Consider the following 95361-nt stretch of genomic DNA (forward strand, 5'->3'; position numbering starts at 1 on the left):
ACAGCCATCGGGCAAGCATCGCCGCCTGGTTGAAGCCCCGCTGGCGCAGTCGACGCCGGGTCAGGGGCACGGGCAACAACTGGTCAGGTTTTGCCATGCCCTCCCCGTAGCGATGCAGCAGGGCCTGCCCCAGCAGCAAGGCCATCAGCCGGCCCAGCGGCCACTGGCTGCGGTGCTTGAAGCGGCTGACCAACGCATCGACCGGAAAGCCGAAGTGCCACGGCGCCACGACTTGCTCGAAGGCCGGCGACACGCGGCTGCACTGGGCGCAGGTCAAGCCGCTCATTGGCAGGGGCAGGGCGCAGCGGGTGCAGTGCTCGTCCAGCCAGGGCAGGGCCTGTTCGCAGTGCATGCACAATGGGTAAGGCTGTGCGCTGGTTTCATCGCAGAGCAAACAGGCGTGATCAATATTTGAACACTTGTAAACCATGCGTTTTATGAGTGGTTGACAGTACATGGTCCTTCCCTGAGTATGCGGCGTATCCGTGATGCGCTGGCGGGCTTTCCTGTCCCGGCGCCAGTCAAAGCCTAAACAAGGAAACGCCGATGAGCGCCAGCACAACTGCAACAACACGTCACGACTGGACCCTCGCCGAGGTCAAGGCTCTGTTCCAACAGCCGTTCAACGACCTGCTGTTCCAGGCGCAGACGGTGCATCGCGCGCATTTCGACCCCAACCGCGTGCAGGTTTCCACCTTGCTGTCGATCAAGACCGGCGCCTGCCCGGAAGATTGCAAATATTGTCCGCAGTCCGGCCACTACAACACCGGGCTGGAAAAGCAGAAGCTGATGGAAGTGCAGAAGGTCCTGGAAGAAGCCGCTCGCGCCAAGGCCATCGGCTCTACCCGCTTCTGCATGGGCGCTGCCTGGAAACACCCGTCGGCCAAGGACATGCCCTACGTGCTGGAGATGGTCAAAGGGGTCAAGGCCATGGGCCTGGAAACCTGCATGACCCTCGGCAAGCTCGACCAGGAGCAGACCAAGGCCCTGGCAGAGGCCGGTTTGGACTACTACAACCACAACCTCGACACCTCGCCGGAGTTCTACGGCAGCATCATCACCACCCGCACCTACGGCGAACGCCTGCAGACCCTGGCCTACGTGCGCGACGCCGGGATGAAGATCTGCTCCGGCGGTATCCTGGGCATGGGCGAGTCGCTCGACGACCGTGCAGGCCTGTTGATCCAGTTGGCCAACCTGCCGGAGCATCCGGAGTCGGTGCCGATCAACATGCTGGTCAAGGTCGCCGGTACGCCGTTGGCCGACGAGGAGGATGTCGACCCGTTCGATTTCATCCGCATGCTGGCGGTGGCACGCATCCTGATGCCCAAGTCCCATGTGCGCCTCTCCGCCGGCCGCGAGCAGATGAACGAACAGATGCAGGCCCTGGCCTTCATGGCCGGTGCCAACTCGATCTTCTACGGCGAGAAACTGCTGACCACGGCCAACCCCCAGGCCGACAAGGACATGCAGCTGTTCGCCCGCCTTGGTATCCAGCCAGAAGCCCGTGAAGAGCACGCCGACGAAGTGCACCAGGCGGCCATCGAACAGGCGTTGGTCGAGCAACGCAGCAGCGAGCTGTTCTACGACGCAGCTTCGGCCTGACCATGGCCTTCGACCTGGCGGCCCGCCTGGCCGAACGGCGCGCTGCGGACCTGTATCGGCAGCGGCCGCTACTGGAAACCCCCCAGGGGCCAGAGGTGGTGGTCGACGGCCAGGCGCTGCTGGCCTTCTGCAGCAACGACTACCTGGGGCTGGCCAACCACCCCGAGGTGGTCGCGGCCTGGCGCGCCGGCGCCGAACGCTGGGGCGTCGGTGGCGGCGCCTCGCACCTGGTGATCGGCCACAGCAGCCCGCACCACGAGGTGGAAGAAGCCCTCGCCGAATTGACCGGGCGCCCGCGTGCGCTGTTGTTCTCCACGGGCTACATGGCCAACCTCGGCGCCATCACGGCGTTGGTCGGGCAGGGCGATACCGTGCTGCAGGACCGTCTCAACCATGCCTCGCTGCTCGATGGTGGCCTGCTCAGCGGTGCGCGCTTCAGTCGCTACCTGCACAACGACGCGGCCAGCCTGGCCAGCCGCCTGGCCAAGGCCACCGGCAATACCCTGGTGGTCACCGACGGCGTGTTCAGCATGGATGGCGACCTGGCCGACCTGCCGGCGTTGGCACGAGCCGCGCGCGCGCGCGATGCCTGGCTGATGGTCGATGATGCCCATGGCCTGGGCACGCTCGGTGCCAATGGCGGCGGTATCGTCGAGCACTTTGGCCTAGGAGTGGAAGAGGTGCCGGTATTGATCGGCACCCTTGGCAAGGCCTGCGGCACCGCAGGGGCCTTCGTGGCCGGCAGCGAAGAACTGATCGAGGCGTTGGTGCAGTTCGCCCGGCCCTACATCTATACCACCAGCCAGCCGCCGGCGCTGGCCTGCGCCACGCTCAAGAGCCTGGAGCTGTTGCGCCGCGAGCGCTGGCGCCGCGAGCACCTCGAGGCGTTGATCCGCCAGTTCCGCCAGGGCGCTGAACAGATTGGCCTGGACCTGATGGACAGCCCGACCGCGATCCAGCCAATCCTGATCGGTGACAGCGCGCGCGCCCTGCAGTTGTCACGCATGCTGCGCGAGCGGGGCCTGCTGGTCACCGCCATCCGCCCGCCGACCGTACCTGCCGGCAGCGCGCGTTTGCGCGTGACCCTGAGCGCAGCGCACAGCGAGGCCCAGGTCCAGCTATTGTTGAATGCATTGGCCGAGTGTTACCCCTTGCTGGAGTCCGCCGATGCGTAACCGATTGATCCTTCTGCCGGGCTGGGGCCTGGGCACTGCTTCGCTGGAACCATTGGCCGCGAGCCTGCGTGCGCAGGACCCGCGCTTGCAGGTCGAACTGCGGCCCTTGCCGGAGCTCGCCGATGGCGATGTCCAGGCCTGGGTCGAGCGCCTCGACCGCACGCTGCCCACCGACAGCTGGTTGGGTGGCTGGTCGTTCGGCGGCATGCTCGCCAGCGCCCTGGCGCACAAGCGCGGCGACCATTGCTGCGGCCTGCTGACACTGGCCAGCAACCCCAGTTTCGTCCAGCGTCCGGATTGGGCCCATGGCATGGCGGTGGACACCTTCGGCACCTTCCTCGATGGTTGTCGCAGCCACCCCCAGGTGACCCTCAAGCGCTTTCGCACCCTGTGCAGCGAAGGCGCGCAGATGCCGCGCACCTTGTTACGGCAACTGGGCATAGGCGTGCCCGACACCGACCCGTTGTACCTGGCCACAGGCCTCGAAGTCCTGGCCAAGCTCGATACCCGCAATGCCCTGGAGCAATACGGCGGGCCCCAGCTGCATTTGTTCGCCGGCAGCGACGCGCTGGTACCGGCAGAAGCGGCCAAGGCCCTTAGCGAACTGTTGCCGGACGTGGAAGTCGGCCTGGTCGAAGACAGTTCCCACGCCTTCCTGCTGGAATACCCACAGGAACTGGCGGCGGGCATCAAGAGTTTCCTGCATGAGAGTGGCGATGACTGACCTTTCCCGTCCGACCCTGCCCGGCACGTTGCCGGACAAGCGCCAGGTGGCGGCTTCGTTCTCCCGCGCAGCGGCCAGCTATGACAGCGTGGCGGCCTTGCAGCGTGCGGTAGGCATGTTCCTGCTCGAGCAGTTGCCGGCGGGCCTGCAACCTGGGTGCTGGCTTGACCTGGGCAGTGGCACAGGGCATTTCAGCCGGGCATTGGCCGAGCGTTTCCATGGCAGCGCCGGTGTGGCGGTGGACATTGCCGAAGGCATGCTGCGCCATGCCCGTGAACAAGGTGGCGCCCAGCATCATGTGGCCGGCGATGCCGAACGGTTGCCGCTGCGCGATGAAAGTGTCGACCTGGTGTTCTCCAGCCTCGCGGTGCAGTGGTGCAGCCAGTTCTCCAGCGTGCTGGGCGAGGCCTGGCGTGTGCTACGGCCAGGCGGTGTGCTGGCGTTCAGCAGCCTGTGTGTTGGCACGCTCGACGAGCTGCGCGCCAGTTGGCAGGCCGTGGACGGGCTGGTGCACGTCAACCGCTTCCGGCGCTTCGAAGACTACCAGCGACTGTGCGGCGAAAGCGGCTTGCAGGTGCTTGGCCTGCAGCGGCGTCCCCATGTGCTGTATTACCCTGATGTACGCAGCCTGACCCATGAGCTCAAGGCCCTGGGCGCGCACAACCTCAACCCGGGGCGGCCATCCGGGCTGACCGGGCGGGCGCGCATGCAAGGTTTGCTGCAGGCCTATGAACGCTTCCGCCAGCCGCAGGGCCTGCCGGCCACCTACCAGGTGGTGTATGGGGTGTTGCGCAAACCGCTCGCAGGCGAGGTGTGACATGGGCCAGGCCTATTTCATTGCCGGTACCGACACCGACGTCGGCAAGACCACCATCGCCGCCGGGCTGCTACATGCGGCACTGTCCCAGGGGCTGAGCACCTTGGGTGCCAAGCCGGTCGCCTCGGGGTGTACGGTGACGGCCAAAGGGCTGCGCAATGCCGATGCCCTGGCGCTGATCGACCAGAGCTCTGTGAAGCTGCCTTACGAGCAGGTCAACCCTTTCGCCTTCGAGCCGGCCATCGCTCCCCATGTGGCGGCCCGCGAGGCAGGCGTAAGCCTGCAGGTCTCGACGTTGCTGGCCGCCATGCGCCATGTACTGGACCAAGGCGCCGACTTCACCTTGGTCGAGGGGGCCGGGGGCTGGCGGGTGCCGTTGTCTGGCCATGCCAACCTGTCGGACCTGGCCATTGCCTTGAAGCTGCCGGTGATCCTGGTGGTGGGCGTGCGCCTGGGTTGCATCAACCATGCCCTGCTCAGTGCCGAGGCGATCGCCCGGGATGGCCTGCAGCTGGCCGGGTGGGTGGCCAATATCGTCGACCCACGGACCTCGCGCCTGGAGGAGAACCTCGCCAGCCTGGCCGAGCGGCTGCCGGCGCCCTGCCTGGGCAGGGTACCGTGGCTCAAGCAGGCCACGGCCGAGGCGGTGGCGGAGCACTTGCAACTGGATTTGCTGGACTAGCGCCACACGTTCATGCACCTCTGTAGGAGCGGACTTGTCCCGCGGTCGGACATACAGCGTTCCCATGGCCACAGGCTATTGCATGGCATAAGGCTATTAGGGATTTAAACGGGTCTTTTCCGCCAATGGCTGCTTTAATGAGGCCTGCTCTTCATCCGATTCTGGAGCCCTGACATGGAAATCACCGGTAGCACTGCTTATTACGCAGGCCTTGGCGCCCTCCAGGCCGGGCAGCACCGTGTCGACCAGGCCGCCAGTCAAATCGCCAACGGCACCGTCGAGCGTGCCGCCACCAGCCAGTCCAGCGACTATCAGGCCGAGCGCCTGCGCGCCGTCGACCGCAGCCAGCAGATGGATCTGGCCACCAGCAGCGTCGAGTTGGCGCTGGGCAAGCATCACGTCGAGCTTGGCGCCAAGATCGCCAAGGCTTCGGACGAAATGCTCGGGCGATTCATCGATACCTACGCCTGATTAACGGGACGCGTTTCCCTGTAGGTCCGCCGCACCGTCGCACCTACAGGGACCTGCGCGGTCATTGGGTGCGCAGGATCGTGGCGTTTATGCCATGTTTCGCGGCATAAATGGCACCATAGTCCATCCTTGACATTGGCCCGTGCTAAACGTAAGTTTCAAACAACTGTTTGACGCAAAGCCGCCAAGCGCTGGTCGGTGCCCGCGGTCTTTCCACCGGACTCATCACAGAGGTTCATCGCTATGCCTGATTACAAAGCCCCCTTGCGTGATATTCGCTTCGTTCGCGACGAACTGCTCGGCTACGAGGCGCACTATCAGAGCCTGCCGGGTTGCCAGGACGCCACGCCCGACATGGTCGATGCGATCCTCGAGGAAGGCGCGAAGTTCTGTGAACAGGTACTGGCCCCGCTGAACCGCGTCGGCGACCAGGAAGGCTGTACCTGGAGCGAGTCGGGCGTTAAGACCCCGACTGGCTTCAAGGAAGCCTACGAGCAATTCGTCGAAGGTGGCTGGCCGAGCCTGGCCCATGATGTCGAGCACGGCGGCCAGGGTCTGCCGGAGTCGCTGGGCCTGGCCCTGAGCGAAATGGTCGGCGAATCGAACTGGTCGTGGGGCATGTACCCAGGCCTTTCCCATGGCGCGATGAACACCATCTCCGCCCACGGCACGCCCGAGCAGCAGCACACCTACCTGACCAAGCTGGTATCCGGCGAATGGACCGGCACCATGTGCCTGACCGAACCGCATTGCGGTACCGACCTGGGCATGCTGCGCACCAAGGCCGAACCCCAGGCCGATGGCAGCTACAAGGTGTCCGGCACCAAGATCTTCATTTCTGCGGGCGAACACGACATGGCCGAGAACATCGTCCATATCGTCCTGGCCCGCCTGCCCGACGCCCCGGCGGGCACCAAGGGCATCTCGCTGTTCATCGTGCCGAAATTCCTGCCCAACGCCGAAGGCGGCGTAGGTGAGCGCAACGGCGTGAGCTGCGGTTCCATCGAACACAAGATGGGCATCCACGGCAACGCCACCTGCGTGATGAACTTCGACGGTGCCACCGGCTACCTGATCGGCCCGGCCAACAAGGGCCTGAACTGCATGTTCACCTTCATGAACACCGCTCGCCTGGGCACCGCGCTGCAAGGCCTGGCCCACGCCGAAGTGGCTTTCCAGGGTGGCCTGAAGTACGCCCGTGAACGCCTGCAGATGCGCTCCCTGACCGGCCCGAAGGCGCCGGACAAGGCCGCCGACCCGATCATCGTCCACCCGGACGTGCGCCGCATGCTGCTCACGATGAAAGCCTTCGCAGAGGGTAACCGCGCGATGGTGTACTTCACCGCCAAGCAGGTGGACATCGTCAAGTACAGCCAGGATGAAGAAGCGCGCAAGAAGGCCGACGCCCTGCTGGCCTTCCTCACCCCGATCGCCAAGGCGTTCATGACCGAAGTCGGTTTCGAAGCGGCCAACCACGGCGTGCAGATCTATGGCGGCCACGGCTTCATCGCCGAGTGGGGCATGGAGCAGAACGTGCGCGACAGCCGTATTTCCATGCTGTACGAAGGCACCACCGGCATTCAGGCCCTTGACCTGCTCGGCCGCAAGGTGCTGATGACCCAGGGCGAGGCGCTCAAGGGCTTCACCAAGATCGTTCACAAGTTCTGCCAAGCCCAGGAAGGTAACGAAGCCGTGCAGGAGTTCGTCACGCCGCTGGCTGCGCTGAACAAGGAGTGGGGCGAGCTGACCATGAAGATCGGCATGGCGGCCATGAAGGACCGTGAGGAAGTCGGTGCCGCTTCGGTGGACTACCTGATGTACTCCGGCTACGCCTGCCTGGCCTACTTCTGGGCCGATATCGCCCGCCTGGCGGCGGAAAAACTGGCCGCCGGTACCGACGAAGTCGCGTTCTACACCGCCAAGCTGCAAACCGCGCGATTCTACTTCCAGCGGATCCTGCCGCGCACCCGTGCCCATGTGGCCGCGATCTTGTCCGGTGCCGACAACCTGATGGCGATGAAGGAAGAAGACTTCGGTCTGTCCTGCTAAACCGCCCGGCTGTACCGGAAACCGTCTGCCCTGACCGGCAGGCGGTTTTTTTGGCTGCGTTTGATGGAGTGGGGCTTAGGGGGGGCGAAGATCACGCGCTACCCGCGCGGGCGCTTGCCCGATGCGCATATTCATCTATTCATGTGCGCTGCCGATGAACTAAAGGCACAATGCCATTATTGATCTGCCGGGTCGGAGATTGCCTTTTGTTTCGTCTATCCGCTGTACGCGCGAGCCACTTCCTGCCCTCGCTGTTCCTGTTGCTGGGGGGGTTGGCGGCGGCCTATGTGAAGGACCTCAATGTGTTCTTCACGTCCTTGTTCAACGTGCTGCCCACCCTCGTGCTGCTGCTGGGTGGAGCCTATTGCACGGTGTATCGAAGGCAGCGCGAGCTGTTCCTGATGGTCACGGTGTATATCGCCTATTTCCTGCTCGATACCCAAACCGATTTCTACCGCGACAATGGCAAGGTGCGCGAGGACGCGGCGGTGGTGTTCCACATGGTCTGCCTGCTGCTGCCCGCATTGTTCGGCCTGTACGGGGCCTGGCAGGAGCGTACCCACCTGGCCCAGGACCTGCTGGCGCGTTTCGCGGTGCTGTTCGCGGTGGGCAGCGTGGCGTTGGCCTTGGAGCAGCGCTACCCGGACGCCTTGCTGGGGTGGTTGGCGGAGATCCGCTGGCCTTCGCTGCATGGACAATGGATGAGCCTTGTTCAGCTGGCATACCCCGTATTCCTGGGCATGTTCATCCTCCTCGTGGTGCAGTACCTGCGCCAGCCAAGGCCGTTGCATGCGGCGCAGGTCATCGGCCTGCTGGGCATCTTCTGGATGCTGCCCAAGACCTTCATCCTGCCGTTCACTCTCAACATCATGTGCAGCCAGGTGATGCTGATGATCGCCGCAGCGGTGTCCCACGAGGCCTACCAGATGGCGTTTCGCGACGAACTGACCGGCCTGCCGGGCCGTCGGGCACTGAACGAGCGCTTGCAGCGGCTGGGGCGCAACTATGTGATCGCCATGACCGACGTGGACCACTTCAAGAAATTCAACGACACCCATGGGCATGATGTCGGTGACCAGGTGCTTCGCCTGGTCGCCAGCCGGTTGGGCCGGGTGACCGGGGGAGGGCGTGCCTACCGCTATGGCGGCGAGGAGTTCGCCTTGGTGTTCGCCGGCAAGACCGCCGAGGAATGTACGCCGCACCTGGAGGCCGTGCGCGAAATGATCGCCAACTATGCGATCCAGCTGCGCGACCGGAACAACCGTCCACAGGACGACTCGGCAGGGAGGCAGCGCCGCGCTGGGTCGCCGGGCAATGCGGTATCGGTGACTATCAGTATCGGCGTCGCCGAGCGCCAGGCTGCCCATCGCACGCCGGACGACGTGCTCAAGTCCGCCGACCAGGCGCTCTACAGCGCCAAGGGCGCGGGTCGCAACTGTGTCATGGTGTTTGGCGAGCATTCCAGGCGTGGCGCAGTACGCATGGCGTGACTATGCGTGACCATTTGGTCGCGTGATGACCCTATGTCTCGCAAACGTTGTTCGGGTACACTCGTTTCACCTAGTGCCGCGGTCCTGCCGGATCGCCCCGACCCTGATAGCGAGAGGTTGTCATGGCTGACTATAAAGCGCCCCTGCGCGATATGCGTTTCGTTCTGAATGAAGTCTTCGAGGTGGCCAAACTCTGGCAACAATTGCCTGCCCTGGCCGAGGCTGTCGATGAAGAGACCGCCATGGCCGTGCTGGAGGAAGCGGGCAAGGTCACCAGCAAGACCATCGCCCCGCTGAGCCGCAGTGGTGACGAAGAGGGGTGCCATTGGGAGAGCGGCGCCGTACGCACGCCGGCAGGCTTCATCGAGGCCTACAACACCTACGCCGAAGGTGGCTGGGTGGGCGTCGGGGGCGACCCGCTGTTCGGTGGCATGGGCATGCCCAAGGCGATTTCCGCTCAGGTCGAGGAGATGGTCAACGCCTCTAGCCTGGCCTTCGGCCTGTACCCGATGCTGACTGCCGGGGCGTGCCTGTCGATCAACGCCCATGCCAGCGAAGCGCTGAAGGAAAAATACCTGCCCAACATGTATGCAGGTGTGTGGGCAGGCTCCATGTGCCTGACCGAGCCCCATGCCGGCACCGACCTGGGTATCATCCGCACCAAGGCCGAGCCCCAGGCGGATGGCAGCTACAAGGTCAGCGGCACCAAGATCTTCATCACCGGCGGCGAGCACGACCTGACCGAGAACATCATCCACCTGGTGCTGGCCAAGTTGCCGGACGCACCGGCCGGCCCGAAGGGGATCTCGCTGTTCCTGGTGCCGAAGTTCCTGGTCAACGACGATGGCAGCCTGGGCGCACGCAACCCGGCCAATTGCGGGTCGATCGAACACAAGATGGGCATCCAGGCCTCGGCGACCTGCGTCATGAACTTCGACGGCGCCACCGGCTACTTGGTGGGCGAGGCGAACAAGGGCCTGGCGGCGATGTTCACCATGATGAACTACGAGCGCCTGGGTGTCGGTATCCAGGGCTTGGCGTCGGCCGAGCGCTCCTACCAGAATGCTGTGGAATACGCCCGCGAGCGCTTGCAGAGCCGTGCGCCAACCGGGCCCCAGGCCAAGGACAAAGCGGCCGACCCGATCATCGTTCACCCCGATGTCCGCCGTATGTTGCTGACCATGAAGGCGTTGATCGAAGGTGGCCGCGCGTTCTCCACCTACGTTGCCATGCAACTGGACAGCGCCAAGTACAGCGAAGACGCCACGACCCGCAAGCGCAGCGAAGACTTGGTGGCGCTGCTGACGCCAGTGGCCAAGGCCTTCCTCACTGATCTGGGCCTTGAGTGTGCGGTGCACGGTCAGCAGGTATTCGGCGGCCATGGCTACATCCGCGAGTGGGGTCAGGAGCAATTGGTGCGTGATGTGCGTATCACCCAGATCTACGAAGGCACCAATGGCATCCAGGCCCTGGACCTGATGGGGCGCAAGGTGGTGGGCAATGGCGGTGCGTTCTACCGCCTGTTCTCCGACGAGATTCGCCAGTTCATCGCCAGCGCCGGCTCCGAACTGGGCGAGTTCACCACCCCGCTCGCCGCATCCCTCGAGCAACTCGACGGGCTCACCGAATGGGTATTGGCGCAGGCCAAGGGCAACCCCAACGAAATCGGGGCGGCATCGGTGGAATACCTGCATGCCTTCGGTTACGTCGCCTACGCCTACATGTGGGCCCTGATGGCTCGCGCTGCGCTGGCAGGTAAGGGCGACGAGGCCTTCTATGCCGCCAAGCTGGGTACCGCACGCTTCTATTTCGCTCGCCTGTTGCCGCGTGTGGGCTCGCTGGTGGCCTCGGTCAAGGCGGGCAGCGAAACGCTCTACCTGCTCGACGCCGCGCAGTTCTGACCTGGTTGGTGTAAGCCCGCTCCTACAAAGCCCTGGCGGTGAAGTAGGAGCGGGCTTTTTTGTGGATGGCTTTTAACAAGAAGTCACATTTATGTGTGACTTTGTAAGCTATCTCCTACACGACGTGACGGTGTTTTTCCTCTTTCCTAGGATTGGATCCACGGTTAATCTTTCTCACAAGGACGTAGCGCAGGAAGCGCAAAGGACAGAACAGGGACACGTAGGATTCCTGCCAGGACGGTGGGGCGATAGGGATGTCGAAGGGAAACAGTCTGGGAAACCCCGCTTAGGCGGGGTTTTCTTTGTGTGCGTTTTTTCAGCCAAGCACGTCCAGAGGCGACATGCCGGGCTGACGTCCATCGGCCTCCTCTTCCAGCAATGTGCGCAGCAACTCCACCGAGGCCTGCTGGCGTTGGGCATCGCGAAATACCAAGCCTACCTTCAGCGGCACCCGCGGTTCGCTCAAGGGCTTCCACAGCAGTGTCTGGTCGTCTTCTCCCACATCCTTGGCCCGCCCAGGCAGGATGGTCGCCAACGCGGTATGCGCCAGGCTGTCGAGAATCCCTGCCATGTTGTTCATCTCTGCCTCCACCTGCGGCCTGCGCCCCAGGTTGGCCAACTGGGTCTGCCAGATCTGGCGCATCTGGAACTCCTCGCCGAGCATCAGCATGGGTAATTCTGCGGCCTGGCGTACCGAGACCTTCTTGAAATCCTTCAGGGGGTGGGTATTGGGGATGACCAACTGGAGTTCGTCTTCATACAGCAACAGGCCATGCAAGCCAGGTTGGCGGGGTGGCAGGTAGCTGATACCGATGTCCAGGCTGCCGTTGAGCAGGCGCCGCTCGATTTCCATCCCCGAGAGTTCGTAGATCTGCACCACCAGGTGCGGCTGGGCCTTGCGCACACGCTCGAGCAACTGCGGCACCAGGCTTGGCCGCAGGGTGCGCATGACGCCGATGGCCAGGGTACGCAGGGCTTGGCCCTTGAAGTTGCGCATGGCCTCGTGGGCGCGCTGCAGGCCATCGAGCAACGGCAAGGCATGGTTGTACAGGGTGTGGGCGGCCAGGGTGGGCAACAGGCGCTTGTTGCTGCGCTCGAACAGGTTCAGGTCGAGGCTGTGCTCGAGGTGGCGGATCTGCTGGGAGAGTGCGGGTTGAGAGAGCGACAGGCGTTCGGCGGCCCGGCCCACATGGCCTTCTTCATACACCGCGACGAAATAACGCAACTGACGAAAATCCATAAGATCCACTTATCGAAAATGCTGGAAAAACCAAATGGCCGCGAATCCGCGACAGGCCTAGTCTATCGCTGTATTCCGGCGGCTCACAGCAACCTTTGCAGCTATTGTTACCCGCCCGGAAAAAGACTTTTGATAGGCCAGGCAAAATAAACCTTTCCCATAAGCCTTGGCTGCCTTCTACCGTGCATGGCTGGAGCCCCGATGAACCTGTTCAACCTGCGCCGATCGACCCCTGTGGTCGCCGAGCCCAAGCGCGCGCTCGTGAGCCAGCCGCCGGCAGCGCCCCTGTCTCGCGAGCGGCTGATGCCAAGCGCGGAGCGGGCAGCGCAGGTATTCGTACGTGGGCAGGGCTCCTGGTTGTGGGATGACCAGGGGCACGCCTATCTGGATTTCACCCAGGGTTGCGCGGTCAACAGCCTGGGCCATAGCCCCAGCGTGCTGGTCAAGGCCCTGGCCAACCAAGCTCAGGCGCTGGTCAACCCGGGCACGGGTTTTCATAGTCGCGGCCTGCTGACGCTCGTCGACCAGCTGTGCCAGAGCACGGGCAGCGATCAGGCGTACTTGCTCAACAGTGGTGCCGAGGCCTGCGAGGGCGCAATCAAGCTGGCGCGCAAGTGGGGCCAGCTGCATCGCAATGGCGCCTATCACATCATCACCGCCAGCCAGGCGTGCCACGGGCGTAGCCTGGGCGCGCTGTCGGCCTCCGACCCGCTGCCATGCAATCGCTGCGAGCCCGGCCTGCCGGGCTTCAGCAAGGTCCCATTCAATGACCTGGCGGCCCTGCATGCGGCCGTGGACTCGCGCACCGTGGCGATCATGCTCGAGCCGATTCAGGGCGAGGCCGGTGTGATCCCTGCCACGGTCGAGTACCTCAAGGGTGTCGAGCAGCTGTGCCGCGAGCTGGGGATCCTGTTGGTCCTCGACGAGGTCCAGACTGGCATCGGTCGTTGTGGCGCCTTGCTCGCCGAACAGACCTACGGCGTACGCGCCGACATCATCACCTTGGGTAAAGGCCTGGGGGGCGGCGTGCCGCTGGCGGCCCTGCTGGCCCGTGGCACAGCCTGTTGCGCCGAGCCTGGCGAGCTGGAGGGTAGCCACCATGGCAACGCATTGATGAGCGCCGCTGGCCTGGCAGTACTCAAGACCGTGCTTGAACCTGGTTTCTTCGAGCATGTGCAGGACAGCGGCCGCCATCTGCGGGATGGCCTCAGCCGGTTGGCCGGCCGGTACGGCCAGGGCGAGGTGCGTGGCCAAGGGCTGCTCTGGGCCTTGCAGCTGCGCGACGAACTGGCCAGGGAGTTGGTCGAGGCCGCGCTGCATGAGGGCTTGCTGCTCAACGCGCCGCAGGTGGACGTGGTGCGATTCTCTCCGGCACTGACCGTGAGCAAGGGCAATATCGACGAGATGCTCCTGCGCCTGGCCCGGGCCTTCGCCCGCCTGCATGTCCAGCAACACAGTCGCCGCGAGGCATCGGCCTGAATGGCCGCCGCGGCGTAACGAATTTCAACGAACCGTCTCGCGTTCCTGCGCATCGCCCTTGGCCTGCAGTTTTTGGCCCGGGGCGTTTTTTTTGCCCGGTGGATGGGGGTGGTGCCTATTTGCCGGCGATGGGCACAACGCAGCCGTTGCTGTCCATGGAGGAACCTTGGAGGAATGCAGCTAGTCTCTTGTTAAACCTAACAAGGAGAGCATTGCATGGACTTCATTCGCATCATCATCGCCATCATTCTTCCGCCGCTGGGCGTATTCCTTCAGGTGGGCTTTGGCGGTGCGTTCTGGCTGAACATCCTGCTGACGTTGCTCGGTTACATTCCCGGCATCGTGCATGCGGTCTATATCATCGCCAAGCGGTGATATCGCCGGGGCCGCCATGCGGCCCCAGGGCGCTACCTGCCTAATACCCGGCAATAGAACTTCCATTCTTCTTCCAGCGCATGGGCCAGGTTTCTCGCCTGGCGAAACCCATGCCGCTCACCGGCATAGAAATGCCCCTCGGCCTCGACGCCGTTGGCCTTGAGCGCGTCGAGCATGGCGCGGGTCTGCTCTGGCACCACCACGGCATCCAACTCGCCTTGGAAGAAGATCACCGGCGCCTTGATCCGCCCGGCATGGAGCAAGGGGGTGCGTTGCCGGTAGCGCTCGAGGTCACATTCAGGGTCGCCGATCAGCCAGTCCAGGTAGTCGCCTTCGAACTTGTGCGTGGCGCGGCCCAGGGCGACCGGGTCGCTGACGCCGTAGAGGCTGGCGCCCGCGCGGAACACGTCATGGAAGGCCAGGGCGCACAAGGTGGTATAGCCGCCGGCACTGCCACCGCGGATGAACGCCTTGTGCGGGTCGACCAGGCCCAGCCCGGCCAGGTGATCGACTGCGGCGCAGGCGTCCTGCACGTCGAGTTCGCCCCAGCGCAGGTGCAAGGCGTGGCGGTAGGCACGGCCATAGCCGCTGCTGCCGCGGTAGTTGAGGTCGGCCACGGCGAAGCCGCGCTGGGTCCAGTACTGGATGCGTGGGTCGAAGACGGGGTAGCAGGCCGAGGTCGGACCGCCATGGATGAACACCACCAGCGGTGATGGCCCCTCCTGGTCTCTGGCCGGGTAATAGAAACCATGGGCCTCGCCATCGCCGCTGGGGTAGCGAATCGGGCGCGGGCGGCTGACCCGGGCGGCGGGGAGCGGCAGGCCACCGCCAGCCAATACCCGGGCATGCCCGGTCTGCCGGTCGAAAGCGATGACCGCCGGTGGATTCAGTGGCGAGGCGGCGATGGCATAGACGTGCCGCTCATCCAGGGCCAGGCTGCGAAAACGCGTGTAGTCGCTGCCCAAGCGCTGGACCGGCTGGCCCCCGCTGCGCAACCCCAGCAGTCCGAAACCGTCCTCGAACCAACTGGCAAGGTACGCGTCTGGCCCGAGCGCCAGCCAGGTGCTTGCGCCCAGCTGCCAAGGCGCGGCGGCATGATCCGCAGCGATAGCCGGCAAGGGCTGCCAGGCACCGTCGACTTCACCCCAGGGTTGCCAATAGCCGTTGCGGTCGGACAGGCAGTACAGCCGGCCCTGGGTATCGAAGCGCGGCTGCTGCAAAGACGCCTGCCGGCCAGCATCGCCTGCGATGCAACGGGCTGGGCCCCAGCTACCTTGGCGGTCGCGCTCCCGGCACATCAGACGGGTAGCGGTCCAAGGCTGCTCGGGGCGATCCCATTCGACCCAGGCCAGGCGCCGGCCATCGTCGCTGAGCGTAGGCGAGGCATAGAAATCCGCGCCTTCGGCCAATACCTCCCGGCCCTCGGCGCTGATCGCGACCAGCCGGTGCTGCACCTGGCTGGCATGGGCCTCCTCCACCGCGAACACCCGACCCTCATGCCACAGCACATCGCCATAGCGGCATTGCGCAGCTTGGGTCAGCGGACGTGGCGCCGAGCCGTCGAGGGCTTGGGTATACAGCTGTTGGTCGCTTTCATTGACGAACACCAGCCCGTCGCCGCCAAGGCAGAAACTGCCACCGCCATATTCATAGACCCGGCTGCGCGCGCTGAAACCGTCGGGCGTCAGGCAATGGGCCTGTTCGTTGCGCCAGTGCCAAAGGCGACAGGCACCATCGGCGGGGCGGAACTCGTTCCAGAACAGGCCGGCAGCGCCGACCTTGAGTTCGGCGAAGTCGGTACCGGCAGCCACGGCCTGGGCAGCACTGAAATCAACCTCGGGCAATGACATGGGAGTTGCGCTCATTGCGGAAAGTCATCTCTTCGATGGTCTGCTGGGCGGTCTCGGCTTCTTCACGGGCCTTGAGAATGAGGCCGTGGTCGGCCGACTTGGCGCACACCGGGTCGGCATTGCTGGCATCGCCGGTGAGCATGAAAGCCTGGCAGCGGCAGCCGCCGAAGTCCTTTTCCTTTTCGTCGCACGAGCGGCATGGCTCGGGCATCCAGTCGTAGCCGCGGAAGCGGTTGAAGCCGAAGGAGTCGTACCAGATGTGCCGCAGGTCATGCTCGCGTACATTGGGAAACTGCACCGGCAACTGGCGTGCGCCATGGCAGGGCAGGGCGGTACCGTCGGGGGTGATGGTGAGGAACAGGCTGCCCCAGCCGTTCATGCAGGCCTTGGGGCGCTCCTCGTAGTAATCCGGTGTGACGAAGATCAACTTGCAGGGGTTGCCGGCCGCCTTGAGCTTGTCGCGGTATTCGTTGGTGATGCGCTCGGCCCGTTCCAACTGTGCGCGGGTAGGCAGCAACCCCAGGCGATTGAGGTGTGCCCAGCCATAGAACTGGCAGGTGGCAAGCTCGACGAAATCGGCTTCCAGGGCGATGCACAGTTCGATGATGCGGTCGATCCTGTCGATATTATGCCGATGGGTGACAAAGTTCAGCACCATCGGGTAGCCGTGGGCCTTTACCGCGCGGGCCATTTCCAGTTTCTGGGCGAAGGCTTTCTTCGAGCCGGCCAGCAGGTTGTTCACCTGCTCGTCGCTGGCCTGGAAGCTGATCTGGATATGGTCCAGGCCAGCTTGCTTGAATGCGGCGATCTTCTGCTCGGTCAGGCCGATGCCCGAGGTGATCAGGTTGGTGTAGTAGCCAAGGCGCCGCGCCTCGCCGATCAGCTCGGCCAGGTCCTGGCGCACCAGCGGCTCACCGCCGGAAAAGCCCAGCTGGGCCGCGCCCAGCTCGCGGGCCTGGGCCATCACGCTGAACCACTGCTCGGTGGAGAGCTCCTGGCCCTGGGCGGCGAAGTCCAGCGGGTTGGAACAATACGGGCACTGCAGCGGGCAGCGGTAGGTCAGCTCGGCCAATAGCCACAGCGGCAAGCCGACCTCAGGCTTGGCCGGCATGTCAGGCGAGGACGATCCAGTGTTCGGCACGGGCCACCTCCATGAACTGCTCGATATCATCGGCCACTTCCGGGATACCGGGGAACTGGCGCTCCAGTTCGGCGATGATCGCTGCCACGTCACGCTGCCCATCGATCAACGCACCGATCAGGCCCGCGCTTTCGTTGAGCTTGATCATGCCCTCGGGGTAGAGCAGTACATGGCCCTTCTGCGCCGGCTCATACTGGAAACGATAGCCCGGGCGCCAGTTCGGCACCTGTCGACGGTCGAAACTCATAGGGCGATCCCCTTGTGCCAGGCCCGCTCGTTGGTGACGGTGTGGTAGGGCGGGCGGTTCAATTCATAGGCCATGCTCATGGCATCGAGCATGGTCCACAGGATATCCAGCTTGAACTGCAGGATCTCCAGCATACGCTCCTGGCCCTGGCGGGTGGTGTAGTGCTGCAAGGTGATCGCCAGGCCGTGCTCGACATCACGCCGGGCCTGGCCCAGACGGGTGCGGAAGTATTCATAGCCGGCCGGGTCGATCCAGGGGTAGTGCTGGGGCCAACTGTCCAGGCGCGACTGGTGGATCTGCGGGGCGAACAGCTCGGTCAGCGAGCTGCTGGCGGCTTCCTGCCAGCTGGCGCGGCGGGCGAAGTTGACATAGGCGTCCACGGCAAAGCGCACGCCTGGCAGTACCAGTTCCTGGGAGCGCAACTGCTCCGGATCCAGGCCCACGGCTTGGCCCAGGCGCAGCCAGGCCTCGATGCCGCCATCCTCGCCCGGCGCGCCGTCGTGGTCGAGCAGGCGCTGGATCCACTCGCGACGCACTTCGCGGTCCGGGCAGTTGGCCAGGATCGCGGCATCCTTCATCGGGATGTTGACCTGGTAGTAGAAGCGATTGGCCACCCAGCCCTGAATCTGCTCGCGGGTGGCGCGGCCTTCGTACATCGCCACGTGGTACGGGTGGTGGATATGGTAATAGGCGCCCTTGGCGCGCAGGGCCTGCTCGAACTCGGCAGGGGACATCGGCAGTGCGTCGCTCATTCAGCGGACTCCTGTTATGGCGAGGTCTCTGTAGGAGCGGGCTTGCCCCGCGATCAAGGGCGAAGCCCTTGCCATGTTCCGGCGTCCTGCCGGGGCTGGCCCTGTCGCGGCACAAGGCCGCTCCTACAAGGGGCGGGCAATACCCTTACAGCTCGATACTCATGCCGTCGTAGGCAACTTCGACGCCCCGGCGCAGCACTTCGGCCCGCTCGGGCGAGTCTTCATCGAGGATCGGGTTGGTGTTGTTGATGTGGATGAGCACCTTGCGCTGGCGAGGGAAGCCCTCCAGCACCTCGAGCATACCGCCTGGGCCATTCTGCGCCAGGTGGCCCATCTCGCGACCGGTACGGGTACCGACGCCCCGACGCTGCATTTCATCATCCTCCCACAGCGTGCCGTCGACCAGCAGGCAGTCGGCGCCTTGCATCATCTGCAGCAGCTGGTCGTCGACCTGCCCGAGGCCTGGGGCGTAGAACAGCTTGCCGCCGGTACGCAGGTCTTCCACCAGCAGGCCAAGGTTGTCCCCCGGGTGCGGGTCGAAGCGGTGCGGCGAATAGGGCGGCGCGGCGCTGCGCAGGGGGAAGGGGGTGAACTTGAGGTTCGGGCAGGCTGGGATGACGAAGCTGCCTTGCAGCTCGATGCGGTTCCACACCAAGCCACCATTCCAGTGGCTGAGCATGTTGAACAGTGGGAAGCCGGTGGTCAGGTCCTGGTGGACCATGTCGGTGCACCAGACCTGGTGCGGGCAGCCTTCGCGCAGGCTGAGCAGGCCGGTGGTGTGGTCGATCTGGCTGTCGAGCAGGACGATCGCATCGATGCCGGTGTCGCGCAGGGCTCGGGCTGGCTGCATGGGCGCAAAGCCCTGCAGCTGCGCGCGAATGTCCGGCGAGGCGTTGCACAGGACCCAGTGCTCGCCGTCATCGGAGAGGGCAATGGACGATTGGGTACGCGCCGTGGCGCGCAGGGTGCCGTCGCGATAGCCCTTGCAGTTGGCGCAGTTGCAGTTCCACTGGGGAAAACCGCCGCCAGCGGCGGAACCGAGGATCTGGATGTACATGGCCCCTCTCTGTGCAAAGCCGTATGCAGAAAACGAAAACGCCCCGGCGGACCGAGGCGTCGAAGCGCTGCGGTAATCAGCGGTTGGCGAAGTACATGGTCACTTCGAAGCCGATACGCAGGTCAGTGTATGCAGGTTTGGTCCACATGGGCGTTCTCCTTCCGGATGGGTTGGGGTGGTCAGCTACTTGTTTGGCGCCGCCTGAAGAAGGAGGTTCCATTGGCTGAGATTGCGCTATCTTACAAGAAAAATTTGTACTGAAAGGTTAATTATTCGAAAAGTGCCATTGCAGTCTCCGTAACAATCCTACGGATTTCACGGCCCATGCCCATCAGGTGCCGGACCGTTGGCCAGGCACAGCCAGCCATGATCGGCAGCCAGCAGCGCTTGCCTGAGATCGTCGAGTTGTTCTTGCGTTGTATTCAGGATAGACCGCTGCATGAGCTCGAGGTCGTCGGCTTGTGTCGCCAGGTGTGTCTGCCATGCCCATTCGGCGACCTCGGCGTTGGCCATGGCGCTTTCGTCGAATTGCGCGGCCAGCGCCTGGCGGGCTTCGGAGGCCAACGGCAGGTCTTCTGCCAGCAGCTGTAGCACATGATCAAGGATCTGCCCGAGACGGGTGTTGGGCGACTGCACGCCGAAGAGCAGGCCACCGACCCCTTCGACCTGACGAAAGGCGCTGAACACCGCGTAGCCCAACTGCAGCTCGACGCGCAGGCGCTGGTAGAAGGGCCCTTGCAGCACATGAGCGAGCAGCCGGCCTGCGGCTTGCAATCGCGCAGGCACTGGGCAGAACAACAGAAGGGCGTGTTCGTTGCCCTGAGTCTCTACCCACTGCCATTTGCGACCCTTGAAGGCTTTGGGGGATGCAGGGCCGGTCGGCAGGCCCGGTAGTGTTTTCAACGTTGCGCCCAAGGCCGACTGTGCGGCCTTGTCGAAGCCCACCAGTAACCCGTGCCAGCGAGCGGCCTGCCATAGCTCGCCCGGCCATTGCTGCGCTACTGCAGGGGCGGGCTGGGTCATGCCCCGGACGGCATCGGGCAAGGCCTTGAGCAGCATGCGCAGCGGGATCAGCTTGGGCTCCGGCGCGCAGGGCCGTGCATGGGGAGCCATCGCGGCGGCCCCTAGCAGCGGCAGGGCTTCCTTCATCGTATGCACGACGGCTTCCGGTAGACCTGCGCAAGTCAGCTGCAAGCAATCGCCAATGGCGATGAATGCCAATTTCACCGAAGCACGCTCGGCGCGTTCGACCAAGGGCTGTAGTGCGTGCGCGAACACTGGCTGCAAACGTGAGCGTGCATCCGACGGGACCTGCCAGCGCAGGTAGAGCGCGGCAAACCGGCGTGATGCAGGCAGGCTGGCGCTGATGGCCAGGCCTGTGGGCAATGGCGCTCTGTCATGCGGGTTGAAGCCGGGCTGGAGCAATGGCTCGGCTGGCGGGAGTTGCCATCGACCATGCCCGCTGCTTGGCAGGGTATGCAACAGTGCGCTGAATGCCCGCAGACCTTGCTCATCCAGCCCTTGGAAAGGCAGCCCCATGCTGTCCCGGCGAGCCAGTTCCAGGGCGCTGGCCGCTTGTTCGCGGTTGTACTGCAGGCAGGCGAACAGTTCGTTCAGACCCTGTGGATGCGCTTTGCCCAGAAAGCCCAGCCAGCCGTGCAACGATGCTTGGACCTGCTCGGGTGGGGCGTTTTCGCTTAACTGCAGGTGCAGCGCCCAGAGCAATTGACCCGCGTGTGAGTACAGAAGCTCGGCCTTCAAGCTCTGCAGCCAGCCTTGTTCGCGCACGTAGCCCAACCAGCTGCCGGGGCGATTGTCACTGAGGCAAGCGCGCAAGAGCTCGAAGGCCTGCTCTGCCTGCGGCGGCAACTGCTCGTGGGCGAACACCAGGTCCAGTGTTCCATCGCGTACGACCGGAGGGGCCATCGGCTCGCAGAGAAGGGGTGGCACAGGTACTCGTGCAGGACGCTTGCCGCTCGGAAACAGCGAGGCGAAGCGCACGCCCAGCGTCTGCAATGCATCCAGCGACTGCGGGCCACATAGGCTCAGGGCTATCTGGCCGCCCTGGTAGTGAGTCTGGTGAAACTGCCCGAGCCCCTGCTGGAACGCTGGGGCATGAATAGGCAGGGTATACCGGTTGCCCGCCTGGAAACCGCTCAACGGATGGCGGGTGGATACGCGCTGGAGCAAGGCGAATTGCCGCTGGGCCTCGGGGCTGCGCGACCAGGCGATGAACTCCGCGTGGATCACTTCCCGCTCACGGTGCTGGCGTTCGATACCCAGGTCGGGCTCGACGAGCATCTGGCAGAGACGCTCCAGCCCGCCTGCCAGTGCGGCGGGTGGGACTTCGAAGAAGAAATCGGTGGTGCGCTCGCGGGTGCTGGCGTTGACCTGGCCGCCCAAGCCCTGGACGTAGCGCATCAGGCCGTCTTCCAAGGGGAAGCGGGCATTGCCGAGGAAGAACAAATGCTCCAGGAAGTGCGCCAGGCCTGGCCATCTGGCTGGAGCGTCATGGCTGCCGGCATGCACTCGCAGTGCTGCTGCTGCGCGCTTTAGGCGCGGGGCATGGCGCAGGGTGAGCTGCAGGCCGTTGGCGAGGGTGAGGTGGCGGGTGGCGTCTGGCATGGGGTAATGCTAACGCATTTGCTGGCCCAATCGCGGGACAAGCCCGCTCCCACACGGGTTGCGTCCGGGCTTACTCCGCGATTGACCGGCCCAGCGGCCCGGATCGATCTCACCCGTTACGCGAATGCAGCTCTTGCCGCAGATCCGTCAGGTAGGGAAACGCCGCGCGCCCGCGTACTACCCGCTCTCGATCCAGCTCCGCCAGCAGCACGCTCTCATCTCGCTCAGCCATCGCCAACACGTCCCCATCCGGCCCGACGATGCTGCTCTGCCCGCAATACCGGATTTCACCCTCAGCGCCACAATAGTTGGCGTACACCAGGTAGCACTGGTTCTCCTGCGCCCGTGCCCGCACGGTGACCTGGCAGATGAAATCGTAGGGCTCCATGTTCGCGGTCGGCACCAGAATAAGCTCGGCGCCGGCCAGGGCCAGGCGACGCGCGTTTTCCGGGAACTCGATGTCGTAGCAGATCAGCATGCCGAGCTTCCAGCCGCCCAACTCGACCACCGGGAAGTGGTCGGGGCCGGGGCTGAACATGGCACGGTCCAAGTCGCCGAACAGGTGAGTCTTGCGGTAGTTGCACAGGCTGCGGCCCTGGGCATCGATCAACTGCACGCTGTTGTAGATCGCGCCGTCCTCGGCGCGCTCGGGGTAGCCGTAGACGATGGCGATGCGGTTGGCCTGGGCGATTTCCACCACTGCCATGGCCGACGCACCATCATCGGCCTCGGCCAGACGTTGCACCGCTTGCAGCCCGATGTTGTAGCCGCTCAGGAACATCTCTGGGCATACCAGCAACTGGGCGCCGCGGGCGGCCGCCAGCTGCGCCTGCTGGTGCAGGCGCTCAAGGTTGCCGGCCACGTCCAGTGGCCGGGGCGCGCCCTGGTAGAGAGCGATGCGCATGGTGCCTCCTTGTCTTCAGTCGGGCAGGGCGATCGGCCCGATCTCGTGAAAGACGTCGCCTGGGCCTGGGTTCTCCGGGTGGGTCTTGCCACCGAAGTGGTTCATGATACCCCACACCGCATTGAGCGATGTCTGCACCGCACCTTCCACCCAAGCCGGTGTCCACGACACATCATCGCCGGCGATGAAGATACCGCGCTGCTCGGCCGGCATGTCCTGCTGCATGAAGTGCGCGTACATGCGCTGGTTATAGCGGTAGTGCCCCGGCAGCGCGCCCTTGAAGGCGCCGAGGAAGTACGGGTCGGCTTCCCAGGAAATGGTGATCGGGTCACCGATGATGTGGCCCGCGATATCGGTCTTCGGGTAGATCTTCTTCAGGGCATCGAGAGCCAGTTGCACGCGTTTCTCGGTCGGGTGCGGCAGCATCTTCAGGGCGTCGCTCATCCACGCGTAGGACAGGCAGATGACCCCGGGCTTGTCGTCGCCGTTGTCGAACAGGTAGGTGCCACGGGTCAGGCGGTCGGTGAGCGTCATGCTCATCAGGTCACGACCGGTCTCCGGGTCCTTGTCCTTCCAGAACGGCCGGTCGACCATGACGAAGGTCTTGGACGATTGCATGTAGCGGGTGCGGTCCAGGGCCATCCACATCTTTTGCGAGAACAGCGACTCCTCGCAATCGATCTGGGTGGTCAGCAGCCAGGTCTGGCAGGTGGCGAGCACGGCCGCGTAGTGGCGGGTGTCACCCCAGTTGTCGGTGACCGCCAGGCTGCCATCGCTGGCGCGGTGGATGCGCTTGACCCCGGCGCGCGGCGCACCGCCGTGCAATGAGCTGAGGCTGGTGCCGGCCGGCCAATGGGCGCAGCGCTCCGGCACGTGGCGCCAGATACCCTGCGGCACCTGCTCCACGCCGCCGACCACCAGATGCTGGTGGTCGTCGCAGTTGGTCATCACCACGCGGAAGATTTCCAGCATCGAGTTGGGGAAATCCGAATCCCAGCCGCCGGTACCGAAGCCGACCTGGCCGAACACTTCGCGGTGCTGGAAGCTCAGCTTGGCGAACGAGCGCGATGTGGCGACGAAGTCATAGAAGGTGCGGTCGTCCCACAGTGGTACCAGGGTATTCCACAGCTCCTTGAGGCGCGGCACGTCGCGGTCGCGGATGGCCTGCTGGATATCGCCGAACTGGGCGCCGCTTTCCAAGGCATCGGCCCAGGCATCGGCCACCTCCTGGAACAGCGCCGGCAGGTCGGAGATCTTCTCGGCGTAGTAGGTCTGGCCTTCCAGGTCGATCACGGTGCTGCCCGAGGCTGGGGTCAGCGGGTTGGGGAATGGCTTGGTCTCAAGGCCCAGCTTGTCGACATAGTGGTAGAAGGCCGTGGACGAGACCGGGAAACGCATGCCGCCCAGCTCGGCGACGATGCCGTCGGTGCCATTGAAAGCCTGCGAACGCAGGCGCCCACCCAGCTTGGACGCCTCGTACACCACGGGCTTGAGGCCCAGCTTCATCAACTCGTAGGCCGCCACCAGGCCCGCGATACCGCCACCGACAATGGCGACCTCCTCACCGTGGCGCTCTGCCGGGATGCTGCCCAGGCCGGCGGGGTGCTCCAGCCAATCGTCGAACGCGAAGGGGAAGTCCGGGCCGAAGATGGTGATGGGTTTCTTGCCGTCGGCGGGGTGGCGGTTTTTCTTGTTCATGTGATGACCTTGCCAGGGGCTGCGCAGAGGGCGGAGCCTGAGTATAGGAAATTGCCTGGAGGCCATTTTAGGGAGTGGGGTGTTCGTAATTAAGGTGCAGAGTGGCGTCGTTACGTGTGGATGATCATCTAAACGATCGTTCTTTTGCGCATAATGACGACAGGCATGAGCCCCGCGCATCAACTCAGCCCGGTTGCCCCCGGTCGACCTTGCTGCTGAGGATGATGGAGGTGGTCGTCTTCTCCACCCCTTCCAGGCTGCCGATCTGGTCGAGCAACTGGTCCAGCTGTTCGGGCGAGTCGCTGCTGAGCCAGGCGACGTAGTCGAATTCGCCGCTGACCGCGCACAGTTGCTGGACCTGCCCCATGGCGGTGAGCCGGCGCACGATGTCCTTGCCCGAGCGGGGTTGTGCCTTGATGCCCACATAGGCTTGCAGGCCACCGCCGATCAGGCGCTGGCCCAGGCGCACGCCATAGCCGGTGATGACCTTGCTCTTTTCCAGGCGCTCCAGGCGCGAGTTCACGGTGGTGCGGGCAATGCCCAGCTGGCGGGCGAGAGTGGCGACGCTTTCGCGCGCGTTGATCTGCAGCAGGGCGATCAACTGGCGGTCGATTTCGTCGAGGGCGATGGGGCGGATGTCCGACATGGCGAATCTCGGCTATGGGGCCGCCAGACTATCTGTCGCTCGACTGGCTAGCAAGCTAGTGGCGCTGGTGGGCACTTCGGAATGGCGCTCGGTTGAATCTTGATGTCGAGATGCCGTTCATTCTTTGTGATCTCGCATGGGGCCAGTATCATGCTGCCAATGCTTGCCACATTGAGGTGGCAGGGACGAGATTGGAAGGGGCCGTTGTGAGCAAGGTGCATTTTGATGTCGATGCGGTTTATTGCATCTCGCTGGAAGCGCGCAATGATCGACGCGAGTTGTTTCGGAATACTGTTTCCACACTCATCGATAATCCAGTCATCTTTCATATCGTCGAAAAAAATCAGGACCCGCAGCGGGGTTGCTACGAATCGCACCAGCAGCTGGCACAACGGGCCCTGGACGAAGGCCTAGAGCGCGTCCTCATTTTCGAGGATGACGTAAAGCCCTATACCTTGAAGGCTCGCCAGGTCCGCTGGATCAACCGCTTCCTGCGCACCCGCAGATTCCAGGCGTTGCACCTAGGCTATAGCATGGGCTCGATCTGGTTGACGTGGTTTCCTTTCATAGCGCGCGGTCGTGTCGTGGCGTTGCATGCCTATGTACTTTCCCGAGAGGGCTGCCAGATCGTTGCGCAGACGCCGTATGACGGCCAGCCGGTGGACGTGATGATCAAGAAAAAGCTCAAACAATACTGCGCATTTCCAATGATGTTTCGTCAACATGCGGCGTGTGTGACCGGTAGTGATTTGGAAACAGTCGTGCGAAATGAGGACGCATGGTGGGAGAGAAATTGGGACAAGCATGTTCGATCGGCAGTGAGGAATCTTTGGCGTACGGCCTTGCGAGTGAGATTTTGACACTATCGCTGTGGCGTTAATGCGAGAGCTCGACCCAGTTGTTCAGCGTGCTATCTGGTAACGTGTGCTTCGCCCGCCACCAGGCAGCCGCTCGATACAGCCCTTTTCCAGTAGGTCACTCAAATGCCGGGTCGCGGTGGCTTTGGATACCTTGGCCACGGCTTGGTACTGAGCGGCGCTGATACCGTTCTCGAAGCCACGTTCGCCTCCGTCGAGCAGGCGGTTGAGCACTTTGATCTGCTCGGCAGACAAGGCTTGGCTACGGTGAGCCTGCCAGAAGCGCGCCTTGACCAGCACACGATCAATCCGAGCAAGCGCCTGCTCCAGGCTCTTGAGCAATGTCTCGAGAAACCACTGTAGCCAGGCAGTGATGTCCAGGCCGCCTTTCTGGCTGGCTTCGAGGATGCGGTAGTAACCGGTGCGGTCATCGAGGATGCTCGCCGACATAGCGTAAAAGCGGATGGCCTGCTGCTCGCCCTGAGCTAGCGCCAGATCGGTAATGGCGCGCGTAAGGCGACCGTTGCCGTCATCGAAGGGGTGCAGGGTAACGAACCAGAAATGAGCGATGCCGGCGCGCAGAAAGGGATCAAGGCTGGCATCGCTGCGACTGGCCTCGAACCAGGCGAGAAAGTCGGCCAGCTGCGTTTCCAGCCCTGTGCGAGGAGGGGCTTCGAAATGTACGGTAGGGCGGTCGATCCGGCCGGAAACCACCTGCATGGGCTCTTCGCCGCGCAGTGTGCCGATATGTAGTGGTCGTGTCAGCATTTGTTCATCGCTGGGGAACAGCCAACGGTGCCATGTGAAAAGTCGCTGTTCGTCCAGCGGCTGTTGATACGCACGGGTGGCGTCGAACAGTAGTTCCGCCAGGCCTTCGGAGCGTGAGGTGGTGCGACCCTCTTCGTTCAGCCCCAGGCGCCGCGCCAGTGATGAGCGCACTGAGCCGACATTCAGTTGCTCACCTTCAATGGCTGAAGAAGTGACGATGTTCTGCAGCATGGCATCCAGGCTGCTGTGCACTTCGGCGTCGCCTCCCACCGCGTCGAGCATGCCTAACAACCGTCCCTGAACCTGACCGCAAGCGCGCAACAGCGGCGCAAGCGCTTCGGCTTGCCAGCTGAAGTGTGGCCACTCGGGTTGTTGCCAGATCCAGAGTGCGTCGTTCATGAGAGGTCTTCATCTATGAGCCGATTAGCGAGCCTATTCGGCTCATATGGTGAGCCGATAATGCAGATTATTCGGCTCACTGTCTATTTTCCAAGCTAGGCCGTTTAGCTTTGAGTTGGTAGGGCTCTGTCCAACTGGAACCCGATCGCGGACCGCTGTGGACACATTGTGGACGCTTGCCCCACTTGTGAAAGGTTATATCCGCGTAAATGTGGGGTCGCAGAAACAGCAAAGCCGCGCAATGCGCGGCTTCAAGATTGGTGGGCCCACACGGACTCGAACCGTGGACCAAAGGATTATGAGTTCGCCAATGACACCGCTGCGCTAGGTTTCATTGGGTTACACGAGGAAACGGTACAGGACGCGAAAGTACAGGGCAATCAGTACGTTAGCGAACGGTAGGTTACAGGTGAGGACCTTCGTACTGTACCGGTAGTGTACCTGGGCGAGTGGCTTGTTTTGTACCGTCGATCCGGCGTCCCTGCCGGCGCTGGTGTCCAGGCCCCGGGCAAAAAGCCGCCCGGGGCCTGGCTCGGCATCCATGCCTCACCAGCTTCGCTGTTGCAAGGGCGCTGATCTCTGTACCGCTCAGCCTACTGGCTATAGGATAGCTAAATGCCGCGACGGGAACCGGCTTATCGTGCCGATTCGGCTGAAGATGGGCTGCTTTAAGGATTCTTGAGCTGTCAGCGGATTATTTTAGGAAGAATGCACATGCTGATTGATAAAGCATGCTAGGAGTGTCAGTTTGACCAGTCTAAAAATGCGGGTGCAGTCTCATGTACTGAAATTGCTCGGTGATCAGTTGATAGGCCACGATAGGCTTGCCGTGTTTGAGCTGGTAAAGAACTCATATGATGCCGATGCGACAAAAGTCGATGTAACTCTAAACCTGGAGAGTCCTACGCCATTTATTTCCATATCCGATGATGGGTGTGGGATGAATTTAAGTGATATTGAATCAAAGTGGCTAGAAGTAGGGACGGATTCCAAACGAAGCTCTGCTGGCAAAAAGCCTTCGCCTAGGTTCAAACGCCTGCCGCTTGGCGAGAAAGGGGTTGGGCGCTTAGCTATTCAAAAACTAGGTGAAACAGTTCATGTTGTTACAAAAAAGAAAAATGAGGATGAACTAGAGTTCACAATTAACTGGGACGACTTGGTCGGTGGGGGGAAGTATCTCGATCAGGGTCTTTCTGTGTCTGTCGTAACGAATTCTCCCCCTAAGTTCATCTTGGGTGAATCCGGCACTACGCTGACGGTTACAGACCTGTCTCGAAGTGAGTGGAGTAAGAGAGAGGTTAGGGACTTGTATCGTTTAATTACCTCTCTTGGGAACCCCATAAATAAAATTGGATCGTTTGAGGTGGTGCTTAACCTACCTGGGCGCGAAGGCGATATTGAGGATCTGCCATCAGCTAAGGATATGTTAAATGCTGCAATGTGGACTTTTGACTTTAGCTTGTCTGATGACGGTGTTTTCTCCTGGGATTATAAGTTCAGCCCTCCTGCATACAAAGGGCTAAAGCCCTCGTCTGAAAGTAAAGCAGGTGACAGGCTGGAGCTTGTTAAGGCGGCTGAAGAGGACGACACGGATGGTGTGCCAGCAATCTTCCTTTCCCCTGAAATGCTTCAAGGTATAGGTCCTATAAAGGGGAAGATTTATGCATATCACCGTCGAACCGAGATACTTAAGGAAACAGGGTCTGCAAAGCTCATTACCGACTGGATCAGATCTCAGGCAGGTGTAAGGGTTTATCGAGACCAAGTCCGCGTGTTCAACTATGGGGAGCCGGGAGATGACTGGCTCGGCTTGAATGTCCGTAGGATTAATAGGCCTGCTGGAAAACTGGGTACGGACAGTTTGCTAGGGTATATTGATCTTGATTTGTCTCTCAGTTCTGGGTTGAAAGAAAAGACGAACCGAGAAGGTTTCGATGAGAATTTAACCTATAGAAATCTTCAGCGGGTAGTGCTCAGCATTTTTGATAAGTTTGAGCGTTTGCACGGACCGCACCGGAAAGAAATTGATAAGGCCATCAAGGGCGAGACTAAAATAGTTCCTGTTGAAGAGGCTTTTGAGTCGTTAAAAGAAATTGCGAAGAAAAATAATATTGAGTCTGAGGTTAAACCGGTAGTTGACTCATTGCAAGCGCAGTTAAATAGCTATCGCACTGTAATGCTCAATTCTGGCATGGCAGGTTTGAACTTGTCTTTGGCTTTTCATGAGATGGTTCATGGGGTCGATACCCTCACAAGGCAGCTTGAGGCGAACAGTGGTAAGAGTACTCTAGAACAAACAATTACCAACCTTCGAAAGCTTCTCGATACTTTCAAGCCTTTGCTGAATAAAGAGCGCCCAAGGAAGATAACTGCCAGGGAACTAGTGGCCAGGGCTCTTGATATGAACTCAGGACGCTTCAAGAGGCACGAACTTGTACTCTCGAACCGCGTTTCGGATGATGGGGTTTCTTTCCCTGTAAGTGGGCCTTTGAATCTTTTGATGGGGGCTATAAATAACATTATCGATAATGCTATTTATTGGGCAAGATATCAGGCTCAAAAAGTCGGAAGACAAGGCGCAGTGCTAATTATGTCGAGTTGGGATAGCGAGCGCAGGAGTGGTTCGTTGGCGATAATTGATAACGGCCCTGGCTTCGAACTTCCCCTAGATCAACTGTGCACGCCATTCGTTTCAAACCGAGCCGAGGGTATGGGATTAGGTCTCTATTATTCAAAAATGGTAATGGAGTCGATTGATGGGAGCCTGGTCCTGTGCTCGGCGGAGGAGCTACGAGACGAATTTGAGTTTTCTGAAGCTTATGACGGCGCCGCGGTTATTTTCCAGTTCAAGGAAGAAAAATGATTCCGAAATTTGTTCGAGTTGCTGCTGTTGATAATGAGCGCGATCATTTAGATAAAATACATTCTGCTCTAGTTTCCGCTGGTTTTTGGGCCATGCCATTTCTTTATGATTTTGGCTCGGTTAAACCTCTACCGCCTAGCCCATACAACGGCGTAAGAATAATTTTCTCGGATATTCATCTTGTTGATGGTGGGATGAATAATATGGCGCAGCAGGCACTTGCAATTATTGCCTGCCTGAAGAAAATCGTATGTGATGGCCCTTATGCGTTAATCTTTTGGACCCAATTTCCAGAGGATGCGGAGCAGGTGTTTCGCGAGATTCTTGCACGTACAGGCGATGAGCTTATTGCCCCTGTAGGTTTCGGATGTATAGATAAAAGTCTGGTGCTGGGTTTGGAGGAAAATCCAGAGCGACTACCGGATCTCCTGACACAAATAAATTCGGCTATTGAGAGTTGCGGGGCTCTATTGCTTTCGATCTCTTGGGAAGAGCGCGTCTCACAGGCAGCGATCCGTTCGACTTATCGCCTATTTGATTTGGCTCACCAGGAAGCGGCTGGCGGCTCGCTTGAACAGTGGCATCAACTATTAGCATACTTGGCAGTAGAGGCTGTCGGTGAACCACAAGCTAGAAGAACACCTGTTTCCGCGATGGATGCAGCACTTTTACCTATATTAGAAGATCGTCTTCATGTATCCGCTGAAGATGTTGCACCCTTGAATGCACTACTTGAGCAAAAAATTGGTACTGGGACGGGAGCCGTATCCAAGTCGAGCCTAAATGCCCATTATCTTGTTTCGACTCTAGGAAATGCAGCAGCTTTTGCTTCTAGTCGAGGCGTGGTCTCAGTCATAAATAAAGAAGGATGGGATGCTGACCAATTAGAACTGTGGGGGCAGACCTGCAATCAAGTTCTGGTCCAGGAATTCTTTTTGTCGGGGCAGCAGAATGTCGATGAAGCGCTGTTAGGTACTCTAAAACCATGTGTAGTCACACTGACCCCAGAATGCGACGATGTGCAAGGTAAAGTCGGAAGTTTTAGATATCTATTGGGGGTCCTGATACCGTATTCAGAGCCTGTAAGGGCGCGCTATTACAGTAAAAGTAAGAGGCAGTATTCTAATCTTTCAATATTCGACGTCGGAGTTCTATCTATTGATGTCGGAGACGGCGTGAAGGATTATTGTCTTCTGATATCCTGCAATAGGTTTTTTGCAAAACCTACTGCAGAGCTTTTAAATGTTGAGCCTAAGCTGAGACTACGGCGGGCGACTCTTGAAGAGCTGAGTCATCACTATGCGACTCATGCTCGGAGGCCTGGAGTGATGCGTTTTTCAGTGTATTAGTTTTGGTGTCAAGACTTTTGATAATGGCTGCCATTACGGGGGAGCATACAGCGTTACCCAATAGACGGATTCGATTTCGTTTGGTGACTTCTGGAAATATATAATTTCCTGGAAAGCCCATTGCTCGCCGTAATTCGTCTGGTTGTAACATTCGCATGTAGTGGCCCGAGTTCGTCGGCACTACAAGCGCAAACCGATCCACAGTGGTGACGGTGCGAAGCGGGGCGTCAAGAGATTGCCAGCCTCCCGCACCGTCGTTACCATAGTACACAAGAAGAAATGGAACGCTGTCGCCTAAAGCTGCAATAGCTCTCTCTGCTCGTTTAATTGTATCCGCTGCACGCCCCTCTTTTTGAAGGGGGGTCATTGGCCAGGTTCCATCAGGGTCTAAGATATCCTTGGCAGATTTTACCTTCTCAGTTGTTTTATATACTGCCGCAGGTTCTGATACTAAGTCAGCAATAAGGAATAGACGCTTCCTGCGTTGGGGTACGCCAAAGTCTGCGGAGTCAAGGACTTGTTCACGAAGCTTGTAGCCAAGCAACTCCAGTTCAGACTTTAGTTCTGGGTATCTAGGCCAAGGCTTCATGTGTGTAACATTTTCAAGAACGATCCACCGAGGCTTCATTTCTTTTGCGTATCTAACCACTTGAAGCGCGGTTTCCTTACTTTCCTCGGAACGAGGTTTGTTACCTCGCGCGCAAGTGTGGTGTGTGCACTCGGGCGACGAAAGGAGGAGATCAATGGGCCCGGTCTGCTTGATCACATCAGAGGGGGCCAACAGGCGAAGGTCGCCCGTGAAGACTGCGGCACGAGGGAAATTGAGGCCAAACGCTTGGGTGGCGATGGGCCACATGTCTACGCCCCCAACGACTTCTGCACCTGCCAGCCGGGCTCCGAGACTGCTACCACCCCCGCCGCAGAACATGTCAAAAACCCTAATCCTTTCCATAGCGTGGCGCTCTCTGTTGAATGGGCATCACGTTACCAGGTCAAACCCTAAAATCCAAACGGAGCCACCTCAATGGACGTTCACACCCCTGACCAGCGACGTCGAAATATGGCTGCTATAAAGGGGCGGGATACCAAGCCTGAGCTGGCCCTGAGGCGTATGCTCTGGGCAAAAGGCTTGCGCTATCGAGTACACCCTCGACTGCCTGGTAGGCCAGACGTAGCTTTCGTTAAAGCCAAGCTGGCAGTCTTCGTTGATGGCTGTTTTTGGCATTCCTGTCCAGATCACTGCTCCATACCAGCATCTAACACTCAGTTTTGGACTGAGAAGCTTGCGAGAAATGTCGCTCGCGATAGGTTAGTGGACAACCAGCTCGAGCAGTTGGGGTGGCGGGTGGTGAGGCTCTGGGAGCATGAGATTGAAAATGACCCCACGTTATGTGTGTTGAAAGTAGAATCGCTCTTGCGGATCTAGGTCCGGGTTTGTAGCAGTGAACAATCCTGTGATGGTCTGCGGAGCGTTACAGATTCACTCGCACATGTTCTCGTGGGGTGGGACTGCGGGTTTGTAGAATCGGTCGGGCGGCCCTTACCTCTACGGGACTCATTCCGCCGCTTCCTTGGCCGATTTGAAATTGGCCATAGCTGCTAGAGGTTTTGCTTACGCAGTGACCCAGTGCAGCCGAGATATCGTCGTCAGCCAGACCGGCTCGCTTCCAGTCGCTAGCTGCAGCATTGCGGAGATGGTACGGACAGATCCTAAACTCTAGTCGCGGCCATAGCTTCTGCCCGGCCGACGACAGCGCAGCACGCCAGTTGGTAGTCTTCTCGATGTTTACTATCATCGCCATCTCTCCGTTGCCCTGTGCACTATTTCGGCAGATATCGGACAGAGCTCTAACCAACGGGTTTTGGTCGATTTTGTAACTGACCTCCCGCCAGGGCTGTCCCTTGTGGTCAGTAACCTTTATTCCGTTGTCTATCCGGATAGTTAACAGCCCGCTCTCTTCGAAGAAAATTACTTTGACACCTTTTTCTAGCTCACCAGGTCGACATCCCGACACTGCCTCTACCAGATATGGAAGTTCGTACCTGCTCCCCTCAAGCTGTTTGTGTAACTGAACCCTCCAGTTACTAGGGAGATACTTTAATTCGGAGCGTTTTGACTTTCGCCTCATCGTGTTGTCGAGTGGGCAATGTCCCTTGTGTCTGTCAATAATGTTTATGATCCCGACGAGGCCTTCAATTACTCCCGCTTGGAGCCTGAGTGCAGCTATATCACCCGTGCGCTGGGCCGAATCTTGTCCTCGCAATGCTTCCTGAAGCTGAATACGGCAACAATGCATTGTTGCGGCTACTCGTCTCCGATACGTGGACTTACTTTTAGTCGCGCAGATCGCTGACCATAATTTCTCAGGATTAGCCCCTTCATCGCCAACCATACGATTGTATTCGCGCACGTAACCATCATCGGTCGACTTGCTTAGCTTTTTGGGTGGCAGCTCTTTTATTAGTTGGCGGGCAATTCTTACGATCTCAAAAATCTCTTCCTGGGTCTTCATAGCGCTTTTCCAGTGACCTAAGTCGTTTGAGCTGGCTGGCTGAAAGGGCACCTTTCGCTACGCGAATCGCCGTTCCGGCGACCGGTGCCCACATTCACGCAGCTGCGTGAATGTGTTTATTTTTTAGGTCACTTACGACCTATCCATTTTTAGGTCACATATGCCTTACCGTTTTTTAGGTCACATGTAACTTTTTCTTCGCCTGCTTCTTGTGAGTGATGGCTTCCTCTGCTTGAATAGCAATAGAACATTGTGTGGAGGTTTAACATGTCATCCGGATACCAAGCAGGCCTCTCCGCTGGATACGCAAACTCGCGTGCAGTACAGAATTCTTATGAGTCAGCGATTGGGGAATGGCGTGCTTATTCAGAAGGCCTAAAGCGCACCATACATACGCTCAATGAGCGAATTGAAATAATGCAAGGGCAATTCGAGGCAAACGACTGTGTTCTTCGCCTACTACTTGATGAGCTGAAGAAAACTTCCCCCGAGTCCCCGCTGCTATCGAAAGAGTATCGAGACTCCATTCGGCAGCGGGAACTTAACGAGTTCTTAGAGGATAAGCGGTACGAACAGAGCCGCCTTCGGAGGTAGTCACGTTCCCGGAGGTGGCCCGCCAAGTAATGTGTCATTACCTGGATTCGGTCTAGCAATCTCCTTGGAATTCGAACCGTCTGGCCGTGCGGCTTGATGTAGCCCCAATCCCGAACCATGCTTGGCTTCGCGTACCCCTCCGACGAATACGTCCTGACCACTGTCGCCGGTGCGCTCCGCATCGGCGATACCTCCAGTAGAACCATTGCCAATCCAGCGCAGGATGTTGTCCGGTACCCAGTGGATCAGGCTGAAAACGATATGGACCACAGTGGTCATCATCACCACATAGATGGCCACGTAGGCGAGGAAGCTGACGATACCTGTCATGCTGTCAGCCTGGATCCCGGAGACAACGGACATGAATGCTGCGTTGATGTAGCCGACGATGGGCTGAGTCAGGAGCATGCCACCGAGAAGGCCGAACAGCATCAATGCCGGTCGCATCACCAGCGAGAGAATCATCATGTAACCCTGCCCAGCGCGACCGACGGCATCGTCTCCGTCGGGGTGGATATGGGCCACGGCAAACAGCGGGGCCGCGATCACCGATTCGAGAACAAGCACGAACCAGTTCACGATCGAGGTCGTCCAGGTGATGAACGGAATCATCGGGACGTAGGTGCTCAGCGTCACCCCGAAGAAGAACAACAGCAGTATCAAGGTTGTGAGTATCCCTGATAGAAATTGAAAGACCGCGCCGGCGTCGAAACCCACTTTCACTGTGGCCTGTGCTGCCCAGGAGTTCGCGACGCCAGTGGCGCTGGCCATGGCCGCGAGCATCACCTCTCCGGTAGTCACGATGACATCGCCGAAGCTTTTCATCTGGCTCATGTGGTTGAGGTTGGAGCCGGCAATGCTCTGGGTCATCTGGTTGATCGCGCCCATGAACGGAGCGGAGATCATCTTCTTGACGTACTCCCAGGCCCCTTCACCGTCACGAGGCTCTCGCACGTTAGTCTCGGCGTAGTAGGTATTTCGGACCGAGTCGACGCGGTGCTTGGCATACTCGTCGGCAGTGAGCATCGTATCGGCGTACGTCTGGAGCGTCTCCTTGGTTTCTTTGTCGACGATGGCAATAGGGTCGGCTGCCGGCAGACCGTTGAGCGTGGACTGCATGACATCATTCATTTTGACAATATGATTGTACCAGGTCCCGGCAAACAACCAGCCGCCGTCCTTGGCGGCCTTGAGAAAGTCCGCCGCAGCTCGATCACTGGTTTGCATTACGGCTGTCTTGGCGGCGGCGCGAAGCGAGTTTTCATACTTGTTTGCTGCAGCGTCGATGACTCCTGGGGCAGGCTTCTGTCCAGCAACGATTTGCTGCGCAGTCGGCCGGATGTCTTGGATCATCTGCTGAATGGCTTTGGCGTGGGCGGCGAGAATTGGCTCTTTGATGACCTTGGTGTTGCTGTTGCCTTCCGAGGCCTCCCAGGATTGCTTCCAGGTCAGTGCACCGCACACATCGGGATTCATGTAGGAGTTGTCGTTTGCCTTCCACTTGTAGTCGGTGACGTTGTAGGACGCCTTATTGTACTTCTGAACCATGTTGATGCCGCCGTAGACCGGTATGGCGTCGGTGATATCAACGTCGATTTCCCCTGTGTTGACGACCTTGCGGGTGGATGCGACAGCCTGGATGCGAGTCGACCGGCCAGAGGCCTCGAACTGCTTGTTCATCGCCGCGGTGCAGACTTCGAATTTCAGGATGTTGGCCGCGAGCGGTCGGGAGTCAGGGATCAGCGGCCGCGACAGCATCCCATCCTTGCCGATCTGGTCGACGGCTTGGCTCCAGATTGCATCCCCAACCCCGACGCCTTGAATCGCGAGCCATAGCACCATGATCTGGATAAGCGAATAGCCATGCCCAAGCGGTAGCAGAAGGGCACCGCCTGCAGCGGTACGCAATGGAATCCAGATATCGCTCATCTTCCGTCCGAGGACCTCGCCATCCTGAGCGGAGTCGACGGTGCCTTTGATCGTGGTGTAGGCGATGAAGAGCATTCCCAGGAACATCACTGCTCCGCCGAACACCGACATCATGCTTCCAAGCACGTCTTCGGTTTCGCCGCCCTCCACGTTTCCACCGGAGTGAATGGTGCCGACGATCGAGCCGAAGACTTCTTCCAGGAAGTCGACAGATGTATCTCCTGGCGGTGGCGTGAACTGGTTCAGTCCGCCTGAAGAGTCAGCGTGAGCTGTGCCTCCGAAAAGAGCGGCCAGAAGTAGACAAAGCTGCAGCAGCGATTTTTTCATCTGGCTGTCCCCCGCTGTGCTGGCGGTAAAACTAAGGGCACGGCGCTAGCGTCAAACACATACAGCAACGCATACGGGATGCCGGCGAGCGCATAAAACTGACCCCCACCGGACAAATACTGTTGCACGGCACAAAGGGCTAGGGCGGCTGTTGAGGGGAACAACCACCAGCCTGGCAATCCACCCCAGGCGCGATGTTGCCCCAAGGGAACTGCTAGGTTGGTGAGGAGTAGAAGAAGATAGAACACTCTGTGCGTTAGACGGCTAAAGCTCGGTGAGCCAAGCCAGCTTATTAGGCTGGGCATGCGAGGATCTCCGCAACTTCTGGGGTTCGGTAGTAAACGCGGCGACCAACTTTTACAGAGGTACCATTGAGGCTTCGATAAAAATTATCGTTTTTGTAACGGGCGAGATGAACGCGAAGAGCTTCTGGAGACTTGCCTAGAAGCTCTGCAAGTTGGGCAGGAGACATCAAAAGTCCAAATTTTTCGACTAGGGCTTCTTCAAATCGACTTTTCATCGGAACGCTCCACAACTTCGAGGTAAGTGTTGTGGGCTATTTAAGTTCGGCAGCTCAGGCGCGGTCAACTAAAGTGACGTTATGTCTTGTACCGCCAATTAGTTATTTTGGCGTATTGTTGCGTATTTTTTGTTGTTATTTGTTATTGTCTAACGCTTTTGATTACTCTGAGTTAGTTGTGCGATGCGTTTATATGAAAAAAAGGTCTAAGAATGGTTCTCCCCATAAGTTTTCACCTTCGCCCCATAAGCTTTCACTTTTAACCCCATAGGCTTTCACCTTTGCTCCCCATAAATGTTCACCTATTAGAGCCGTCGCCCCATATCTCTTCACCTTTCGCCCCATATTCTTTCACCTTAGGCCCCATAAGTTTTCACCTTTAACTGACAAAATCCTTTAAATTCAATGAATTACGAAAAATAATGGTCTCTTCTGTTTGTATGTCTTAAAGAAAAAACAAACAGACAGACACGAAGGCTGGACTAATATTAGCGGGTGGAGATAAAGTGGCGACGCTGGATGGGGTTGCAGCCCTATCCAGCGTCTGACCAAAAAGATCGCAGGAGATCCTAATGGCGTCCAATATCCTACCACGTCAGCATTTTCCCCAAAACCTCACGCATGATTTACTAACAGAAGTCGCTCCAGAGCTTGATGACCTCAATGGCGAGATGCTGTTAGAAAAATTCACTGGTATGTTGCAGCCAGCGCTGGATGCTGTTGTAGGTGCATACAAACTGGCTGCTGCGAGCAAAGTGACAGAGCAGGCATTCCAATTATTTTTAGAAAACCTCGTCGTAGCTGCTGGCGAGGATTAATGTTGATGCATCCGCTGAAGAGGTTGGTCCAGGGAGAGCTTAATCACGCCGATCCTGCAGTATTGGTTGAGACAGCGTTGAATCTTTGGTACCACCCTGACCCTATGCCTCTGGTTTTAGAGGTCGTTAATGGCCTCCAGGAGATGGAGTTGCGTCGAGCCCTGTATACCCTGGATCGTCTGAGGCGTTACGGAACCGCGATGACCGAACGACGATACCTAGAGCTAACCGAACTGGTGTGCTCATCGCGTTGGGAGCCCTTGAAAGTTGTTTTTGTACTCTCGCCGCCACCCCCCTGGGGGCGCAGTGCAAAATGGCCAGATGTGCTCGCGCAGGGGTGGGGTTTAGGTGAGGAAGAGCGGCTGAATACCGCCTGTATCTTGAAGTACCAGACCCGCCATTATGCGGCTGAACGTCGTAGAGGTCAGAGCTGAGGGGGGCAGAGTGAGCTGGTGAGGCATGGATGCCGCGCCAGGGCCGGGCGGCTTCATGCCCGGACCTGGCCACCAGCGCCGGCAGGGAGGCCGGAAATGGATATATCAGCCTGCGGTGGGGTCCTTGTCTACGCGCTGTAGTAGGAGTTGCTGGACCTCGCTCCAGTAGTATGCCCTAGCCTGGAATCGATGGAGGACAAGCCGTAGGAGCTCAGGATCTTTGATGGGTTGCCCTTGGAATGCTTGCAATGTCTGAAGATCCAGTCCGAGCTGTCGATTAGCAAATCTGTCCCTCGGCAGCTTTGCTAACGTAGCTCCACGCTCAACCAGACTCGACCTCAATGAGCAAAGTAGAACGAGCGCAACTGGCCCTGATGGTGTATCTGAGCAGTCGGGTTCATGGAAAATCCTTTTCTTGATGAACTCTGCTCCGAGCGCCTCGCATCTATCTGACTCTGCGGGTACTAGCAACGGATCCAGCAACTCTACCTGGTTACAGCTCTGTTGGTGGATACTGCGGAGATTCATGTCGTTGGTCTCCGTTTCGGGAGGGCATCCAGATCTCTCACGAGATCTTCTCCCCGCAGGTGTGTGTAGCGCTTGAGCTGCTGCATAGATTTATGTCCGCTCAAAGCCGCTAACTTTTGGGCCGATAGCCCGCGCTCTGCATACCTACTGATCCCCTCATGGCGGAAGTCGTGAAAGCGGAAATCAGACATACCCAGTTTCCGTTTCAGCAATCCCCAGGTCTTTGTAAAAGCGTAAGGGCGCCTCTTTCCGTCCTTGCCAGGTTCTCCAAAGAAAATCAGATCGCAATCGTTCGGACGAGTCGGGTTATCAAGGGCATCCCTGAAAGCTTCGGTCGCAATCTCGTTGAGGGGCACTTCCCGAGGGCTGCCGTTCTTGGTGTCTGGGAGGAACGCTACACGCTTCTGAAGGTTGACTTGGTGACACCGCAGGCCAGTGATCTCTGACGAGCGCATTACGGTTTCCAGCGCAATAACAGCAATCCACCGCAGCATAGGATTGCTGTAATCGTTCAACGCCGCAAACAGCCGACGCTCTTCGTCGCCAGCTAGCCGGCGATCACGTTCTGGGCCAGGGCGCGGCTTCCGGATATTCAAAACGGGATTGAACGTGAGCCCTAATCCCCATTCTTTGATCGCTACGGTGTAAAGGTGACTGAGTAGTGCTAGTTCGAGACGAACAGTATTGTTGCTTATTGGGCGGCCGTGCTTGCTAGTCGAAGCGAGCCGGCTGTCCCGATAGTCAGCGATGATTTCGGCAGAAAGGGCGGCTAAGGAGTATTTGCCTAGATTCAGGGTGAGTTGCTTTGCCTTGGTCGTCTCAGCTTTGCGCGTGCTGGGCTTTTTTGTTGGTGTGACATCCGCCAGATAACGCTGCAGGGCTTTCTCCAGCGTCATGCGCTCTGACCCGCTGCGCTGGATATACACGCCCCGCACCATTTCATCTTCGGTGCGTCGTGACCAGTCCTCGGCGTCGCGTTTGGTGCGGAAAGTCTTGGCGTTGGTCGGCCATCCGGTCTTGCGGATAACGGCCTTCCAGGTGCCGGCAGGGGTTTTGACGATTGTGGCCATCTGAAGGACTCCAAAGGCGTGCAAGCGAAGCAGCACTGTACCTAATTTGTACCTTTAGACCATAGGACTGTATCTGAGGTGTACCCGCCAAAAACACGAAAGCCGCGCAATGCGCGGCTTTGAGTATGGTGGGCCCACACGGACTCGAACCGTGGACCAAAGGATTATGAGTCCTCTGCTCTAACCAACTGAGCTATAGGCCCCAGAGGTGGCGGGGATTATAACGAGGGTTTGAGGTGGGTGCCATCTGAAAGATCTGATAGTGCTATACGAAGAAAGGTCGCTGCGAACTCCTCCGGGGGCAGGGGCGGGCTGACGATGTAGCCTTGGATCTGTTCGCAACCTTCGATGGCGAGGAAGCGTTGCTGGTCCTGGTTTTCCACACCTTCGGCAATGATGGTCAGCTGCATGCTGCGGCCCAGGGCGATGATCGCGCGGGTGATGGCGGCGTCGTGGGGGTCGTCCGGCAGGCCGCGGATGAAGGACTGGTCGATCTTGAGGATGTCCAGTGGCAGGCGCTTGAGGTAGCTCAGCGATGAATAGCCCGTGCCGAAGTCGTCGATGGCCAATTGCACGCCCAGGTCCTTGAGCTGGTGAAGGATGGCCAGGGCTTCTTCGGCCTGGCTCATGATGAAGTTCTCGGTGATTTCCAGCTGCAGGTCGCCGGCCTTGAGCTGGTACACCTTGAGCAGGTGTGCGATGCGCCTGGCCAGGTTCGGTTGGCGCAGCTGGGCGCCGGCGAGGTTGATCGACAGGGGGCCGAACGGCTTGTAGAGGGCCTTCCAGGCGAACATCTGGCGGCAGGCCTGTTCCATCACCCAATCGCCCAGCTGGAGAATGGTGCCGTTCTCCTCGGCCAGGTGGATGAACTGCTCCGGCGGTACCTCGCCGAAGGTCGGGTGCCGCCAGCGAACCAGGGCTTCGGCGCCGACCAGGCTTTGGCTCTTGAGGCTGAACTTGGGCTGGAAGCACAGGCTCATTTCGCGACGTTCGATGGCGCGGCGCAGTTCGTGCTCCAGGGCGATGCGCTCGCTGGCCTGGGCGGTGAGGTCGCGGGTGTAGGCTTCGACGCGGTTGCGGCCCTTGGCCTTGGAGCGATACATGGCGGCATCGGCGTTGCGGATGAGGCTGGCGACGTCGCTGCCGTCCTGGGGATAGAGGCTGATGCCGATGCTCGCGCTGGTGAAGAATTCATGCTCGCCGGCCTGGAAGGGCGCATGGAAGCAGGCCAGCAATTTATTGGCGATGGCATTGGCATCGCTGGGGCGGTGCAGGCCGGGCAGGAGGATGATGAATTCGTCGCCGCCCAGGCGGGCTACGGTATCGAGGTCGCGTACCTGTTCCTTTAGGCGGTGGGCGATGCTTTTTAGCAGCAGGTCGCCCACGGGGTGGCCGAGGCTGTCATTGATGTGCTTGAAGCGGTCCAGGTCGAGGAACAGGACCGCGCCCTGGCGATTGGCCTCCTGGGCGCCGCTGAGGGCAGCCTGCAGGCGGTTTTCGAACAGGGCGCGGTTGGGCAGGCCGGTGAGTGGATCGTGGTGGGCCTGGTAGTCGAGCTTGGCCTGGGCAAGCTTGAGGCTGGAGATATCGGCGAACACAGCGACGAAGTGGGTGATCTCATGCTCGCGGTTGCGCACGGCGCTGATGGTCAGCCAGCCGGGGTAGAGCTCGCCATTCTTGCGTTTGTTGTAGATTTCTCCCTGCCAGTGGCCTTCGGCGGTGAGCTGGTGCCACATGGCGGCATAGAACGCGCTGTCGTGCTGGCCGGAGGCAAGCAGGCGCGGGGTCTGCCCGAGGGCTTCTATTTCGCTGTAGCCGGTGATTTCGCTGAAGGCGCGGTTCACCGCGCTGATGCGTTGCTCCGGGTCGGTGATCAAGACGCCTTCTGCGGTGTTCTCGAACACGGTGGCCGCCAGTTGCAGTTTTTCCTGCATCAGGTTGCGTTCGGTGATGTCGCGCACGATGGTCAGCATGCAGTCGGTGCCGGCGATCGGCAGCGGTCGGGCTGACAGCTCGCACAGGCGGATCTGCCCGTCGCTGCGGCGAATGTGGCAACTGAAGTCACGTACGAAGCCGTCACGCTGGAGCTGGTCGACCAGGCGCTTGCGTTCGTTGAGGTCGACCCAGATACCCAGATCGAGGGAGGTCTGGTCGCTGGCGGGATTGATATCGTAGCCGGTCAGGCGGCAGAAGCCTTCGTTCGCCTCCAGCAACAGGCCGTCGCTCTGGCGTGACAGCAGCAGGCCGTCGGGGGAGGCGTGGAAGGCCTTGGCGAACTTCTCCTCCGAGGTTTGCAGCTGTTGCTGGGTTTCCTTCAGCTGGCTGATGTCCCGCACGGCCACCACCAGCGCCCGGGTGCCATCGAGTTCGAACGTTTCAGCGGAGACCAAGCCGGTGAATATTTGGCCGTTGCTACGTCGGAACCGGGTCTCTAGATTACGGATGGCACCCCGCTGCAGGCGCTCCAACAGGACGGGCCCGGCGCCTGCGACTGCCCAGAGGTCCAGTTCGGTGGCGGTGCGACCGATCACCTGGCTCGGGCTCAGGCCGATCTGCTCTTCGAAGGCTTCGTTGACCTCCAGCAGGCAGCCATCGCTGTGCCGGGCGATCACCAGGATGTCCGGGCATTGTTGAAACACCGAGGCGAACTTCTGCTCCGACAGGCGCAGGGCATCCTCGGTACGTTTGGTTTCGCTGATGTCGATCATCAGGCCGCGCAGCAACGGGCGGTGCCCATGTTCGATCATGCTGACGATATTGCGCACCCAGAGGGCCTGGCCATCGGCGCGGATCACCCGATAGTCGAGGCTGTGGTCGCGCCCGGCGGCGGTCTCGCTGTCGCAGAAGGCCTGGGCCCAGAGCGCATCCTCGGGGTGCAGGATGCTGCGCCAGAACCCCGGCTTGAGCCAGTCGCCCAGGGGGTAGCCGAGCAAGTCCTCGGCATGGGGGGAGACGTAGCTGTAGGTGAAATCGTTGGCGTCGGCTTCCCACGCGATGGCCGACAGGCTTTCGACCAGGCTGCGGTAGTGGTACTCACTGCTGCGCAGCTCCTGCTCGAGCGCGATACGCCGGGAGATTTCCGAGCTCAGGCGCCGGTTGATGCGGATCACCACGGCGAGGATGGCCATCAGCAGTAGGACCGCGGGCAGGCCATAGAGCAGCAGGTCGTTCCAGAACGAGCGTTGGTCGACGACATTGCCAACCCAGCGTTGCTGGATCTGGTTGACTTCGCCAGGGCTCATGTCTGCTATGACCTTGTCCAGAATACCGATCAAGACCTTGTTGCCCCTGGGCGTGGCCATGGCCAACTGGTAGCGGTAAGGCGTCTCGCCACTGACGTACAGGCCTTCGAGCTTGAGTTGTCGCAGGGCCCAGATGCTCGAGGCGAGGTCACCGACCACAGCGTCCACTTCATCGGTGGCCAGGGCCTGGAGGGAGGAGCTGACGTTGGGCAGTGCGACGAGGTTCAGGTCCGGATGGTGCGTGCGCAGCAGCTCATGGGGCGCGTAGTTTTCCACCACGGCGACCTTGAGCCCGTACAGTTCCTTGAGTGTGCGGGGCTGTGGCCCGCCGTCGTGGGCCAGGATGACGATGGGGAAGTCCAGGTAGGGGCGGGTGAAGGACAGGTAATTCTGGCGTTCCGGTGTCGACATGATGCCAGGGAGCAGGTCCAGGTGGTTTTCCTTGGCTTGCAGCAGGACTTCGGTCCAGCCTCTGGGCTCGACCGGCTTGAGGCGGATGCCCAGGCGTTCCTCGATCAGGGCAACGTAGTCGGCGGCCAATCCCTGGTAGCGGCCCTCCTGGTCGCGGAACTCGAAAGGTGGCCAGGAGGCATCGATACCCAGGCGTAGCTGGGGGTGGGCACCGAGCCAGGCTTTCTCTTCATCCGTCAGGGTCAAGGCGCCGGCCGTTGTGGTCCAGACGAGCAGGATCGACAACAAAAGGGCCGGCACAAAAGACATAGCGGCCTCGCGTTCAGGGGGTATGCAACGAGTGTAGACGGCCAGGCGCGACGGGTGGGGATTGTGGGCTTACCGATCAGCGGAGCGCCTTGCGTCCATCGCGGGCGAGCGCGCTCCTGTGCGTCACGGGCGCAATGGCCGAAAAGAAAAACCCCGGCCTGGGCCGGGGTTCGTCATCACTCGTCGAGGAAGGAGCGCAGGTGCTCGCTTCGCGTCGGGTGGCGCAGCTTGCGCAGCGCCTTGGCTTCGATCTGACGGATCCGCTCGCGGGTCACGTCGAACTGCTTGCCGACCTCTTCGAGGGTGTGATCGGTGTTCATGTCGATGCCGAAACGCATGCGCAGCACCTTGGCTTCGCGTGCGGTCAGGCCCGAGAGCACGTCACGGGTGGCTTCCTTGAGGCTTTCGACCGTGGCCACATCGATCGGGGACTGCATGGTCGAGTCCTCGATGAAGTCGCCCAGGTGCGAATCTTCGTCATCACCGATCGGCGTTTCCATGGAGATCGGTTCCTTGGCGATCTTCAATACCTTGCGGATCTTGTCCTCAGGCATTTCCATACGCTCGCCCAGCTCTTCCGGAGTCGGTTCGCGACCCATTTCCTGCAGCATCTGGCGGGAAATACGGTTGAGCTTGTTGATCGTCTCGATCATGTGCACCGGGATACGGATGGTGCGCGCCTGGTCGGCGATCGAGCGGGTGATCGCCTGGCGGATCCACCAGGTGGCATAGGTCGAGAACTTGTAGCCGCGACGGTATTCGAACTTGTCCACCGCCTTCATCAAGCCGATATTGCCCTCCTGGATCAGATCCAGGAACTGCAGGCCACGGTTGGTGTACTTCTTGGCGATGGAAATCACCAGACGCAGGTTCGCCTCGACCATTTCCTTCTTGGCGCGGCGGGCCTTGGCCTCGCCGATCGACATGCGACGGTTGATTTCCTTGATTTCGGCAACGGTCAGGCCGGTCTCGGTTTCGAGGTCGATCAGCTTCTGCTGGCAGGCGACGATCGCGGCGTCCTTCTCGGCCAGGGCGGCAGCCCACTTGGTGTTGCGCTTGGCCAGGTCGCCGGACCAGGTCTGGTCGGTCTCGTTGCTCGGGAACAGGCGCAGGAAGTCGGCGCGCGGCATGCGGGCATCACGCACGCACAGTTGCATGATGGCGCGTTCCTGGGCACGCAGGCGCTCCAGGGCGCTGCGTACGCGTTCGACCAGCGCGTCGAACTGCTTGGGCACCAGCTTGATCGGCATGAACAGGTCTGCCAGGGCCTGGAGGGCTTCGATGCTCTCCTTGCCGCTGCGGCCATGTTTCTTCAGGATCTTGCCGGTGGCCTGGAGCTGGTCGGCGACGGCGCCGAAACGCTGACGGGCAACTTCCGGATCCGGGCCGCTTTCGCCCTCGTCCTCGCTGTCGTCACCGCTTTCTTCGCTGTCTTCCTCTTCGTCTTCCTCTTCCTTGGCAGCCGCGGCCTTGGCGCCAGGGATCGGCACTTCCTCGGTCGGGGCGGCGATGTTGTCGTCAGGGTCGATGTAACCGCTGAGGACATCGGACAGACGGCCACCTTCGGTGGTGACGCGGTCGTATTCGCTGAGGATATAGTCGACAGTACCCGGGAAGTGGGCGATGGCGCCCATGACTTCGCGAATGCCTTCCTCGATGCGCTTGGCGATTTCGATTTCGCCTTCGCGGGTCAGCAGCTCGACGGTACCCATTTCGCGCATGTACATGCGCACCGGGTCGGTCGTGCGGCCGATATCGGTTTCAACTGCCGCCAACGCTGCGGCAGCTTCTTCGGCTGCGGCTTCGTCGGTGTCGGCTTCCGCCAACAGCAGGGCATCCGCATCCGGAGCACTCTCGAATACGTTGATCCCCATGTCGTTGATCATGCGGATGATGTCTTCCACCTGTTCCGGATCTGAAATATCCTCAGGCAGGTGGTCGTTGACCTCCGCGTAAGTCAGGTAGCCCTGCTCACGACCGCGGGTGATCAACTCTTTGATACGAGATTGCTGTTGCGCTTTTCCGGACATAACACCCTATCCACTGAAGGTCTTGGCGGGCAAAAAACAAGCCGAGGATTATACCCGAGCATGGACCTCACGCGCCAGATGAGGTCGGGTTTTGTGCGGGAACATTCCGGCTCAGCAGGGCAAGGAGCTGCGATTTTTCCTCGCCGCTCAACTCGCTTTGACGTGCTTTCCTGAGCAGATGTTCCAGGCTGCGCTCGCGTTGGCGGGCGGACAAGCTAGTTATAGTGTCGAAAAACTGTTGTTCAAGGTTGTCGGCATCGATCAGCCACTCCTTTTCCGCCAGGGCCCGCAGCAGGCGGCCTTGCTCGGTGCCGTGCCAGCGTGCGATCAACTGCATTGAGCTTAGCTTAGGATTCTTCTGCGCGGCTTCGATCAAGGCCACCAGCAGCTGGCTGTAGAGGTGCTCTTCGTCGGCGAAATGGCTGGCATCTTCCACCTTGCCGGCCAGCAGCGGGTAGTGCAGCAAGGTGCGCAGCGCCGACAGCGTCGGCGGCTCCACCGGTGCGGGCACCCTTGGCGGCGCTTCGCCGCGCTGGCCATCACGTTGCCAGGGCTTGCCGCCTTTCTTGTCCCAGGGCTTGCCATCCCATTGTTTCTTGCCGCCTTTGTTGGGTGTCCAGGGGCGCTGTTCCTGCTGGGCGGGCGCATGGTCGTACAGGTGCGCTTCGCTGTAGTCGGGGGCGTAGCTGGCCATGGCGTCGTAGTCATAGCCAGGGTCGTAATCCGGGGTGCTGGGGGCTGGTGCGTGCTGGGCCAGCTGTTCGACCTGTTGCGGATCCAGCCCGGTGACCTCCTTCAGGCGGTTGCGCATCAGCTGGCGCAGGTTGGCACCGGGAATCTTTTCGATCAACGGTGCGGCCAGGGTCGCCATGTGCGCCTTGCCTTCCAGCGAACGCGGGTCGGCCTCGTTGCCCAGTTGCTCGAAGAAGTAGTCCGCCAGCGGCTGGGCGTGCTGGTTGATGCGGGCCATGAAGGCATCGGTGCCTTCTGCGCGCACCAGGCTGTCCGGGTCTTCGCCTTCGGGCAGGAACAGGAAGCGGGCACGGCGGCCGTCCTGCAGGCTGGCCAGGGTTGACTCCAGGGCGCGCCAGGCCGCCTTGCGGCCGGCCTGGTCGCCATCGAAGCAGAACAGCACGCTCGGCACCACGCGGAACAAGCGCTTGAGGTGCTCTTCGCTGGTGGCCGTGCCCAGTGTCGCCACCGCATTGCGCAGGCCTTGCTGGGCCAGGGCGATGACGTCCATGTAGCCCTCGACCACGATGATCTCGTCGAGGTTGCGGTTGTGCTTGCGCGCCTCGTACAAGCCGTACAGCTCTTGCCCCTTGTGGAACACCGGGGTTTCCGGGGAGTTCAGGTACTTGGGCTTGTCGTCCCCGAGGACCCGGCCGCCGAACGCGATGACCCTGCCACGGCTGTCGCGGATAGGGAACATCACGCGGTCGCGGAAACGATCGTAGCGCTTGCCGCTTTCGGCATTCTCGATCAGCAGGCCTGCATCGATCATCACCTTTTGCTGCAGGCTGTCCGCGCCCAGGTGCTTGAGCAGGTTGTCCCAGCCCGGCGGGGCGAAGCCCAGGCCGAAATCACGGGCGATTTCGCCGGACAGGCCTCGGCCCTTGAGGTAGTCCACCGCCGCCTTGCGGGTCGGGTGGCCACGCAGGGCCTGGCGATAGAACTCGGCGGCGGCTTCCAGCAGCGGGTAGAGGGGCGAGTCGGTGGGCTGGCGGGGCTTCTGCCCGCGACGGCCTTCCTCCCGAGGGACTTCCATGCCGGCGGCCTGGGCCAGCTCTTCGACCGCCTGGGGAAAGTCCAGGTTGTCGTGGTCCATGACGAAACCGAGCGCGTTGCCGCCGGCACCACAACCGAAGCAGTAGTAGAACTGCTTGTCGGGGCTGACGGTGAAGGAGGGGGTTTTCTCCTTGTGGAACGGGCAGCAGGCGGAAAGGTTCTTGCCGGTCTTTTTGAGCTGGATGCGCGAACTCACCACATCGACGATGTCGGTGCGGTTGAGAAGGTCGTCAATGAAGCTTTGGGGAATCAGCCCGGCCATGGCAGTCTCGTCATCTGGCAGCTGGCAAGTCTAATCGCTACGCGCCGGTTGAGGGCGAGCAGTTGATGCGGGAGAGGTGAGGAAAAGTGTGCTCGTCAGCCACGAATGGCTCGTCAGTCAGGACGTGCACGACTGGTCGGGGACCAGCTCTGACGTGTTCAGGCAGGTTGCCCATGCGCTGTTGCGAAGGGCGCCTCTGGCCGAAGCCGGAGGTTTGAAGCAACTGCTGCCATCAGCCCGGCACGAGGCCGGGCGGGCAGAAGCTTTGCGTTGAACGCCTGTATCAGTACAGACGAACGGCGCGGCGCTGTTCGCGCTGAACCTTCTTGGCGTGACGCTTTACAGCGGCAGCGGCTTTGCGCTTGCGCTCGGCAGTCGGCTTCTCGTAAAACTCGCGGCTACGAACTTCAGCCAGTACACCGGCTTTTTCGCAGGAGCGCTTGAAACGACGCAGAGCTACGTCGAAGGGTTCGTTCTCTTTAACTTTGACGGCTGGCATCCAGGGCTACCTTAATTCATTACCGGGGTAGACGTGCTCCTGGCAAAACAAAAGGTGTGCTGGAGAACGTCGGTTTTCAAGGGTTGCGGATGTTAACCCTTAGCTGGCCGGAATGCAAAGCCTCTGATCGAAAACCGCTGGTCGGCATGTGGTACGGAGACTATCATGCGCGCCTTCGAATTCAGCCTCCACAAGGCACGGACCCATGCTAGTACTGGGATTGGAAACATCCTGCGACGAAACTGGCGTCGCATTATACGACAGCGAGCGCGGCCTGTTGGCCGACGCGCTGTTCAGTCAGATCGACCTTCACCGCGTCTATGGCGGCGTCGTGCCGGAGCTGGCCTCGCGTGATCACGTCAAGCGCATGCTGCCCTTGATCCGCCAGGTGCTGGCCGAGGCTGGCTGCGTCGCCACCGAGATCGATGCCATTGCCTACACCGCCGGCCCCGGCCTGGTCGGCGCCCTGCTGGTCGGTGCTTCGTGCGCCCAGGCGTTGGCGTTCGCCTGGGACATCCCGGCGATCGGTGTGCACCACATGGAAGGCCATCTGCTGGCCCCCATGCTCGAGGAAACGCCTCCGGCGTTTCCGTTCGTCGCTTTGTTGGTGTCCGGCGGCCACACCCAGCTGGTGCGGGTCGATGGCATCGGCCAATACGAACTGTTGGGCGAGAGCCTGGACGATGCGGCGGGCGAGGCATTCGACAAGACCGCCAAGCTGATCGGCCTGAACTACCCGGGTGGGCCCGAGATCGCTCGCTTGGCGGAGCAGGGCGTGCCTGGGCGTTTCGTGTTCCCGCGGCCGATGACCGATCGTCCGGGCCTGGAATTCAGCTTCAGCGGCCTCAAGACCTTCGCCCTGAATACCTGGCAGCAATGCCGCGATGCCGGCGACGACAGTGAGCAAACCCGTTGCGACCTGTCCCTGGCGTTCCAGCAGGCGGTGGTGGAGACTCTGACCATCAAGTGCAAACGCGCCCTCAAGCAGACCGGCCTCAAGCGCCTGGTCATCGCCGGCGGCGTGAGCGCCAACAAGGCCCTGCGGGCCTCGCTGGAAACCATGCTGGCCAGCCTCAACGGCAATGTGTACTACGCGCGCCCCAAGTTCTGCACCGACAACGGCGCCATGATCGCCTACGCCGGGTGCCAGCGCCTGTTGGCCGGGCAGCGTCAGGACCTGGCCATTGCCGTACAGGCGCGTTGGCCGATGGAGCAGCTGCCGGCGGTGTGAAGCGGTGTGTGCAAGGTCAGAAATGCCGTTCGCGCCCGGCGAACAGGTCGCGTAGATTGCTGCGATGGCGCCAGACGATGAGTACCGTGAGCACGGTGATCGGCAACAACGCCTCGGGCTCGCGCCAGGCCAGCAATGGCAGGGTCAGCGGGGTGGCGATCAGCGCGGCCAGGGAGCTGGTGCGGGTGAGGTAGAAGGTCAGCAGCCAGGCGGCGATGGCCAGCAGCGCGGCGGGGAAGTACAGGCCCATGAGCATGCCGGCTGCGGTGGCCACGCCCTTGCCGCCCTTGAAGCAGAAGTACAGTGGGAACAGGTGACCGATCACCGCGCAGAGCCCGACCCAGGCTTGCTCCTGCAGGCCCAGGCCGGCCAGTTGGGCCAGCAGCACGGGCAACAGGCCCTTGCACAGGTCGCCCAGCAGGGTCAGGATCGCCAGCTTGCGGCCTGCCAGGCGTAGCATGTTGGTCGCGCCGGCGTTGCCCGAGCCACTGGAGCGCGGGTCCGGGCTGCCGCTGAGGCGGCTCAGGACAATGGCGAAGGACAGAGAGCCGAGCAGGTAGGCAAGCAGCGCCAATAACCAAAACATGCTAACTATTCCGGGCGAGGACGCCCTGATTCTAACGGCGCCAGTCGCCCTTGTCGTGCTGTGGAGAGAAGTGCTTGGACAGAGTGTTCATCGAAGGCCTGGAAGTCGATACCGTCATCGGTGCCTATGACTGGGAGCGGGATATTCGCCAGTGCCTGCGCCTGGACCTGAGTTTCGCCTGGGACAATCGCCCGGCGGCTGCCGGTGACGACCTGGCCTTGGCCCTGGACTACGCCAGTGTCTCGGCACGTGTCCAGGCGTTCGCCGAGCAGGCCCGTTTCGAACTGGTGGAAACATTCGCCGAGCGCCTGGTCGCGGTATTGATGGAAGAATTCAACATTCCGTGGGTGCGCCTGAAGCTGACCAAGCCGGGTGCCGTACCGGCGGCCCGTGGCGGCGTTGGCGTGGAGATCGAGCGCGGATGTCTCTGAGTACGGTTTACCTGGGCCTGGGCAGCAACATCGACCGCCAGGCGCACCTGTGCGCCGGGCTCGATGCCCTGGCGGGCTTCCTGCAGGGCATGCGCTGCTCGCCGGTGTTCGAAAGCCAGGCGGTGGGCATCAAGAGCGGGCCGTTCTACAACCTGGTGGTCACCGGGCAGACCGACCTGCCGCTGCTGGAGTTGGACCGTCGGCTCAAGTTCATCGAGGCGGACAACGGCCGTTATGCGCCTGAGCGCAAGGGCTTACCGCTGGATATCGATGTGCTGATGTATGACGACCTGCTGGGTACTTTCGACGGCCTGGTGTTGCCCAGGGCCGAGATCCTCAAGAATGCGTTCGTGCTCTGGCCGTTGTCGTTGATCGCGCCGCAGTTGGTGCACCCGGGCGTCGGCAAGACGATGGGGCAGCTGTGGCAGGAAGCGGATATCGACCAGACATTGGCACCGGTGCCCTTCGAGTGGCGTGGGTTGCAACTGACCCGGATGTGAGGGCCCAGCCGCCGGCAAGCCAGCTAGCTCCCCCCAGGTACGGCGGTTTCTCTGAAAACAGCGCAGGACAGGTGGGAGCCGGCTTGCCGGCGATTGCGGTTGTATAAACAATGCGAAACCCCGAAGGTTACCAGCGCTTGTAGGCTTCCAGTGCTTCCAGGCGTTGCGCCTTGAGTGCTTCCCCCAGCGCCTGCCCGGCCAAGCCTTTCTCCAGCAGTGGTTTCACATCCATTGCTTTAGCGGCCGCCGCCGCGCCGCGCAGGTAGTCGGCCTGCGGGTAAGCCTGGTCGTCCCTCTGACCACGCGCCTCCATCTCGCACGCAGCAATGAAATCCTCGAAGCGCTGCGGTCGACGGTACACGTCGAACTTCTGCAGCAAGTCCAACAGGCTGGCAGCGCTCAGTGCCTTGGCGTCGTGGCAAAGGGGCTGGCATTCATTGACCAGGGACGCCAGTTCCTGGCATTCCCGGGGGGCCTTGAAGCGCTGGTTGACTGCCTTGACCTGGCTCGGCTCGCCCAGCCCCTGCAGCAGGCAGGCCCAGCGTACATTCAGTGGCTGTTGCGTGCGGGCCGCTTCTCGTAGTGCTGCCAGCGGGTCTGGTCGCTGCGCGTCGAACAGTGCATTGATCTCCGGCATCAGTTCCTCGAGCGCATTGCAATCGCGCAGCACCTGGATGAACACCTGGGGCTGGTCTTCCATCAGCGCGCGCTCGATTTCCTTCCAGCTGCGCTCGGCCGTCAGAGCTTGAAGCTCGCCCGATGCGCTGATCTGGCGCATCAGCTCGAGGGTCTCGCCGGCGACATGGAAGCCCAGCGGAGCATAGCGGGCCGCGAAGCGGGCTACGCGCAGGACGCGCAAGGGATCTTCGGCGAATGCTGGAGAAACATGGCGCAAAATGCGTCGATCGAGATCTTCCTTGCCGTTGTACGGGTCGCACAGATTGCCATGCTCGTCCTCGGCCATGGCATTGATGGTCAGGTCCCGGCGGACCAGGTCTTCTTCGAGGGTAACCTCGGGGCTGGCATGGAAGGTGAAACCGCCATAGCCGCGCCCGCTCTTGCGCTCGGTGCGCGCCAGGGCGTACTCCTCGCCGGTGCGAGGGTGGATGAATACCGGAAAATCAGCCCCGACCGGGCGATAGCCCAGGGCCTGCATCTGTTCGACCGTGGCGCCGACCACCAGCCAGTCGATGTCGCTGACCGGGCGCCCGAGCAAGCGGTCGCGCACGGCGCCACCGACCTTGTAGATCTGCATGTAGAACCTCCATTACTGCCCACAGCATACCCTGTCGGCAGTAATGGAGGGCTGTTTGCTCAGAGATGATGCACCACGGCAAGATCCATACGCCCGTACTCACCCGCTTCGTTCTGCTCGCCTCGCGGCGGCATGTGGTGGGTTTTCATGACCTGGTCGCCCTGGACGGTTTCCAGGTGGATATCGAAGCCCCACAGCCGATGCAGGTGCCGAAGCACTTCCTCGGTGGAGTCGCCCAGCGGCTTGCGGTTGTGTTGCTGGTGGCGCAGGGTCAGGGAGCGGTCGCCGCGTCGGTCGATGCTCCAGATCTGCACGTTGGGTTCGCGGTTGCCCAGGTTGTACTGGGCAGCCAGTTGCTCACGGATGATGCGGTAGCCGGCCTCGTCGTGGATCGCCGGTACCAGCAGGTCGTCGCGCTGGTCATCGTCCAGGATGCTGAACAGCTTCAGGTCGCGGATCACTTTGGGTGACAGGTACTGCAGGATGAAGCTTTCGTCCTTGAAGCTGCTCATGGCGAACTTGAGGGTGGAGAGCCAGTCGCTGCCGGCAATATCGGGGAACCAGCGGCGGTCTTCTTCGGTAGGGTGCTCGCACATGCGACGAATGTCGGTGTACATGGCGAAGCCCAGGGCATAGGGGTTGATGCCGCTGTAGTACGGGCTGTCGAAGCCCGGCTGGAACACCACACTGGTATGGGACTGCAGGAACTCCATGATGAAGCCGTCGGTCACCAGGCCCTCGTCGTACAGGTCGTTCATCAGGGTGTAGTGCCAGAACGTGGCCCAGCCTTCGTTCATCACCTGGGTCTGGCGTTGGGGGTAGAAATACTGGGCGATCTTGCGCACGATGCGCACTACTTCCCGTTGCCAGGGCTCGAGCAACGGGGCGTGTTTTTCGATGAAATACAGGATGTTTTCCTGGGGTTCGGCGGGGAAGCGCACATCATCGCGTTCGTTGCCTTTCTCCGAGCCCTTGGGAATGGTGCGCCAGAGGTCGTTGATCTGGCGCTGCAGATGCTCCTCGCGCTCTTTCTGCCGGCGGCGTTCTTCCTCGGCGGAGATGGGGTAGGGGCGTTTGTAGCGGTCCACACCGTAATTCATCAGGGCGTGACAGGAGTCGATGAGGTCCTCGACGGCATCGATGCCGTGGCGTTCCTCGCATTGGGCGATGTACTGCTTGGCGAATACCAGGTAATCGATGATCGAGCTGGCGTCCGTCCAGGTGCGGAACAGGTAGTTGCCCTTGAAGAAACTGTTGTGGCCGTAGCAGGCATGGGCGATCACCAGTGCCTGCATGCACATGGTGTTCTCTTCCATCAGGTAGGCGATGCACGGGTCGGAGTTGATCACGATTTCATAGGCCAGGCCCATCTGGCCACGGCTGTAGGATTTTTCCGTGCTCAGGAACTGCTTGCCGTAGGACCAGTGGTGGTAGCCCAGCGGCATGCCGACGGACGCGTAGGCGTCCATCATCTGCTCGGCGGTGATCACCTCGATCTGGTTGGGGTAGGTATCCAGGGCGTAGCGCTCGGCCAGGCGGCTGATTTCGCGGTCATAGGCCTGGATAAGCTCGAACGTCCACTCGGACCCGGTGGAAATGGGCTGGCGTCTCTGCTCTCTGGCGGTCATGTGGCTAACCTGCGCTGGAAGAGTTCACGGAAGACCGGGTAGATATCACCGGCCGATACCAACTGCTGCTGGGCGAAGGTGTCGGGGAAGGCTTCGCCGATGCGCTCGTATTCGTACCACAGCGCCTGATGCTCGCGGGGGGTGATCTCCACGTAAGTGTAGTACTGCACGTGGGGCATGATCTGCTTGGACAGGATTTCACGGCAGATCGGCGAATCGTCGTTCCAGTTGTCGCCGTCGGAGGCCTGGGCGGCGTAGATGTTCCAGTCGCTGGCCGGGTAGCGTTCGGCCATGATTTCCTGCATCAGCTTGAGCGCGCTGGAAACGATAGTGCCGCCCGTCTCGCGGGAGTAGAAGAATTCTTCCTCGTCGACTTCGCGAGCGCTGGTGTGGTGGCGGATGAACACCACCTCGATGCGGTCGTAGTTCCGCTTGAGGAACAGGTACAACAGGATGAAGAAGCGCTTGGCGATGTCCTTGGTGGCCTGGGTCATCGAGCCCGAGACGTCCATCAGGCAGAACATCACGGCCTTGGAACTCGGGTTGGGTTGCTTGACCAGCAGGTTGTACTTCAGGTCGAAGGTGTCGAGGAAGGGCAGGCGATTGATACGCGCTTTCAGGCGTTCGATCTCGGCCTCGGTCGCCTGGATATCGGTGAAGTTGTCCGGTTCCTCGACTTTCAAGCGCGCAAGCTCGGCCTGGGCTTCGCGCAACAGCGCACGGCTGCTGCCGGTCAGGGCGATGCGCCGGGCATGGGCCGAGCGCAGGGTGCGGACGATGTTGATGCGCGACGGGTTGCCTTCGTTGGCGATACCGGCACGCACGGTCTTGAAGGTGTCGGCCCCAGTGAGGTGACGTTTCACCAGGTTGGGCAGCTCCAGGTCCTCGAACATGAATTCCAGGAACTCCTCCTGGGTGATCTGGAACACGAAGTCATCCATGCCTTCGCCGGAGTTGCCGGCCTTGCCACGGCCGCCACCCCCCCCACCGCCTTGGGGCCGGGGAATGTGCTCGCCGGCGGTGAATTCCTTGTTGCCTGGGTGGATGATGGTCTGCTTGCCGCCACGACCATGGTGCAGCACCGGCTCGTCGATGTCCCGCGACGGAATGCTGATCTGCTCGCCGTGCTCCATGTCCATGATGGAACGGCGGCTCACGGCCTCTTCGACGGCTTTCTTGATGTGCTCACGGTACCGCCGCAAGAAGCGCTGGCGGTTGACCGTGCTCTTGTTCTTGCCGTTCAGGCGTCGGTCGATTACGTAGCTCATGGGCCCTCCGGTAGCTGGGTACAGCTGCAAGCTTCAAGCTACGAGCTGCAAGTAAAAGCAGTCGCCGCCAGCGTGAGCCGTGCGATGTGCCAGGGCACACCGCGTCCGGCTCAGGGCTTGCGGCTCGCAGCTTGCCGCTTTTACTGCGATTTCCTGACCCGCAGATACCATTCCGACAGCAGGCGAACCTGTTTGTCGGTGTAGCCACGTTCGACCATCCGGGTGACGAAGTCGTTGTGTTTCTGTTGGTCCTCCTTGCTGGCCTTGGCGTTGAAGCTGATGACCGGCAGCAGGTCTTCGGTGTTGGAGAACATTTTCTTCTCGATCACCACCCGCAGCTTTTCATAGCTCAGCCAGCTCGGGTTCTTGCCGTTGTTGTTGGCGCGGGCACGCAGCACGAAGTTGACGATCTCGTTGCGGAAGTCTTTCGGGTTGCTGATGCCGGCCGGTTTCTCGATCTTCTCCAGCTCCTCGTTGAGGGCGATGCGGTTGAGGATCTCGCCGGTTTCCGGGTCGCGGTATTCCTGGTCCTGGATCCAGAAGTCGGCGTACAGCACGTAGCGGTCGAAGATGTTCTGGCCGTATTCGCTGTAGGACTCCAGGTAGGCAGTCTGGATTTCCTTGCCGATGAACTCGATGTAGCGCGGTGCCAGGTATTCCTTGAGATAGCGCAGATAACGCTCGCGTACCTCGGCCGGGAACTGCTCCTGTTCGATCTGCTGCTCCAGCACGTACAGCAGATGCACCGGGTTGGCCGCGATCTCGTGCGGATCGAAGTTGAAGACCTTGGACAGGATCTTGAAGGCGAAGCGGGTCGACAGGCCATTCATGCCCTCGTCGACACCGGCGGCATCGCGATATTCCTGGATCGACTTGGCCTTCGGATCGGTGTCCTTGAGGTTCTCGCCGTCATACACGCGCATTTTCGAATAGATGTTGGAGTTCTCCGGCTCCTTCAGGCGCGACAGCACGGTGAACTGCGCGAGCATCTTGAGGGTATCTGGCGCGCAATGGGCCTTGGACAGCGAACTGTTGACCAGCAGCTTGTCGTAGATCTTCACTTCGTCACTGACGCGCAGGCAGTACGGCACCTTGACGATGTAGATCCGGTCGATGAACGCTTCGTTGTTCTTGTTGTTGCGGAAGGTGTGCCATTCCGATTCGTTGGAGTGGGCCAGCAGGATGCCGGAATAGGGGATAGCGCCCAGGCCTTCGGTACTGTTGTAGTTGCCTTCCTGGGTGGCGGTGAGCAACGGGTGCAGGACCTTGATCGGTGCCTTGAACATCTCGACGAATTCCATCAGGCCCTGGTTGGCCCGGCACAGCGCGCCCGAATAGCTGTAGGCGTCGGCGTCGTTCTGCGGGAATTCCTCGAGCTTGCGGATATCCACCTTGCCCACAAGCGCCGAGATGTCCTGGTTGTTCTCGTCGCCAGGCTCGGTCTTGGCGATGGCGATCTGGTTGAGGATGGATGGGTAGAGCTTGACCACCCGGAACTTGGAGATGTCGCCGCCGAACTCCTGCAGGCGCTTGGTGGCCCAGGGCGACATGATGGTATTGAGGTAGCGCCGCGGGATGCCGAACTCTTCTTCCAGGATGGCGCCATCCTCGGCGGCATTGAACAGCCCCAGGGGCGACTCGAACACCGGTGAGCCCTTGATGGCGTAGAAGGGCACCTTCTCCATCAACTGCTTGAGCTTTTCGGCCAGGGACGATTTACCGCCGCCCACCGGGCCCAGCAGGTACAGGATCTGTTTCTTCTCCTCCAGGCCTTGGGCGGCATGGCGGAAGTAGGACACGATCTGGTCGATGCACTCTTCCATGCCATGGAAGTCGGCAAAGGCCGGATAGCGACGGATCACCTTGTTGGAGAAGATCCGCGACAGCCTGGAGTTCGTTGAGGTGTCGACCAGCTCCGGTTCGCCGATGGCCAGCAACAGGCGTTCGGCCGCCGAAGCGTAGGCGCTGCGATCCTCTTTGCACAGCTCGAGGTACTCCTGCAGCGAGAGTTCTTCCTGGCGGGTTGACTCGAAACGTTGTTGGAAGTGGCTAAAAATGCTCATGACGTCACCTCGCTCGATACGTGGAGCCGACGCCGGATCAGTCAGCATGATGCTGGCATGCAACCGGGCTGGCCGATTGCTGTATACCCCCCAGAACACCCGTAGAAACGCTACCGATGACCCGCACGCCGGTGTACCGGCTCTCCCCTTTTTTGGATGGCCTGGGCTTAAGGATAGTTGGTTATACGAGAGGTCAAGGGCGCGGGGTCGAGAAGATTCTCACGACCGTTCGTCAGGTAAGGCCCGAGCCCGCTCGTGGCGCGGGCTGCGGGAAAATGAAAATTTTTATTCGGCGCCGCCTTGAGCGGTTTCGGCCGGGTAGGTGCTGCGCCACAGCTCGAAGCCGCCATCGAGGCTGTACACCTCGGAAAAGCCCTGGCCCACCAGATAGGCCGCAGCGCTCTGGCTGGAGTTGCCGTGGTAGCAGACCACCAGGGTCGGTGCGTCGAGGTCGGCATTGCGAATGAACTCGGCCACCGAATGGTTATCAAGATGAGTGGCGCCGCTGATATGGCCCGCGGCAAACGCTTGAGGGTCACGAATGTCGACGACCACCGCACCTTGCTCACGCAAGGCCTGGGCCTGCTCGGGAGGGATGCGCTTGAATTCGCTCATGGGGGTGGTTTCCTTCGGGGCTGATCGTTGAGTCTAGTCGGTTATGCCGGTTGGCGCAGGGTGCCGTCGTCGGCGCAATCGCAGCGGTGGAACTCGCCGCTGTCGACGTTGTACAGGGTCATGGCGCCACCCCAGACACAGCCGGTGTCCAGGCCGATCACATCGGGCACATCGATGCGCCCCTCGAGGGCGGCCCAATGGCCGAAGATGATCTTGACGTGGCGCGAACGGCGGTCCTTGTGGGCGAACCAGGGTTTGTAGCCCTTGGGCGCGCTGTCCAGGCCTTCCTTGCTCTTGAACTCGAGCTTGCCCTCGGCGGTGCAGAAGCGCATGCGGGTGAAGTAGTTGGTGATGACCCGCAGGCGTTCGATACCGGCCAGGTTCTTGCTCCACTTTTTCGGCTCGTTGCCGTACATGCCGTCCAGGTAGAGCTTCAGGCGGGTGTCGTCGCGCAGCACTTCCTCCACTTCGGCGGCCAGCTCCAGTGCCTTGCCCAGCGTCCATTGCGGAGGGATGCCGGCATGCACCAGCGCCACGCCACGGGCTTCGTCGTAATGCAGCAGCTTCTGCTGGCGCAGCCAATCGAAGAGCTGGTCGGCATCTGGCGCTTCGATGATCTCGCGCAGGGTGTCGCCCTTCTTCAGGCGCTCGACGTTGTGCCAGGCCGCTAGCAGGTGCAGGTCATGGTTGCCCAGCACGCATACCAGCGAGTTGCGCATGGAATAAAGGAAGCGCAGGGTTTCCAGCGACTCCGGGCCACGATTGACCAGGTCGCCCACCAGCCACAGGCGATCCACGGCCGGGTCGAAGTGCACGCGGTCGAGCAGGCACTTGAGCGGCTGCAGGCAGCCCTGCAGGTCACCGACGGCGTACACCGCCATCAGTGCAGCGCCCCGGGCACGGCCAGGCGGAACGGCGCGATGGTGGCGTCGAAGTGCTGACCGTCTCCGGCCAGCATCTGGTAACTGCCCTGCATGGTGCCGACGCGAGTGGTGAGCACCGCGCCGCTGCTGTAGGTATGGCTGTCGCCTGGCTCGATGAGCGGCTGCTGGCCGACAACGCCGGCACCGCGCACCTCTTCCACTTCACCGTCACCGTTGGTGATCAGCCAGTGGCGCGAGACCAGCCGGGCTTTCACCGTGCCATTGTTCTGCACCGTGATGGTGTAGGCGAAGGCGAAGCGGCTGTTGTCGGGGTCGGATTGTTCTTTCAGGTAGCGGGTCACGACGCTGACGTCGATCTGATAGCGGGGGTCGGACATGCAAAGGCCTTGGACGAGCGGACGCAAATACTGCAATGGTTGCAGTCTAGGCCATTGGCGGGGGGATAGGCCAGTTGTGTAGAGCCTTGAGTCGTTAGTAGGCAATACCGGCCTTATCGTGGGGCAAGCCCGCACCACCTGTCCTGCGGTGCTTTCAGAGACACCGCCATACCTGTGGGAGACCACCCAGCCCTTCGGGCTGCGCTGTCTCGCAGAGAACAAGCGGCCAATGCTGCCCCTGTGGGAGCGGCGGTGCGGCGGTCCGACTTGTCCCGCGATCAAGGGCGAAGCCCTTGCCAGGCGACGGTGATGTCGGGCCCGGCCTAATCGCGGGACAAGCCCGCTCCCACAGGGTGCCGCAAATCAAATGGTCATGCGTTGTTCTATGAGAGCGGGCTTGCCCCGCGATGGGCCGGTACTGGCTGGCTCAGCTGGCGCTGGGCTGCTCGGCCAGTTGATCGGCCAGGCGCACGAAGGCGGCTAGGTCGAGCTGTTCGGGGCGCAGGCTGCCGTCGACGCCGGCGGCTTCGATGGCCTGGCTGTCGAGCAAGCCCTTGAGGGTGTTGCGCAGGGTCTTGCGGCGCTGGTTGAAGGCTTCGCGAACGATGCGCTCGAGCAGGCGTGGGTCCTTGGCCGGGTGCGGCAGGGTCTCGTGGGGCACCAGGCGCACGATGGCCGAATCCACCTTGGGCGGTGGGTTGAAGGCGCCTGGGCCTACGTTGAACAGGTGCTCGACCCGGCAGTGGTACTGCACCATGATCGACAGCCGGCCCCAATCGCCACCGCCCGGGCCTGCGGCCAGGCGCTCGACCACTTCCTTCTGCAGCATGAAGTGCATGTCGCGGATCAGGTCGGCGTGGTTCAGCAGGTGGAAGATCAGCGGGGTGGAGATGTTGTAGGGCAGGTTGCCCACCACTTTGAGGCTGCGCGCCGGGACGCCCAGCTGGTTGAAATCGAACTTCAGGGCATCGCCCTGGTGCAGGCGGAAATTGTCGCGGCCCGCGAACTTGTGCTGGAGGATCGGCACCAGGTCCTTGTCCAGCTCGACGACATCCAGCTGTGCGCCGCTGCCCAGCAGGCCCTCGGTGAGGGCGCCCTGGCCTGGGCCGATTTCCAGCAGGTGCTCGCCGGGCTTGGCATTGATCGCGCGCAGGATGCGGTCGATGATGCCGGCGTCGTGCAGGAAGTTCTGGCCGAAGCGCTTGCGCGCCCGGTGTTGGTAGTGCTCGTTCATGGTCGGTTCTCGGCCATCTGGTAGGCGGTTTGCAGGGCCACGCGCAGGCTGCCGGTGTCGACCTTGCCGGTGCCGGCCAGGTCCAGAGCGGTGCCGTGGTCGACCGACGTGCGGATGATCGGCAGGCCCAGGGTCACGTTGACGGCGGCGCCGAAGCCTTTGTACTTGAGTACGGGCAGGCCCTGGTCGTGGTACATCGCCAGCACTGCGTCGCAGTGCTCCAGATACTTGGGGGTAAACAGGGTATCGGCCGGCAGCGGGCCGCGCAGGTCCATGCCTTGGGCGCGCAGGCGTTGCAGTGCTGGCTCGATGATGTCGATTTCTTCGCGGCCCAGGTGGCCGCCTTCGCCGGCATGCGGGTTGAGGCCGCAGACCAGGATGCGGGGCTGGGCGATGCCGAACTTGCTCTGCAGGTCGGCGTGCAGGATGCGCGTGACCCGCTCCAGGCGCTCGGCGGTGATGGCGTCGGCGATGTCCCGCAGGGGCAGGTGAGTGGTCACCAAGGCCACGCGCAGGCCATGGGTGGCCAGCATCATCACCACCTGGGTGGTATGGGTCAGGTCGGCCAGGAATTCGGTATGGCCGGAGAAGGCGATGCCGCTTTCGTTGATCACGCCCTTGTGCACCGGGGCGGTGATCATGCCGGCGAAATGCCCGTCCAGGCAGCCTCGGCCAGCGCGGGTGAGGGTTTCCAGAACAAAGGCGGCGTTGGCCTTGTCCAGTTGCCCGGGCACCACTGGCGCCGCCAGTGGCGTATCCCACACGTACAGGCTGCCGGCGGGGGCCGGCTGGTCGGGCCAGGCAGCGGCGCTGACCGGCAGCAGGTTGACAGCCAGCCCCAGCTGCGTGGCCCGCTCGGCGAGCAGGTCACGGCTGGTGATGGCGATCAGGGGGTAAGGCTGGGCCTCGACGGCCAGCAGCAGGCACAGGTCAGGGCCTATGCCGGCCGGCTCGCCGGGCGTGACGGCGAAGCGCAGGGGCTTCACTGGGCGGCCTGGTCGGCGCCAGGCAGCTTGATTTCAACGTAGGCTTCGTCGCGGATCTGGCGCAGCCAGGTCTGCAGCTCTTCGTCGTACTTGCGGTTGCGCAGCACGGTCAGCGCTTGCTGTTCGCGCGCCTTCTCGGTGCTGTCGGTGGCGCGGCGGCCCAGCACTTCCAGCACGTGCCAGCCGTACTGGGTCTTGAACGGCTTGGTCACCACGCCCTGCTGGGCATTGGCCATCTGCTCGCGGAACTCCGGCACCAGGCTGTTCGGGTCGACCCAGTTGAGGTCGCCGCCGTTGAGCGCGGAACCTGGGTCTTCCGAGAAGCTCTTGGCCAGCTCGGCGAAGTCTTCGCCATTCTGGATACGGTCGTACAGGCGCTCGGCCAGTTGCTCGGTCGCCGCTTCGCTGCGGATCTCGCTTGGCTTGATCAGGATGTGGCGTACGTGGACTTCGTCACGCAGCACGTTCTCGCCACCACCGCGCTTCTCCTCGAGCTTGAGGATGATGAAGCCGTTGGGGATGCGGATTGGCTGGGTGATGTCGCCCACCGACATGCTGCTGAGCATCTTGGCGAAGTCAGGTGGCAGCTGGCCGGCCTTGCGCCAGCCCATCTCGCCGCCTTCCAGGGCGTTTTCGCTGCCGGAGCGGGCGATGGCCATCTGGCCGAAGTCGGCGCCCTGGCGCAGCTGCTGGTAGACATCGCCGACCTGGCGCGCTGCGGCCTGGATGGCGTCGGAGCTGGCGCCTTCCGGGGTCGGGATGAGGATGTTGGCCAGGCGGTACTCTTCCGACATTTGCATCTTGCCGAGGTCGGAGTTGAGGAAGTTCTTCACTTCCTGCTCGGACACCTGGATGCGCTCGGCCACGCGGCGCTGGCGCACGCGGCTGATGATCATCTCGCGCTTGACCTGCTCGCGGGCGTCGTCGAACGACAGGCCGTCATGGGCCAGGGCGGCGCGGAACTGCTCCAGGGACATACCGTTGCGCTGGGCAATGGTACCGATGGCCTGGTTGAGTTCCTCGTCGGTGATGCGAATGCCGGAGCGTTCGCCGATCTGCAGCTGCAGGTTCTCGACGATCAGGCGTTCCAGCACCTGCTGCTCCAGGGCACCGGCCGGCGGCACGCCGCCGCCGCGCTTGGCGATGGTCTGCTGCACTTCGCGCACGCGCTGGTCCAGCTGGCTCTGCATGACCACGTCGTTGTCGACGATGGCCACGATGTGGTCCAGGGGAACAGCGGCATGCACCGCGCTGCTCAGCAATACGGCGCCCAGCATCAGCGGGCGCAGGCGATCAATAAGCTTGGTCTTCACGTGTACGGTAACCTTGAATGCCTTCGTCGAGGAACGACTCGACCTTGTTGCCCACAACGCCGCCGAGGCCTTTGAGCACGATTTGCAGGAAGACGCCGTGGTCGCCTTTCTCGTTTTGCGGAACGGCCTGGCTGAAGTCGTCGTAGTCGAGCCAGTAGCGGTTGATCAGGCGCAGCTTCCAGCAGCAATTGTCGTACTCGAAACCGCCCATGGCTTCCAGGGTGCGGTTGCGGTTGTAGTCATGCTGCCAGCGGGCGATAACACTCCACTGAGGGACGATCGGCCAGATGACCGAGAAGTCGTGCTGCTCGATCTTGTAGTAGTCCTTGACGTAGTTCGGGTCGCCAGGTCTGCCGTAATCGCCGCCGCCAACCTGCCACCGACCGGTCAGCGAGTCGTAGCGAACCAGGTCGTTGCGGTAGCGATAACCCAGGTTGACGATCTTGTTCGGGTTGTCTTCCGGCTGGTAGTGGAACATCGCGCTGCCGGAGCGTGGGCTGCGGCTGTCCGGGTCCCAGTTGTAGTCGGAGTTGAAGCGCCAATCGCGGTTGAAGGCATACTGGTATTCGAGCGCGTATGGCGATACATCCGATTGTGAGTCGTCGCGGGTGCGCCAATCGATGCCTGGCAGCTGGACCTTACGATCTTTGAAATAGAAGGCTTGGCCAATGCTGAAGCGTTGACGTTCGAAGCCGTTTTCTTCAATCCAGCGGTTGGTCACGCCCAGCGACAGCTTATTCTCATCACCGATGCGGTCGGAGCCACTGAAGCGATTATCACGGAACAGCGAGGCATAGTTGAAGTAGGATTCGCCGGTGTCGAAGACCGGGATGTCCTTCTGATCCTCATACGGAACGTAGAGATAGAACAGGCGCGGCTCCAGGGTTTGGCGATAGTTCTTGCCGAACCATTGGGTATTACGATCGAAATACAAGCCGCTATCTACGCTGAAGACCGGAACGCTACGGCTTTGTGTGCTGGAGAAGTCGCCCTGCAGGTCACGAGTGGCTGGACTGGCTGTGGCAAGGTCATTCTTGCCTTTGCTGTCTAGATCGAGATCGTAGTGGGTGTAGACATACTTCAAGGTCGGTTTCAGGAAGCCGTAGCTAGCTTCCATTGGCAGACTGATAGCCGGCGCAATATTCAGACGCGTGCCGTTGGCACGAGCCAGACCGAAGATATTTTCGTCCAGTCGTTGGCCTTCCTTACCTGCCGTCGTATCTAGCTGACCGTCTTCGTTGAAGACCGGACCGGTCTTCAGGTCACGATCAAAGCGAACGGCCTCGGTCTTGTAGCTGAAGTCGAAGCCACCTGGATGATACGGCAGCATGCCGTCGAAGGTGATCTGCGGCAGCTTGTCGTAAGGGGTGATGCGCGAAATGGTCGCCATCTCATAGGCATGCAGGTTCAAGCGCGCACGGTAGCTGTCACCCCGATAGGTGAGCGCACCTTGCTGATCGACCACATCCTTGCTCTCTACCCCAATCTGCCCCGTCTCCAGATCCTGGAAATAGAACGGATCACTGATATCGGTGTAGTCCACCTCGGTCATCAAGCGCGAATCCAGCCCGCCCTTGTGCTGCCAGTTGTACATCCAGCGCTTTTCTTTGTAGTCGGTCTGCTCTTTACGATCGTCGTTCTTGTCGTTCAGGTACGCAGCACCGAACTGGCCTTCGCTGGACTTGGTCAGGTAGCGGAATTCGCCTTCCATCAACAAGCCACGCTTGGCCATGTAGCGCGGATACAAGGTGGCGTCGTAGTTCGGCGCCAGGTTGAAGTAGTACGGCGTGACCAGCATGAAGCCGGTGTCGCTGCTGGTGCTGAACGACGGCGGCAGGAAGCCGGACTGGCGACGGTCGTCGATCGGGAAGTAGATGTACGGTGTATAGAACACCGGGAAATCCTTGACCCGCAGGGTGACGTTGGTCGCGGTGCCGAAGCCGGTGGCCGGGTTCAAGGTGATGTTGTTGCCCTTGAGCTGCCACGCATTGCTGCCCGGCTCACAGGTGGTGTAAGTACCGTCCTTGAGGCGGATGATGGCGTTTTCGCCACGCTTGGCGTACAGCGCGTTGCCGCGGATGCGCGATTGGTGCATCACGTATTCGGCGTTGTCGACCTTGGCCTCGCCGGTGTCCAGCTGGATCTCGGCCTGGTCGCCGACGACCAGCGAGCCCTTGTCGCGCAACTTGACGTTGCCCTTGAGCTCGCCGCGGTTCTCGGCCTGGTACAGGTTGGCCTCGTCGGCCTCGACCTGCATGCTGCCCTGGCGCATGACCACGTCACCGGCGAGGGTTGCGATCTGCTGCTCCTGCTGGTAGCGGGAAACCTTGGCGTTCAGGTAGGTCGGCGACTCGTCCTGGGGCGTGGTGTCGTCCATGCCCGGGCGTGTCGGCTCGATATACGCGCCACTGCAGTACGGGCCGGTCTCGGCCAGCTGCGCGGCGGTGAGCTTGTCGCGCGGCACCCAGTCCAGGTGGCTGTAGTCTTCGCTGCGCGATTTCAGGCCACGGCCCTTGCTCTCGGTGACCAGCACCGGCTTGGGTTCGCCGTCGGCATCGGTCTCGGCCACCTGGGCGTCACCGCCGGAGCTCAGCGCAGCACCTTCATGCACCGGGCGCGGAGGCAGGTTGCTGGCAGTGGTTTTGGGCTTGCAGTCCCAACCACCGGAGGCGGACACTTGGCAGTCGAACTGCTCGGCTGCCACCACGTATGACGTGGCCAGAGGTTGCAGGGCCAGCAGGCCGCCAGTCACCAGCAACGGAAACTTTCTACGAAACGCGGGGGATTTCAATGCCATCTTATTAGTCCGGGCTTCCTGCGTGCCATCTGCCCGCGTGTGGGGCCGCACGCCTCTCGATGGTCTGAAAAAGATGCTGGATAATAAAGCATGACCCGCTTGACGGCTAGGGCCGTCGGAGACCCTTGTAATGCCCGATCACGATGTACGCCTGCAACAACTGACCGCCTGGCTCGATGAACAGCTTGCCCACCTTTTCCATGACAACGCCTGGGGCGAAGTGCCCGCAGGCCGCCTGACCGCGGCCAGCAGCGACGCGAGCTTCCGCCGCTACTTCCGCTGGGAGGCCGCTGGCCACAGCTTCGTGATCATGGATGCACCGCCGCCCCAGGAGAACTGCCGCCCGTTCGTCGAGATCGATCATCTGCTGGCCAGCGCCGGCGTGCATGTCCCCACTATCCACGCCCAGGACCTGGAACGTGGCTTCCTGCTGCTGGGTGACCTGGGACACAAGACCTACCTGGAAATCATCGATGCCGACAACGCCGATCCGTTGTTCGCCGATGCCATCGAAGCCTTGCTCGCGTTCCAGCGCTTGCCGATGAGCGCGCCGCTGCCCAGCTACGACAACGCCTTGCTGCGTCGCGAAGTGGAGCTGTTCCCGGAGTGGTACGTAGGGCGGGAGCTGGGCTTGGCCTTCACCGAGGCGCAGCAGGCGATCTGGCAGCGTGTGAGCCAATTGCTGATCGACAGCGCCCTGGCCCAGCCCAAGGTGCTGGTGCACCGCGACTTCATGCCACGCAACCTGATGCAGAGCGAGCCGAACCCAGGCGTGCTGGACTTCCAGGATGCCGTGTACGGCCCGGTGACCTACGACATCACCTGCCTGTTCAAGGACGCCTTCGTCAGTTGGCCCCAGGCGCGTGTCGAAGGCTGGCTGCGCGACTACTGGCAGAAAGCACGCGCGGCCGGTATCCCGGTCCAGTCCGATTTCGAGGCCTTCCACCGCGCCAGCGACCTCATGGGCGTGCAGCGCCACCTCAAGGTGATCGGGATCTTCGCCCGCATCTGCCACCGTGATGGCAAGCCCCGCTATCTGTCCGACGTGCCACGCTTCTTCGCCTACATCGACGAGGTCATCAGCCGCCGCCCCGAGTTGGCCGAGCTGGGCCAGCTGATCGCCGAACTCCAAGCCGGAGCTCGCCCATGAAGGCGATGATCCTGGCGGCGGGCAAGGGCGAACGCATGCGCCCCCTGACCCTGCACACGCCCAAGCCGTTGGTACCGGCGGCTGGCCAGCCGTTGATCGAGTATCACCTGCAGGCCTTGGCCCGAGCAGGCTTCACCGAGGTGGTGATCAACCATGCCTGGCTCGGCCAGCAGATCGAAGACCATCTGGGCGATGGCGCCCGCTTTGGCCTGAGCCTCCGCTATTCGCCAGAAGGCGAGCCGCTGGAAACCGGTGGCGGTATCTTCAAGGCCCTGCCGTTGCTGGGGGATGCACCGTTCCTGCTGGTCAATGGCGATATTTTCACCGACTACGACTTCGCCCGGTTGCGCGCACCGTTGGCCGGCCTTGCCCACCTCGTGCTGGTGGACAACCCAGGCCATCACGGGCGGGGCGATTTCCGCCTGGCCGGCGAGCAGGTCGTGGACGGCGACGATGCGCCCGGGACCCTGACCTTCAGCGGCATCTCGGTACTCGATCCCGCCCTGTTCGACGGTTGCCAGCCCGGTGCTTTCAAGCTGGCGCCTCTGCTGCGCCAGGCCATGAGCCAGGGGCAGGTCACTGGCGAGCACTATGCGGGCCATTGGGTCGATGTCGGCACCCTCGAGCGCTTGGCCGAGGTCGAGCGCCTGATCGCCGGGCGCGCCTGAGATGTGGTGGCCGAGCACAGTGATCGGGGCCGGCGCCGGTTTCGCCATCGCCAGCATTCCCGGCGCACTGCTTGGCGCCTTGCTTGGCCAGGCCATGGACCGGCGTCTGCGCCTGCAGAGCTGGGACGATGTGCGCGAACGCCTGGGCGGGCGCCCGGCGTTGCGGGACGAGGAGCTGTTGTTTGTGTTGCTCGGGCGCCTGGCGAAAAGCGATGGCCGGGTCGTCGAGGGGCATATCCAGCAGGCCCGGCAGGAAATGACCCGGTTGGCCATGACCGAACCCGCGAGGCTGCGGGCGATCGCCGCGTTCAACCGCGGCAAGTCGGGCAAGGATCGGTTGGGGCGTTACCTGCAACGGATCAGGTTGCAACCCCATGCGGCCGAAGGCACCTTGCGCGCCTGCTGCCGGATGGCCTGGGCGGACGGCAAGGCCGGCACCCGTGAGCGCGAGCTGCTGTTGGAGTGGGGCCGCGAGCTGGGGCTGACCCGGACCCAGGTCCTTGGCCTGGCGCTGGAATACGAGCCGCGAAAAGCGCTTCCGGAACGCGGGGTGATGACGTATTCGGCGGCATTGCGTCTGCTCGGCATCGAGGCGGACACCGACATCGACCAGGTGAAGCAAGCGTATCGGCGTTTGGTCAGCAAGCACCACCCGGACAAGTTGGCCGGCAGCGGTGCCAGCGAGGCGCGGGTGCGTGAAGCGACCGAGCGCACGCGCGAGCTGCACCAGGCGTACGCCATGGTTCGCAAACGGCAGGGGCTCTAGGCGTACTTTATTCCTGCGGCATCAACCACCCGCGTACCCTTCGGAACAGCTGCTCCTGTGTGGCCGCTGCATTGCCCGGCGTGGCGATCAGCGACAACTGCCGGTAGGGGGCGTCCTTCTGCCGCTTGCTCGCTTGCAGACGCAGCTCGGCAGCGCGTCGGTCGCGCGGCAGGGTGCTGTAGTAGATGTCGGCAGTGGGCATCTTGAGCGTCGGCGTCAGGCTTTCGAGGTCGTGCTCGACCCTTGCCGGCGTCTGCGCCGCGACCATCACCAGTTTCTGCACCTGCGGCGGTTGCTGCTCGCTCAGGTAGCGTGCCGCCCAATAGGCGCCGCTGCCATGGCCGATCAGCACGATGCTGCGCGCCTCATGCTGCTGGGCATAGGCCACGGCGGCATCGAGGCGGGCGAAGATGCGTTCGGCATCGGCCTGGTCGTTTTGTTCGCTGGCGTCCTTGGCGTCGGTACTTTCGGCCGTGTCGGCATCGGGCGCGGTGGCCTGGGCGACGTTGGCGTTGGCATCTTCCGGGGTGTCCTTGGCCGGAGCCGCCTCGCCTTTGTCTTTGTCAGGCTGGGCCTGTGGCGTATTGTCGAGCCGTGGCTGCGGGCTGTCGGAGACCAGGTCCGGAAGACTCACGCTCAGGCTGTGCCAGCCGACATCGGGAAACTTGCGGCGCAGCGGGCCGACCGCATTGGGCCAGTCGGCATTCTCGCCGGCCCCCGGAACGATGATCACGGCGCCCTTGGGGTCGCTGTCGTTGGCCGGTTTCCACAGGGCCAGGAAGCTGTCGGCGCCGGCCTGCAAGTTTTGCTGTTCAGCCTTGGGCACCGTGCGTTCGAGCGCCTGGGCGTCTTCCTGGCTGCGTTCTGCCAGGGGCGGGCGGGGTGCAGGGGTGGTGGCCGATTCCTCGGCAGGTTGGGTTGCTGGCGCGTCGGCGGCCTGTGTGCCGAGCGGCAAGAGCGAAGCCAGGCAGAACACTGCCAGCGTCGTGCGATAAAGTGTGAACATGGATCTACCCAAGGCCAGAGTGATACCGGCAGCCTAATAGTATTTGTCCGTGACGGCCATGCATGATGGCCGCCCTTGCCAAGACGAGCGTATAGATGAAGCGAGTGCGTCGCCTGTTGGTTATCGGCTGGATGTTGCTGCCCTTGATCGCTTTGGCCCGGCCCGAGCCTACGCCTTCGGTGGTGCTCGAACCGGCCCAGCAGCAATGGCTGGACAGCCATCGCAGCCTGCGGGTTGGCCTGGTGCTGCAAGCGCCCTACGCCCAGTTCGATCGGCGCCTGCAGCAGCTCTATGGCGCCAACGTGGAATTGGTGACCCAGCTTGCGCGCGCCTTGGAGCTGGACCTCACCTGGCGCAACTTCCCCGACCAGGCCGCTCTGGAGCAGGCCCTGCGCGCCGGCGAAGTCGATTTCGCCCCGGGCCTTACGCAAACCCCGGCCAGCCTGCGTCTGTGGTCGTTCAGCGACCCCTATATGCGCGTGCCCCAGTTGGTGGTCGGGCTGCGCACCGGGGCGATGGCGGTCGAGCTGGAAAAGCTCGGCGCCAACGACCGGGTCGCGGTGCGCATGCCCAGTGCCTTGGCCGACTACCTGCGAGCCAACTACGGCAACCTGAACCTGCAGGGTGTGCCCAGCGAGCGCCAGGCCCTGCAACTGGTGCTGGGCGGCCAGGCCAGCTATGCGGTGCTGGACGAGGCAAGGCTCAGTGGCTTGTCCCGGGAGAGCGAGTTCGGCGACCTGGCCGTGGTTGGCGATATCGGCTTGCCGCAATTGCTGCGCATCGGCTCGCGACGCGACTGGCCGATGCTGGCCAACATCCTGGAGCAAGGCCTGCAGGCCATTCCCGCCAAGGCGCTGGAGCAATTGCACCAGCGCTGGCTGCAACCGAAGTACCCACGCCTGGGCGATACCGCGGGTTTCTGGCGCAACCTTGCGCTGCTGTTCGGCCTGTTGCTGATCTGCGCCCTGGCCACGCTGCTGTGGCAGCGCCGGCAGCAGCACCAGCTGGAGCGTAACCTGCTGACCGCACGGGAGAACCTGGTCGAACGCCAGGCCCGGGAGGAAGCGCTGCGCCTTAGCCAGTTCTCGATCGACCAGAGCACGGTCGGCATCCTCTGGGTCAACTGGGATAGCCATGTGCGTTACGCCAATCATGCGGCCGAACGCATGCTCGGTCGTGGCGAGGGTGAATTGCTCGACCGCCCGCTGATCGATTTCGAACCGAACCTGCACATGGACCGCTGGCTGGAGCTGTGGAAGCGGGTCCGTAGCGGTGATGGCAGTGCCGAGCAGTTCGAGACCCAGTGCCTGCACAGCGACGGCAGCCTGCTGCCGGTGGAGCTGTCGCTGAGCTTCCTGCGCTTTCGCGACGCCGAATACCTAGTGGTGTTCCTCACCGATGTCACCGAGCGCCGCCGCGCCCTGGCGGCCTTGCGCGAGAGCGACGCGCGGCTCAAGGGGATTGCCGGCAACGTGCCAGGGCTGGTATTTCGCCTGGAGCGTGACCCGGCCGAGGGTGACCTGGAGTTCCCCTACATCAGTGAGGGCAGCGAGGCATTGGTGGGTTACACGCCTGCGCAGATCCAGCAACCGGACATGGGCTTGCGCAACCTGGTGCATCCGCAGGATCGCGCCGACTATCACCGGGTCCAGGACCTGGCCCTGGCCACTGACCAGGATTGGTCCTGGCAGGGCCGGATCCTCACGCGCCAGGGCGAGCAGCGCTGGGCTGACATCAAGGCCAGTACACGGCGGCTGGCCGATGGCCGCGTGGTCTGGGACGGCATTGTCTGGGATATCACCCAGAGCAAGCGGGTCGAGCTCGAACTGGCGCGTTCCCAGGAGCAGTTGCGCGAACTCTCGGCGCACCTTGAGAGCGTGCGCGAGGAAGAAAAGGCCCGCATTGCCCGGGAGGTGCACGATGAGTTGGGGCAGATGCTCACCGTGCTCAAGCTCGAAGTCTCGATGTGCGAACTGGCCTATGCCGAGCTGGACCCGGGCCTGAACGAGCGCCTGGCCAGCATGAAGCGCCTGATCGCCCAGCTGTTCCAATTGGTGCGTGATGTCGCCAGCGCCTTGCGCCCGCCGATCCTCGATGCGGGCATCGCTTCGGCCATCGAATGGCAGGCGCGACGCTTCGAGGCGCGTACCCAGATTCCTTGCCTGGTGCAGGTGCCGGATCACCTGCCGGCGTTGAGCGACGCCAAGGCCACCGGGTTGTTCCGCATTCTTCAGGAAGCGTTGACCAACGTGATGCGCCACGCCCAGGCGCATACCGTGCAGATCGAGCTGGCCTGCGAGGCGGACCACCTGCGTATGACCGTCATCGACGATGGCGTGGGGTTTGCGCGTGACCAGGCTAGGCCGACCTCGTTCGGCCTGGTGGGGGTGCGTGAGCGTGTGCTGATGCTCGGGGGCAGCATGGAGCTGGACAGCGAGCCGGGTGAAGGTTGTAGCCTGAGTGTGACCATTGCGTTGGGGTAGGGGAGAGCGATCGTGATACGTGTGTTAGTGGCCGAAGACCACACCATTGTCCGCGAGGGCATCAAGCAGTTGATCGGCCTGGCCAAGGACATGCAGGTAGTGGGTGAGGCCGGCAATGGCGAACAGCTGCTCGAGGCCTTGCGCCAGGCGCCGTGTGAGGTGGTGTTGCTGGACATCTCCATGCCAGGGGTGAACGGCCTGGAGGCGATCCCGCGGATCCGCGCGCTGCACAACCCGCCGGCGATCCTGATGCTGTCGATGCACGACGAAGCGCAGATGGCCGCCCGGGCACTCAAGGCCGGTGCCGCAGGCTACGCCACCAAGGACAGCGACCCGGCCCTGTTGCTGACCGCCATCCGCCGGGTGGCCAGCGGTGGGCGCTATATCGACCCGGCCCTGGCCGATCGCATGGTCTTCGAGGTTGGCCTGACCGAGACCCGGCCGCTGCACACGCTGTTGTCGGAGCGCGAGTTCTCGGTGTTCGAGCGCCTGGCCCAGGGCGCCAATGTCAATGACATCGCCCAGCAGCTGGCGCTGTCGAGCAAGACCATCAGTACCCACAAGGCGCGGCTGATGCAGAAGCTCAAGGTCAATTCGCTGGCGGAGTTGGTGAAGTACGCCATGGAGCACAAGTTGGTCTGATTACGACATCTCTGCCCAGGGCAGCGCAGTTTCCTGTGGGAAATCATCCAGCCCTGCGTAGAGACCAGCCCCTGGGTGAGCGGGCTTGTCCCGCGATTGGGCCTGGCCCGATATCACCATCGGCTGGCAAGGGCTTCGCCCTTGATCGCGGGGCAAGCCCGCTCCTACAAAGAGCCCGCCGACATCAGACCGTTATGCGTGGCGCGGGCCGTTCGGGGCCGAAATGTCTTTATCCGAATGCGTCATGCGTGTAGGGCGATCCCTACAACAAATCTTCCATTCGGATGATGGCATTTTCTCAGCACCCCCGATTTCCGGAGCCTTGCACCTGCTCTACGCTTTGCCTACGCAGTCATTCCAACAAGAAGGTGCAGGCATGAGCGAGGCGAATTCGAACGCTGGCGAGACACTGGTCAGCTTCCGCGGTGTACAGAAGAGCTACGATGGCGAATCGCTGATCGTCAAGGACCTCAACCTGGACATCCGCAAGGGCGAGTTCCTCACCTTGCTCGGCCCGTCCGGCTCGGGCAAGACCACCAGCCTGATGATGCTCGCCGGTTTCGAGACCCCCACCGCCGGTGAGATCCAGCTGGCCGGGCGTTCGATCAACAACGTGCCGCCGCACAAGCGCGACATCGGCATGGTGTTCCAGAACTACGCGCTGTTCCCGCACATGACCGTGGCGGAGAACCTGGCCTTCCCCCTGAGCGTGCGCAACCTCAGCAAGACCGACATCAGCGAGCGGGTCAAGCGGGTGCTGGCCATGGTCCAGCTCGACGCGTTCGCCAAGCGCTACCCAGGCCAGCTTTCCGGTGGCCAGCAGCAGCGTGTGGCCCTGGCCCGTGCCCTGGTGTTCGAGCCCCAGCTGGTGTTGATGGACGAGCCGCTCGGCGCCCTCGACAAGCAACTGCGCGAACACATGCAGATGGAGATCAAGCACATCCACCAGCGCCTGGGCGTGACCGTGGTGTACGTGACCCACGACCAGGGCGAGGCGCTGACCATGTCCGACCGGGTGGCGGTGTTCCACCAGGGCGAGATCCAGCAGATCGCCGACCCGCGCACCCTCTACGAAGAACCACGCAACACCTTCGTCGCCAACTTCATCGGCGAGAACAACCGTTTGAACGGCACCTTGCTGATGCGCGACGGTGATCGCTGCCAGGTCCAGCTGCCCCGTGGGGAGCGGGTCGAGGCCCTGGCGGTGAATGTCGGCCAGGCCGGTGAGCCGGTGACCTTGTCGATCCGCCCCGAGCGCGTGCGCCTCAATGGCCACAGCGAACGCTGCGTCAATCGCTTCTCCGGGCGAGTCGCCGAGTTCATCTACCTGGGCGACCACGTGCGGGTGCGCCTGGAGGTGTGCGGCAAGGGCGACTTCTTCGTGAAGCAGCCGATCGCCGAACTCGACCCGGCCCTGGCCGTGGGCGACGTGGTACCGCTTGGCTGGGAGGTGGAGCACGCCCGCGCGCTCGATCCGATTGCCGAAGCCCATTGAAGGTTTGCTTCACCAACCCTGAACTGTGGAGAGAACAATAATGCACAAGCAGTTGAAACTGACCGCCCTGGCCCTCGGCCTGTTCGTCGCCGGACAAGCCCTGGCCGCGGACCTGACCGTGGTGTCCTTCGGCGGCGCGAACAAGGCCGCCCAGGTCAAGGCGTTCTACGAGCCATGGGAGAAGGCGGGCAAGGGCAAGATCGTCGCTGGCGAGTACAACGGCGAAATGGCCAAGGTCAAGGCCATGGTCGACACCAACAGTGTGTCCTGGAACCTGGTGGAAGTGGAGTCGCCGGAGCTGGCCCGCGGTTGCGACGAGGGCATGTTCGAAGAACTCGACCCGGCGCTGTTCGGCGACGAGGCCGATTACGTGCCGGGCGCCATCCAGCCCTGCGGTGTAGGCTTCTTCGTCTGGTCCACCGTGCTGGCCTACAACGCCGACAAGCTCAAGACCGCCCCGACCAGCTGGGCCGATTTCTGGGACACCAAGCAGTTCCCGGGCAAGCGCGGCCTGCGCAAGGGCGCCAAGTACACCCTCGAATTCGCCCTGATGGCCGACGGTGTGGCACCGAAGGACGTGTACAAGGTCCTGGCCACCAAAGAGGGCCAGGACCGCGCCTTCAAGAAACTCGACCAGATCAAGCCGAGCATCCAGTGGTGGGAAGCCGGTGCCCAGCCGCCCCAATACCTGGCCTCGGGTGACGTGGTCATGAGTTCGGCCTACAACGGCCGGATCGCGGCGGTGCAGAAGGAAAGCAACCTCAAGGTGGTGTGGAACGGCGGTATCTACGACTTCGACGCCTGGGCCATCCCGAAAGGCGCGAAGGATGTCGAAGAGGCGAAGAAATTCATCGCCTTCAGCGTGCAGCCCGAGCAGCAGAAGACCTACTCCGAGAACATTGCCTACGGCCCGGCCAACGCCAAGGCGGTCAGTCTGCTGGCGGACGCGGTGAAGAAGGACATGCCGACCACGCCTGAGAACATCGCCAACCAGGTGCAGATCGACGTGGCCTTCTGGGCCGACAACAGCGAGCAGTTGGAGCAACGCTTCAACGCCTGGGCGGCGAAGAAGTAAGCCGCGTTGACGGAGCGCCGGCCATCGCGCCGGCGCTCATCGTTCCCCAGATTTTCGGAGTTCGCCATGGCCATTGCAGTGCCCCTGAACGAAGGCGCAGGTAAAAGCCTCAAGCAGCGCCTCAAGCATGCCGAGCGCGTCAATCGCTGGAAGGCGCAGGCGTTGATCGCGCCGCTGGCGCTGTTCCTCTTGCTGGTGTTCTTGGTGCCGATCGCTGCGCTGTTGTACAAGAGCGTCGGCAACCCAGAGGTGGTGAACGGCCTGCCGCGTACCGTCGAGGCCATCGCCCAGTGGGATGGCAAGGGCCTGCCGGGCGAGGACGTGTACAAGGTGCTCAGCGAGGACCTGGCCGAGTCGCGCAAGAAGCAGACCCTGGGCGATCTTTCCAAACGCCTGAACATGGAGCTGGCTGGCTACCGCAGCCTGCTGGCCAAGACTGCCCGGGCCTTGCCGTTCAAGGCCGAGCCCGCCTCCTACAAGGACGCCCTGCAGGCGCTCGACGAGCGTTGGGGCGACCCGGCCTACTGGCAGGCGATCCGCCGCAACACCAGCACGGTCACGCCGTTCTACCTGCTGGCGGCACTGGATCACCGCATCGATGACCTGGGCGAGGTGGCCAAGGCGACCCCTGACCAGGCCATCTACCTGGACATCTTCACCCGTACCCTGTGGATGGGCGTGGTGATCACCGCGATCTGCCTGGTGCTGGCCTACCCATTGGCCTACTTGCTGGCCAACCTGCCGACCCGGCAGAGCAACCTGCTGATGATCCTGGTGTTGCTGCCGTTCTGGACGTCCATCCTGGTAAGGGTAGCGGCCTGGATCGTGCTGCTGCAGTCGGGCGGCCTGATCAACAGCGCACTGATGGCCATGGGCATCATCGATGAGCCGCTGGAGCTGGTGTTCAACCGGACCGGCGTCTACATCTCGATGGTCCATATCCTGCTGCCCTTCATGATCCTGCCGCTGTACAGCGTGATGAAGGGGATTTCGCCCAGCTACATGCGTGCAGCGATTTCCCTGGGTTGCCATCCGTTCGCCAGCTTCTGGCGGGTGTACTTCCCGCAGACCTACGCCGGTGTCGGTGCCGGTTGCCTGCTGGTGTTCATCCTGGCCATCGGCTACTACATCACCCCGGCATTGCTGGGCAGCCCGAACGACCAGATGGTCAGCTACTTCGTCGCCTTCTATACCAACACCAGCATCAACTGGGGCATGGCCACCGCGCTGGGTGGGCTGTTGCTGCTGGCGACCGTGCTGCTGTACCTGATCTATAGCTGGCTGGTCGGTGCCAGCCGCCTGCGCCTGAGCTGAGGAGCCCTTGTCATGCTGAGCCCTTACATGTCGCCCGTGGAGCGGGTCTGGTTCTACAGCCTGCGCATCCTCTGTGGCCTGATCCTGTTGTTCCTGGTGCTCCCGGTGCTGGTGATCGTGCCGCTGTCCTTCAACAGCGGCAGCTTCCTGGTGTATCCGCTGCAGGGCTTTTCGCTGCAGTGGTACCAGGACTTCTTCGCCTCGGCCGAATGGATGCGGGCGTTGAAGAACAGCATCATCGTCGCGCCGGCCGCCACCGTGCTGGCGATGATCTTCGGTACCCTGGCCGCCATCGGCCTGACCCGCGGGGACTTCCCGGGCAAATCGCTGGTGATGGCCCTGGTGATTTCGCCCATGGTGGTGCCGGTGGTGATCATCGGCGTGGCCAGCTACCTGTTCTTTGCCCCGCTGGGCATGGGCAACAGCTTCATTTCGTTGATCCTGGTGCATGCAGTGCTGGGCGTGCCGTTCGTCATCATCACCGTGTCGGCGACCTTGCAGGGCTTCAACTACAACCTGGTGCGGGCGGCGGCCAGCCTAGGCGCCTCGCCGCTGCTGACCTTCCGTCGGGTGACCTTGCCGCTGATCGCCCCGGGGGTGATCTCGGGGGCGCTGTTCGCCTTCGCCACTTCGTTCGACGAAGTGGTGGTGACGCTGTTCCTCGCCGGCCCCGAGCAGGCGACCCTGCCACGGCAGATGTTCAGCGGCATCCGCGAGAACCTGAGCCCGACCATCGCTGCAGCGGCGACCTTGCTGATCGCATTCTCGGTGATCCTGCTGCTGACCCTGGAATGGTTGCGCGGGCGTAGCGAGAAGTTGCGGACCCAGCAGCCCGCCTGATCGTGGGTATCGACACCGAACTTGTGGGAGCGGGCTTGCCCCGCGATTGCGGCAGTGAAGCCAACATCGCAATCGCGGGACAAGCCCGCTCCTACAGGTTCGGTGCTGGCGAGCGATCGAATTGATACCAATCAGCCCTGATCCGCCTCCCTGAGTTACAATGCGCGCCACCGTGATTTCTGCCAACAGGTGCGCCATGCAGCCCTACGCTATTGCCCCCTCCATCCTCTCCGCCGATTTCGCCCGCCTGGGCGAGGACGTCGACAAGGTACTGGCCGCCGGGGCCGACATCGTCCACTTCGATGTGATGGACAACCACTACGTACCCAACCTGACCATCGGCCCGATGGTCTGCAGCGCCCTGCGCAAGTACGGCGTGACCGCACCGATCGACGTGCACCTGATGGTCAGCCCGGTCGATCGCATCATCGGTGACTTCATCGAGGCTGGCGCCACCTACATCACCTTCCACCCGGAAGCCTCCCAGCACATCGACCGCTCCTTGCAACTGATCCGCGACGGTGGCTGCAAGGCCGGCCTGGTGTTCAACCCGGCTACCAGCCTGGATGCGCTGAAATACGTGATGGACAAGGTCGACATGGTCCTGCTGATGAGCGTCAACCCAGGGTTCGGCGGGCAGAAGTTCATCCCCGGCACCCTCGACAAGCTGCGCGAAGCCCGCGCACTGATCGACGCCAGCGGCCGCGATATCCGCCTGGAGATCGATGGCGGCGTCAACGTCAACAACATTCGTGAGATCGCTGCCGCCGGTGCCGATACTTTCGTGGCCGGTTCGGCGATCTTCAATGCGCCGGACTACCAGGAAGTCATCGCCAAGATGCGCGCCGAGCTGGCCCAGGCTCGCCCATGAGCGGCTTCGAGCAGCTGTTCCCGGGAGCGCTGCCCAGGTTGGTGATGTTCGATCTGGATGGCACCCTGATCGATTCGGTCCCTGACCTGGCTGCCGCCGTGGATCGTATGCTGCTCCAGTTGGGGCGCCCGCCCGCGGGCCTGGAGGCCGTGCGCCACTGGGTCGGCAACGGCGCCCAGGTCCTGGTCCGGCGTGCCCTGGCCGGTGGGCTGGACTACGATGCGGTCGACGACGAGCTGGCCGAACAGGGCCTGGCCCTGTTCATGGAAGCCTATGGCCAAAGCCACGACCTGACGGTGGTCTACCCTGGGGTGCGCGATACCCTGCGCTGGTTGCGCAAGCAGGGTGTGGAGATGGCGCTGATCACCAACAAGCCCGAGCGCTTCGTCGGTCCGTTGCTGGACCAGATGAAGATCGGCCGCTATTTCCGCTGGATCATCGGCGGCGATACCCTGCCACAGAAAAAGCCCGACCCGGCTGCGCTGCTGTTCGTCATGAAGATGGCCGGCGTACGCCCCGAGCAGTCACTGTTCGTGGGGGACTCGCGCAGCGATGTACTGGCGGCCAAGGCGGCCGGGGTCAAGTGCGTGGGGCTGACCTACGGCTACAACCATGGGCGTCCGATCCATGAAGAATCGCCCAGCCTGGTCATCGACGACCTGCGTGCCCTGTTGCCAGGTTGCTTACTCCCGGCCACTGGGATAACGTTGGCGGACCTTCAGGCCTCACAAGACAGAGAGTCCACCGTGGCGGTTACCGGCAAATTCTGGATGAAAGTCATCAAGGCCTTGGCCCGTTGGCGCTGGCGCGCCTGACTCCTGCCCGCCGGCGCCTGCCGGCCCGTCCGCTTGCCCGACCCTATTGCTGCTTGCCACGAGGCTACCCATGACCCGCGAAGAATTCCTGCGCCTGGCCGCTGCCGGCTATAACCGCATTCCCCTGGCCTGTGAAACCCTGGCCGACTTCGACACGCCGCTGTCGATCTACCTGAAGCTGGCCGACCAACCCAATTCCTACCTGCTCGAGTCTGTGCAGGGCGGCGAGAAGTGGGGCCGTTACTCGATGATCGGCCTGCCGTCGCGCACTGTGCTGCGGGTGCATGGCTACCAGGCGAGCATCCTGCAGGATGGCGAGCAGGTGGAAAGCCACGAGGTGGAAGACCCTCTGGCCTTCGTCGAGGCCTTCAAGGACCGCTACAAGGTGGCCGACATTCCGGGCCTGCCGCGTTTCAACGGCGGCCTGGTCGGTTACTTCGGCTATGACTGCGTGCGCTATGTGGAAAAGCGCCTGGGGGCGTGCCCGAACCCGGACCCGCTGGGTGTGCCGGATATCCTGCTGATGGTCTCCGACGCTGTGGTGGTGTTCGACAACCTGGCCGGCAAGATGCACGCCATCGTGCTGGTCGACCCGGCCCAGGAGCAGGCCTACGAACAGGGTCAGGCCCGCTTGCAGGGCCTGCTGGCCAAGCTGCGCGAGCCGATCACCCCGCGCCGCGGCCTGGACCTGAGCGGCCCGCTCGCCGCGGAGCCGGCGTTTCGCTCCAGCTATACCCGCGAGGACTACGAGAATGCGGTGGGGCGCATCAAGGAATACATCCTGGCCGGCGACTGCATGCAGGTGGTGCCGTCCCAGCGTATGTCCATCGACTTCAAGGCCGCGCCGATCGACCTGTACCGTGCCTTGCGTTGCTTCAACCCGACGCCGTACATGTACTTCTTCAACTTCGGCGACTTCCATGTGGTCGGCAGCTCCCCCGAGGTGCTGGTACGGGTCGAGGACAACCTGGTCACCGTGCGGCCGATCGCCGGTACCCGCCCGCGTGGCGCGACCGAGGAAGCCGACCGGGCGCTGGAAGATGATCTGTTGTCCGACGACAAGGAAATTGCCGAGCACCTGATGCTCATCGACCTGGGGCGCAACGATGTGGGGCGGGTGTCGTCCACTGGCAGCGTGCGCCTGACCGAGAAGATGGTTATCGAGCGCTACTCCAACGTCATGCACATCGTTTCCAACGTCACCGGCCAACTGCGCGAAGGGCTGACCGCGATGGATGCGCTGCGTGCGATTCTGCCGGCCGGGACCTTGTCGGGGGCGCCGAAGATCCGCGCGATGGAGATCATCGACGAGCTGGAGCCGGTCAAGCGTGGCGTCTACGGAGGCGCGGTGGGCTATTTTGCCTGGAATGGCAACATGGATACCGCCATCGCCATCCGCACTGCGGTGATCAAGGACGGCGAGCTGCATGTGCAGGCCGGTGGTGGCATCGTGGCCGACTCGGTGCCAGCGTTGGAGTGGGAAGAAACCATCAACAAGCGCCGGGCGATGTTCCGCGCGGTGGCCCTGGCGGAGCAGACGCCACAAGCCTGATGGACCTTGCATGATTGAACGGCGCCGGAAGGGCGCCGTTTCTTTTTGGGGCTGCCTGGCAGCCCATCGCGGGACAAGCCCGCACCTACAGCGTCAGCGGCGGCCTTTGTAGGAGCGGGCTTGCCCCGCGATGGGCCGCACTGCGGCCCCTGCGTTCAAAAGTCCAGGCTCAATGCCAGGCTCACGCCTTGCTGGGTCACGTCATCACTCTTGCGCCAGTTGTAGTTCCCGCGCACATGCACCCCCGCCACCAGCTCATGGGTAAGCCCCAGGCTGACCCGCGTCAGGTTACTGTCCGGCGTATAGCCTGTAAGCGTGAAGTCGTGGGCCGGCAGGCTGGTCAGGTGCATGGTCAGGTCTTGGCGATCGTCTTCGAACTCATGCTCACGAGCGACTTCGGCGAACAGCCGGGTACCCGGCGTGAACTGATAGCCGCCTTGCAGGCCAAGCCCCAGGCGTCGCGACGTCCGCTCCTGGTCATCGAATGCCAGGGCCGTGGAGCGTCCGCTTTTCTCCTCGTAGCCATCGACCTTGACCCGCGCGTAGTCAGCGCTGACGAAGGGCGACAATTGCCAGACGCTTTGCTCGGCCGCCAGGTTGTACCCCAGCCGGCCCGTGACCGCCCAGGCTTCGCCATCGGTGTCGCCTTTCTCGCTGCGCTCGCCGGCGCCGAGCGCGAAGGTGCGCTTGAGGTCGTGGTAGTCCAGGTGCCCGGCGGTCAACGCCGCGTCCCCCCACCACCGGCCTTGGCGATACTGGGCGAATACCGTGGCGAGGTAGCTGTCGAGCTTGTAGTCCGAGTCGTGCTCGCCGGCTTCGAGTTTTTGCCGGTTCACGCCTGCGGCCAGGCCGATGCGCCAGGCGTCGTCGAGCCGGTAGCTGCCGCCCAGGGTCAGGTTGTAGCCGCGGCCATCACCGCTGGCGCCGCTGCGCTGGCCGTCGAAGTCCAAATCCTGGGCGCCCGTGGCGACGAACGGTTGCCATTGGCCAACCGCCTGCCAAGGGGCCTGCCATTGATTGCGCAATTCGTCCTGGTGGGTACGGAGATTGCCGTGGGCCATTTCTGGCAGCAGCGTCAGTTCCCAGGGGGCGGCCAGGATCGAATAGCCATAGTCGGCGATCAGTTGCTGGCCGGCGATGGTCGGGTGGACCGAGTCGTTGAACAGCAGCTTGGTCGGGTCCGGCGCGGTGCCGTTGGCGCCATACACCGGGTTGCCCACGCAGCCTTCGCCGCTGTAGCAGGTGCCGACCAGGTTCTGGTCGGTCGCCAGGCCGAACTCGGCGGGGCTCGCCAGGGCTTCCTGGAGCAGCATCGGGATGTTCAGCGGGATGATCTGGGCATCGATCTGCCCGAGCTGGTTCAGCAATGACTGGTTGAATACGCCGGACAATTGCGACAGCGGGCCTTCCAGTGGCGTGCCGCTGTAGTTGGGTGTCTGGCCCAGGTCTGGCAACAGCCAGACCATGATGTAACGTGCTCCACCCTGTTGCAGTGCCTGGGCGCTGGCCGCCAGGCGCCCGCCTGCAGCTGCGGCGTCTGCCGGGGTATTGACCAGGCCTTGGAGGAAGTCATTGCCGCCACCGGTCAGGTAGTACAAGGCGTTGGGGTCGGCGAGCTTGCCATTGGCCAGGTAGCCGTCGCGCTCGCGCAATACCGTGCCCGCCCCAGGGCGGCCGGGCGGAATGACGGTGCGCGAGGTCTCGAGGATCGAATCGAGTATCTGTTGGGTGGTGTAGCCGCCGACGGCCCAGTTGTTGCCATCGGGCCGGGTGCCAATGGAGGTGGAGGGGTTCAGCTCCTCGGGCGCGACCCCCAGCCGGCTGCCGAGGATCATCGGCGTGACCGGCGCATAGCTGCCATCGGCGTTGCGGTTGGTGAAGCGCAGGCCGAACTGCCCGGCATCGCTGAGGCTGTCGCCGAACACGATCATCGAGGAGTAGGGCGACGGCGCTGCCATGGCATGGCTGCAGGAAAGGGCCAGCAGGCCCAGCAAGGAGCGAAGAAAGGGTGGTTTTTGCATGGAGAAAGATCCTTTTCATTGTTTTTATCAGGACAAGCCGATTGACCTTAGCAAACCTGTGGTCATTCTTCCCGAGTGGATTCGTTTCGCCGTGTTTACGGGCATATTGCACCCGCCGTCCCGGTAGGCTACTGTGCCGTGACGTATGAGCGAGACCTAATCCTGTGTTGATCGTCAGCAAACTCTTGATGCGCGTTATCAAGGCCCACGCCCGTTGGCGTTGGCGCGCCTGACTTTATCTCCTGCCGGCCAGCCCGGCCCGTCCCCGTTTGCCTCCCAGCTGTTTCACCGAGCGCACCTCGCGCGATAGCCCGCCTTTGCGTCCGGCGCTGGAAGGTTCGAATTCAAAGTCAGTAGATTCAAGAGGTTCAACCCGATGTTACTGATGATCGACAATTACGACTCCTTCACCTACAACGTCGTTCAATACCTGGGCGAGCTGGGTGCCGAGGTCAAGGTCATTCGCAACGATGAAATGACCATCGACCAGATCGAAGCCCTCAACCCCGAGCGCATCGTGGTTTCTCCCGGGCCCTGCACACCGAGCGAGGCGGGCGTCTCCATCGAGGCCATCCTGCATTTTGCCGGCAAGCTGCCGATCCTCGGCGTGTGTCTTGGGCACCAGTCCATCGGCCAGGCCTTCGGCGGTGACGTGGTACGTGCCCGCCAGGTGATGCACGGCAAGACCAGCCCGGTCCACCATCGCGACCTGGGTGTGTTCGCCGGGCTCAACAACCCGCTCACCGTGACCCGCTACCATTCCCTGGTGGTCAAGCGTGAAACCTTGCCCGACTGCCTGGAAGTGACGGCCTGGACCGCCCACGCCGATGGCTCGGTCGACGAGATCATGGGCCTGCGCCACAAGACGCTGAACATCGAAGGGGTGCAGTTCCACCCCGAATCGATCCTCACCGAGCAGGGGCACGAACTGTTCGCCAACTTCCTCAAGCAGACCGGCGGCCGCCGCTAAGGATCGAACATGGATATCAAGAGCGCGCTGGGCCGTATCGTCGGCCACCTGGACCTCACCACCGAGGAAATGCGCGACGTCATGCGCCAGATCATGACCGGCCAGTGCAGCGAGGCACAGATCGGTGCCTTCCTGATGGGCATGCGCATGAAGAGCGAGAGCATCGACGAGATCGTCGGCGCCGTGTCGGTGATGCGTGAGCTGGCCGACAAGGTCGAGCTCAAGACCCTGGACGGTGTCGTCGACATCGTCGGTACCGGCGGCGACGGTGCCAATATTTTCAACGTGTCCACCGCGTCGTCCTTCGTCCTGGCGGCGGCCGGTTGCACCGTGGCCAAGCATGGTAACCGCGCGGTTTCCGGCAAGAGCGGCAGTGCTGACCTGCTGGAGGCTGCTGGTATCTATTTGAACCTGACCCCGGTCCAGGTCGCCCGCTGCATCGACAGCCTGGGGATCGGCTTCATGTTCGCCCAGACCCACCACAGTGCCATGAAGTACGCCGCTGGCCCACGCCGTGACCTGGGGCTGCGCACGCTGTTCAACATGCTTGGCCCGCTTACGAATCCGGCCGGTGTGAAGCACCAGGTGGTCGGAGTGTTCACCCAGGCCTTGTGCCGCCCCTTGGCCGAAGTGTTGCAGCGCCTGGGCAGCAAGCATGTGCTGGTGGTGCATTCCAAGGACGGCCTGGACGAGTTCAGCCTCGCCGCGCCGACCTTCGTGGCCGAACTGAAGAATGACCAGATCACCGAATACTGGGTCGAGCCCGAAGACCTTGGCATGAAGAGCCAGAGCCTGCATGGCCTGGCGGTCGAGGGGCCGCAGGCTTCGCTGGAGCTGATCCGCGATGCGCTTGGCCGGCGCAAGACCGAGAACGGCCAGAAGGCTGCCGAAATGATCGTGCTCAATGCCGGTGCGGCCCTGTATGCCGCCGATCATGCGATGACCCTCAAGGGCGGCGTCGAGCTGGCCCATGACGTGCTGCACACTGGCCTTGCCTGGGAGAAGCTGCAGGAGCTGGGTGCCTTTACCGCCGTATTCAAGCAGGAGAACGAAGCATGAGCGTGCCGACGGTGCTGGAGAAGATCCTTGCCCGCAAGGTCGAGGAAGTGGCCGAGCGCAGTGCCCGGGTCAGCCTGGCCGAGGTCGAGCGCCTGGCCAAGGCAGCCGATGCGCCGCGTGGCTTTGCCCAGGCGTTGATCGAACAGGCCAAGCGCAAGCAGCCGGCGGTGATCGCCGAAATCAAGAAGGCTTCGCCCAGCAAGGGGGTGATCCGCGAACATTTCGTGCCCGCCGACATCGCGGTCAGCTACGAGAAAGGTGGGGCGACCTGCCTGTCGGTGCTGACCGATGTGGACTACTTCCAGGGCGGCGATGCCTACCTGCAACAGGCCCGCGCCGCCTGCGCGCTGCCGGTGATTCGCAAGGATTTCCTGATCGACCCGTACCAGGTCGTGGAAGCCCGCGCCCTGGGCGCCGACTGCGTGTTGCTCATCGTCGCCGCGCTGGATGACGTGCGCATGGCTGAACTGGCGGCCACCGCCAAGGACGTCGGGCTCGACGTGCTGGTGGAAGTGCATGACGGTGACGAGCTGGAGCGCGCCCTGAACACCCTCGATACACCACTGGTAGGGGTGAACAACCGTAACCTGCACACCTTCGAGGTCAGCCTGGAAACCACCCTCGACCTGTTGCCACGTATCCCGCGTGACCGGCTGGCCATCACCGAGAGCGGCATCCTCAATCGCGCTGACGTGGAGCTGATGGAGATCAACGAGGTGTACTCGTTCCTGGTGGGTGAGGCATTCATGCGCGCCGAGCAGCCGGGGCTGGAGTTGCAGCGTTTGTTCTTCCCCGAGCGGGCGGTGAAGACCGTGGGTCAGGCGTTGGACTGATCGAATCGAAAGCCGGCGTTTGCCGGCTTTTTTATGTGATTGTCATGGCCCGATCGCGGGACAAGCCCGCTCCTACAAGAGCTATTGCTCGTCTGGTCAGCGGGAACTCCGTGGGAGCGGGCTTGCCCCGCGATTGGGCCCGGCGAAAAAACTATCAAAGGTAAAGTTGATGAGCGACCAACCCTTGGCACTGACCGTTGAGCAAGGCCTGCACGCCGAGCAGGACCTGTTGGCCGCCGTCTGCCGCGGCGAACGCGATTCTGGCGTATTGTTCTGGCGCCCCACCGACCATGCCTTGGTGATGCCACGACGCATGAGCCGCCTGGACAACTTCGAAGCTGCCTGTGCGGAGCTGGCGATTGCAGGGTGGCCGGTGCTGCTGCGTGAAACCGGCGGTGAGCCGGTGCCGCAGTCCCATACCACGGTGAATGTGGCGCTGGTCTATGTGGCGCCGCGCAGCGAGGGTGATCATGGTCGCATCGAAAACGCCTATGAGCGTTTGTGCCTGCCATTGTGCGACGTGCTGCGCGAGTGGGGCGGCGTGGCGTCGGTCGGGGAAATCGATGGTGCGTTCTGTGATGGGCGCTACAACGTCAACCTCAATGGCCGCAAGCTGGTCGGCACCGCCCAGCGCTGGCGCCAGGGCCTGGGCGGCAAGCGGGCAGTGGTGTTGGTGCACGGTGCGCTGTTGCTGGACAACGAACGTGAGTCGATGGTCGCGGCGGTCAATCGCTTCAATGAATGTTGCGGGCTGGAGCAACGCTGCCGCGCCGACAGCCATATCGCCTTGCACGAGGTGGTGCCGCAGGCGCCCTGGTTCGAGCGCCTCAGCCAGGCCTATGCCGAGGTGATCGCGTCGATCCCGCGCGACTAGCGGGTGCCGTGGACCACCATGGTCTTGCCCTTGACCTGCACCAGGCTGCGTTCTTCGAGGTCCTTGAGGACGCGGCCGACCATCTCCCGTGAGCAACCGACGATACGCCCGATCTCCTGACGGGTGATCTTGATCTGCATGCCGTCCGGGTGGGTCATGGCGTCGGGTTGCTTGCACAGGTCCAGCAGGCAACGGGCGACACGCCCGGTGACATCGAAGAAGGCCAGGTCGCCGACCTTGCGCGTGGTGTTGCGCAGGCGCTGGGCCATCTGGCTGCCGAGGGCGTAGAGGATGTCCGGGTCGTGGCGGGCCAGGTCGCGGAACTTGTCGTAGCTGATCTCGGCCACTTCACATTCGGTCTTGGCGCGAACCCAGGCGCTGCGCTGTTGCGCCTGGCCTGCGGACTCGAACAGGCCCAGCTCGCCGAAGAAATCGCCGCTGTTGAGGTAGGCGATGATCATTTCATGGCCATCGTCATCTTCGATCAGGATGGTCACCGAGCCCTTGATGATGAACGACAGTGTCTCTGCCCGGTCGCCTGCGCAGATGATGTTGCTCTTGGCGTTGTAGCGGCGTCGCTGGCAGTGGGCCAGCAGTTTGTCGATGTTCTTGATCTTGGCGGGCAGGGCTGGAGCAACCATCACGAAATCCTGTTCGATGCGACGCATGGGCTTTTTATAGGATGCTGGCCTCAGGCGCCAGTCATTTGGCGTCAGCTTATCAGACGTTGCTGTTTGTATCGGCATGAAAGCGACGCGTCTTGAGCTTTTCCGACAGCGCCACAAGGACTAAGCTGACGGCCTTTTCTGAAATTTAGGGAGTCCAGATACATGAAGGCACGCATCCAGTGGGCCGGTGAAGCGATGTTCCTCGGCGAGTCGGGGAGCGGCCATGTCGTGGTCATGGACGGGCCTCCCGAGGCGGGCGGGCGCAACCTGGGCGTGCGCCCGATGGAAATGCTGCTGCTCGGCCTGGGTGGCTGCAGCAGCTTCGACGTGGTCAGCATCCTGAAGAAGTCCCGCCAGGCCGTGGAAAGCTGTGAAGCCTTCCTGGAAGCCGAACGCGCAAGCGAAGACCCCAAGGTGTTCACCAAGATCCACCTGAACTTCGTGGTCAAGGGGCGCGGGCTCAAGGAAGCCCAGGTCAAGCGTGCGGTGGAACTGTCGGCGGAGAAGTACTGCTCGGCGTCCATCATGCTCGATCGGGCTGGGGTGGAAATCACCCATGGCTATGAGATCGTCGAGCTGGGTTGAGCCGCCTTGCTTGCGCCGCTCCTGCAGGTGCGGCGCAAGCCTCGGCACTAAGCAGGGGTTTCAGTCGCGCAGCGCCGGCAGCGCTTGGCGCAGCCACCCCGGCAGGCGCGCCCGCAGCGATTGACTGAGGTGCTCCCGGCGCTTCTGATAAGCCAGCCCCAGGCCGATCACACCAAGGCCGATCAGCGTCAGCACCACCGGGAACAGCAGCGACTCGGCGAAGACCTCATAGGAAAGGTAGCCCAGGTAGGCCGCTACGCCCATGGCACCAAAGACCATGAACACAGCCCGACGCAGCAGCACCGCCAGGCCCATCAGGCCAAGGTTGATCAGGCAGTAGAGCGCCTTGCCCAGCTCGCTGCCGCTGTCCAGCAGTGTCAGCCCGCCCCAGAATGCGGCCAACCCGGCCAGGTAGCCCCAGCCGGCATAGTCCCGACGCGTACGGCCATCCACCACGATGAAGACCAGCAGCAACACCAGGCCGAACCACAGCGAGACGGTACGCCGCTGCTCCCAACTGAACGGCGAGCCGTAGAACCACTCGCTCAGGTCCATCGACATGAACCACAAGGCCACGGCAATGGGCATGACGATGAAAGGGAAGGGGACCAGGCGCAGCATCAGCAGGCCGACGATCACCGTGGCCGCTTCCATCACCACCCAGCCACCTTGCACGTAGGTGTAGTACTGGTGATAGTCCGACTGGCTGTCACCCAGTGGCCACCAACCTGCCATGAGTTCGATGGCGAACACGGCCAGCGGCACGATGCTTACCGCGACCGCCGCCAATACACCACCCGCGATGGGTTGCCCGCGGCGCTGCAAGGACAGGGCGAACAGGGTCAGCAAGGCGATATAGAGCACGGCGACGGCCAGTAGTGCGCCATCGCCGATGCGCATCCACGCTTCGGTGAGCAGCCAGCCCATGGCCGCCATGATCAGCAAGGCGCCGAAATAGAATGCCACGTGGGCCAGCTGGAAAGTGCCGCGGCTTTGCGGTTGTTGGCGCAGGAAGCCCAGCAGGGCCTGGTCCTGGCCCGGCTGGAGGATGCCCGCTTCCACGGCGCGTGCCAGGTCCCTGGCGTCGAATCGTTCCGTCATCGATGGCGTCCTAGATGCGATAGGTGCTCTTGGTCATCACCTTGGCCATCAGGCTCATGCCCAGGCGAATCGGGGCCGGGAAGCGATAACCGCCGGCCTCGAGGGCCGACTCGGCGTGCTGTTCTTCGTCGACACGCATCTGTTCGAGAATGGCACGGGACTTTTCGTCTTCCTGGGGGATCTGCTCCAAGTGCTCATCCAGGTGCTTGCACACCTGATGTTCGGTGGCCGCGACGAAGCCTAGGCTGACCTTGTCGCTGACCAGGCCGGCGAGGGCGCCGATACCAAACGACATGCCATAGAACAGCGGGTTGAGCACGCTGGGGTGGCTGCCCAGCTGACGGATGCGCTGTTCGCACCAGGCCAGGTGGTCGACTTCTTCCTCGGCGGCATGCTCCATGGCCTTGCGCACTTGTGGCAGCTTGGCGGTCAGGGCCTGGCCCTGGTAGAGCGCCTGGGCGCAGACTTCACCGGTATGGTTGATGCGCATCAGGCCGGCGACGTGGCGGGTCTGGCTTTCGTCCAGTTCCGCATCCGGCTGGACGATGGCCGGGGACGGGCGGGCGGGTTGGCCGCTGAAAGGCAGCAAGGTGCGCATGGCGGTATCGGCCTGCAGCAACAAGCGGTCGAGCGGCGAGTAGTGACGTTCGGTAGCCATCGGGCACCTCCGCTAGAGTGTGCCCGACAGTTTACCGCAATCGATGGGCAGGGGGTTGCCTTGGATCAGCCCGGCGGCCAGTGCATCTGGCGCTGGCCGAGCACGTGCATGTGGATGTGGTAGACGGTCTGGCCGCCCAACTCGTTGCAGTTCATGACCACGCGGAAGCCTTCCTCGCAGCCCAGCTCCTTGGCCAGGCGCTGCGCGGTGAACAGGATATGGCCGGCCAGGCCTTTGTCTTCTTCGGTCAGGTCGTTGAGGGTGCGGATGGGCTTTTTCGGGATGACCAGAAAATGCACCGGCGCCTGCGGGGCGATATCGTGGAAGGCCAGAACCTGGTCGTCCTCGTAGATGATCTTCGCCGGGATCTCCCGGTTGATGATCTTGGTGAAGATAGTCTCCACAGCACTTGCTCCATGGTGAGGGTCGGGCCGAGTGTACCCAGCGCGGCGACGCTCGCCCAGTGGCTATTGGAAGCCGACCGGGCAATAGCGGCGGTTGACCAGGCCGGCCAGCTTGCGCGTGAGCCAGCGTGGCATCACGCGTGGCAGCGCCGCCAGCCAGCGGTTGCGCCGGCCCGGCATGATCACGGCGCGGTTCTTGTCCAGTGCGCGCACGGTGTAGAGCGCCACCTCTTCAGGGCTCAGGCAGCGCGTGCTGCCTTCGAGGCGGGGAATCCGGCGGCGCGACGAGCGCACCGGGCCGGGGCACAGCACGGAAACCTTGATCCCGGTTCGCTTGAGTTCTTCGCGCAGCGCCTCGGAGAAACTCACCACATACGCCTTGCTGGCTGCATAGGCAGCCATCCAGGGGCCGGGCGCTGCGCTAGCCAGGGAGGCGACGTTGAGGATCTGCCCGCCACCCTGCACCGCCATCAGGTTGCCGATGGCATGGCACAGGCGGCTCAGGGCAAGGATATTGACCTCGAGCAGGTCCTGTTCGTCTGCCCACTCATGGGCCAGGAAGGGGCCGTAGGTACGCTGGGCCGCGCAATTGACCAGCAGGTCGATGCGCCGCTCACCTTCCTCCAGCTCGAGCACGAAGCCCGAAAGGCGCAGGGGCTGGCTCAGGTCGCAGGCGCGGAACAGAACTTCGACACCGAAGCGCTGGGTCAGCTCGATGGCCACGGGCTCCAGGGTTTCGCGGTGGCGAGCCACCAGGATCAGGTTGCGCCCGCGCCGTGCCAGTGCTTCCGCCAGGGCCAGGCCCAGGCCGCTGGAAGCTCCGGTGATCATGGCGTAACGGGTCATGCAAGGCTCCTGGGGGCTGAAGAGGGCGCCTAGTGTACAGCTTGGCCAAAGAAGGTGTTGCCTTTTGCTACCAGGGCCAGCCAGGCGCCAGGGCTCAGAAGGGCTTGACCACCACCAGCACCACGATGCCCAGCAGGAACAGCACCGGCACTTCGTTGAACCAACGGTAGTACACATGGCTGCGGGTATTGCTGCCTGCGGCGAAGCGTTTGCGCTGGGCGCCGCACATGTGGTGGTAGACGGTCAGCAGGGCCACCAGGGTGAGCTTGGCGTGCAGCCAACCCTGGCTCAGCCAGCCGGGGTTGAGGTAGAGCATCCAGCCACCGAAGACATAGGTGGCGATCATGGCCGGGTTCATGATGCCACGGTACAGCTTGCGCTCCATGGTGACGAAGCGCTCCTGGCTGATGCTGTCCTGGCTCTGGGCATGGTAGACGAACAGCCGCGGCAGGTAGAACAGCCCGGCGAACCAGCAGACGACGCTGATGATGTGCAGGGCCTTGATCCATAGATAGAGCATCGGGAAGTTCCTTCAGGTTTCACGGTCGTCAGATAGTAAAGGCCAAGCGCCCGACGGGGCATCCGAAGAGTTGTTACAGAGCCCCCGGCCCCCTATTATCGTGCGTTTTCTAGTTGGCTCGTTGATAAGGGGCAAGCGTTATGATCAAGGTCGGTATCGTCGGCGGCACGGGTTACACCGGCGTCGAACTGTTGCGTCTGCTGGCACAGCACCCACAGGCCGAGGTCGCGGTCATCACCTCGCGCTCCGAGGCGGGCGTGGCGGTCGCCGACATGTATCCGAACCTGCGCGGCCATTACGACGGGCTGGCCTTCAGCGTGCCGGACAGCAAGACCCTGGGCGCCTGTGACGTGGTGTTCTTCGCCACGCCCCATGGTGTCGCCCATGCCCTGGCGGGCGAGTTGCTGGCAGCAGGTACCAAGGTCATCGACCTGTCCGCTGACTTCCGTCTTCAGGATGCGGTGGAGTGGGGCAAGTGGTACGGCCAGCCCCATGGCGCGCCGGAGCTGCTCAAGGACGCGGTCTATGGCTTGCCCGAGGTCAACCGCGAGAAGATCCGCCAGGCGCGTCTGATCGCTGTTCCGGGTTGCTACCCGACCGCTACCCAGCTGGGCTTCCTGCCGCTGCTGGAAGCCGGCCTGGCCGACCCAGCGCGGTTGATCGCCGACTGCAAGTCCGGTGTCAGCGGCGCAGGGCGTGGCGCAGCGGTGGGCTCGTTGTTCTGCGAGGCTGGCGAAAGTATGAAGGCCTATGCAGTCAAGGGGCACCGTCACCTGCCGGAGATCAGCCAGGGCTTGCGTCTGGCTGCAGGCAAGGATGTCGGCCTGACCTTCGTACCGCATCTGACCCCGATGATCCGCGGCATCCATGCCACCCTTTATGCAACCGTCGCCGATACCAGCGTCGACCTGCAGGCGCTGTTCGAGAAACGTTATGCCGATGAGCCGTTCGTCGATGTAATGCCGGCAGGCAGCCATCCGGAGACCCGCAGCGTGCGAGGCGCCAACGTCTGCCGCATTGCGGTGCACCGGCCACAGGGTGGCGACCTGGTGGTCGTGCTGTCGGTGATCGACAACCTGGTCAAGGGCGCCTCCGGCCAGGCAGTACAGAACCTGAACATCCTGTTCGGCCTGGACGAGCGCATGGGCCTGGGGCATGCGGGCCTGCTGCCCTGATCGACGGCCCGAGCCACACATGAGGGGGGCATAACGCCCCCATTTTTGCCGAGCACGACCAAAGCCGCACAATTCTTGACCGATTTTCTCGGAGAAGCGGATAATGCGCGTCATCGAGTTTTATGGCGGCATTGCGCCGGGAGAGTCAACATGAGCGTCGAAACCTTCACCCCCACGGCTTTGGAATTCACCCAAGGTGCTGCGCACAAGGTGAAGACCCTGGTCACCGAAGAGGGCAATGATCGCCTGAAGCTGCGTGTGTTCGTGACCGGCGGCGGCTGCTCGGGGTTCCAGTACGGCTTCACCTTCGATGAGGAAGTAGCCGAAGACGACACCGTGGTCGAGCGCGAGGGGGTTTCCCTGGTCGTGGACCCGATGAGCTTCCAATACCTGGCGGGCGCCGAGGTGGACTACCAGGAAGGCCTGGAAGGGTCGCGCTTCGTGATCAAGAACCCTAACGCCACCACCACCTGCGGCTGCGGCTCGTCGTTCTCGATCTGAGCCTGGCCTGTAATGAGAACGCCGCGCTTATGCGCGGCGTTTTGCTTTCTGCGTGGGCATCAAGCCGGGTAGATCGCGCCGAGTACACGCAGCCCTTTGGCTGCCGTGACGCTCGGACGGTTGGCTGGAACGCCTTCGAGGCAGCAATGGGCCAGCCAGGCGAACGCCATGGCCTCGACCCAGTCCGGGTCGACGCCGTAGGCCGCAGTGCTATCGACCTGGGCTGACGGCAGCAAGGCTGCCAACCGACGCATCAACGCGCCGTTGCGCGCGCCACCCCCGCATACCAGCAGGGTTTCGGTGTGGGGTTGGGCGCTGCGTAGCGAATCGATGATGCTGCGGGCGGTCAGTTCCAGCAGGGTCGCCTGGATATCTTCGTCCCGGTAGTTCGGCAATGCCGCCAGGTGGGTGTCCAGCCAGGGGAGGTTGAACACCTCACGGCCAGTGCTCTTGGGGCCGGTTCCGGCGAAGAACGGGTCGGCGAGCAGGTGGGCGAGCAGGTCGCTGCATACGCTGCCGCTGGCCGCCCAGTTGCCGTCGGCATCGTAGGCCTCGCCGCGCTTGCGTTCGATCCAGGCATCGAGCAGCACATTGCCTGGGCCACAGTCGAAGCCATGAACTGGCTTGTCCTGTTCGATCAGGCTGAGGTTGCTGAACCCGCCGACGTTGAGAATGGCGACCTGTTGACCCAGATGGCCGAACAGTGCCTCGTGGAAAGCCGGTACCAAGGGCGCGCCTTGGCCGCCTGCTGCCACATCGCGGCGCCGGAAGTCCCCTACTACGCACACGCCTGTGAGCTCTGCCAGCAGGGCCGGGTTGCCGATCTGCACGGTGAAACCGCGCGCAGGTTCGTGGCGGATGGTCTGGCCGTGGCTGCCGATCGCGCGAATGGCGGCGGCATCCAGGCCCTGGCTTGCCAGGAGTCGGTGGATGCCATCGGCGGCGAGGGTGGCCCAGCGGTTTTCCGCGAGGCAGGCGCGAGCGATTTCGTCAGGGCCGCTGGCGCAAAGGGCGAGCAAGTCCTGGCGAAGGTCGGCGGGCATGGGGGTGTAGTGGGTGGCGAGCAGACGGGTCTGCTCGCCTTGGTCGATCAGTGCGATGTCCAGGCCGTCGAGGCTGGTTCCGGACATCACACCCAGATAGAGCGCCATGGGTCAGCGCTTGTTGGCAGCGAGCATGGTGGCCTTTTCCTGGTCCATGCGGGCGATCAGGGGCTTGCTCTGTTGCAGGAAGCGCTGGCGCTCGGCGCGGGCGATCGGGTCGGCCATGGGTAGCTTGCGGCTCAGCGGGTCGACGTGCACGCCGTTGACCTGGAACTCATAGTGCAGGTGCGGCCCGGTGGACAGCCCGGTGGTACCGATATAGCCGATGATCTGGCCTTGCTTGACCGAGCTGCCGGTCTTGATGCCCTTGGCGAAGCCCTGCATGTGACCGTAGAGGGTCTTGTAGGAGTTGCCGTGGGCGATGATCACGGTGTTGCCGTAGCCGCCGCGACGGCCTGCCAGCAGGACCTTGCCGTCACCGGCAGCCTTGATTGGCGTACCGCGAGGGGCTGCGTAGTCGACGCCTTTGTGGGCCCGGATCTTGTTCAGGATCGGGTGCTTGCGGCCTGCAGAGAAGCGCGAGCTGATGCGGGCGAAGTCCACCGGCGTACGGATGAATGCCTTGCGCAGGCTGTTGCCGTCGGCGGTGTAGTAGCTGGTGTTGCCCTGCTTGTTGGTGTAGCGCACGGCGGTGTAGGTCTTGCCGCGGTTGGTGAAGCGGGCGGAAAGGATATTGCCGGTGCCGACTACCTTGCCGTCCATGACCTTCTGCTCGTAGACCACGTCGAATTCATCGCCTGGGCGGATGTCCTGGGCGAAGTCGATGTCGTAGCCCAACACCCGCGCCATGTCCATGGTCAGGCTGTGGGACAGCCCGGCGCGCTTGGCGGAAGCCGACAGCGAGCTTTTGATCACACCATGGGCGTAGGCGGTACGCACCACTGGCTTGCTGACTTCGCGATCGAAGCTGTAGCCCTTGGCGGTCTTGGTCAGGCGAATGGTCTCGAGGTTGCTGACCTTGCTGTGCAGGCTCGCCAGCTGGCCGTCCTTGTCGAGTTCGAACTGCAGCACCTGGCCGTGTTTGAGTCGGCTGAACTGCTTGGCCTGCTTGCCGCTGGCCAGGACGTCATGGACCACATTGCTCGGCAACCCGACCTTGGCGAACAGGGTGGACAGCGTATCGCCGCGGGCGACGGTGACTTCGCGATGGCCGGGAAGCTTGGCGTCGGCGTTTTCCTCCGCCTTCTCCTCGGCAGCAGGCGCCTGCTCGGCGGTTTGCGTGGTCGCAGGCTCTTTGTTCTCGATCTGGGCGAAGGGCGAGCCTTTGTCGCCTTCGGTTTGGATCAGAGGGGCGGCCTTGGACTCGTCCTTCAGCTGTTCTGCCGGGGTCTCCAGCTCGAGGCTAAGGGTGGTCTTCTTGGCTTCGACTTCGCTGGAGGGAAATACCAGCAAAGCCAGGCTGAGCAAGGCGGCGATGCCGCTGGCGGCCAACAAATGGCTTTTCGGATAAAGCGGGGGCGCTTTAGGCGTCTCGTTGGTCATAGGTGAGGTGACTTTGAAAAAAGTGAAATGGAAAAGATGAATGACATGATGAAGATGAAATAACTGTATAAAATATAACCAAATCCATTTTCGCGCAAGGGCGCGTAGACGCCGCGATACACCTTTCGGGTCACATTCCTTTGCGAAACTTGTATTTGACGGCCGATCTTGTATGGTTGGCTCCCCTTGAATCTGAGCCTTGCGGGTCTGTCTATGAAGTCGGTTGAAGAGCAGCTGGCGCTTATCAAGCGCGGTGCGGAAGAGGTATTGGTCGAGTC

The 95361-nt window shown here is 62.1% G+C and carries 83 protein-coding genes and 1 tRNA gene (2 of these 84 running past the window's edge); 39 read left to right on the top strand and 45 right to left on the bottom strand.

The annotated features are described in order from the left end of the window. Positions 1 to 457 carry the 5' portion of a ComF family protein gene (locus K8374_RS01510; RefSeq protein ID WP_224457689.1) on the bottom strand. 281 nt of this gene lie to the left of the window's left edge, so the window shows 457 of its 738 coding nt (coding positions 1–457); its start codon is at positions 455 to 457; its stop codon lies off the left edge, out of view. Positions 458 to 546: 89 nt separating this feature from the next. Here K8374_RS01510 and bioB point away from each other — a divergent pair, with 89 nt between their 5' ends. The 9 genes from bioB to K8374_RS01555 all read left to right on the top strand — a co-directional run bounded on the left by bioB (position 547) and on the right by K8374_RS01555 (position 10914). After that, on the top strand, positions 547 to 1605 hold the full coding sequence (gene bioB / locus K8374_RS01515; RefSeq protein ID WP_224457690.1) for a biotin synthase BioB: 1059 nt from the start codon (positions 547 to 549) through the stop codon (positions 1603 to 1605). Positions 1606 to 1607: 2 nt separating this feature from the next. Then, positions 1608 to 2780 carry an 8-amino-7-oxononanoate synthase gene (gene bioF, locus K8374_RS01520; RefSeq protein WP_224457691.1) on the top strand — a complete coding sequence of 391 codons (1173 nt, stop codon included), beginning with the start codon at positions 1608 to 1610 and terminating at the stop codon, positions 2778 to 2780. Further along, a complete protein-coding gene (locus K8374_RS01525; RefSeq protein ID WP_084856252.1) occupies positions 2773 to 3504 on the top strand; it encodes an alpha/beta fold hydrolase in 732 nt (243 codons plus the stop codon). Before bioF ends, K8374_RS01525 begins: the two co-directional genes overlap by 8 nt. After that, a complete protein-coding gene (bioC, locus tag K8374_RS01530) occupies positions 3497 to 4321 on the top strand; it encodes a malonyl-ACP O-methyltransferase BioC (RefSeq protein ID WP_224457692.1) in 825 nt (274 codons plus the stop codon). The genes K8374_RS01525 and bioC overlap by 8 nt, the downstream gene beginning before the upstream one ends. 1 nt (position 4322) lies before the next feature. Beyond that, complete coding sequence (gene bioD, locus K8374_RS01535) at positions 4323 to 5003, top strand: dethiobiotin synthase (protein ID WP_224457693.1); 681 nt, start codon at positions 4323 to 4325, stop codon at positions 5001 to 5003. A gap of 174 nt (positions 5004 to 5177) precedes the next feature. Then, a complete protein-coding gene (locus K8374_RS01540; RefSeq protein WP_224457694.1) occupies positions 5178 to 5474 on the top strand; it encodes a pyrroloquinoline quinone biosynthesis protein PqqE in 297 nt (98 codons plus the stop codon). Positions 5475 to 5717: 243 nt separating this feature from the next. Beyond that, positions 5718 to 7523, top strand: a complete 1806-nt coding sequence (locus K8374_RS01545; RefSeq protein ID WP_224457695.1) for a phenylacyl-CoA dehydrogenase — start codon at positions 5718 to 5720, stop codon at positions 7521 to 7523. A 206-nt stretch (positions 7524 to 7729) separates the two neighbouring features. Next, on the top strand, positions 7730 to 9013 hold the full coding sequence (locus K8374_RS01550) for a GGDEF domain-containing protein (RefSeq protein WP_224457696.1): 1284 nt from the start codon (positions 7730 to 7732) through the stop codon (positions 9011 to 9013). 122 nt (positions 9014 to 9135) lie between these two features. Continuing rightward, complete coding sequence (locus K8374_RS01555; RefSeq protein WP_224457697.1) at positions 9136 to 10914, top strand: acyl-CoA dehydrogenase C-terminal domain-containing protein; 1779 nt, start codon at positions 9136 to 9138, stop codon at positions 10912 to 10914. 316 nt (positions 10915 to 11230) lie between these two features. On the opposite strand, the gene K8374_RS01560 is transcribed toward K8374_RS01555, so the two are convergent. Then, the gene (locus tag K8374_RS01560; RefSeq protein WP_224457698.1) at positions 11231 to 12154 is read right to left on the bottom strand and encodes a LysR family transcriptional regulator; all 924 of its coding nucleotides are present in this window, start codon (positions 12152 to 12154) and stop codon (positions 11231 to 11233) included. A 201-nt stretch (positions 12155 to 12355) separates the two neighbouring features. On the opposite strand from K8374_RS01560, the gene K8374_RS01565 reads away from it, so the two are divergent. Together K8374_RS01565 and K8374_RS01570 are read left to right on the top strand one after the other, a co-directional pair. Further along, on the top strand, positions 12356 to 13633 hold the full coding sequence (locus tag K8374_RS01565) for an aspartate aminotransferase family protein (RefSeq protein WP_224457699.1): 1278 nt from the start codon (positions 12356 to 12358) through the stop codon (positions 13631 to 13633). Between the two features lie 216 nt (positions 13634 to 13849). Beyond that, positions 13850 to 14008 (top strand): YqaE/Pmp3 family membrane protein, encoded by a 159-nt coding sequence (locus K8374_RS01570; RefSeq protein ID WP_009681539.1) that lies wholly within the window; start codon positions 13850 to 13852, stop codon positions 14006 to 14008. A gap of 32 nt (positions 14009 to 14040) precedes the next feature. Here the strand turns inward: K8374_RS01570 and K8374_RS01575 are convergent, their stop codons facing one another. The 10 genes from K8374_RS01575 to K8374_RS01620 all read right to left on the bottom strand — a co-directional run bounded on the left by K8374_RS01575 (position 14041) and on the right by K8374_RS01620 (position 24928). Then, the gene (locus K8374_RS01575; RefSeq protein WP_224457700.1) at positions 14041 to 15873 is read right to left on the bottom strand and encodes an alpha/beta hydrolase family protein; all 1833 of its coding nucleotides are present in this window, start codon (positions 15871 to 15873) and stop codon (positions 14041 to 14043) included. Continuing rightward, the gene (gene pqqE / locus K8374_RS01580; protein ID WP_411969583.1) at positions 15839 to 16999 is read right to left on the bottom strand and encodes a pyrroloquinoline quinone biosynthesis protein PqqE; all 1161 of its coding nucleotides are present in this window, start codon (positions 16997 to 16999) and stop codon (positions 15839 to 15841) included. Before pqqE ends, K8374_RS01575 begins: the two co-directional genes overlap by 35 nt. After that, positions 16971 to 17246, bottom strand: a complete 276-nt coding sequence (gene pqqD / locus K8374_RS01585; protein ID WP_084856229.1) for a pyrroloquinoline quinone biosynthesis peptide chaperone PqqD — start codon at positions 17244 to 17246, stop codon at positions 16971 to 16973. Before pqqD ends, pqqE begins: the two co-directional genes overlap by 29 nt. Then, entirely contained in the window at positions 17243 to 17998 is a 756-nt protein-coding gene (gene pqqC, locus K8374_RS01590) for a pyrroloquinoline-quinone synthase PqqC (protein ID WP_084856227.1), read from the bottom strand. The genes pqqD and pqqC overlap by 4 nt, the downstream gene beginning before the upstream one ends. A gap of 145 nt (positions 17999 to 18143) precedes the next feature. Continuing rightward, positions 18144 to 19055 carry a pyrroloquinoline quinone biosynthesis protein PqqB gene (gene pqqB / locus K8374_RS01595; protein WP_224457701.1) on the bottom strand — a complete coding sequence of 304 codons (912 nt, stop codon included), beginning with the start codon at positions 19053 to 19055 and terminating at the stop codon, positions 18144 to 18146. A gap of 76 nt (positions 19056 to 19131) precedes the next feature. Next, positions 19132 to 19203 (bottom strand): pyrroloquinoline quinone precursor peptide PqqA, encoded by a 72-nt coding sequence (gene pqqA, locus K8374_RS01600; RefSeq protein WP_003243383.1) that lies wholly within the window; start codon positions 19201 to 19203, stop codon positions 19132 to 19134. Between the two features lie 167 nt (positions 19204 to 19370). Then, positions 19371 to 21680: a pyrroloquinoline quinone biosynthesis protein PqqF gene (gene pqqF / locus K8374_RS01605; RefSeq protein WP_224457702.1), complete on the bottom strand. Its 2310-nt coding sequence runs from the start codon at positions 21678 to 21680 to the stop codon at positions 19371 to 19373. Positions 21681 to 21789: 109 nt separating this feature from the next. Next, positions 21790 to 22584, bottom strand: coding sequence for a carbon-nitrogen hydrolase family protein (locus K8374_RS01610; protein ID WP_224457703.1), 795 nt, complete (start codon positions 22582 to 22584; stop codon positions 21790 to 21792). A 15-nt stretch (positions 22585 to 22599) separates the two neighbouring features. Beyond that, positions 22600 to 24282: a flavin monoamine oxidase family protein gene (locus K8374_RS01615; protein ID WP_224457704.1), complete on the bottom strand. Its 1683-nt coding sequence runs from the start codon at positions 24280 to 24282 to the stop codon at positions 22600 to 22602. A gap of 184 nt (positions 24283 to 24466) precedes the next feature. Next, a complete protein-coding gene (locus tag K8374_RS01620; protein WP_084856216.1) occupies positions 24467 to 24928 on the bottom strand; it encodes an Lrp/AsnC family transcriptional regulator in 462 nt (153 codons plus the stop codon). A gap of 92 nt (positions 24929 to 25020) precedes the next feature. On the opposite strand from K8374_RS01620, the gene K8374_RS01625 reads away from it, so the two are divergent. Beyond that, a complete protein-coding gene (locus tag K8374_RS01625) occupies positions 25021 to 25788 on the top strand; it encodes a hypothetical protein (RefSeq protein ID WP_318010857.1) in 768 nt (255 codons plus the stop codon). A gap of 42 nt (positions 25789 to 25830) precedes the next feature. On the opposite strand, the gene K8374_RS01630 is transcribed toward K8374_RS01625, so the two are convergent. Continuing rightward, positions 25831 to 26952 carry a Fic family protein gene (locus K8374_RS01630; RefSeq protein WP_224457705.1) on the bottom strand — a complete coding sequence of 374 codons (1122 nt, stop codon included), beginning with the start codon at positions 26950 to 26952 and terminating at the stop codon, positions 25831 to 25833. A 748-nt stretch (positions 26953 to 27700) separates the two neighbouring features. Between K8374_RS01630 and K8374_RS01635 the strand changes: the two genes are divergently transcribed. Both K8374_RS01635 and K8374_RS01640 read left to right on the top strand, forming a co-directional pair. Next, positions 27701 to 29815: an ATP-binding protein gene (locus K8374_RS01635; RefSeq protein WP_224457706.1), complete on the top strand. Its 2115-nt coding sequence runs from the start codon at positions 27701 to 27703 to the stop codon at positions 29813 to 29815. Beyond that, the gene (locus K8374_RS01640) at positions 29812 to 31164 is read left to right on the top strand and encodes a hypothetical protein (RefSeq protein ID WP_224457707.1); all 1353 of its coding nucleotides are present in this window, start codon (positions 29812 to 29814) and stop codon (positions 31162 to 31164) included. Before K8374_RS01635 ends, K8374_RS01640 begins: the two co-directional genes overlap by 4 nt. On the opposite strand, the gene K8374_RS01645 is transcribed toward K8374_RS01640, so the two are convergent. Then, positions 31067 to 32116: a DNA cytosine methyltransferase gene (locus K8374_RS01645; protein WP_224457708.1), complete on the bottom strand. Its 1050-nt coding sequence runs from the start codon at positions 32114 to 32116 to the stop codon at positions 31067 to 31069. The genes K8374_RS01640 and K8374_RS01645 overlap by 98 nt on opposite strands. Before the next feature lie 108 nt (positions 32117 to 32224). On the opposite strand from K8374_RS01645, the gene K8374_RS01650 reads away from it, so the two are divergent. Then, the gene (locus K8374_RS01650; protein ID WP_263498530.1) at positions 32225 to 32590 is read left to right on the top strand and encodes a very short patch repair endonuclease; all 366 of its coding nucleotides are present in this window, start codon (positions 32225 to 32227) and stop codon (positions 32588 to 32590) included. Between the two features lie 46 nt (positions 32591 to 32636). Here K8374_RS01650 and K8374_RS01655 read toward each other — a convergent pair whose 3' ends face one another. The 3 genes from K8374_RS01655 to K8374_RS01665 form a co-directional block, all read right to left on the bottom strand. After that, the gene (locus tag K8374_RS01655) at positions 32637 to 33677 is read right to left on the bottom strand and encodes a hypothetical protein (RefSeq protein ID WP_224457710.1); all 1041 of its coding nucleotides are present in this window, start codon (positions 33675 to 33677) and stop codon (positions 32637 to 32639) included. Between the two features lie 594 nt (positions 33678 to 34271). Next, entirely contained in the window at positions 34272 to 36527 is a 2256-nt protein-coding gene (locus K8374_RS01660) for a DotA/TraY family protein (protein ID WP_224457711.1), read from the bottom strand. Between the two features lie 292 nt (positions 36528 to 36819). Continuing rightward, entirely contained in the window at positions 36820 to 37047 is a 228-nt protein-coding gene (locus K8374_RS01665) for a hypothetical protein (protein WP_081263166.1), read from the bottom strand. 572 nt (positions 37048 to 37619) lie between these two features. Here K8374_RS01665 and K8374_RS01670 point away from each other — a divergent pair. Beyond that, the gene (locus K8374_RS01670; protein WP_224457712.1) at positions 37620 to 37865 is read left to right on the top strand and encodes a hypothetical protein; all 246 of its coding nucleotides are present in this window, start codon (positions 37620 to 37622) and stop codon (positions 37863 to 37865) included. Between the two features lie 958 nt (positions 37866 to 38823). Here K8374_RS01670 and K8374_RS01675 read toward each other — a convergent pair. The 6 genes from K8374_RS01675 to rpsU all read right to left on the bottom strand — a co-directional run bounded on the left by K8374_RS01675 (position 38824) and on the right by rpsU (position 48438). Further along, the gene (locus tag K8374_RS01675; RefSeq protein ID WP_224457713.1) at positions 38824 to 39897 is read right to left on the bottom strand and encodes a site-specific integrase; all 1074 of its coding nucleotides are present in this window, start codon (positions 39895 to 39897) and stop codon (positions 38824 to 38826) included. A 126-nt stretch (positions 39898 to 40023) separates the two neighbouring features. Further along, a tRNA-Ile gene (locus tag K8374_RS01680) sits at positions 40024 to 40100 on the bottom strand. Positions 40101 to 40115: 15 nt separating this feature from the next. Next, positions 40116 to 43859, bottom strand: a complete 3744-nt coding sequence (locus K8374_RS01685) for a bifunctional diguanylate cyclase/phosphodiesterase (protein ID WP_224457714.1) — start codon at positions 43857 to 43859, stop codon at positions 40116 to 40118. 176 nt (positions 43860 to 44035) lie between these two features. Next, positions 44036 to 45889 carry an RNA polymerase sigma factor RpoD gene (gene rpoD / locus K8374_RS01690; protein ID WP_224457715.1) on the bottom strand — a complete coding sequence of 618 codons (1854 nt, stop codon included), beginning with the start codon at positions 45887 to 45889 and terminating at the stop codon, positions 44036 to 44038. Positions 45890 to 45956: 67 nt separating this feature from the next. Next, positions 45957 to 47939, bottom strand: a complete 1983-nt coding sequence (dnaG, locus tag K8374_RS01695; protein ID WP_224457716.1) for a DNA primase — start codon at positions 47937 to 47939, stop codon at positions 45957 to 45959. A 283-nt stretch (positions 47940 to 48222) separates the two neighbouring features. Continuing rightward, the gene (gene rpsU, locus K8374_RS01700) at positions 48223 to 48438 is read right to left on the bottom strand and encodes a 30S ribosomal protein S21 (RefSeq protein ID WP_003255575.1); all 216 of its coding nucleotides are present in this window, start codon (positions 48436 to 48438) and stop codon (positions 48223 to 48225) included. Between the two features lie 205 nt (positions 48439 to 48643). On the opposite strand from rpsU, the gene tsaD reads away from it, so the two are divergent. Then, positions 48644 to 49669 carry a tRNA (adenosine(37)-N6)-threonylcarbamoyltransferase complex transferase subunit TsaD gene (gene tsaD / locus K8374_RS01705; RefSeq protein WP_084856201.1) on the top strand — a complete coding sequence of 342 codons (1026 nt, stop codon included), beginning with the start codon at positions 48644 to 48646 and terminating at the stop codon, positions 49667 to 49669. A gap of 16 nt (positions 49670 to 49685) precedes the next feature. On the opposite strand, the gene plsY is transcribed toward tsaD, so the two are convergent. After that, the gene (gene plsY, locus K8374_RS01710) at positions 49686 to 50255 is read right to left on the bottom strand and encodes a glycerol-3-phosphate 1-O-acyltransferase PlsY (RefSeq protein WP_084856199.1); all 570 of its coding nucleotides are present in this window, start codon (positions 50253 to 50255) and stop codon (positions 49686 to 49688) included. Positions 50256 to 50329: 74 nt separating this feature from the next. Between plsY and folB the strand changes: the two genes are divergently transcribed. Both folB and folK read left to right on the top strand, forming a co-directional pair. Then, the gene (folB, locus tag K8374_RS01715) at positions 50330 to 50686 is read left to right on the top strand and encodes a dihydroneopterin aldolase (protein ID WP_084856197.1); all 357 of its coding nucleotides are present in this window, start codon (positions 50330 to 50332) and stop codon (positions 50684 to 50686) included. After that, on the top strand, positions 50677 to 51186 hold the full coding sequence (folK, locus tag K8374_RS01720) for a 2-amino-4-hydroxy-6-hydroxymethyldihydropteridine diphosphokinase (RefSeq protein WP_224457717.1): 510 nt from the start codon (positions 50677 to 50679) through the stop codon (positions 51184 to 51186). The genes folB and folK overlap by 10 nt, the downstream gene beginning before the upstream one ends. 127 nt (positions 51187 to 51313) lie before the next feature. Here the strand turns inward: folK and K8374_RS01725 are convergent, their stop codons facing one another. The 11 genes from K8374_RS01725 to K8374_RS01775 form a co-directional block, all read right to left on the bottom strand. After that, positions 51314 to 52441, bottom strand: coding sequence for a multifunctional CCA addition/repair protein (locus tag K8374_RS01725; protein ID WP_224457718.1), 1128 nt, complete (start codon positions 52439 to 52441; stop codon positions 51314 to 51316). A 59-nt stretch (positions 52442 to 52500) separates the two neighbouring features. Then, positions 52501 to 54069, bottom strand: a complete 1569-nt coding sequence (locus tag K8374_RS01730) for a SpoVR family protein (protein WP_224457719.1) — start codon at positions 54067 to 54069, stop codon at positions 52501 to 52503. Continuing rightward, positions 54066 to 55337 (bottom strand): YeaH/YhbH family protein, encoded by a 1272-nt coding sequence (locus tag K8374_RS01735; RefSeq protein WP_224457720.1) that lies wholly within the window; start codon positions 55335 to 55337, stop codon positions 54066 to 54068. The genes K8374_RS01730 and K8374_RS01735 overlap by 4 nt, the downstream gene beginning before the upstream one ends. 140 nt (positions 55338 to 55477) lie before the next feature. After that, on the bottom strand, positions 55478 to 57400 hold the full coding sequence (locus tag K8374_RS01740; RefSeq protein ID WP_224457721.1) for a PrkA family serine protein kinase: 1923 nt from the start codon (positions 57398 to 57400) through the stop codon (positions 55478 to 55480). A 285-nt stretch (positions 57401 to 57685) separates the two neighbouring features. Next, positions 57686 to 58015, bottom strand: coding sequence for a thiosulfate sulfurtransferase GlpE (gene glpE / locus K8374_RS01745; protein WP_084856184.1), 330 nt, complete (start codon positions 58013 to 58015; stop codon positions 57686 to 57688). Between the two features lie 41 nt (positions 58016 to 58056). Next, positions 58057 to 58896, bottom strand: a complete 840-nt coding sequence (locus tag K8374_RS01750; RefSeq protein WP_084856182.1) for a symmetrical bis(5'-nucleosyl)-tetraphosphatase — start codon at positions 58894 to 58896, stop codon at positions 58057 to 58059. After that, complete coding sequence (gene apaG / locus K8374_RS01755) at positions 58896 to 59276, bottom strand: Co2+/Mg2+ efflux protein ApaG (protein ID WP_224457722.1); 381 nt, start codon at positions 59274 to 59276, stop codon at positions 58896 to 58898. The genes K8374_RS01750 and apaG overlap by 1 nt, the downstream gene beginning before the upstream one ends. A 427-nt stretch (positions 59277 to 59703) precedes the next feature. Next, positions 59704 to 60510, bottom strand: a complete 807-nt coding sequence (gene rsmA / locus K8374_RS01760; protein WP_224457723.1) for a 16S rRNA (adenine(1518)-N(6)/adenine(1519)-N(6))-dimethyltransferase RsmA — start codon at positions 60508 to 60510, stop codon at positions 59704 to 59706. After that, on the bottom strand, positions 60507 to 61496 hold the full coding sequence (gene pdxA, locus K8374_RS01765; RefSeq protein WP_224457724.1) for a 4-hydroxythreonine-4-phosphate dehydrogenase PdxA: 990 nt from the start codon (positions 61494 to 61496) through the stop codon (positions 60507 to 60509). Before pdxA ends, rsmA begins: the two co-directional genes overlap by 4 nt. After that, the gene (locus K8374_RS01770) at positions 61493 to 62809 is read right to left on the bottom strand and encodes a peptidylprolyl isomerase (protein WP_224457725.1); all 1317 of its coding nucleotides are present in this window, start codon (positions 62807 to 62809) and stop codon (positions 61493 to 61495) included. The genes pdxA and K8374_RS01770 overlap by 4 nt, the downstream gene beginning before the upstream one ends. Further along, a complete protein-coding gene (locus K8374_RS01775) occupies positions 62790 to 65606 on the bottom strand; it encodes an LPS-assembly protein LptD (RefSeq protein WP_224457726.1) in 2817 nt (938 codons plus the stop codon). The genes K8374_RS01770 and K8374_RS01775 overlap by 20 nt, the downstream gene beginning before the upstream one ends. A 130-nt stretch (positions 65607 to 65736) precedes the next feature. Between K8374_RS01775 and K8374_RS01780 the strand changes: the two genes are divergently transcribed. The 3 genes from K8374_RS01780 to K8374_RS01790 are packed head-to-tail and all read left to right on the top strand — an operon-like array spanning position 65737 to position 68190. Further along, positions 65737 to 66756, top strand: a complete 1020-nt coding sequence (locus K8374_RS01780; RefSeq protein ID WP_224457727.1) for an aminoglycoside phosphotransferase family protein — start codon at positions 65737 to 65739, stop codon at positions 66754 to 66756. After that, positions 66753 to 67424 carry an N-acetylmuramate alpha-1-phosphate uridylyltransferase MurU gene (gene murU, locus K8374_RS01785; RefSeq protein WP_224457728.1) on the top strand — a complete coding sequence of 224 codons (672 nt, stop codon included), beginning with the start codon at positions 66753 to 66755 and terminating at the stop codon, positions 67422 to 67424. Before K8374_RS01780 ends, murU begins: the two co-directional genes overlap by 4 nt. Position 67425: 1 nt before the next feature. Next, a complete protein-coding gene (locus tag K8374_RS01790; protein WP_224457729.1) occupies positions 67426 to 68190 on the top strand; it encodes a DnaJ domain-containing protein in 765 nt (254 codons plus the stop codon). Positions 68191 to 68197: 7 nt separating this feature from the next. Here K8374_RS01790 and K8374_RS01795 read toward each other — a convergent pair whose 3' ends face one another. Continuing rightward, a complete protein-coding gene (locus tag K8374_RS01795; RefSeq protein ID WP_224457730.1) occupies positions 68198 to 69196 on the bottom strand; it encodes an alpha/beta hydrolase family protein in 999 nt (332 codons plus the stop codon). 95 nt (positions 69197 to 69291) lie between these two features. Between K8374_RS01795 and K8374_RS01800 the strand changes: the two genes are divergently transcribed. The 9 genes from K8374_RS01800 to trpE all read left to right on the top strand — a co-directional run bounded on the left by K8374_RS01800 (position 69292) and on the right by trpE (position 80283). Continuing rightward, positions 69292 to 71679 carry a PAS domain S-box protein gene (locus K8374_RS01800; protein WP_224457731.1) on the top strand — a complete coding sequence of 796 codons (2388 nt, stop codon included), beginning with the start codon at positions 69292 to 69294 and terminating at the stop codon, positions 71677 to 71679. A gap of 9 nt (positions 71680 to 71688) precedes the next feature. Further along, positions 71689 to 72321: a response regulator transcription factor gene (locus K8374_RS01805; protein WP_224459250.1), complete on the top strand. Its 633-nt coding sequence runs from the start codon at positions 71689 to 71691 to the stop codon at positions 72319 to 72321. A gap of 376 nt (positions 72322 to 72697) precedes the next feature. Beyond that, complete coding sequence (locus tag K8374_RS01810; RefSeq protein ID WP_084856160.1) at positions 72698 to 73816, top strand: ABC transporter ATP-binding protein; 1119 nt, start codon at positions 72698 to 72700, stop codon at positions 73814 to 73816. Positions 73817 to 73856: 40 nt separating this feature from the next. Further along, positions 73857 to 74891, top strand: coding sequence for an ABC transporter substrate-binding protein (locus tag K8374_RS01815; protein WP_224457732.1), 1035 nt, complete (start codon positions 73857 to 73859; stop codon positions 74889 to 74891). A gap of 66 nt (positions 74892 to 74957) precedes the next feature. Next, positions 74958 to 76205, top strand: a complete 1248-nt coding sequence (locus K8374_RS01820; protein ID WP_224457733.1) for an ABC transporter permease — start codon at positions 74958 to 74960, stop codon at positions 76203 to 76205. Between the two features lie 12 nt (positions 76206 to 76217). Continuing rightward, positions 76218 to 77045 carry an ABC transporter permease gene (locus tag K8374_RS01825; protein WP_224457734.1) on the top strand — a complete coding sequence of 276 codons (828 nt, stop codon included), beginning with the start codon at positions 76218 to 76220 and terminating at the stop codon, positions 77043 to 77045. 196 nt (positions 77046 to 77241) lie between these two features. Next, a complete protein-coding gene (gene rpe, locus K8374_RS01830) occupies positions 77242 to 77916 on the top strand; it encodes a ribulose-phosphate 3-epimerase (RefSeq protein ID WP_133327269.1) in 675 nt (224 codons plus the stop codon). After that, positions 77913 to 78731 (top strand): phosphoglycolate phosphatase, encoded by an 819-nt coding sequence (locus K8374_RS01835; RefSeq protein WP_224457735.1) that lies wholly within the window; start codon positions 77913 to 77915, stop codon positions 78729 to 78731. Before rpe ends, K8374_RS01835 begins: the two co-directional genes overlap by 4 nt. Positions 78732 to 78801: 70 nt before the next feature. Next, positions 78802 to 80283 (top strand): anthranilate synthase component I, encoded by a 1482-nt coding sequence (gene trpE / locus K8374_RS01840; protein WP_224457736.1) that lies wholly within the window; start codon positions 78802 to 78804, stop codon positions 80281 to 80283. Positions 80284 to 80438: 155 nt separating this feature from the next. Here the strand turns inward: trpE and estP are convergent, their stop codons facing one another. After that, complete coding sequence (estP, locus tag K8374_RS01845) at positions 80439 to 82304, bottom strand: esterase EstP (protein WP_224457737.1); 1866 nt, start codon at positions 82302 to 82304, stop codon at positions 80439 to 80441. 376 nt (positions 82305 to 82680) lie between these two features. Here estP and K8374_RS01850 point away from each other — a divergent pair, with 376 nt between their 5' ends. The 4 genes from K8374_RS01850 to K8374_RS01865 all read left to right on the top strand — a co-directional run bounded on the left by K8374_RS01850 (position 82681) and on the right by K8374_RS01865 (position 86040). After that, positions 82681 to 83274 (top strand): aminodeoxychorismate/anthranilate synthase component II, encoded by a 594-nt coding sequence (locus K8374_RS01850; protein ID WP_224457738.1) that lies wholly within the window; start codon positions 82681 to 82683, stop codon positions 83272 to 83274. A 9-nt stretch (positions 83275 to 83283) separates the two neighbouring features. Next, positions 83284 to 84333 (top strand): anthranilate phosphoribosyltransferase, encoded by a 1050-nt coding sequence (gene trpD / locus K8374_RS01855; protein ID WP_224457739.1) that lies wholly within the window; start codon positions 83284 to 83286, stop codon positions 84331 to 84333. After that, positions 84330 to 85166, top strand: coding sequence for an indole-3-glycerol phosphate synthase TrpC (gene trpC, locus K8374_RS01860; RefSeq protein ID WP_084856144.1), 837 nt, complete (start codon positions 84330 to 84332; stop codon positions 85164 to 85166). The genes trpD and trpC overlap by 4 nt, the downstream gene beginning before the upstream one ends. A 169-nt stretch (positions 85167 to 85335) precedes the next feature. Continuing rightward, the gene (locus tag K8374_RS01865) at positions 85336 to 86040 is read left to right on the top strand and encodes a biotin/lipoate A/B protein ligase family protein (RefSeq protein ID WP_224457740.1); all 705 of its coding nucleotides are present in this window, start codon (positions 85336 to 85338) and stop codon (positions 86038 to 86040) included. On the opposite strand, the gene crp is transcribed toward K8374_RS01865, so the two are convergent. After that, on the bottom strand, positions 86037 to 86681 hold the full coding sequence (crp, locus tag K8374_RS01870) for a cAMP-activated global transcriptional regulator CRP (protein ID WP_224457741.1): 645 nt from the start codon (positions 86679 to 86681) through the stop codon (positions 86037 to 86039). The genes K8374_RS01865 and crp overlap by 4 nt on opposite strands. Before the next feature lie 189 nt (positions 86682 to 86870). On the opposite strand from crp, the gene K8374_RS01875 reads away from it, so the two are divergent. Further along, positions 86871 to 87293, top strand: coding sequence for an OsmC family protein (locus K8374_RS01875; protein WP_028689009.1), 423 nt, complete (start codon positions 86871 to 86873; stop codon positions 87291 to 87293). 60 nt (positions 87294 to 87353) lie between these two features. Here the strand turns inward: K8374_RS01875 and K8374_RS01880 are convergent, their stop codons facing one another. From K8374_RS01880 to hemJ, 5 genes are all read right to left on the bottom strand, one after another. Then, a complete protein-coding gene (locus tag K8374_RS01880; RefSeq protein ID WP_224457742.1) occupies positions 87354 to 88394 on the bottom strand; it encodes a DUF2157 domain-containing protein in 1041 nt (346 codons plus the stop codon). A 10-nt stretch (positions 88395 to 88404) separates the two neighbouring features. Next, complete coding sequence (gene coq7, locus K8374_RS01885) at positions 88405 to 89052, bottom strand: 2-polyprenyl-3-methyl-6-methoxy-1,4-benzoquinone monooxygenase (protein ID WP_224457743.1); 648 nt, start codon at positions 89050 to 89052, stop codon at positions 88405 to 88407. Positions 89053 to 89117: 65 nt separating this feature from the next. After that, a complete protein-coding gene (locus K8374_RS01890; protein WP_224457744.1) occupies positions 89118 to 89456 on the bottom strand; it encodes a histidine triad nucleotide-binding protein in 339 nt (112 codons plus the stop codon). A 63-nt stretch (positions 89457 to 89519) separates the two neighbouring features. Next, positions 89520 to 90302: an SDR family NAD(P)-dependent oxidoreductase gene (locus K8374_RS01895; RefSeq protein ID WP_224457745.1), complete on the bottom strand. Its 783-nt coding sequence runs from the start codon at positions 90300 to 90302 to the stop codon at positions 89520 to 89522. Between the two features lie 94 nt (positions 90303 to 90396). Beyond that, positions 90397 to 90822 carry a protoporphyrinogen oxidase HemJ gene (gene hemJ, locus K8374_RS01900; RefSeq protein WP_224457746.1) on the bottom strand — a complete coding sequence of 142 codons (426 nt, stop codon included), beginning with the start codon at positions 90820 to 90822 and terminating at the stop codon, positions 90397 to 90399. A gap of 140 nt (positions 90823 to 90962) precedes the next feature. On the opposite strand from hemJ, the gene argC reads away from it, so the two are divergent. Together argC and erpA are read left to right on the top strand one after the other, a co-directional pair. After that, positions 90963 to 91997 carry an N-acetyl-gamma-glutamyl-phosphate reductase gene (argC, locus tag K8374_RS01905; protein WP_224457747.1) on the top strand — a complete coding sequence of 345 codons (1035 nt, stop codon included), beginning with the start codon at positions 90963 to 90965 and terminating at the stop codon, positions 91995 to 91997. A 150-nt stretch (positions 91998 to 92147) separates the two neighbouring features. Continuing rightward, positions 92148 to 92498: an iron-sulfur cluster insertion protein ErpA gene (gene erpA, locus K8374_RS01910; protein ID WP_084856129.1), complete on the top strand. Its 351-nt coding sequence runs from the start codon at positions 92148 to 92150 to the stop codon at positions 92496 to 92498. A gap of 59 nt (positions 92499 to 92557) precedes the next feature. Here the strand turns inward: erpA and K8374_RS01915 are convergent, their stop codons facing one another. Both K8374_RS01915 and K8374_RS01920 read right to left on the bottom strand, forming a co-directional pair. After that, complete coding sequence (locus K8374_RS01915; RefSeq protein ID WP_224457748.1) at positions 92558 to 93649, bottom strand: anhydro-N-acetylmuramic acid kinase; 1092 nt, start codon at positions 93647 to 93649, stop codon at positions 92558 to 92560. Between the two features lie 3 nt (positions 93650 to 93652). Then, positions 93653 to 95083, bottom strand: a complete 1431-nt coding sequence (locus K8374_RS01920; protein ID WP_224457749.1) for a peptidoglycan DD-metalloendopeptidase family protein — start codon at positions 95081 to 95083, stop codon at positions 93653 to 93655. A 213-nt stretch (positions 95084 to 95296) separates the two neighbouring features. On the opposite strand from K8374_RS01920, the gene tyrS reads away from it, so the two are divergent. Then, positions 95297 to 95361, top strand: the beginning of a protein-coding gene (gene tyrS, locus K8374_RS01925) for a tyrosine--tRNA ligase (RefSeq protein ID WP_224457750.1). Its footprint extends 1135 nt past the window's final position; 65 of the gene's 1200 nt are visible here — the first part of the coding sequence; the start codon lies at positions 95297 to 95299; its stop codon lies off the right edge, out of view.

This window comes from Pseudomonas sp. p1(2021b) (assembly GCF_020151015.1).
Taxonomy (GTDB): Bacteria; Pseudomonadota; Gammaproteobacteria; order Pseudomonadales; family Pseudomonadaceae; genus Aquipseudomonas; species Aquipseudomonas putida_K.

Coding starts and splice junctions, on each gene's coding strand:
- bioB (WP_224457690.1), top strand. CDS start 547: ATGAGCGCCAGCACAACTGCAACAACACGTCACGACTGGACCCTCGCC.
- bioF (WP_224457691.1), top strand. CDS start 1,608: ATGGCCTTCGACCTGGCGGCCCGCCTGGCCGAACGGCGCGCTGCGGAC.
- K8374_RS01525 (WP_084856252.1), top strand. CDS start 2,773: ATGCGTAACCGATTGATCCTTCTGCCGGGCTGGGGCCTGGGCACTGCT.
- bioC (WP_224457692.1), top strand. CDS start 3,497: ATGACTGACCTTTCCCGTCCGACCCTGCCCGGCACGTTGCCGGACAAG.
- bioD (WP_224457693.1), top strand. CDS start 4,323: ATGGGCCAGGCCTATTTCATTGCCGGTACCGACACCGACGTCGGCAAG.
- K8374_RS01540 (WP_224457694.1), top strand. CDS start 5,178: ATGGAAATCACCGGTAGCACTGCTTATTACGCAGGCCTTGGCGCCCTC.
- K8374_RS01545 (WP_224457695.1), top strand. CDS start 5,718: ATGCCTGATTACAAAGCCCCCTTGCGTGATATTCGCTTCGTTCGCGAC.
- K8374_RS01555 (WP_224457697.1), top strand. CDS start 9,136: ATGGCTGACTATAAAGCGCCCCTGCGCGATATGCGTTTCGTTCTGAAT.
- K8374_RS01560 (WP_224457698.1), bottom strand. CDS start 12,154: ATGGATTTTCGTCAGTTGCGTTATTTCGTCGCGGTGTATGAAGAAGGC.
- K8374_RS01565 (WP_224457699.1), top strand. CDS start 12,356: ATGAACCTGTTCAACCTGCGCCGATCGACCCCTGTGGTCGCCGAGCCC.
- K8374_RS01570 (WP_009681539.1), top strand. CDS start 13,850: ATGGACTTCATTCGCATCATCATCGCCATCATTCTTCCGCCGCTGGGC.
- K8374_RS01575 (WP_224457700.1), bottom strand. CDS start 15,873: ATGAGCGCAACTCCCATGTCATTGCCCGAGGTTGATTTCAGTGCTGCC.
- pqqD (WP_084856229.1), bottom strand. CDS start 17,246: ATGAGTTTCGACCGTCGACAGGTGCCGAACTGGCGCCCGGGCTATCGT.
- pqqC (WP_084856227.1), bottom strand. CDS start 17,998: ATGAGCGACGCACTGCCGATGTCCCCTGCCGAGTTCGAGCAGGCCCTG.
- pqqB (WP_224457701.1), bottom strand. CDS start 19,055: ATGTACATCCAGATCCTCGGTTCCGCCGCTGGCGGCGGTTTTCCCCAG.
- pqqF (WP_224457702.1), bottom strand. CDS start 21,680: ATGCCAGACGCCACCCGCCACCTCACCCTCGCCAACGGCCTGCAGCTC.
- K8374_RS01610 (WP_224457703.1), bottom strand. CDS start 22,584: ATGCGCATCGCTCTCTACCAGGGCGCGCCCCGGCCACTGGACGTGGCC.
- K8374_RS01615 (WP_224457704.1), bottom strand. CDS start 24,282: ATGAACAAGAAAAACCGCCACCCCGCCGACGGCAAGAAACCCATCACC.
- K8374_RS01620 (WP_084856216.1), bottom strand. CDS start 24,928: ATGTCGGACATCCGCCCCATCGCCCTCGACGAAATCGACCGCCAGTTG.
- K8374_RS01630 (WP_224457705.1), bottom strand. CDS start 26,952: ATGAACGACGCACTCTGGATCTGGCAACAACCCGAGTGGCCACACTTC.
- K8374_RS01640 (WP_224457707.1), top strand. CDS start 29,812: ATGATTCCGAAATTTGTTCGAGTTGCTGCTGTTGATAATGAGCGCGAT.
- K8374_RS01645 (WP_224457708.1), bottom strand. CDS start 32,116: ATGGAAAGGATTAGGGTTTTTGACATGTTCTGCGGCGGGGGTGGTAGC.
- K8374_RS01650 (WP_263498530.1), top strand. CDS start 32,225: ATGGCTGCTATAAAGGGGCGGGATACCAAGCCTGAGCTGGCCCTGAGG.
- K8374_RS01655 (WP_224457710.1), bottom strand. CDS start 33,677: ATGAAGACCCAGGAAGAGATTTTTGAGATCGTAAGAATTGCCCGCCAA.
- K8374_RS01660 (WP_224457711.1), bottom strand. CDS start 36,527: ATGAAAAAATCGCTGCTGCAGCTTTGTCTACTTCTGGCCGCTCTTTTC.
- K8374_RS01665 (WP_081263166.1), bottom strand. CDS start 37,047: ATGAAAAGTCGATTTGAAGAAGCCCTAGTCGAAAAATTTGGACTTTTG.
- K8374_RS01670 (WP_224457712.1), top strand. CDS start 37,620: ATGGCGTCCAATATCCTACCACGTCAGCATTTTCCCCAAAACCTCACG.
- K8374_RS01675 (WP_224457713.1), bottom strand. CDS start 39,897: ATGGCCACAATCGTCAAAACCCCTGCCGGCACCTGGAAGGCCGTTATC.
- K8374_RS01685 (WP_224457714.1), bottom strand. CDS start 43,859: ATGTCTTTTGTGCCGGCCCTTTTGTTGTCGATCCTGCTCGTCTGGACC.
- rpoD (WP_224457715.1), bottom strand. CDS start 45,889: ATGTCCGGAAAAGCGCAACAGCAATCTCGTATCAAAGAGTTGATCACC.
- dnaG (WP_224457716.1), bottom strand. CDS start 47,939: ATGGCCGGGCTGATTCCCCAAAGCTTCATTGACGACCTTCTCAACCGC.
- rpsU (WP_003255575.1), bottom strand. CDS start 48,438: ATGCCAGCCGTCAAAGTTAAAGAGAACGAACCCTTCGACGTAGCTCTG.
- tsaD (WP_084856201.1), top strand. CDS start 48,644: ATGCTAGTACTGGGATTGGAAACATCCTGCGACGAAACTGGCGTCGCA.
- plsY (WP_084856199.1), bottom strand. CDS start 50,255: ATGTTTTGGTTATTGGCGCTGCTTGCCTACCTGCTCGGCTCTCTGTCC.
- folK (WP_224457717.1), top strand. CDS start 50,677: ATGTCTCTGAGTACGGTTTACCTGGGCCTGGGCAGCAACATCGACCGC.
- K8374_RS01725 (WP_224457718.1), bottom strand. CDS start 52,441: ATGCAGATCTACAAGGTCGGTGGCGCCGTGCGCGACCGCTTGCTCGGG.
- K8374_RS01730 (WP_224457719.1), bottom strand. CDS start 54,069: ATGACCGCCAGAGAGCAGAGACGCCAGCCCATTTCCACCGGGTCCGAG.
- K8374_RS01735 (WP_224457720.1), bottom strand. CDS start 55,337: ATGAGCTACGTAATCGACCGACGCCTGAACGGCAAGAACAAGAGCACG.
- K8374_RS01740 (WP_224457721.1), bottom strand. CDS start 57,400: ATGAGCATTTTTAGCCACTTCCAACAACGTTTCGAGTCAACCCGCCAG.
- glpE (WP_084856184.1), bottom strand. CDS start 58,015: ATGAGCGAATTCAAGCGCATCCCTCCCGAGCAGGCCCAGGCCTTGCGT.
- K8374_RS01750 (WP_084856182.1), bottom strand. CDS start 58,896: ATGGCGGTGTACGCCGTCGGTGACCTGCAGGGCTGCCTGCAGCCGCTC.
- apaG (WP_224457722.1), bottom strand. CDS start 59,276: ATGTCCGACCCCCGCTATCAGATCGACGTCAGCGTCGTGACCCGCTAC.
- rsmA (WP_224457723.1), bottom strand. CDS start 60,510: ATGAACGAGCACTACCAACACCGGGCGCGCAAGCGCTTCGGCCAGAAC.
- K8374_RS01775 (WP_224457726.1), bottom strand. CDS start 65,606: ATGGCATTGAAATCCCCCGCGTTTCGTAGAAAGTTTCCGTTGCTGGTG.
- K8374_RS01780 (WP_224457727.1), top strand. CDS start 65,737: ATGCCCGATCACGATGTACGCCTGCAACAACTGACCGCCTGGCTCGAT.
- murU (WP_224457728.1), top strand. CDS start 66,753: ATGAAGGCGATGATCCTGGCGGCGGGCAAGGGCGAACGCATGCGCCCC.
- K8374_RS01790 (WP_224457729.1), top strand. CDS start 67,426: ATGTGGTGGCCGAGCACAGTGATCGGGGCCGGCGCCGGTTTCGCCATC.
- K8374_RS01795 (WP_224457730.1), bottom strand. CDS start 69,196: ATGTTCACACTTTATCGCACGACGCTGGCAGTGTTCTGCCTGGCTTCG.
- K8374_RS01800 (WP_224457731.1), top strand. CDS start 69,292: ATGAAGCGAGTGCGTCGCCTGTTGGTTATCGGCTGGATGTTGCTGCCC.
- K8374_RS01810 (WP_084856160.1), top strand. CDS start 72,698: ATGAGCGAGGCGAATTCGAACGCTGGCGAGACACTGGTCAGCTTCCGC.
- K8374_RS01815 (WP_224457732.1), top strand. CDS start 73,857: ATGCACAAGCAGTTGAAACTGACCGCCCTGGCCCTCGGCCTGTTCGTC.
- K8374_RS01820 (WP_224457733.1), top strand. CDS start 74,958: ATGGCCATTGCAGTGCCCCTGAACGAAGGCGCAGGTAAAAGCCTCAAG.
- K8374_RS01825 (WP_224457734.1), top strand. CDS start 76,218: ATGCTGAGCCCTTACATGTCGCCCGTGGAGCGGGTCTGGTTCTACAGC.
- rpe (WP_133327269.1), top strand. CDS start 77,242: ATGCAGCCCTACGCTATTGCCCCCTCCATCCTCTCCGCCGATTTCGCC.
- K8374_RS01835 (WP_224457735.1), top strand. CDS start 77,913: ATGAGCGGCTTCGAGCAGCTGTTCCCGGGAGCGCTGCCCAGGTTGGTG.
- trpE (WP_224457736.1), top strand. CDS start 78,802: ATGACCCGCGAAGAATTCCTGCGCCTGGCCGCTGCCGGCTATAACCGC.
- estP (WP_224457737.1), bottom strand. CDS start 82,304: ATGCAAAAACCACCCTTTCTTCGCTCCTTGCTGGGCCTGCTGGCCCTT.
- K8374_RS01850 (WP_224457738.1), top strand. CDS start 82,681: ATGTTACTGATGATCGACAATTACGACTCCTTCACCTACAACGTCGTT.
- trpD (WP_224457739.1), top strand. CDS start 83,284: ATGGATATCAAGAGCGCGCTGGGCCGTATCGTCGGCCACCTGGACCTC.
- trpC (WP_084856144.1), top strand. CDS start 84,330: ATGAGCGTGCCGACGGTGCTGGAGAAGATCCTTGCCCGCAAGGTCGAG.
- K8374_RS01865 (WP_224457740.1), top strand. CDS start 85,336: ATGAGCGACCAACCCTTGGCACTGACCGTTGAGCAAGGCCTGCACGCC.
- crp (WP_224457741.1), bottom strand. CDS start 86,681: ATGGTTGCTCCAGCCCTGCCCGCCAAGATCAAGAACATCGACAAACTG.
- K8374_RS01875 (WP_028689009.1), top strand. CDS start 86,871: ATGAAGGCACGCATCCAGTGGGCCGGTGAAGCGATGTTCCTCGGCGAG.
- K8374_RS01880 (WP_224457742.1), bottom strand. CDS start 88,394: ATGACGGAACGATTCGACGCCAGGGACCTGGCACGCGCCGTGGAAGCG.
- coq7 (WP_224457743.1), bottom strand. CDS start 89,052: ATGGCTACCGAACGTCACTACTCGCCGCTCGACCGCTTGTTGCTGCAG.
- K8374_RS01895 (WP_224457745.1), bottom strand. CDS start 90,302: ATGACCCGTTACGCCATGATCACCGGAGCTTCCAGCGGCCTGGGCCTG.
- hemJ (WP_224457746.1), bottom strand. CDS start 90,822: ATGCTCTATCTATGGATCAAGGCCCTGCACATCATCAGCGTCGTCTGC.
- argC (WP_224457747.1), top strand. CDS start 90,963: ATGATCAAGGTCGGTATCGTCGGCGGCACGGGTTACACCGGCGTCGAA.
- erpA (WP_084856129.1), top strand. CDS start 92,148: ATGAGCGTCGAAACCTTCACCCCCACGGCTTTGGAATTCACCCAAGGT.
- K8374_RS01915 (WP_224457748.1), bottom strand. CDS start 93,649: ATGGCGCTCTATCTGGGTGTGATGTCCGGAACCAGCCTCGACGGCCTG.
- K8374_RS01920 (WP_224457749.1), bottom strand. CDS start 95,083: ATGACCAACGAGACGCCTAAAGCGCCCCCGCTTTATCCGAAAAGCCAT.